We start from the raw sequence: 115,343 nt of genomic DNA on the forward strand, positions 1-115,343 counted from the left end.
TTGAGGGCGAGCTTTCCGCCGCCAGTGCCGGGTTCGTCGGCAATGCCGAACGCTTCACGGTCTTGGGCGCCGGCCGCAAGGAGACGATGGCGACCGCCGGTGCCGGCGCGCGCTACGATGTGGCTCCGGGCTTCAGCCTCTACGGCGCCTATCAGGGTGAGTTCGGCGGCACGCGCAGCCATAATGTCAACCTGGGCGTCCGTTTCGATTTCTGACGCATCGGAGCGCGTCGGGGGCGTCACCCAAATCCACAGGGGGCGCCGGTCGCAAGGCCGGCACCCCTGATCCCCTTCCGCAACGCGCCGGTATTCCCCGCCACACACGGCGGTGTCCGGCCCCTGAGATCCGGCAGGCGCCGAGCCTCGATCGCTAAATGACTCCCATGGCCTGCATCGCTTCGGCGACCCGCACGAAGCCCGTGATATTCGCCCCAAGAACATAATTGCCTGGCGCGCCATAGGCTTCGGCGGTTTCCGCACAGCTATCGTGAATGCGGCGCATGATCGCGGCCAAACGGGCCTCGGTCTCCTCGAAAGTCCAGCTGTCGCGCGAGGCGTTCTGTTGCATTTCCAGCGCCGAGGTCGCGACACCCCCGGCATTGGCGGCCTTCGCCGGACCGAAGAGAATATCGGCTTGTTGCAGGAGACGCACTGCCTCCGGCGTGCAGGGCATGTTCGCGCCTTCTCCCACGGCGATGACGCCATTGCGTATCAGGGCTGCCGCGTCATTTCCGTTCAGCTCATTCTGTGTGGCCGATGGCACCGCCACATCGCACGGAATTTCCCAGACCGATCCCTGGTCGGAATAATAGGCTCGTTCGCCTTTCAGACGGACATAGTCCGAAATCCGCTCACGACGGACGAGCTTGATTTCCTTCAGCAGTTCCAGATCAATTCCGTCTTCGTCGACGATGAAGCCGGACGAGTCCGAACAGGCGACCGCCTTGCCGCCGAACTCATTGATCTTCTCGATCGCATAGATCGCGACATTGCCCGACCCGGATACGACTGCGCGCTTGCCATCGAGGCTCTGCCCCCTGGTCTTCAGCATCTGGTCGATGAAATAGATGGCTCCATATCCCGTCGCTTCCGTCCGCGCCCGCGATCCGCCGTAGATCAACCCCTTGCCGGTCAGAACACCGGCCTCGTACCGGTTGGTAAGGCGCTTATACTGGCCGAACAGATAGCCGATCTCCCGAGCGCCGACACCAATGTCGCCGGCGGGAACGTCGGTATATTCACCCAGATGCCGATACAGTTCGGTCATGAAGGATTGGCAGAAGCGCATGACCTCGCCATCCGACCGGCCGCGCGGATTGAAGTCGGAGCCGCCCTTTCCGCCGCCGATCGGCATGCCGGTCAGCCCGTTCTTGAAGGTCTGTTCGAAACCGAGGAACTTGATGATCCCGACATTGACGGACGGATGGAACCGCAAGCCCCCCTTATATGGCCCCAGTGCGGAGTTGAACTGCACACGAAAGCCGCGGTTGATGTGGATATGCCCATTATCGTCGACCCACGGGACGCGAAAGATGATCTGCCTTTCCGGCTCGCAGATCCGCTCGATCAGCGCATTGTCGATATATTCCGGATGCTTTGCGATGACGGCGCCCAGGCTTTCCAGAACCTCCTCGACGGCCTGATGGAATTCCGTCTCGCCTGCATTGCGTCGCAGGACATCCTCGTAAATGGGAAGAAGCTTTTCGTCGATCCGTGGCAAAGTCGGGCCTCCTGTTCAGTTATTTTATTGTGTGAAAACGTGCGGGTAAGCGGGCGGATGATGATCGCTCTGCCTAGGGTCGCGGCGGCTGCGTAACCTTCAAAATGGCGAGAGGTCGCTCGCGTCCGTCGCGGTCGGGCCAAAGGATCACATCGCCCGCGCTCAAGCCTATCAGACCGGCGCCCACGGGCGTGAGGATCGAAATGCGTCCTTTCGATATATCGGCTTCTCCGGGATAGACCAGTTGCACCGTACGGCTGGTGCCGCTCGCCGCGTCCTCGAATTCGATCATCGAATGCATGGTAATGATATCGCCGGGAGCCTGGTCGGCCCTGCATATCGAGGCCCGGGCAATTTCATCGAGCAGCAATTCTCCCGCCTGCTTCGCTGGGCCGGAGGCATTCAGGGCAATGTCGGTGAGCCTTTCGGCTTCGGTGTCGATAAGGCGAACGGGAGGGCGTTTTGTCTTGAGGCGGCTGGCCATGGCGCTGACTTTCGATCGTGAGGGGGCGCCTGCCCCTCAAGGCGGCGACCATCATGTGTCGATTTGCCCCGAGTCCGGGGCAAGTGCGCCGAGACCCGGGGCTATATGCCCGCGAGAAGCTGCCCTCCGTGATGGCGAAAGCGCGCAAAGTTGACCCGAAAGTTCATGCCGGCACTTTGGCAGGCGAAGTCGTGCGAGTCAAACGCCGCCAGTTTCGCCTGCCTTCGATGGTTCATGCGAGATGATGCCGGCGGAGGTCAGAAGCCGGCCATTTCCGCTTTCTCGACCGCGCCCAGGTGCGGCGAAGCAACAGAGGCGCGGGCCTGTGCCGCGACGTGGCCACCGGGGCCATCGTCAACGCCGCGGGACCACCCTAGTGACCCGAATCTGAAGTTCGTCATATTGTCGGGCAGGCGTTGAACGAACTTCAGATTCATCAGGGTCACTAGCAAATATATGTTTTTAGTGTGGTTTATGGATTTGAAATACGCTCCCCACCTGGCCGCTATGATGAGGCGTATCACACTAGCGCATGACATTCATTTCTCCGCAGCCGGAGCAGCGGGGACGACGACGCCCTTTTCCCTGGCGTAGTTGTCCCAATCGGCGATCAGTTCCCGCAGCTTTGTCGGTTCGCTGGTCGCCAGATCGTGCGCCTCGGCAGGGTCCTTGGCGAGGTTGAACAACTGCCATGTGCCAGTGCCAAAGCCACCGCGCGGATAGGTGCTGCCGGACTTCGGCAGGTAGACCGCCTTCCAGTCGCCCTTGCGCAGGGCGCGACGATAGAACAGCTCCGTTCCGACGGGTTCGGTCGGCTGGCGCAGGTTGATTTGGCTGGCGGTCAGCACGGGCACAAGGCTATGCCCCTGCATGGCCAGGATGGGCCGCCCTGCGAAGCTGGCGGGCTGTGTCTGTCCTGCGAGGTCGAGCAGCGTGGGCGCCACATCCGTGACGCTGAGGAATGCGTTGGCGATCCGTCCGCCGGCGACATGCGGCCCGGCGGCAAAAGCGGTCACGCGCGTGCCGCCTTCGGTCGGATAGCCCTTCACCAGCCAGGATGGCGAGCTGTTCGCCTGGGCCCAGCCGGGGCCATAGCCGACGTAGGAGGTGGCCGCGCCGATATTCCCGAGGCTGTTGTCGATGCCCAGCTTCGCCGCGCCCTCAGGCTTCGACGCGGCCTGGAACGGCGCGTCGATCACATTGCCTTCCGGTCCATTGTCGGCGAGGAAGATGATGACCGTGTCGTCATATCTGCCCAGGCGCTTGAGGGTCGCGACGACCCGGCCGACATTCTGGTCCATGCGGTCGACCATCGCGGCATAGACTTCCATCTTGCGCGCCTCCACCGCTTTTTCCTCCGGGCTGAGCGAGGCCCACGGCTTTACATTCTGAAACGCGTGCGGTGTCAGATCGGCGGGCACCAGGCCGAGCTCCTTCTGGCGTTTCAACCGTGCATCGCGCAGCGCCTCGTACCCCGCATCATAGCGGCCCTTATATCTGGCGATGTCTTCCGCCGGCGCCTGTATCGGCCAGTGCGGCGTCGAATAGGGCAGATAGGCGAAGAAGGGGCGTTTGTCCTTCCTGCCCTCCTCCAGGAAGCCGATCAGCCGATCCGTGAAGTAATCGGCCGAAAAGCGCCCCTTGGGATAGGAGACGATCTTGCCGTTGTCGCGATAGGTCGGCGCGGCATCGATCGCCTTCCACGCCTTATTCTGGTCCGCGCCGAAATGATTGCCAAGGCCCTGGAGCAGAGCGTAGGACCGCTCAAAACCCCGCGCCGCCGGGCCGCGTTCGGGGGTGAGGCCCAGATGCCACTTCCCCGCCATCAGCGTGCGATAACCACCCTGATGCAAGAGTTCGGCGATGGAGGCGACCCGATCGTTGAGATAGCCTTCATAGCCCGGCTGGCCGGTCTGTTCGGGTTGGAGGGTCTCGGCCATGCTGCCAAGGCCAGCCTGGTGATTGTCGACGCCGCTCAGCAGCATCGAGCGCGTCGGCGAACAGGTCGGTGCGGTGTGGAAGCCGGTGAAGCGGACGCCGGCATTCGCGATGGCGTCCAGATTGGGTGTCGCAATCTCTCCACCGAACGATCCAAGGTCCGACCAGCCAAGATCGTCAGCGACGATCAGCAGAAAGTTCGGGCGTTGCTGGGCAGGCGCCGGAACAGTGCTGCCGGTCGCCGCCGGTGTGGTCCGCGCCTGCCCCATGGCGCCCCATGAAAGAGCGGTCACGGTCAAAAAAATAGCTGATTTCAGAAATTTACTCATCCGATATCTCCAGAACCGATTGGCGCGTCAGGCGCTGGACCTAAGGCAAAAGGGCCGGAAATTCGTAGCAATCAATTGTCTATGATATTGATAGAAAAACTGTCTGGCAGGCTGTCCAGCGATTTCTCTAGTGGATGAGTTGAGAATCATTCAACCGTCCTGGTCGCTGAAAAAAGGGGATTTCATGACTATCCTGCGTTCTTCTTCCACCTTCGCTCTGGCATTCGCTCTCGCCGCCATCGCCGTGCCGCAGGCCCGTGCGACGGAAGGCGAAGTCGCCGCTATTCCATCGGCCGTCGATGCCATGGATGATGGCGGCGCGATCATCATCACGGCCCGGCGCCGGGACGAAAAAATCCAGGACGTTCCTGTTGCTGCGAACAGCTATGGCGGGGATAAGCTCGCGGCCACGCGGACTTACAATTTGCGCGATCTTCAGGCGCTCAGCCCCAGCCTGGTGGTGACGGTCACCAATCCGCGCAACACCAGCATCAATATCCGGGGACTTGGCAACAATGTCTCGGTCTATAATGACGGGCTGGAGCCGGCGGTAGGCGTTTATATGGACCAGGTCTATCTGGCGCGACCGGGCCAAGCCGTATTCGATTTGGCCGACATCGAACGGATCGAAGTGCTGCGTGGACCGCAAGGCACCCTATTCGGCAAGAATACGTCGGCGGGTGCCGTTGTCATTACCACAAAGTCACCCAGCTTCGAGCCGGAATTTGGCGGCGACATAAGCTATGGCAATTACGACTTCCGTCAATTGCACGCCTATGCCAGCGGCGCGCTGATCGACGACAGGCTCGCTGCCCGGCTCTACGTCTCGAAGACCGACCGAGACGGCTATGTCACCAATCGTTATGACCATGGCCGGACGCAGGACTATCATGATTTCGGCCTGCGCGGGCAACTGCTGTTCACGCCCGCCGACAATTTCAAGCTGCGGCTGATCGGCGATTATGGATTCCAGAAGCAGCAAACCGCCGCAGCCGTGCTGACCGGGGTGATCCGCACCTATGATAATGGCGCCAATTTCGCGAACAATTATACCGACCGGACGACCCGGTTGGGCGTACCGGTCGTTACCGATGCGCCGGGTGAACGCATCGTCGATGTGAACGGCAACCCGCGTTACAAGATGCGTCAGGGCGGCGTGGCCGCAATCGCGGATCTGACATTGCCGGGGCACAGCTTGACTTCGGTCACCTCCTGGCAGCGGTGGGACTGGTATCCGCATAATGATGGCGACAGCACGCGCCTCGATGCCGGTCGCGATTTCCACCAGAGCAACAACCAGCAACAGTTCAGCCAGGAACTGCGCATCGCATCCGAGGGAGAACGCAAGGTCGACTATATCGGCGGCCTTTATTATCTCTGGCAATCGATCAGGGCGGAAGCGCTCAACGCCTATGGCGCGGACGCGGCGAACTGGTTCTTGGCGCCCAGCACTGATCCGGCGGTGGGTGCGGCGGCGCTCAACAATTATACGGTCCTCAGCCATTCCCGGCCCGTCACGAACAGCTATGCCGCGTTTGGCCAGACAATCTGGCACATCACGCCGACGATCGACCTCACCACCGGCCTGCGTTATACGTACGAGACCAAGAGCGGCTGGTTTGATCAGGAGGCGACAGGTGCCGTTCTGAGCGGCCTCACCGCCGCGCAGCAGTCCGCCGCGCAGGCGATCCGCGCCCGCTATGGCGTCGCCAACTTCTATGAGGCGAAAACGAAGGAAGGCCGTCTGTCGGGACAGGCGACGCTGTCGTGGAAGGTGACTCCTGATGCGCTGATTTACGCTACCTATGGCCGGGGCAACAAGTTCGGCGGGCTCAACCTTGCCAACATCATCACCACCGGCCAGTTTGCCGTCGATCCTGTAATCAAGCCCGAGACGATCGACAGTTATGAACTGGGCCTCAAAACCAGTTGGGCGGGCGGCAAGCTGACCGCCAACCTCGCTGGATTCTGGACCGATGTCAGCGATTATCAAACGACGATCGTCGATACCGCGCCGGATCGCAACAATATCTCCTATTTCACGAATGTCGGCAAAGTGCGCACCCGCGGGATCGAGGCGGATCTCCAGGCCAGCCCGGCTCCATGGCTCTCTCTTTATGGATCGGGCACCTACACCGACGCGAAATATGTGAGCTACCCCAATGCGCCTTGTCCGATCGAGACGACGGGCGTCACATTCTGCGATCTTTCGGGTGACCGCCTGCCTGGCGTTTCCAAATGGGCCTTCTCCGTTGGCGGAGAGGCAAAGGCTCCGGTCGGCAACCATTGGGGGCATGATATGGAAGTCTATGCGGGCGCCGATTACAGCTACCGCTCCAATTTCTATACGACGGCCAGCCTGTCGCGCTATTCGTTGATACCCGGTTACAGCCTGCTCAACGCGCGGATCGGCGTGCGGGCGCTGGACGGGTCGGTGGATTTGCAATTGTGGGGCCGCAACCTGTTCGACAAGGATTATTTCCAGAGCCTGTCGGCCGCGAACACGGGTGCGATCACCGGCACGCTCGGCGATCCGCGTACCTATGGCGTGACCGTGCGAACGCGTTTCTGAGGTCGAAGCTGCCGGGGATGGCGACGGACGATAGTTTGAACGGCTCGATCATGGCTTGGTGCGCGGCGACGATGCTTATGGCGGGGTACACATGCGTGTCACAAGCGCGAGCGTGTCGTCTATGATCTCGTCCCTCTCCCTAGCGCTTCGTGCAACCGTCATATCTTCGATATCGCGGATCATCGAAAGGAAGACGATGTTCGCGTAGATGAGATGCCGCGCAGAGACTTCGCGGGGGATGTCCGACCGCAAATTTAGGATCATGTCGACGATGAGGTTCGTCACCGGTGTTTGATCGGGCATCTCCGTGAAGGCGAAACGCCAATTGGGCGATTCAAGTGCCTGAAGCTGGAAAGCCGCATAGCTGCGTCGGCCGTGTTCATCGACATGTTCGGTCAGCGGCACGAAAAACGCGGCCATGAGATCTCGGGCGCTTGCGCCCGATCGAGCGACCCGCAATTGGGCGAGGCGATCGGCCCGCATTCGCTCCAGGGCGGGGATGTTGCGTTCATAGATGGCGCGCACCAGGCCGGCGCGATCGCCAAAATGATATTGCACGGCGTTCACATTGCGCTGTCCCGCCGCCGCGGCCACCTCTCGCAACGAGATACGGTCGATACCCTGTTCGGCAAATAGCCGTTGCGCAGCGTCCACAAGCGCGTCCGGCACCGATTTCCTGGGATTGAGCTTGCGTGCGAGAACCATCCTTGCCTCTGTGCTTCCGATCACGCGGCGTGTCCATTCCGGTTTTGGATATAATTCTCATGACTGATATTTACAAACACATGTTTTAAATTTATCAGCATGCCTTGCGGTAGGCGGGGATAGGAGAAACTGTGGCTGCATCCTGGATCTGGAAGGCGTCATTGTGCGCGCTGATGAGCATGGCCCTGCCGCTTCATGCGCAAGAGACAGATCGTACCAGCCTGCCTTTGCCGGATCCGGCGTTCAAGGGGACCGTCGGGCGTACCTACCGCGATTCCACTCCGGCCGTGCCGCATCAGGCGGTACAAGCTCCGAAGGGCGCGCCGAACATCGTGGTCATCCTGCTCGACGACGCCGGCTTCGGGCAATATGCGACCTTCGGCGGGGCGATCCCTTCGCCGGCGCTGGACATGCTCTCCCGTACCGGACTGCGGTATAATCGGTTCCACACCGCGGGCATATGTTCGCCAACCAGAGCAGCGCTGCTGACCGGCCGCAATCCCCATAATGCGGGTGTCGGGATCGTCACCGAACTGTCCACCGGCTATGATGGCTATACCGGCGTTATTCCGCAAAGCACCGCGCCGGTCGCCCGCATCCTGCGCGACAATGGCTATGCGACCGCAATGTTCGGCAAAAACCATAACACGCCGGCCGCGGAGGCGGGCGCGGGCGGACCCTATGCACATTGGCCCAACGCCCTTGGCTTCGACTATTTCTACGGGTTCAACGCCTGGGGCACCAGCCAGTACCAGCCACTGCTGTTCGAGAATATGCGCGCGCTGTCCCCCTCCAACGATCCCGATTATCATCTGACGCACGATCTGGCCGACAGGGCGATCGACTGGGTCCGTCAGACACGGTCGGTCCACCCCGACCGACCCTATTTTCTGTACATCGCCACGGGTGCCACCCACGCTCCACATCATGCGCCGAAGGAATGGATCGACAGGTTCAAGGGCAAGTTCGATCAGGGCTGGGACAAGTATCGCGCGGAGATATTCGCCCGCCAGAAGAAGCTGGGCGTGGTCCCGGCCGACGCGAAGCTGACGCCGCGCCCCGACGAACTGCCCGCCTGGGACAGCCTGACACCCGAACAGCGGCATATTGCCGCCCGGCAGATGGAAGTATTCGCGGGCTTTGCCGCCCATACCGACGCGGAGATGAAACGCGTGGTGGACGCGGTGCGCGCCATGCCCGGCGGCGAGAATACGCTGATCGTCTATATTGCGGGCGATAATGGCGCGAGCGCGGAAGGCGCGGTGACCGGCACCCTCAATGAACTTGCACCGGCCAGCGGGCTGGAGGAGGAGGCCCGGCCCACATTGGCGAGCCTTCCCGACCTGGGCGGACGGAGATATAATAATAATTACCCGGCCGGTTGGGCGTGGGCGGTCAACACACCCTTCCGCTATTACAAGCAGATCGTTTCCCATCTGGGCGCGGTGCGTAATCCGATGGTCATTTCGTGGCCGGCCGCGATCAAGAAGGGCGGCGGCCTGCGGTCCCAGTTCGCCGATGTCACGGACATCGCGCCGACCCTGCTGGAAGCGGCGCATGTGCCGGCGCCCGAGAGCGTCGACGGATTCAAGCAAAAACCGATGGATGGCGTCAGCCTGCTGCCGACGTTCAGCGACGCCCATATGCCGGAAGTGCGCAGCCGCCAATATTTCGAGGTCTTCGCCAACCGTGCCATCTACGACAAGGGATGGATGGCTTCGGCAAGGATCGCCATTCCCTGGGAGGCGAACCGCGACGCGCTTGATCCGGACGAGGTCAAATGGGAGCTTTACAATCTCGACAAGGATTTCACCCAGGCCGATGATCTCGCCGCGAAAGCGCCCGAGCGGCTTGAGGCATTGAAGATTCTCTGGTGGGAGGAAGCGAAGCGCAACGATGTAATGCCGCTCGACTGGCGGGCGGGTTCGCGGATGGCGGCGCTGCAACGACCGCAAACGCGGACCAGCTTCACTTATTATCCGGGGCTGGCCGGCCTGCCGGAAGCGATCGCTCCCAGCATTCGCAATCGTTCCTGGACGATCAGGGCGGATGGCGATTTCATGCCGACGGACAGTGGCATATTGATCGCACAGGGCGGCATGACGGGAGGGTGGGCGATCCGCATGGAGGGCGGCCGGCTGGTGTTCGATTATAATCTCGCTCTTGTCGACCATTTCACGGTCAGGGCCGACGCCCAAATCCCTGAGGGGACGAAAAACCTGTCCGTTCGCTTCGACTATGACGGCAAGGATCGCGAGCGGGGGCGTGGCGGGACGATCACCCTGCTCGCCGATGGCAAGGCAATGGGCTCCGGCAGGCTGCCACGAACGCTTGCGGGGAGCTTCGCACTGAATGAAGGCATGGATGTCGGGGCCGATTATGGCTCCCCGGCAGGAGATTATGCTGTGCCGTCGCTCTTTACCGGGAAATTGCGAAGCGTTTCCCTCGATTTCCCGAAGTGATGGGCGTCTGGAAGACCGAAATGATGCCCGCGACGATCCGTCGTGAGGACGCAGTGGCCATCGGCGCAAAAGCGCTGCACGAGTAGCCGGCCGATGGCTTTTCTGCGTTCTCAGCCGAACGATTTCATGACGATCGGCGTTATTTTGCCGACGATCACGTTCACGCCGGCGGGATTGGGATGAATGGAATCCGCCTGCATCAGCTTGGCGTCGCCAATGACGCCATCGAGGAAGAAAGGGTAGAGCGGCAGATCGTAATCCTTCGCCAGCCGGGGATAGATGGCGTTGAACTTGGCGCCATATTCCGCCCCCATATTGGGCGCGGCCCGCATGCCGGTGAGGAGCACGGGGATTTGGCGCCGCTTGAGTTCGTCCAGGATGGCGCGCAGGTTCTTTTCGCTCTCCTCCGGTTGAAGGCCGCGCAGCATGTCGTTACCGCCCAGGTCGATCAGCAGCAGGTCGGGCTTGCGCGGAAGACCGTCGAGGGTGAAGGCGAGGCGCTGCATGCCCCCTAGGGAAGTTTCGCCCGAAACGCCCGCATTATGGACCTGGGCCGCCAGCCCCTTCGCCCTCAGCGCTTGTTCGAGGCGGTAGGGAAAGCTCTCATTCTGGGCCACGCCGTATCCGGCATAGAGGCTGTCGCCGAAGGCGAGGATCAGCTTTCCGTCGGCTATCGGAGCGGCGCCCTTCTGGAGCTGTGCGGACGGGACGGCGCCATTGCTGGTGGCCGGTTCATTCGAACAGGCGGTGAGCAATTGCACAATCGCTGCCATACCCACATATATCGGCCATCTCCCCGCGTTCATGGAGTTCCTTTCGCTGATGCACGGTTCTTCCCACCTCGACCATATCGCGATTGAAGCGCGCAATGTCACCCTCTCGCTTGGCAGCCGTGAAGCGCCCACCCCTATTTTGAAGGGCGTCGACCTTTCCATCCTCAAGGGAGAGAGCCTGGCGATCCTGGGACCGTCGGGGTCCGGCAAGTCGTCGCTGATGGCGATCCTGTCGGGTCTGGAGCGCGCGAGCGGCGGTGATGTGCGCGTCGCGGGAATCGATTATGGACCGCTGGACGAAGATGCGCTGGCGCGGGCGAGGCGGGGACGCGTGGGCATCGTGTTGCAGAGCTTCCACCTGCTGCCGACCATGACGGCCGTGGAAAATGTTGCGGTGCCGCTGGAACTGGCCGGTTTCCGGGATGCATTCGCCCGCGCCGCGAATGAGCTGGAGGCGGTCGGACTGGGACACAGGCTGCATCATTACCCCGCGCAACTTTCCGGCGGCGAGCAGCAGCGCGTCGCCATCGCTCGCGCCGTTGCGCCCGAGCCCGGCATCATCTTTGCCGATGAGCCCACGGGCAATCTCGACGGGGCGACCAGCGGGTCGATCGTCGAACTGTTGTTCGCCCGGCGGGAAGCCAATGGCGCGACGCTGGTGATCATCACCCACGATCCTGCCCTTGCCGAGCGGTGCGACCGCATCGTCGAGATGCGCGACGGCCTGATCATTGCGGACCGGCGGCCATGACGGTGCCGGGGGCGGAATGGGGGCCGGGACTGGGCTGGCGGGGTTGCTGGCGGATCGCCCGGCGCGATCTGCATCGCGGCTTTCGGGGTTTGCGGTTGCTTTTCATCTGCCTGTTTCTGGGGGTGGCGACGCTTGCCACGATCGGTGGCCTGACCGCCGCCATCACGGGCGAGATCGCAAGCAAGGGGCAGCTATTGCTGGGCGGCGATGTCGAGGTGGCGATGTCGCAGCGTGAGGCGAGCGCGGCCGAGAAGGCGGCATTCCGTCGGGAAGGGGTATCGAGCGAGACGATCAGGCTTCGTGCCATGGCTCAGCGGGTTGAAACGCAACGGGCAGGGGCCGGCCACGCCCCGTCCGCGGTGCTGACCGAACTCAAGGGAGTAGATGCGGCCTATCCGCTCTACGGCACCTTGATGTTGAAAGCGGGACGCGCAGGGCCGATGCGCGCGGACGAAGTGGTGATCGGACAGGCGCTGGCGGACAGGCTGGACGTGAAACCGGGCGATTCCCTGCGCTATGGCATGGCGACCTTCCGAATCCATGACATCATCGCGGACGAACCCGATCGTGTAGGAGAAGGCTTCACCCTGGGCCCGGTCGCCCTCACGTCGATGGAGGGCATCCGGCGCACGGGCCTTATCCAGCCGGGCAGCCTCTATGAAAGCAAATATCGCATCCGCATGGCAGCGGGCCGGGACGCGGGGGCAGCCGGCGACCGGCTGAAACATGCCTTTCCATCCGCCGGCTTCGAGATCAAGGACCGCGACGGGGCCGCGCCGGGGACCAGCCGTTTCCTGGAACGGATGGGGCAGTTCCTGTCCCTGATCGGTCTTGCTGCGCTCGCCATCGCCGGGATCGGGGTCAGCAACGGGGTCGCATCCTATCTGGCGATCAAGCGCAACGGTATTGCGACGCTCAAGATATTGGGCGCCTCGTCCGCCGACATCGCGCGCATCTATCTGATGCAGATCGGTGCGGTGGCCATACTGGCCATAGGTTGCGGGCTGGCGGCGGGCATCGTGCTGCCTCTGGGCCTGGTGGCGGCGATGCGGGACATATTGCCGGTGCAGCCGGGCTTCGCCATCGCCGCTTGGCCGCTCGTCACCAGCGCGCTCTACGGCTTGCTGATCGCCTTCATCTTCACCATGCCGCCACTGGCGCATGCGCGGACGCTGCCCGCCGCCGCCCTGTTCCGCGAGACGGTGGACAGGCGTCGCGCCATCGACCGCGCCAGCATGATCGCGGTAGGTGCGGCGGGGGGCGCTGCCGTCGCGCTGGCGCTGGGCACCGCGAAGGAGCCGTGGTTCGCCGCGTCGATGCTGGGCGCGGTCGCCGCCGTGCTGGTCTTGTTGACCGGAATAGGACTGCTGGTCCGATATGTGGCGCGCCGTGCGCCCGCGCCCCGGCGGCCTCTTGCCCGGCTGGCGGTGGCCAATCTCCACCGCCCGGGTGCGCAGACATCGGCATTGGTGGTGGCGCTGGGGTTGGGGCTTACCCTGTTCGTGACGCTCGCGGCGATCCAGTCGAGCCTGAGTTCCGAAATTCGCGATAGCGTGCCCCGCACCGCGCCCGACCAGTTCGTGCTCGACATTCCCATCGCCGGAAAGGACCGGTTCCTCTCACTCGTCTCGCAAGAGGCGCCGGGGGCACAGGTCAACATTGTCCCGACCCTGCGGGGCACGATCGTCGCCTATGGCGGACAGCGCGTGGCGGACCTCAAGGAGCTGCCCGAGGGCGCATGGTTCCTGCGCGGCGAGCGGGGTGTCACCTATAGCGAGACGCTGCCCGAGGGATCGGAACTGGTGAAGGGGCAATGGTGGCCGCGAAACTATGCCGGGCCACCGCTGATCTCGCTGGATCGGGAGGCGGCGAAGGTGATGGGCGTCGACATCGGCGACACGCTCACCATCTCAGTATTGGGGCGCGAGATCGAGGCGCGGATCGCATCGTTGCGGCAGGTCAATTGGGAGACGATGGGGTTCAACTATATCATGGTCTTCCCGCCGGCCACGCTGAGCAGCGCGCCGCATAGCCTGTCGGCGACGATCACCATGAAGGGCGCGTCGGAGGGAGCGATGACGCGCACGCTGCTGGCGGCGTTCCCGTCGGTGTCGATCATTGCGGTCGGTGAGGTCGTGGCGCAGGTCACCGAGCTGCTGGGTCAGATGTCGACCGCGATCGTGCTGGCGGGATCGGTGGCGATCCTGGCGGGGATCGCGGTACTGATCGGCGCAATCGCGGCGTCGCGGCAGACGCGTGCCTATGACAGCGTGATCCTCAAGACGCTGGGCGCGACGCGTGGACAGATATTTGGCGCGCAGGCGATCGAATATGCGTTGCTTGCCGGGGTGCTGGCGCTGGTCGCACTGGGTTTGGGGCTGGCGGCGGCGTGGTTCGTGATCGTGGAGATATTCCATTTCGGATGGGCGCCGGATTGGGTGCTGGTGCTCTCGACGCTGGGCATGGGCGCAGTGCTGACATTGGGGATCGGCCTATTGGGATCGATCCCCCTCATGTCGGTTCGGCCGGCGCGTGCTTTGCGAACACTGTAAGCTTGTCGACTGCCCGAAGGGTGGAGCGAAATATGATCCAATTTGGGCCAGCATATCCTTGAAAGATCGCTGACGGGTTCTAAATTCGACGGATCACTCTTCCCCCTTGGAGTGATGCTTCCCTGAACCTTGGCCCCGCCGTGGAGCTTGCTCCGGCGGGGTTCTTATTGTTCGAAGGGCGGATATGAGCGATGTCACTGCGATCCGAAGATCGGTAAGCAGGACAATGAATCAAGGATATAAGGCGGTCACGGCACGCGTCTACCGGCCACGAGCTGATAAACCAGGACGATCAACGCCAAGACGAGCAGCAGATGGATAAGACCGCCGCCGACGGGTATGATGAATGCGCCCAAGGCCCACAGGACCAGAAGAATAAGAAGGATGGTCCACAACATGATCCATCTCCGATTGAGTAACTGTACATTAAATGGTTCGGAATGGATGCGGTTCCATGCCCTGGCCGAACTATGTGCGTCAGCCCGGTCTTTGCAGTCCAAGGATTTCTAATAGCGCAACGGGTTGGCGCCACTGGCGCCCATGGTCGAGCGCAAGTTCGGCAGGTCGGCGCCTCGGGTCTCCTGATATTCTCCCCAGGGCTGCATGTCTGCCGCCATTTCTGGGAACTGGCGGCCTTCGCTACCCCGTTAATCCGGTTGAGTACGGTCTTGGGCTCCTGTTCGGTGCGTCGGTCACCCTATGCCCTGCGTCATATCGAAAAATGGACGCTCGTGATCGTGGTCTTGCTGTCCATTGTTGTCACTGACGCTTGGGATGGCGACGGTGGCCCTGTTGGTCAACGGGCTCCTGGGCTATCATCTGGCACGGAAAGAGCATGGGCGATCGCGCAATTCGAACAACGCGATGCGAAGGAGGAAAAATAGGAGTGGCTGGATGGTCCGGCCCCGGAGGATGCGATGGACAGGTCGATGCGAAAGATATGAAGATTTGACTGTAACATATGTTTGGTATAACCGCTGACACTGAGATTTTCACGTGAGGCCCCGATGTTCAACTATATTCCGCCGATCGACGATTACCGCTTCCTGCTGACGGAGGTTCTGGGCTTTGACCGGGCGATGGCGGACATCGGCAAGGAGGTCGATGCGGACCTCGCTGCCGCCGTGCTGGAGGAAGCCGGCCGGATGTGCGCGGAACGGCTGCACCCGCTCAACCGTCATGGCGATGAGGAGGGCAGCCGCCTCGTCGGCGACAAGGTGGAAACGCCCGCTGGTTTCGCCGAGGCGTGGCGTGATTTTGCCGCGGCAGGTTGGGCTTCGCTGTCGGCGGCGCCGGAGCATGGTGGACAAGGACTGCCCTTCATCCTCCAGCTTTGGCTGGACGAGATGATGGCCGCCGCCAACCTGTCCTTCGGCCTCTTCCCGGGCCTGACGCGCGGTGCGTGCGAGGCGATTGCGGCGCATGCGGATCAGGCTCTGAAAGCCACCTATCTGCCGCCCATGGTCAGCGGTGAATGGACGGGTGCCATGGCGCTGACCGAAAGCGGTGCGGGCACGGACCTCGCCCTGCTCAAGACCAAGGCCGTGCCCCAGCAGGACGGCAGTTATCAGGTTACCGGCCAGAAGATCTTCATTTCGTCGGGCGATCATGATTTCGGCGGCAATATCGTCCATCTGGTGCTGGCCCGGCTGCCCGACGCGCCTGCGGGCGTGAAGGGAATCAGCCTGTTTCTGGTGCCCAAATTCCTGCCCGATGCCGATGGCGGCTTCACGGTCCGCAACGCCCTGTCGGTCGGCGCGCTGGAAAAGAAGATGGGCATCCATGCGCAGCCGACCTGCGTCATGAACTATGATGGCGCGACCGGATGGCTGGTAGGCGAGGCGAACAGGGGGCTTGCCGCCATGTTCACCATGATGAACGCGGAACGCCTGATGGTCGGCATTCAGGGGCTCGGCATTGCCGGGGCGGCTTATCAGCAGGCCAGCGGCTATGCCAAGGAACGGCTCCAGGGACGCAGCGCCGACGGCGCGCGCAATCCGGTGGCGATCATCGAGCATGCCGATGTGCGGCGCATGCTGCTCAATATCCGGGCTTTTGTGGAGGCGGGAAGGGCGCTGGCCGGATGGACCGCGTTGCAGCTCGACCGGGCGCACCACCACCCCGACGCCAGCGAGCGGGCCAGGGCCGATGCGCTGGTCGCCCTGTTGACCCCCGTGGTGAAGGCGGGCTTCACGGATTTCGGTTTCGAAAGCGCCGTGCAGGCGCAGCAGGTGTTCGGCGGCCATGGCTACATCCGTGAATGGGGCATGGAACAATATGTCCGCGATGCCCGCATCGCCCAGATCTATGAGGGCACCAACGGCGTGCAGGCGATGGATCTGGTCGGGCGGAAACTGCCGCTTGCGGATGGCGCGGTGGTCGAGGGCTTCTTCGACCTGATCGCGGCTGATCTGGCAGCCGCTGAAGGTCTGGCGATCGCGGAACGGACGAGGGAGGCGCTGGCCTTGCTCCGCGCCACGACGGCTTCGCTGCGCGGTGCGGGCATTGACGCGGCCGGGGCGGCTGCGGTCGATTATCTGCGTTTCTTCGCCCTGGTGGCCATGGGGTGGATGTGGACACGCATGGCCGTGGCGGCCCAGGAGACCGACAGCCCGCTGCACGAGGCCAAACGCGCCGTGGCGGACTATTTCGCTGCGCGGATGCTGCCGCAGTCGCAGGGGCTCGCGGCGAGCATCGCGTCGGGCGAAGGCAGCATCATGGCGCTGGCCGCCGACGCTTTCTGAAAAAGACGGGACAGGATAGGGATAGAAGATGACGGACGTTTTCCTGGTGTCGGCGGCGCGGACCGCCATTGGCAGCTTCGGCGGGTCGCTGAAGGATCAGAAGCCCGGTGAACTCGCCGCCCATGTGGCGAAGGCCGCGATCGGGCGGGCGGGCATCGATGCGGCGCAGATCGGCAATGTGGTGCTGGGCAATGTCATCCATTGCGAGCCGCGCGATGCCTATGCCGCGCGCATCGCCGCGATCGGCGCGGGCGTACCGCAGGAAAGCCCGGCGCATGCGGTGAACCGGCTTTGCGGGTCGGGCTTGCAGGCGATCATCACGGCCGCGCAGTCGATCATGCTGGCGGATTGCGAGATCGCCCTGGGTGCGGGCGCGGAGATCATGAGCCGGGCGCCCTATTTCCTGCCCGCCGCGCGCTGGGGCCAGAAGATGGGCGATGCGCAGGTGCAGGATGGGTTGACCGGCGCTCTGACTGACCCGTTCCAGGCGATCCATATGGGCGTGACGGCGGAAAATGTCGCGGCGCGTTATGGCATTTCGCGTGAGGATCAAGATGCGCTCGCCTATGAAAGCCAGAAGCGGGCGGCGCACGCCATCGCGCAGGGCTATTTCAAGGACCAGATCGTGCCGGTCGAGGTGATGGTGCGGCGCAAGCCGGTGCCGTTCGACACCGACGAATTCGTCCGCGCCGATGCCACGGCAGAGGATTTCGGCAAGCTCAAGCCGGTCTTCCAGAAGGACGGCACCGTGACGGCGGGCAATGCTTCGGGCATCAATGACGGCGCGGCGGCGGTGGTGTTGGCGAGCGGCGCGGCGGTGCAGGCGCAGGGATTGAAGCCGCTGGCGCGGCTGGTTTCCTACGGTCATGCCGGCGTCGACCCCGCCTATATGGGCATCGGCCCGGTGCCTGCCACGCGCAAGGCGCTGGAACGGGCGGGGCTCAGCGTCGCCGACCTCGACGTGATCGAATCCAACGAGGCGTTCGCGGCCCAGGCCTGCGCCGTCGCGCGGGAGCTGGACTTCGACCCTGCCAAGGTCAATCCCAATGGCAGCGGCATTTCGCTCGGCCATCCGGTCGGCGCCACGGGTGCGATCATCACGACCAAGCTGGTCCATGAATTGCATCGCGTGAGCGGTCGTTACGGGCTGACGACGATGTGCATCGGCGGTGGCCAGGGCATCGCCGCGATCTGGGAACGGGTGTAACGATCAGCCCGCTTGCTGGCTGGGCCGGTTCATCGCCGGCCCCAGCTCATGTTGCAGGCAGTCGACCACCTGCTGCACTTTCGGCAGCAGGTGGCGGCGCTGTGGATAGACGGCCCATATGGGCTCATCCTCGGGCTGCACATCTTCCAGCAGCAACTCCACCATGCCGTGCTTCAGATGCGGTAATATATAGAAATCGGGGAGTTGGCAGATGCCGAGGCCTGCGATGCATGCTTCCATCACGGCATGGCCGCTGTTGCAACGGAAACGGCCTCTGGGACGGTGAAGCACTTCCTGCCCGTCGATCTGGAAATGCCAGGTGGCGCTGGTCCCGGCGATGCATTCATGCCCCTCCAGCGCATCCACCGTCCCGGGGCGCCCCGCCTGGGCAAGATAGCTGGGCGCGGCGCAGGTGTAGAGCGTGCGGGAGGCGACCCGCACGCCGATCAGGCGCGTGTCCGTGACGACGCCGGTCCGCACCGCGAGGTCGTAACCCTCCGCCACCAGGTCGATCACGCGGTTGGAGAGCTCGATCGACACGTTGAGCTTGGGATGCCGCATGGCAAAGCGCCGGATGATCGGCGCCACGAACCGCTCGCCCATTGCGGTGGAGCAGGTGACCCGCAATTCCCCCTGCGGTTCGCTTTGTTCGGAGATCAGCGCAATGGCTTCGTCCCGTTCCTGCGCGATCCTGGCACAGCGTTCGAAGAATACGCGGCCCGTGTCGGTCAGGCGGACGGTGCGGGTCGTGCGATGGAATAATTGGGCCTGCACCCGCTGTTCCAGTGCCATCACCGCCCGGCTGATATGGGTTGGCGAAACACCCAGCGCCCTGGCCCCCCGCGTGAAGGATTCCGCCGTTGCCACGGCAATGAATTCGTCAATGCCGTCCCACGCGGTCATATTTGTCCCATCTTCGTGATAATAAGCCGTCAAATGGTCCGATTATCACATCGGAGACGGATTGTCATAAGGGTGATGGGGGCCGGTCGAGCCAATTCCCGGCCAGTATGCACGCCCGGCCGCAGCCTCTTGTGCTGTTCCGTGGAACCGTGCGAGTGCATGCCTCATGCCCCGGCGGAAAGACATATGGAGATGCGGCATCGCCGCCCAGCCGATCCCTGCAATCGTGGCGGCGGGTGGTATCGGCGGGCCGGTGACTTGGTTGGAGGAAGAGCCGGATTTCCAGTTCCTGGCCGACCCCTTCGGCTGGCGTGACGGGGAAGGGCGGCTGCATCTCTTCGCCGAACATTATGACTATCGCATCCGGCATGGGACGATCGAACGGCTGCTGTTCGACGATGCCCTGGCCTTGATCGACCGCCGCCCTTGCCTGATCGAGCCGTGGCATCTTTCCTATCCGCAGGTCTTTGCCGGGGAGGGGGCGATGTGGATGCTGCCCGAAGCGCATCGGTCGGGCGGGCTGACGCTCTATCGCGATCATGGCGGGCTGGTCGACTGGCGGGCCGAATGCCGGATCGCGCTCGACTGCGTGCCGGTCGATGCCAGCGTGATGCGGCATGAAGGGCGCTGGTGGCTGTTCTATTCGCCCGCCACCAGCAAGTTGACGAAGATGGCGCATCTGCATGTGGCCTGGGCCGATCGGCTGTGCGGGCCGTGGACCGCACATCCTGGCAATCCGGTGCGGATCGACCGTCGATCGGCCCGGCCCGGTGGGACGCCCACACCAATTGGCGGGCGCATCATGCTGCCGGTGCAGGATTGCGCGGCGACCTATGGCGGTTCGATCCGGCCGCTATGGATCGACCGGCTCGACGAAGGACGGTTCGTGGCGGAGGCGGGCGAGGCTTTGGCCATGCCGGAGGAGGCGGGGAGCTATCGGGAGGGGATGCACACGCTGACCGCCTGTGGCGATGTCACGCTGTTCGACGTCAAGCGGATCGACCGGTCGCTGCGCGGGTTGATGCTGGACGTCCGGCGCGGGCTTGGCGGATATAGTTGAGGATTGCCGTCCCGTTGGCAACGAAGCGATCCTGCGAAAAGCGGTCGAGCATGTCGCGACGGGCCGCCCCGCCCATGATCTGAAGCCGGGCCGGATCGGCAAGCATGGCGTCCAGCGCGCTCGCCAAGGCCTCGGGATCGCCGGGGGGCACGATAAGGCCGGTTTCACCCTGCCGGATCGAAAAGGGCAGTTCCCCCACGGCGGAGGCGACGACCGGCAGGCCTGCGGTCAGCGCCTCATGGGCGGCGATGCAAAATCCCTCCGAACGCGACGGCTGGACATAGAGGTGCAGGCCCGCAAGAAAGGCGTGGGGATCATCGGTATAGCCGGTGAAACGGACCTCGACGCCCGCCTGCCGTGCGAGGCTTTCGAGGCGGTCCCGCTCCGCGCCGTCGCCTGCGATCGAGAGGGTGAAGGCGCGGCTGTCCATTCGGGCCAGTGCGGCGATCAGCACGTCATAGCCCTTGACCGGATGGAGGCGACCCAGCGTGCCGATTCGGACCGGTTCGCCCGGCTGCCAGGGGCGAGACTGCGGCATGACAGGATCGGCGGCGAAGATCGGCCAGCAGGCCAGCCGATCCTGTGGAACGGCCAGGCGCTGGGCCGTCAGCGCCGCGACCGACTGCGAATCTCCGACCCAGAGCATCGCCCGGGATTCGAGCAGGCGCATCAGCCGCCGGTTCCAGGGTTTCAGGAAAGCGGCATGTTGCCAGCTCACCACCGGCAGGCCCAACATCGGACCAAGGATCAGCCCCAGGATCGTCGCCCGGCTGAGCGAGGTCCAGATATGGGTCGCGCCCCAGTCCAGAAGCTGCCGCCGCAACCACAGCGCAGCGGCAAGATGATCGGTCAGGCCGCCCTCGCGCACCGCGGGATCGAGCCCCGCCTCCACCATGGCGGGCAGGCCGCGTCGGTCGCGCGGGGTGAGGGCGAAGACGCGCACCTGCGCACCCGCATCGCGCAGGACACGGGTGATGGCGGGCACCGGCTGGGCCGCGCCGCCGCCCTCCACCGAATTGATGACGTAAGCGATCCTCAATGGGCAAGGCTCCTGCGCCACACGAGGCTGGCGAGCAATATACTCGCCAGCAATGCCTGTCCCACCGCCTGCGCGCCCGCGCCCATCAAACCCCAATGATGCAGCATCAAGGGCAGCACCGGCAGGAAGATCAGGCTGGCGAAGAGATTGGCGCTCATCGACAGGGCGGGAAAGCCCATGGCGGAGAGGGCGGATGAGCAGGGCGGACCGATCACCGCGATCATCCGCGCCGCGACCAGCACGACCATGACGCTGCCCGCCGCCTTGAACGCAGGACCGGCCAGCAGCGTGACGATCGGCGTGGGAAAGAGCGCCGCGATGATCACCACCGGCGCGGCCGCCGCCAGCGCGATGCCGATCACGCGGGTGAGTGTCCGGCGCAGCGGCGCGCCGCCCTGTCCGGCGGCGACCATGCGGGCGAGTTCGGCATAGGCGGTATTGCCCAATATCTGTGCGGGCTGGGCGATGATGACGGTGGCGCGCTGGGCGACGGCGAACAGGCCCGCCATGGCTGGCCCCATCACCCAGCCGACGATCAACGGTGCGATCCGTCCTGCCAGTTCGCTCAGGGTGACGTCGGCATTGCTGGCGACCAGGAAGCGCCAGATGCCCGGATTGTCCCTTACCGCGCTGCCGTTTGCGGGGTGGCGTAAAACCATGCCCAACCGGTTATGGGCGCAGATGAGGCCCATCCCCCACAAAACCGCGAATTCTGCAAGCGCGGCCGCGAGCCAGGCGATCAGAAAGCCCTTCAGCCCCCAGCCCAGCAGCCAGGCCAATGTGGCGCCGGTGAGGCGCACAAGCGGCTGCACCATATTGTGCAGGCCGATCAGGTCGAAGCGGTCGATCAGTTGCAGATAGCCCGCCGGGGCCGACCGCACCGATCCCAGCACTGCGAAGCTGTAGGGAATGGCGAAGGCGATGGTTTCCGGCGGCCAGCCCAGATGCGGACCGACCAGCGGCGCCAGTGCCATGGCCGCGATGATCGCCGCTGCTCCGCCCGCCAACTCGACCGCTGTGCCGAAACGCAGCAGGCGGGCGAGGCGGTGCGGCGCATCCTCCGCGCTGGCTTCCGCGCCATAGCGGACGATCGCCTGCCAGGCGGGAAATTCGACGATTCCGACCACCGCCGTCACATAGCCATGGACCAGAACCAATATGCCATAGTCGCGCGGCCCCAATGCCCGCGCGGCGATGATCAGGTACACAAGGCTGATCAGCCCGGCGCCGGCCTTTCCGCCCAGCACCAGTCCCAGTCCCTTGAAAATCCGCCCCGTGATTCCGGCCCGTTCCGTCATGCGTTAGGGAAAGACCAGTCTTTCCGGCGCAAGGCAATGCCCATGCTGTTGCGGGCGGCCAGACGGCGGCCCAGAAAGCGGTAGAAATACCAGTTCATCGCGGCGCGGGGCGTGTAGCGGTAGAGCAGCCGCTCGCCCCGCGTCCAGCTCACCGCGGTGCGCGAAGCGCGCCGGTCCGACGGAAAGCAGACATGGCTGGGATGATAGACGGCCCGGCCATGGGCCATCACGCGATGGACGATCTCATGATCCTCCAGCACATAGGGCCAGCGCTTGACGTCGAAGCCCCCGGCCGCCCGCAGCGCATCGGCGCGGAAGGCCTGGGCATAGCCACCCGCATGGCATTTGCCGGCGAAACGGCGGCTCTTGCGCAGGATGAAGGCGATGCGCTCGCGGGACTGGCTGTTGGTTTCGGGGGCGTAGAGGTCGATCGCCATCACCGCCGCCGCGTCGTCATGATTCTCAAACAGCTCGATGATGCGCCGCACATAATCGGGGGGATAGCGGGTGTCGGCATCGCAGATCGCGACCAGCGGCGTGGTCACATGATCGAGGCCATGCGCCATGGCGTGGATCTTGCCGGGCGTGGGGCAGGGCAGGATCGTGGCGCGTTCCTCCAAGGGGAAGGCATGGGTCCTGGCCTCGTCCGCCCCCGCATCGGTCGAGCCATTGTCGATCAGCAGCAGCCGAAAGCGCGGATCGCTCTGGGCGGCCAGGCTGTCGATGGTGGTGCCGATCCACCCCTTTTCGTTGAAGAAGGGAAGGATGATCGTCAGCAGCGCAGTCATGCCGCTTGCACCGCCGACCCGCTACCCGGCTGCCCGGAACGGCGTTCGGCCAGGCGCGCGATGACTTCGGCGGCGCGTTCGGAGGAGGGGCGGCCGTCCAGGTCGAAACTGTCGGCGAACATCTTCTCCTGCATAGCGTGGTAATGGTTCGCATGCAGATCCTCGGCGCGGTCCAGGGCATCGCCCAGTTTCGCCGGATCGCGAATGACCTCGCCCGCGTGCCAATGCGCGAAATTGGGGTCGCCCCGCCAGTTGGTGCCATGGCTGTCGAGGAAGATGCAGGGGCGTGGGTGCAGCAGGAATTCATAGACCTGGCTGCTGGCATCGCCCAGATAGATGTCCGCCGCCATGGTATAGCTCATGTCGGTGGAAGCCCGGCTGCCCAGGTCGAAATGGATATTGTCCCCGTGCAGATAGCGGTTGTCGATCGCTCCTGCGCGACTGATCGTCAGCTTGTCGATGGTCAGGACGAAGGGCCGTTCGAACAGCATGACATGGGGCGCGAAGATCAACTCGCGCTCGTCATGCTGAACGAAATGGTCCAGCACCGCCCGCCCGTCCTTGTACCAGGAGGACAGATGCGGCGACACATGGGGGTTGTAGAGGACCACTGGCCGTTCGCGGCTGAAATGATGGGTGCGGCCGGCCTGGCGGACCATGTCGAACTTGGGATAGCCCACGATGCTGATCGTCTCGGGATCGACCCCGGCCTCGACGATCAGGCGGCGGCGGATCTTCTCGCCCGAACAGAGAACATGATCGAAGCGTGCGCTTGCCCGGTCGAAACCGATGGCCCGGTCCCCGGCGCCGTGCCGGGTGTGGACCATGAACAGATTGTCGAGGCCATAGTGCGTCTTGAGCAGAAGTGATGTCTTTTCCGCCACCACCAATATGTCGAGGCTGCGGAAGAAATCCAGATTGTCGCGATAGAGCATCAGCTTGCCCGCCGGCACGAGCTTGCCCAGCACGCCCGCTATGCGCGCGGATCGGGGCGTCAGCGTCAGGCGGACATGGGTGATGCCCGCGTTCAGCCATTCCCCGGCCAGCCGTTCGACCTCGGCCGCCAGCCGGTCGTTGGTCGTCGCCACGATGATTTCGCCCGCAAAGCCGCCCTTGGCGAGCGCGATGGCGATGGGCAGGCTGTGGGCGACCTGGTGAATCTGGTCGTGGTTGAACAGGAATCCGATGCGCATGGCGCGGGGACGTCACGCCCCTGCATCCACCTCAGTCCTGTTTCGGCGGGGTTCGAAATTTTTCCAATATTGTGTCCGGCCTGGCCTCAACGCTCCTTGACCGTCTCCATGGCGACAAAGGTCGATGTGCTGGCGACATGGGGCAGGCTCGAAATCTTCTCCCCCAACACGATGCGATAGCGGCGGATGTCCGCTGTCCGCACCTTCAGCAGATAGTCGAAGCTGCTGGCGATCATATGGCATTCCTCCACCTCGGGAATGCGGCGGACGCCTGCATTGAATTCCTCCAGCGCCTTTTCCCGCGTGTCCGACAATTTCACTTCGGCAAAGGCGACATGGTCGAGCCCCAACTTGGCGGCATCGGTAATGGCACGAAAGCCCAGGATCACGCCGGTGTCGATCAGCCTTTTCAGCCTCACCTGGCAGGGCGTCTTCGAAAGCCCGACCTGTCGCGCGAGATCGGTGATGGTGATCCGACCGTCCTGCGCCAAGGCCGCGAGAATCTTGCGGTCAAAGCCATCCAATTCGACTGATTTATCGTACATAGCTATATTATATGACCTGAATATGGAGAAATTGAAGTATATTTTTTCGATATATGGACAGTCTTTGGCCGGATCGACAGGATGAAGTGCGATATCATATGGCCATGACCAGCCAGCTCCCATTTGCCGCCTTCGCCCCGCCCATCCGTCAGCAGTCGCCGCTGCGACGGGCCATCACCTCCGCCTATCGCCGGGATGAGGCCCAATGCATTGCCCCGCTGATCGAGGCCGCCACTTTGGACGAGCCGACCCGGCGAAAAGCGCGGGAGACGGCACGTCAGTTGGTGACGACGCTGCGCGCCAATCATCGCGGCAGCGGGGTGGAGGGGCTGGTGCAGGAATATTCGCTCTCCAGTCAGGAAGGCGTGGCGCTGATGTGCCTGGCCGAAGCGCTGCTGCGCATCCCCGACGCGGCGACCCGCGACGCGCTGATCCGCGACAAGATCGCCGATGGCGATTGGAGCTCCCATCTGGGCGGCGGCAAGTCGCTGTTCGTGAATGCGGCCACCTGGGGCCTGGTCGTCACCGGCAAGCTGGTCGCCAGCGTCGACGATCGGGGCCTGGGCGCGGCGCTCGCCCGCCTGGTCGCGCGGGCGGGGGAGCCGGTCATCCGCCGGGGCGTCGATCTGGCGATGCGGATGATGGGCGAGCAGTTCGTGACCGGGGAGACCATTGCCGAAGCCCTGAAACGCGCCCGCGATCTGGAGGCGAAGGGTTTCCGCTACAGCTACGACATGCTGGGCGAAGCCGCGACGACGGCCGCCGACGCGGCACGCTATCATGAGGATTATGAGCGGGCCATCCACGCCATCGGCCGGGCATCGGCCGGGCGCGGAATCTATGAAGGACCGGGCATCTCCATCAAGCTGTCGGCGCTGCATCCCCGCTATGCCCGTGCGCAGGCGGACCGGGTGATGGGCGAATTGCTGCCGCTGGTGAAGCGACTGGCGCTGCTGGCCAAGGGTTACGACATCGGCCTCAACATCGACGCGGAGGAGGCCGATCGCCTCGAACTTTCCCTTGACCTGCTGGAAAGCCTGGCTCTCGATCCGGACCTTGCGGGCTGGGACGGCCTGGGCTTCGTGGTGCAGGGCTATGGCAAGCGTTGTCCCTTCGTCATCGACTGGATCGTCGATCTCGCCCGCCGCGCCGGACGGCGGATCATGGTCCGGCTGGTCAAGGGCGCCTATTGGGATGCCGAGATCAAACGCGCCCAGGTGGACGGCCTCGCCGATTTCCCGGTCTATACGCGCAAGGTCCACACCGACGTCGCCTATGTGGCCTGCGCCCGCAGGCTGCTGGCCGCGCCCGACGCCGTGTTCCCGCAGTTCGCGACCCATAATGCGCAGACGCTGGCGACCATATACCATCTCGCCGGGCCGGATTTCGTGGTCGGCCAATATGAGTTCCAGTGCCTGCACGGTATGGGCGAGCCGCTATATGAGCAGGTGGTGGGCGCGGCGAAGCTCAATCGTCCCTGCCGCATCTATGCCCCGGTCGGCACGCATGAGACGCTGCTGGCCTATCTGGTCCGGCGACTGCTCGAAAACGGCGCCAACTCATCCTTCGTCAACCGCATCGCCGATCCGCAGGTGGCGGTCGAGGAGATGATCGCCGATCCGGTCGAGATCGTCCGCGCCATGCCCCGCCCCGGCGCGCATCACGACCAGATCGCTCTGCCCGCCAACCTCTATCCCGACCGCCGCAATTCGGATGGCATGGACCTGAGCGACGAAGCGGCGCTGGCGGACCTCACCGCCGCGCTTTTGCATAGCGCCACGATCGAGTGGACCGCCGCGGCGGAAGATGGCGAGGGCACGCCGCGTCCGGTGTGCAATCCCGCCGATCATCGCGACCGGGTCGGCACCGTGACCGAAACGTCGCCGGGGCACGCCGCCGCCGCCGTGCATCGCGCCAGCGGATCGGGTTGGAGCAAAGTGCCGGTCGTCGATCGGGCGGCGGCATTGGATCGCGCTGCCGATGCGATGCAGGCGCGCATGCCGGTCCTGCTCGGCCTGATCGTGCGGGAGGCAGGCAAGTCCCTGCCCAACGCCATTTCCGAAGTGCGCGAGGCGATCGATTTCCTGCGCTATTACGCCGGGCAGGCGCGCGCGACCTTCGGCCCGGCGCAGACGGCCATCGGGCCGGTCGTCTGCATCAGCCCGTGGAACTTCCCGCTTGCCATCTTCACGGGGCAGGTCGCCGCCGCGCTGGTCGCGGGCAATCCCGTGCTGGCCAAGCCCGCCGAGGAAACCCCGCTGATCGCGGCCGAAGCGGTGCGTCTGCTCCATGAGGCGGGCGTTCCCGCCGATGCGCTGCACCTGGTGCCCGGCGATGGCGCCATAGGAGCCGCGCTGGTCGCCGCGCCTGAAGTCGCGGGCGTCATGTTCACCGGATCGACCGAGGTGGCGCGGCTGATCCAGCGCCAGCTCGCGACGCGGCTATCGCAGGGGTGCAAGCCGATTCCGCTGATCGCCGAAACCGGCGGACAGAATGCGATGATCGTCGATTCCTCCGCATTGGCGGAGCAGGTGGTGGCGGACGTCATCGCCTCCGCCTTCGATAGCGCGGGGCAGCGCTGCTCGGCGCTGCGCATCCTCTGCTTGCAGGAGGATGTGGCCGACCGCACGCTGGCGATGCTGAAGGGCGCGCTCAAGGAACTCCGCATCGGCCGCACGGACCGGCTGGCGGTCGACATCGGTCCGGTCATCACCGCTGAGGCGCAGGCGGGGATCGAGGCGCATATCGACGCCATGCGCGACCTTGGTCGATCGGTCGAGCAACTGGATCTGCCGCCGGAGACGCAGCACGGCACCTTCGTCCCGCCGACGATCATCGAGATCGACGATATCGCCGATCTGAAGCGGGAGGTTTTCGGCCCTGTCCTGCACGTCATCCGCTTCCGCCGGGAAGGGCTGGATCAGCTCATCGAGTCGATCAACGCCACCGGCTATGGCCTGACCTTCGGCCTCCACACCCGGCTGGACGAGACGATCGCCCATGTCACCGGACGGGTGAAGGTCGGCAATATCTATGTGAACCGCAATGTCATCGGTGCGATCGTCGGGGTTCAGCCCTTTGGCGGCTGCGGCCTGTCGGGCACCGGGCCGAAGGCGGGCGGGCCACTTTATCTGGGGCGGTTGGTGGCCGTGCCGCCGGTCTTCACGGCCCGCGCCGGGCATCCGGATTCGCCGCTGCACGACTTCATCGCCTGGCTCGAGGCGCGCGGCGACAGCAAAGGGGCGGCCATCGCCCGCCGCCATGGCGCGGAATCGGCTCTGGGCGTCACGCTGGAATTGCCCGGCCCTGTCGGGGAGCGCAATCTCTATGCCCTCCATCCGCGCGGCCTGATCCAGATGAAGCCGGAAACCGCCGCCGGGTTGGTCGAGCAGATGGCCGTGGTGCTGGCGACCGGCAATCGCGGGATCGTCGAGGGCATGGCACTGCCGGCCGCTTTGCCCGACAGCGTGGCGGCGGCCTTCCCGGCCAGGGCGGATCGGCCCTTTGCCGCGATGCTGGTCGAAGGCGGCACGGATCGCGTGTCGGCGGCTGTGGCCGCCGCTGCGGAGATGCCCGGCCCGATCGTTCCTGTCCATGCCGCCGATTCCGGCCGGGCTATCGCCTATCATGCCAACTGGTTGCTGGAGGAGGTGTCGACCTCCATCAACACCACCGCTGCCGGCGGCAATGCCAGCTTGATGATGATCGGTTGATTTTAGCGTTCAGCCGCGCCGGGGCAGGCGCGGCACGGCGTCGGACTGGCGACGGACCAGGCTGTAATTGAGCTGCGCGAGCTTTTGTGCATTCGTCGCTTCGCCATTGCGCAGGGCATGGGCCAGCAGCGTCATGGCGGCCCGGCTCATATCGCGGATCGGCTGGCGGATGGTGGTCAGCGTCGGCCAGATCGCGGCCGCCAGGGGCGTATCGTCAAAGCCGCAGACGGTCAGGTCCGCAGGGACGCTGATCTGCCGCTGATGGGCGATGGTGATGGCGGCCGCCGCCATGTCGTCATTGCAGGCGAAGATCGCGCTGGGCGGGGAAGGCAGGGCCAGCAGACGCTCCGTCGCCTCCAGCCCCGAGCGATAGCTGAAATCGCCCTCCACGACCCACTCGTCCTCCACCGTCAGGCCATGGTCCGCCATCGCCTGGCGAAAGCCCTCCAGCCGTCGCGCGCTGGCCCGGTGCTGCGCATTGCCCTGGATGAAGGCGATGCGGCGGTGGCCCAGGCCAATCAGGTGACGGGTCATCTCGCTGGCGGCTTGCCGGTCGTCGATCGCCACGACCATCGCGCCTTCCTGCCCCTGGTCGGGCGCGATCGCGACGCGGAGAATGCCGTGCCGTGCCAGCGCGTCCGTCAGTTCGTCCCAATCGCACAGGGGCGGCGGCACGATGACACCGGCAACGCGCGCCTGAAGGATCTGGGCGATGATGTCCTCCGCCGATGAAGCGGCGTCGCATTGCTCCACCACCAGATGGAGATGGTGCCTGGCCGCCTCGTCCAGCCCGCCCAGCAGCAATTCGCCCAGATAGGCCGATGTCGTGGTGTTGCGGTACAGCAGCGCGACCCGCCGGTCGTCGCCCCCGGCCAGGGCACGCGCCGTGGCGTTGGGTGCGTAGTGGAGGTCCTCGATCGCCTTCTCGACCTTCGCGCGGGTCTGCGGGCTGACCCAGCTCTGCTTGTTGACCACGCGCGAGACGGTCATCACCGACACGCCTGCCCGTGCGGCCACATCGCGGATCGTCGGCGGTTTCCGGTCGTTCATAATGGATCGTGCCCTAGCGTCGCCTGGCGTCGAAAGCCAGTCATGGATGCCCCGGCGCGTGTGGAAATTGCAGGGCCTTGTACCAGTTCAGATCATGTTCCGGTGTCGCCGCGCCGGCCGGCAGGGGGCGTTTCGAAATCGACTGGAAATAGGCGATGCTGGCGTCGCGCCACCATTGCGCCTCCCGGTGCTGGATGCGCAGGAAAGTCTGCGTCTTGGCAAAGCGTTCCGCATCGATCGCGGGGCGCAGGTTTTCCCATGTCTTCTGCATGCCCGCGACATAGGCGACGCCCGCGTCATAATGGCGGATGAGGGCATTCCACAGGGTTTCGCCCGATTTCAGCTTCGTGTCCCAGCCGACATGATGGAACCAGAGCAGGTCGCGTTCGGGCGTCGTTTTCGGGTCCGCCAGCATCATCGCGACCGCCGGCGCATATTGGGCGACGGCGTTGCTGCCCGTCTTCGTACGGTCGAAGCCTATGCCTTGCGCGTCGGCCTTGTGATAATAGGCCGGGTTCCATTCCGGCCGGGCGAGGTCGGCAATCCATGGCGCGGGGCCATAATGATGGCCTGTCCCCATGAGATGGGTGAGGCCCAGCGGGGTCATGTAATCGACCGCGGCCTCGCGCGATCCCATCATCATCGCGACGACGGGGTCGATGACCTTCGCATCCGCCGAAAATGTCTGGGCCGCCCATTCGCGGGCGATGGCCTGCGCCGACAGATCGGGATTCCAGGCGAGGCGGCCGAAGGCATACCAGTCCGCCTGGTTGAAGATCGATCCGCTCCAGTCGCGGTCCACACCGATATTGGCGACCCCGGCAATGCCCGTCAGCCTGTGGCCCTCCAGCGAACCGTCGATCACCCTGGCGATGGTCGAACCCTTGCCACGGGCGAAGGTGTCGCTCTTCAACGTCTCCTCGAACAGCGTGCCGAGATAGGTCAGATGGGTGGACTGGCCCAGATATTCCTTGGTGATCTGGAATTCCATCATCAATGGCGTCCTGGGCATCGCGCCGAAGAGCGGATGGAACGGCTCGCGCGGCTGGAAGTCGATCGCGCCGTTCTTCACCTGCACCAGCACATTGTCGGCGAACTGCCCGTCCAGCGGCTTGAAGTCGCTATAGGCCTGCTTGGCACGATCGTCCGGATTGTCATGGGCGTAGACGAAGGCGCGCCACATCACGATGCCGCCATGCGGTTTCACCGCCGCTGCCAGCATGTTCGCGCCGTCGGCATGGGTGCGCTTGTAATCCTGTGGCCCGGGCTGGCCCTCGCTGTTCGCCTTGACCAGGAAGCCGCCGAAATCGGGGATCGCCCGATAGATTTCATCCGCCTTCGCCTTCCACCAGGCCGCGACCTCCGGGTCCAGAGGATCTGCGGTCCTGAGGCCGGAGAGCTCCATCGGCGCCGTCCATTTGACAGACAGATAGACCTTGATGCCATAGGGGCGGAAGATGTCGGCCAGCGCTGTGGCCTTGGCGATATAGGGCGCGGTCAGGCTGTCCGGCGAGGCGTTGACATTGTTGAGCACCGTGCCGTTGATGCCGATGGAAGCGTTTGCCCGGGCATAATCCGTGTAGCGCGGCCCCTTCCAGTCGGGCAGGCGCCACCAGTCCCAGATGGATTGCCCGGCATAGCCGCGCTCCACCGTGCCATCCAGATTGTCCCAATGGTTGAGCAGCCGCAGCTTCACCCGCGGCGCGCTGCGTATGTCGAGCCGATCGAGCGAGGCGCCGGTTTCCGCCAGTCGTAGATAGGCATAGGCGCCGTACAGCAAGCCCATATCGCCGTTGGCGGCGATCACGGTCACGGACTGGCCGTTCAGCGTGACCGAGCGAATGGCATAGCCTTCCTCGCCGAGCCCATCGAGCTTCACGGGCAAATCGGGCGCGGCGGATGGGGTGGCCAGCCAGATCGCCCCGTCCCGGGGCTTGTCGGCCTGCACAGGTGCGACACCGGTGGCGCCGGAAAGGCCGCGCATCAATTCATCGCGGGCGGCAAGGGCGGTCGCGCCGCGGCCGGGGGCGACGATCGCGGTTGCGTGCCTGGCCAGATTCCCGCCGTCCTCCACCTTTGCATGGCGCAGCCACAGATCATAGCCGTCCTCCGCCATGGCGGGTGCCGTCATGATGCTGGTGGCGATGGTCCAGACAAACAGGCGCGCGAACATAAATCCCCTTTCCTCTCCATTCCTGTCTTCGTCCCGATTCAAGCTTTGCACCGAAGGGCATTGACAGGCCGCTCTTGTCTGAGCAATGTTAACGCTATCAGTTGCGGTGGGGCAAGCAAAAAGCTCAGACCCGCCGAAAAAGGGAGAGGCTGTTTGGATATCCGGTTTCGCAAGCTGTTGTGCGCGGCTTCCGCGCTGACGCTGATGGTCGGGATGCCTGGCGTGCCTGCCATGGCGGTGCCCGCTTCGAACGCCGCGAAGCCACTCTACAAGGATGCGGCGGCGCCCATCGAGTCGCGTGTCGACGATTTGCTGTCGCGTATGACGCTCGACGAAAAAATCGCCCAGATCACCGCGGTCTGGACCGATAAGGTCAAGATTTTCGATGACAGGCTGCAACTCGACCCTTCGAAGCTCGACGGAGTTTTTCCCCACGGAATCGGGCAATTCACGCGTCCCTCCGATGCCAAGGGTGCCTTTTCCCCGCGCGAAGTGCCTGGCCGCAACCCGCGTCAGACGGTCGCCCTGGTCAATGCCCTGCAACGCTGGGCGACAACCGGCACACGCCTTAGCATCCCGATCCTCTTCCATGAGGAAGGGCTGCATGGCTATGCGGCTGTTGGCGCTACCAGCTTCCCGCAATCGATCGCCATGGCTTCGTCCTGGGACCCGGACATGGTGCGTGAGGTGAACGCGGTGATCGCCCGCGAAATCCGCTCGCGCGGCGTCAGTCTCGTCCTCTCGCCCGTGGTCGACATTGCCCGCGACCCGCGTTGGGGCCGGATCGAGGAAACCTACGGCGAAGACCCCTATCTGGTCGGAGAAATGGGCGTCGCTGCCGTGGAGGGCTTGCAGGGCAAGGGCCGCTCACGACTGCTGCCGCCCGGCAAGGTCTTTGCCACGCTCAAGCATCTGACCGGCCATGGCCAGCCCGAAAGCGGCACCAATGTCGGCCCGGCGCCCTATTCGGAACGCGAGTTGCGCGAGAATTTCTTCCCGCCCTTCGAACAGGTTGTGAAGCGCACCGGGATCGAGGCGGTGATGGCCAGCTATAATGAGATCGACGGCGTGCCGTCCCATGCCAATCGCTGGCTGCTGCACGATGTGCTGCGCGGTGAATGGGGCTTCAAGGGCGCGGTGGTCAGCGACTATTCGGCGGTCGACCAGTTGATGAGCATCCACCATATCGCCGGCAGTCTGGAGCAGGCGGCCGGCCGCGCGCTGGATGCGGGGGTGGATGCGGACCTGCCCGACGGCCTGTCCTATGCGACGCTCGGCAAGCTGGTGCGCGAGGGCAAGGTCAGCGAGGCACAGGTCGACCGGGCCGTGCGGCATATGCTGGAATTGAAGTTCCGCGCCGGACTGTTCGAAAATCCCTATGCCGATGCGGCGGCGTCGGAGAAGATCACCAATAATGCGGAGGCGCGCGCGCTGGCGCTGAAGGCGGCGCAGCGCTCGATCACCCTGCTCAAGAATGATGGCATGTTGCCGCTGAAGCCCGAAGGCACCATTGCGGTGATCGGCCCCAGCGCCGCCGTGGCGCGACTGGGCGGCTATTATGGCCAGCCGCCGCATACAGTGTCCATCCTGGAGGGGATCAAGGCAAAGGCCGGCGCCCGCGCGAGGATCGTCTTCGCGCAGGGGGTGAAGATCACCGAGAATGACGACTGGTGGGCGGACAAGGTCACCAAATCCGACCCCGCCGAAAACCGCAGGTTGATCGCGCAGGCGGTGGAGGCCGCGCGCCACGTCGACCGCATCGTGCTGACGCTGGGCGACACGGAACAGTCGAGCCGCGAGGGCTGGGCCGACAATCATCTGGGGGATCGCCCCAGCCTCGACCTGGTGGGCGAGCAGCAGGAGTTGTTCGATGCGCTGAAGGCTTTGGGCAAGCCGATCACCGTGGTCCTGATCAATGGCCGCCCGGCCTCGACCGTGAAGGTATCGGAACAGGCCAACGCGATCCTCGAAGGCTGGTATCTGGGCGAGCAGGGCGGCAATGCGGTGGCGGACGTGCTGTTCGGGGACGTCAATCCGGGCGGCAAGCTGCCCGTCACGGTGCCGCGTTCGGTCGGGCAGTTGCCGATATTCTACAACGTCAAGCCCAGTGCCCGGCGCGGCTATCTGTTCGATACCACCGATCCGCTTTATCCCTTCGGTTTTGGCCTCAGCTACACCAGTTTCACCCTGTCGGCGCCGCGCCTGTCGGCCACGAGGATCGGGGTTGGCGGAACCGCCAGCGTCTCGGTCGATATACGCAACAGCGGTCAGCGCGAAGGCGATGAGGTGGTCCAGCTCTATGTCCGCGACAAGGTCAGCTCCGTCACGCGCCCGATCAAGGAATTGAAGGGCTTCCAGCGGGTGACGCTGAAACCTGGCGAAGTGCGAACCCTCACCTTCATCGTCGGGCCGGAAGCGCTGCAAATGTGGAACGATCATATGGATCGCGTCGTCGAGCCGGGGGATTTCGAGATCATGACCGGCAACAGTTCGGTCGCGCTCCAGTCCGCGACGCTGACGGTGACGCCATGAGCGGCTTCGCACGTCGTCAGGCGCTGGGCCTGCTTGCATCGACATCGTTGATCGCGGCCGCGCCTGCGGTTGCAAAAGGGAAGGGTGGTCCGCTCTACAAGGATGCGTCGGCGCCCATCGACCTGCGCGTCAGGGACCTTCTCTCACGCATGACGCTGGAGGAAAAGGTCGGCCAGATCATCGCGCTCTGGGCGACCAAGGCCGACATCATGGATGACCTCACCTTCTCGCCCGCCAAGGCGAGCAGGGCCTATCCCCAAAGCTTCGGTCAGATTACCCGGCCCTCCGACAGGCGCGGTGCGCCCAATGGCTCGACCCAGGCCGGCGGCGTCGGCGCGCGCTGGCGCACCCCGGCCGATACGGTGGCCTTCGTCACGGCGGTCCAGAAATGGGCGCGGGAGGAAACGCGGCTCGGTATCCCCGTGCTGTTCCACGAGGAATCGCTCCACGGCTATATGGCCACCGATGCGACCATGTTCCCGATGGCGATCGGCCTTGCGGGCAGCTTCGACCGCCCGTTGATGGAGGAGGTCCAGTCGGTCATCGCCCGCGAGGTCCGCGCCCGTGGCGTGCATCTGGCGCTGTCGCCCGTGGTCGACATCGCCCGCGACCCGCGCTGGGGCCGGATCGAGGAGACTTTCGGCGAAGACCCCTATCTCTGCGGCGAGATGGGCGTCGCCGCCGTGCGTGGCCTGCAAGGCGATGGCAGGCAGATCGGCCCGGACAAGGTCATGGCGACGCTCAAGCATATGACCGGCCACGGCCAGCCGCAAAGCGGCGAGAATATCGCGCCCGCACCCATCTCCCAGCGGGAGTTGCGCGAGAATTTCTTTCCGCCCTTCCGGGAGGTGGTGAGGCGTACCGGCATTGCCGCCGTCATGCCGTCCTACAATGAAATCGATGGCGTCCCCTCGCACCAGAACCGCTGGCTGCTGAACGACATATTGCGCGGCGAATGGCATTTCGACGGCGCGGTGGTCAGCGATTATGGCGCGGTGCCCGAACTCGACACCATCCATCATGTCCAGCCCGATCCGGAGGCGGCGGCCCGTGCCGCACTGCGGGCGGGCGTCGATTGCGAGCTGCCCGATGGCCAGACCTATCGGACGCTCGTCGAACAGGTCCGCGCCGGAAAAGTCCCCCTGCAAGCGGTCGATCTGGCCTGCACCCGGATGCTGACGCTCAAGTTCCGCGCGGGCCTGTTCGAAAATCCCTGGCCGAGGAAGGATTATGACCGGCTGACCGGCAATGCGCAGGCGCGCGCGCTGGCGCTCAAGGCCGCGCATCGGTCGATCGCGCTGCTCAAGAATGACGGCACGCTGCCGCTCACTCCGGGCGCGCACAAGCGGGTCGCGGTGATCGGTCCCAATGCCGCCATTGCCCGCTTGGGCGGCTATAGCAGCATTCCGCGCCAGGCCGTCTCGCTGCTGCAAGGCGTGCGCGAGAAGCTCAAGGGACAGGCGGAGGTCGTCCATGCGCAGGGCGTCTTCATCACCCAGAGCGAGGATCGCTCCGTCGACGAAGTGTTGCTGGCCGATCCGGCCAGGAACCGCGACCTGATCGCGCAGGCCGTCGAGGTCGCGAAAACGGCCGACATCATCCTGCTCGCCATCGGCGATACCGAACAGACCAGTCGTGAAGGCTTTGCGAAGAACCATCTGGGTGACCGCACCAGTCTTGATCTGGTGGGTGAACAGAACGACCTGTTTGCCGCCATGAAAGCCACGGGCAAGCCCTTGGTCGTGTGCGCGATCAACGGCCGCCCGCCCAGCTATCCGGCGGTGGTCGATGGGACCAATGCGCTGCTGGAGTGCTGGTATCCGGGGCAGGAGGGCGGCACCGCCATGGCCGATATCCTGTTCGGCGATGTCAACCCCGGCGCGAAGCTGCCCGTTACCGTGGCGCGCGATGCGGGGCAGGTTCCGATCTTCTACAACCGCAAGCCTTCTGCCCGGCGTGGCTATGTGTTCGAGGATATTTCCCCGCTTTTCCCCTTCGGCTTCGGCCTCAGCTACACCAAGTTCGAATTCGGGCCGCCCCGCCTGTCGTCGCCGCGCATCGGCACCGGCGGCGAGGTGACGGTGGAGGTCGACGTCCGCAATGTCGGGCAAAGGTCGGGCGATGAGGTGGTCCAGCTCTATGTCCGCGACCAGACAGCCAGCGTTACCCGGCCGGTCAAGGAACTGAAGGGCTTCGAACGCGTCACGCTCGCGCCGGGCGAAAGCCGCACCGTGCGCCTGACGCTGACGCCCGTCGCCTTCACTCTTTGGAACCTCGACATGGAGGAGGTGGTCGAACCCGGCCTCTTCGACATCATGACCGGGCCGGACAGCGAGAATCTCCAGAAAACGACGCTTGAAATCATCTGAACAGGATCGTTCCCATGCCCAAGATCATAGACGCCAAGGTCATCGTCACCTGTCCCGGCCGCAATTTCGTCACGCTCAAGATCATCACCGACGAGGGGATTTGCGGCCTGGGCGATGCAACGCTCAACGGCCGCGAACTGTCGGTGGCAAGCTATCTCACCGATCATGTCATCCCGTGCCTGATCGGGCGCGACGCGCACCGGATCGAGGATATCTGGCAATATCTCTACAAGGGCGCCTATTGGCGGCGCGGGCCGGTGACGATGACGGCCATCGCCGCGGTCGACATGGCGCTGTGGGACATCAAGGGCAAGATTGCGGGTCTGCCGGTCTATCAGCTTCTGGGCGGGGCGAGCCGCGAAGGCGTGATGGTCTATGGCCATGCCAACGGCACGAGCATCGAGGATACGGTCAATGTCGCGCTGGAATATCAGGCGCAGGGTTACAAGGCGATCCGCTTGCAATGCGGAGTTCCCGGCATGGCATCGACCTATGGCGTGTCGAAGGACAAATATTTCTACGAACCCGCCGACGCCGACCTGCCGACCGAGAATGTCTGGAACACGTCCAAATATCTTCGCGTCGTCCCTGAACTCTTCAAGGCCGCGCGCGAAGCCTTGGGCTGGGACGTGCATCTGCTGCACGACATCCATCACCGTCTGACTCCGATCGAGGCAGGGCGCCTTGGCAAGGATCTGGAGCCTTATCGCCCCTTCTGGCTTGAGGATGCGACGCCCGCGGAAAATCAGGAAGCGTTCCGCCTGATCCGCCAGCACACCACCGCGCCGCTGGCGGTGGGTGAGATTTTCAACTCGATCTGGGATGCCAAGGACCTGATCCAGAACCAGCTCATCGACTATATCCGCGCGACGGTGGTGCATGCGGGCGGCATCACCCATTTGCGCCGCATCGCCGCGCTGGCCGATCTCTATCAGGTCCGCACCGGCTGCCACGGCGCGACCGACCTGTCGCCGGTCTGCATGGCCGCCGCGCTGCATTTCGACCTCAGCGTGCCCAATTTCGGCATTCAGGAATATATGCGGCATACGGAAGAAACCGATGCGGTCTTCCCCCATGCCTACAGCTTCGAAAACGGCATGATGCATCCGGGCGAAGCGCCGGGCCTGGGCGTCGATATCGACGAGGAACTGGCCACCAAATACGAATATAAGCGCGCCTTCCTGCCGGTGAACCGGCTGGAAGACGGCACGATGCATAGTTGGTGATGCTCGTGACGATCCTACAGTCCCTCTCCCGCAGGGAGAGGGAAGGAGCCGCGGAGCGGTGGGAGGGTGAGGGCGGTTTGCACCTCACCCTCACCCTTCCCGTCGCCTTCGGCGACGGGCCTCTTCCCTCTCCCAAGGGGAGAGGGAGATGACAAAACCCTCCGGCAGGGTCCGCTGGATCGTCTGCGGCCTGCTTTTCGCGGCGGTGGTGCTCAGCTATGTCGACCGGCTGGTCCTGCCGACATTGAAGCCTGATCTCCAGGCCCGCTATGGCTGGAGCGAGAGCGGCTATGCCGACCTCGCCATCTGGTTCCAGGCGGGCTACGGCATCGCCTATGTCTTCTTCGGGCGGCTGATCGACCGGATCGGCGCGCGCGCGGGCTATGCGCTGGCGGTCGGGCTTTGGACCGCGGGCCATGTCATGCACATCTTCTTCACCTCGACGGCGGGGATGCTCTTCGCGCGCATCCCGCTGGCCATCGGGGAGGCGGGAACCTTCCCCGCCGCCATCGCCGCGACCAACGAATGGTTCCCGAAGAAGGAACGCGCCTTCGCCATCGGCATCTTCAACGCCGGGTCCAATGTCGGCGCCATCCTGACGCCGCTGATCGTGCCGGTCATCGCCGTCACTTTGGGCTGGCGCTGGGCCTTCATCCTGACCGGCCTGCTGACGGTGGTGTGGCTCGCGGCATGGCTCGGCTTCTATCGCCGCCCGCGCGAGAAGAAGGGGCTGAGCGCGGAAGAACTTGCATGGATCGAGGCGGACCCCCAGGAACCGCCGCGCCCGGTCCAATGGCGCACCCTGTTCCGCCATCGCCAGACATGGGCCTATATCATGGCCCGTTTCCTGATCGATCCGGTGTGGTGGACCTTCCTCTTCTGGCTGCCCGACTTCTTCAACAAGCAATATGGCGTGAAGATGATGGACTTCGGCCCGCCGCTGATCGCCGTCTATCTGATGGCGGATGTGGGGTCGGTCACGGGCGGCTGGCTGTCCTCGCGCCTCATGGGCCGGGGCATGAGCACCAACCGCGCGCGCAAGACCGCCATGTTCTGCGCCGCGCTCTGCGCCCTGCCCATCGCCTTCGCCGCGCAGGCGCCATCGCTATGGATCGCGGTCGGGCTGATCGGTCTGGCCTGCGCCGGGCATCAGGGCTTTTCCGCCAATGTCTATGCGCTGCCGGGCGACCTCTTCCCGCGCTGGATGGCGGGGTCGGTGGTGGGCTTGGGCGGCCTGTCCGGAGCCGTCGGCGGCATGTTGATGGCGAAGTTCGCGGGCATCATCCTCGAAAGCGTCGGCAGCTTCCAGCCGATCTTCATCGTCGCGGCCTGCGCCTATCTGATCGCGCTGCTGGTCCTCCATCTCATCGCGCCGCGCTACGCGCCCGTCACTCTTTCGGAACCTCGTTCATGAAGCCTCTCATACTCCATCCCGACCGGCTGTTTCCGTCCGACCCGCGTACCCGTGCCATAGCGCGCGCCTTGCACGCGACGGTCAAGGATTTGCCCATCATCAGCCCGCATGGCCATACCGACCCGCGCTGGTTCGCCACTGACGCAGCCTTCGCCAATCCGTCCGAACTGCTGATCGTGCCGGATCATTATGTGTTCCGCATGCTGATGAGCCAGGGCGTGAAGCTGGAGGAACTGGGCGTGCCGACCGTCGACGGCAGCGCGACGGAGAGCGATCCGCGCGCCATCTGGCACCGCTTTGCCGCCCATTATCACCTGTTCCGCGGCACGCCGTCGCGCCTGTGGCTGGACTGGGTCTTTGCCGAGGCGTTCGGCATCGACGTGCGGCTGGAGCCGGAGACGGCCGATCACTATTACGACATCATCGACGCGGCATTGAAGACGCCCGATTTCCGGCCACGCGCCCTGTTCGACCGCTATAATATCGAAGTCATCGCGACCACCGAAGGTCCGCTCGATCCGCTCGACCATCATCGCGCCATCCGGCAATCGGGCTGGGGAGGGCGGGTCATCACCGCCTATCGCCCCGACCCGGTCATGGACCCCGACATAGCCCGCTTCGCCGACAATGTCCGCGCCTTCTGCGCCATGGCGGGGGAGGATGCGGGCAGCTTCGCCGGCTATCTGCGAGCGCATGAAAAGCGCCGTGCCGACTTTCGCGCGGCAGGCGCGACCTCGACCGACCATGGCCATCCGAGCGCCTTCACCGTCCACCTGCCCCGGACGGAGATCGAGGCGCTCTATGCCAAGGCGCTCGCCGGTCCCGTCAGCAGCCGCGACGCCGAACTGTTCCGCGGCCATATGCTGGTGGAGATGGCGCGCATGTCGATCGACGACGGTATGGTGATGCAACTCCATCCCGGCGTGCATCGCAGCCATAATGCCGCGGTGCTGGCGCGCTTCGGCAGGGACAAGGGCGGCGATATTCCGGTTTCCGGTGAGTTCGTGCGGGCATTGAAGCCGCTGCTGGACCTCCATGGCAATGATCCGCGCCTGACGCTGATCCTCTTCACCCTGGACGAGGATGTCTATTCGCGCGAACTGGCGCCGCTGGCGGGCCATTATCCCGCGCTCCGGATCGGCCCGCCCTGGTGGTTCCATGACAGTCCGGAAGGAATGCGCCGTTTCCGCGAGCGCGTGACCGAAACGGCGGGCTTCTACAACACCGTCGGCTTCAACGACGATACCCGTGCCTTCCTGTCGATCCCGGCGCGGCACGACGTGGCCCGCCGGATGGATTGCGCCTGGCTGGCCCAGTTGGTCGCGGAGCACCGGCTGGAGGAGGATGAGGCCTTCGAACTGGCCCGCTCCCTGTCCTATGACCTGGCGAAACAGGCTTATAAATTGTGAACCGGCTGTCCTCCGCTACGCTGGACCGCCTGCCCGCCGATGTTGTCCGCCCCGCCTATGACCGGGCGGAGGTCCGATGCGGCGTCGTCCATCTCGGCATCGGCGCCTTCCACCGCGCCCATCAGGCAGCGATATTCGACGATGCCCTGAACGCGGGCGACCTGCGTTGGGGCATTGTCGGCGCGTCGCTGCGCTCCGTGCAGGTGCGCGACCAGATGGCGCCGCAGGACGGCCTCTACACCATGTTGGTGCGCGACGGCGTGTCGGAGCAGGCCCGCATCATCGGCGCCGTGCAGCGCGTCATCGTCGCGCCGGAAGATCCACGGGCGCTGCTGGAGGCGCTGGCATCGCCCGACACGCATATCGTCACGCTGACCGTCACGGAGAAAGGATATAAGCTTGATCCCGCCACCGGCGCATTGATCGAGGATGATCCGCAACTCGTCGCCGACATCGCTTCGCTCGCCCGCCCGCAGACCGCGCCGGGTTATCTGGTGGCGGCGCTGGCGATGCGGAAGGCGGCGGGCCTTCCTCCCTTCACGGCGATCAGTTGCGATAATCTGCCGCATAATGGCGCGCGGCTGCGGGGTGCGGTGCTTGACCTGGCCCGCCGCCACGATCCGGCGCTGGCCGACTGGATAGCGGAACGGGGCGCCTTTCCCCAGACCATGGTCGATCGCATCGTCCCTGCCACCACCGGGGAGGATGTCGCCGCGCTTACGACCCGCTTCGGCATCGTGGACCAGGCGATGGTCAAGACCGAACCCTTCCTGCAATGGGTGATCGAGGACCGCTTCTGCGGCCCGCGCCCGGCTTTCGGTTCCGGCGTCCAGTTAACCGCCGCCGTCGCCCCTTGGGAAGAGGCGAAGCTGCGCCTGCTCAACGGTGCGCATAGCGGCATCGCCTATCTAGGCGGGCTGGCCGGCATGGAGCATGTCCATGAAGTGCTGGCCCTGCCGCAGGCGCGCGCCTTCGTCGATGCGCTCTGGGACGAGGCGCAGACCACGCTCTCGCCACCGCCCGAGCTGGACATCGCGGCCTATCGCGACGCGCTGATGGCGCGCTTCGACAATCCCACGCTGCGTCATCGCACCCGTCAGATCGCCATGGACGGATCGCAGAAACTGCCCCAGCGGCTGCTCGCGCCGATCATGGCCCGACTGGGAACGGGGCAGGGGATCGCGGCGCTGTCCCTCGCCTTCGCAGCCTGGGTACGCTGGCAGGCGGGGCAGGACGATCTCGGTCAGGTCCATGAGGTCGATGATCCATTGGCGGACGCGATCGCCGCCAGCCTTGCCGATGCGGTCACGACGGAGGAACGGGTCGCCGCGATCCTCCGCTTCGATGCGGTGGTTCCGCCCGCATTGGCGTCGAATACCGCCTTCCGTGCGGCACTGGTCCGCTGGCTCACCATCCTCGAAACGCAGGGCGCCCTTGCCGCGCTCGCGACCTTCCACGGAGAGACATGATGCAGTTTGCGAAGATCGGCTCGACCTTCACCGCGCTCGCTTTGGCCGCCGCCGCGCAGGCCGAACCGCCGCGGCTGGTGAAGCAGGGCACCGCCACCCAACTCACCGTGCAGGGCAAGCCCATGTTGCTGATCGCCGGGGAACTGGGCAACAGCAGCGCGTCGAGCGCGGCCTATATGGCGCCGCACTGGAAACGGCTGAAGGCCATGCACCTCAACACCGTGCTGGCCCCGGTGTCATGGGAACTGATCGAGCCGGTCGAGGGGAGGTTCGACTTTTCCTCGGTCGACGCGCTGATTCGCGAGGCGCGGGCCAATGATCTCAAACTTGTCTTCCTTTGGTTCGGAGCGTGGAAGAACAGCATGTCGACCTATGTGCCCGGCTGGGTGAAGCGCGATCAGGTCCGCTTCCCGCGCGCGCAACTGCCCAATGGGCAGGGCGTCGAAATCCTCTCCGCCATGGCACCCGCCACGCTGGAGGCGGACCAGAAGGCCTTTGCTGCGTTGATGGCGCATATCAAGACGGTCGACGACCGGCAGAACACCGTGCTCATGACCCAGGTGGAAAATGAGATCGGCATGCTCCCTGTCGCGCGCGACTATGGCCCGCTGGCGGATGCCGCGTTCAAGGGGCCGGTGCCCGCCGAACTCATGAACTGGCTCCAGCAGCATCGTGACAGCCTGGTGCCGCAGATGAAGCAGCTCTGGGAGGAACAGGGCGCCCGGACCGGAGGAACATGGGCGGAGGTGTTCGGCCCTGGCCATCAGGCGGAGGAAATCTTCACCGCCTGGCACTATGCCTGTTTCGCCGATGCCCTGACCCGTGCGGGCAAGGCGGCCTATGCCATGCCGATGTATGTCAATGTGGCGCTCAATCGTCCCGGCCGCCTTCCGGGCGAATATCCGAGCGGCGGGCCGCTGCCGCATCTGATCGATATATGGAAGGCGGGGGCGCCCGCGATCGATTTCCTGGCGCCGGACATTTATTTTCCCAACTTCGTCGACATCGTGAACGTCTACAAGCGGCCTGACAATCCGCTGTTCATCCCCGAAGCCAATAATGCCGACCATCCCCAGGTGCCGGGCAATGCCCTTTATGCGATCGGCAAGCTGGATGCGATCGGCTTCGGCCCTTTCTCCATCGAGTCGATCGATGAGAAGCCAGGAGCGTTGGGCGAAGCCTATGGTCTGTTGAAGCAGCTTGCCCCCCATATCCTCGCTGCGCAGGGGTTGGGGCGCATGTCCGCCTTTCGCCCAAAGGCGTTGTATGACGAAACTCTGGTCTATGAACCGATCACCGAGAAGATCGGCGATTATCGTTTCACAGTCGCCTTTGCCGATATTCAAAAACCCGTCGCCACTCCTGATACCGCTAACGCGGGAGGGATAATCATCCAGACCGGCGCCGAGGATTATCTGATAGCGGGGCAGGGTATCACCGTGACCTTCGCCCCGCTGGGGCCAGGACCGAGTCTTGCGGGAATAGACAGTGCCTGGGAAGGTGAATTCGACGCGCAGGGGCGTTGGGTCGCAGGGCGGCTGCTGAACGGTGACCAAACCCATCAGGGTCGTCATATCCGCCTGCCGGCTGGGAAATTCCAGATCCAGAAGATACGTTTATACCGTTACCAATAAAGCGGCTTCAGGGATTGACAAAAATAACTCAGGGTTTATCAATGGCGAACTGATAGCGCTACCAGATACGCTTACCGGATAGTCGGAAGCCGCGCTCAGGAGGGGATTCTCAGATGGTCGATTCTCGTATCCAGTCTTTCCGCATGGCGCTCTGTGCAGCGTCGGCCTTCGGAGCGCTCACGCTGGCGCAGGCTGCGTTCGCCCAGGACAGCGCGCCGCCGGCCGCCGCCGTTCCGCAGAATGATGACGTTGCCGATATCGTTGTGACCGGTATCCGGGGTAGCTTGCAAAGCGCCACCAATGCCAAGAAAAATGCCGTCGCTTTCGGCGACTCCATCTTTGCCGAGGATATCGGCAAACTGCCCGCCACCAACCTTGCCGAAACGCTGAACCGCATGCCGGGCGTGCGTCTGCGCCGCGACAATAATGGCGAAGGCACCCAGGTCGCGATCCGTGGCCTTGGCCCCAGCTTCACGCGCGTCCTGCTGAACGGCTCTCAGATCCAGGTGGCATCGGACGGCGGCACCAACGGCGGCAGCGCCAACCGCGAAGTCGACCTCGACTTCTTCCCCTCCGAACTCTTCACCCGCCTCGACCTTGCCAAGACCCCGTCGCCCTCGACGCTGGAAGGTGGCATTGCGGGCACCGTCAACCTGCGCAACGCCCGTCCGTTCGACAAGCCGGGCACCCATGTCACCGTCGTCGCCCAGGGCCAATATACCGACGCCAATGACAAGATCAGTCCGCGCGGTGCGATCGTGGCCAGCCATACCACCGATACGTTCGGCATTCTGGTCGGCGTCGCGGGTGTCAAGACCAAGACCCGCATCGACGGTTTCGAAACGGTCGGCTGGACCGACGGCAATCTGGGTGCTGTCAACGGCGTTCCCGATGCGGGCGGCAACAATTTCTCCTGGGCCTCGGTCGTTCCCGCCAATGCCGGTCACGGCCTGATCGCCGGGCAGCCCGTCGATGTCGTCGCCACATCGGGCCTGACGCGTTCGCAGCTCAGCACCGCGCTGCTCCCCCGCCTTGGCCGCAATAGCCTTACCACCGGTGATCGTTCGCGCATTTCGGCGCTGGCCTCGCTGGAATGGCGGCCCAGCGATGAGTTGCACTTCGCCCTCGACGCCATCTGGGCCAAGTCGAAGCGCGATTATACCAAGGTCAACATGAACTGGCAGGTCCGCAATTCCGGCCCCGGCACCAGTGCGCAGTCGACCGGCGGCATGATTCCGATCGACCTGACCGTCGACGACAATGATGTCGTCACCAGCGGCACCTTCGCCAACTCTTCCTTCTTCCTGGAGGCGAGCCTGTTCAAGCAGACGACGAAGTTCTGGAACATCAACCCCAGCGTCAGCTGGCAACCGGCCGACAATCTGAAGATCGATCTCAGCGCCAATTATTCCAAGAGCCGCTTCTTCCGCGAACAGCCGACCTGGGCGTTCCAGACCACGCCGAATTCGGGTGTCGACGTCTATTATGACAATACAGGTGGCGACTATCCGTCCATCACCACCAATCTCGACCTCAACGATCCCAATAATGGCAGCTGGCAATGGTATCGCCAGAACGTCCAGCTCGTCCGCCGCAAGACCGAGACCAAGGGTGCGCATTTTGACGTCACCTATGGCGACGACAATCTCAATGTGAAGGTGGGCGCCGCCTATGACCAGGCGACCCGCTCGATCCGCGCCTACGACAACAGCACCGCCTATCAGCTTTCTGTCTGCGGGACGGGCTGCACCGGCGCCACCGGTTCCATCCCCAACAGCCAGATCGCCCAATATCTAAGGGCCTTCCCCGTCGGCAATTTCGGTCATCTCGCCAGCGGCAACATTGGCTACACGTCCTTCGTCGTTCCCGATTTCGATGCGATCAAGTCGGCCACCAACTATGAAAGCTATCGCGACTCCGCACCGGAAACCCGGGGCGCGGTGACCGGCGGCGCGACGGGCGACATGGACGAGAAGGTCTGGGGCGCCTATTTCGAGATCAACGGCGTCACCCAGATTGCGGGACGCGACCTGCATGTGAACGCGGGCATGCGCTACGCCCATACGGGACAGCGGGTTGTCGGGCCGAGCCAGGTCGGCACGACCATCGTCGATATCGAAGCGAACTCGAAATATGACAATTTCCTGCCGTCGATCAACCTGACCTATGACATTGCCGATAATGTGAAGCTGCGCGCGTCGGCGTCGCGGACGATGACCCGGCCGGACGCCGGCCTGATCCTCCCCGGCATCACCTTCTCCGATCCGTCGGCGCTGGTCGCCAATGCCGGCAATCCGGGCCTCAAGCCCTATACGTCGGACAATTACGATATCGGTGGCGAATATTATACCGGCGGCATCGGTTATGTCGGCCTGTCGGCCTTCATGAAGAATGTCCAGGGCTTCACCGTGATCCAGCCGACACGGGCGACCTTCGGATCGCTGAACATTCCCTTCAGCACCCTGATCTCGACCCAGCAGAACGCGTTGAATGATCGGGCGGCCGCGACAGGCGTGGCGGTCGACGATCTGCCGATCACCGTGCAACGGCCGATCAACCTCAGCGATCTCAAGATCAAGGGGGTCGAGGCGACCTGGGTGCAGCCGCTCGACTTCCTGGTGAAGGGCCTCGGCTTTTCCGCCAACGGCACCTATCTCAAACAGTCCTCATCCTCAGGCCTGGTCGCGGAAGGTGTTTCGAAATGGTCCTATAATCTTCAGGGCTTCTATGAAGATCATGGCCTGTCGGTCAGCCTGAACTATGTCTGGAACGGCAAGTCGATCGCCCAGAACGGTCCGCAGAACGGCATCACCGGCGCCGATCTGAAGGCCGATGCCCGTGGTCAGCTCGACATGTCGGCGGGCTATCAACTGCCCTTCCTGGGCAAGGCGATGCGCCTGACATTGGACGTACTCAACATCACCAACGAACCGATCCGGACTACCTTCGAATATGATAATGCCGCCTATTCGGTCTATTATCCGGGCCGGACGGTGATGGCGGGTATCCGCGCCAACTTCTGATCCTCCCCCCAGGGACCTGAGGGCCGGTTGGAAGACCGGCCCTCTTTTCTTTTGTTCAGGGATATGGACCCATGCGATTGCATCTGACCCATTGCCTCCTGCCGCTGGCTGCTTTCGTGACGACACCAGCCCTTGCCGCGCCTTGCACCGGCCAATGGGTCGCCGCCTGGACCTCCGCACAGATGGTGCCGACCGGGGATAATGCGCTGGCGCCGGGCATGTTGGCCGATGCCACGTTGCGGCAGATCGTCCGACCCTCCGTCGCGGGGAGCCAGGTGCGGGTGCGTCTTTCCAATCTCGCGGGCACCAGTGCTTTGCACGTCGAAGGTGCCAGCCTGGCGCGCGCATTGCGGCCGGGCGCGGCTGCGGTCGACGGCAGGACCATCGTCCCGCTCCGCTTCGACGGGCATGCCGATGTCGTGATACCGGCGGGCGCGGATTATCTCTCCGATCCTGTAGTGCTGCCGGTCAAGGCCTTTGACGATCTGGCGGTCAGCATCCGCTATGGCGAGGAGCCGTCGGTGCAGACCTCCCATCCTGGATCGCGGGCAACATCCTGGTTGCTCAAGGGCGACCATCTGGCCGATGCCGGTATGGCGGGCGCGCAGCCGGTGGAGCATTGGTTCTCCCTCGCCGCACTGGAGGTCGAGCGTTGCACCCTGACTCAGGTGATCGTCGCGCTGGGCGATTCGATCACGGACGGGCGCGGCGCGACCACGGACGGCAATGATCGCTGGACCGACAATCTCGCGCGGCGGCTTCAGGCCGATCCGAAACGGAGACATATGGCGATCGTCAATCAGGGGATAGGCGGCAACCGCCTGCTCCAGGACGGGCTCGGCCCCAATGCGCTGGCCCGGCTAGACCGGGACGTGCTGGCGCAGCCGGGCGTGCGCGCCTTGATCCTGCTGGAGGGTATCAACGACATCGGGACGCTGACCCGCGAGGCGCCGGCCAGCGCCGCCGATCATGCCGAACTGGTGAAACGGATGACCGGCGCCTATCGTCAGATCATCGCGCGGGCGCGGTCCAGGGGGATCAAGGTCATCGGGGGAACCATCCTGCCTTTTGCAGGCAACGGCTATTATCACCCGGACGCAGCCAATGAGGCGGACCGGCAGGTCGTGAACCAATGGATCAGGACGCCGGGCCATTTCGACGCGGTGATCGATTTCGACCGTGCCCTGCGGGACCCGGCCTGGCCCGATCGCCTGCTGTCCCGCTATGATTCCGGTGATGGTCTGCATCCCTCGCCCGCCGGTTATCGCGCCATGGCGGACGCCATTCCGCTCGGCCTCTTCCCATAGCGGACCGGTCAGCCGCTTGGAATCCCGACTAAATTTATTCAAATCGGTGCAATGGCGGCATTGCTCATCTTTTCAGGCGGGTGAATTTCGGGTTATGTATCACTCCTGATCCTTGGCTTTGTCCCTTGAAGGGGCGGCATGATTGCCTGGCCAGGAACAGGAAAGGAGACGAACGTGCCCTTGCCCGACCATTCCGGACATGAGCCGCAGGCAGGTAAAGCCTCCACTGGCCTGCAAACGCCGCGCGAAACGCGCGTCACGACGATCCTTCTGATCGGCAAGTTGATGAGCCGCCATGGCGAAGCGCTGTGCCGCATCCGCAACCTGTCGAGCGGCGGCCTGATGGCGGAGGTCCATGTGCCGTTGCACGAGGATGACCCGGTCCAGATCGAGCTCAAGGCCGGTGACCAGTTGGCGGGCAGCGTCCGCTGGACCCGTGAGGGGAGGCTGGGCATCGCCTTCGACGAACCGATCGACGTGGCGGCGATGCTGGCGCGGGCGACGGTCAAGACCGCTGCGCAGGGCCTGGTGCGGGCGCCGCGCTTTGCCGTGGATTGTCTCGCCGAACTGCGCAGTGACGGGCGTCGCCATACGGGCCGGCTCGTCAATCTGTCGCAGGGCGGTGCGCGGGTCGAAGCGGATTTCGAGCCGGAAGAGGCCAAATTGCTGATCCTCGCCATTCCCGGTCTGCCGGAACGGCGGGGTGCCGTCCGCTGGGTGGGTAACGGCGCGATCGGCCTGTCTTTCCTGGAGCCGTTGGCTTTCGAGGAACTCGGCCTCTGGCTGGTGGAGCAGCAGGGGAAGGTGTGAAAGGCCCGGGCCGGAATGCCGGTCAGGGTTCGTGCGGCGGGTCATTCGCGCGCCCAGTCTCATTTACCGTCAATAGGCGACGAACAGATCGATGTCGTCGGGTTCACCCACACGCCGCGCGACCACCGTGCCGGCCAATCGTTCCAGCGCGATCGTCAGGCGTGTCGGGCCGACCGGCAGATTGTGCAACATCAGGTCGTTGAGGAAATCGGGCAGCTCCGGATTTTCCAGCTTCACCTTGCGCGCCGCGGCATCGATGCGCAGGCCGAGGCAGGACTGGATCAGCGACAGCGGCGTCGCGGCCGACCAGGCCTGCGGGCTGCACGCCACGGGGTAGAAGGTCGGCCCCTGCGAGCGGCGTCGCGGAAAGCCGCAGAACAGTTCGGGCAGGCGCATCAGGTCGACATAGGTGGCCGCTGCGAACAGCCCCTCGAATATCTGCCGTGCCTCGCGCCGGTAGCCATAACGGGAAAATCCGGCGGCTATCAGGGCGTTGTCGTGTGGCCAGATCGAGCCGTTATGATAGCTCATCGGATTGTAGCGGGCTTCGGTGGAGGCGATGGTCCTGACCCCCCAGCCGGAAAAGGAAGCAGGCGCCATCAGCGTGCGCACCACGCTTTCCGTCCTTTCCTCAAGGGCGAGACCGGTGAAGAGCACATGTCCGGCATTGGAGGAACGGACCCGGCATCGGCGTTTCCCGCCATCCAGCGCCAGGACATAGGTGCCGAGCTCCGCGTCGAAAAAGGCGGCGTCGAAGTGGTCGCGCAAGCCAGCCGCCCGGTCCGCGAAAAGCGATGCTTTCGTCTCGTCCCCCCATGCCGCGAACAGAACAGCCGCACTGGTCCAGGCGCCGTGGACATAGGCCTGGACCTCCGCAAGCGCGATCGGACCCTGGGCGATGGTGCCGTCGGCGTGGAAAACGGAATCATGGCTGTCCTTCCAGCCCTGATTGACCAGCCCCTGGTCGGTGAAGCGGCCATATTCGACGAAACCGTCCTGGTCCCGGTCGCCATGCCGGTCGATCCAGTCGAGCGCCGCCAGGATATTCGGCCTGATCCCGTCCAGGAAGGCGAGGTCGCCCGTGCGCTGGAGATAGGCGCCGGCGAGCATGATGAAGAGTGGGGTGGAATCGATGCTGCCGTAATAATGGCGAAAGGGGACTTCGCCCAGTTCCGCCATTTCGCCATGCCGGACTTCGTGCAGTATCTTGCCCGGTTCGGCATCGGAGGCGGCGTCGAAGGCGGTCGCCTGATGCGCGGCCAGATAGCCCAGCACGGCCCGGCTGATGTCGGGGTCCAGCCAGAGTGTCTGCAACGCGGTGATGATGGCGTCCCTGCCGAAGACGGTGCTGAACCAGGGTATGCCCGCATAGGGATAGGGGCCGAATGGTGTATTGGTCGACAGCATGGCGATGTCCGCCCCTGACCGGCGCGTGACTTCGTTGAATAATTGGTTGCTGGAGCCGACGGAGCCGCCGCGCATGCGCGTCGCGCGATCCTCCTGCATCTTGCCCCGCAGGGCCTGAAGAAATTGCTTGGGAAGTTGGGCGACGGGCGGGCTGCCTTCGCAGCAGAGCCGCATGAAGATCGCGCAGCGCTGTCCCGGCAGCAGCGAAATGTCGAAATCCGCGGCGCTTTCCGACAGATTGCGAGGGACAGGATCGAACTGGAGCAAGGTCTGCCGCTCGCATTCATCCCGGCCCAGATAACGCAGCCGTACCTCGGCCGTTCCGATTTCGGGTTCAAGCATCGCGCCACGGCGCAGGCGCGTCGTGCCGCGAATTTCGAACAGATCGGCAAAGTCGGCGGCAAAGGCAATGGCGACCCCGATGCGCCGTTCCTCCTTGTCGAAATTGCGGATCGTGATCCGTTCGTAGACTGCGTCATTCCACAGAAAACGCGTCCTGCGCAGGTGGATGAGATCATGTTCCACCGCGACCCGGCCGTCATCGCCGATGAAATCGGGATTGGCGAGATCGCAGATCAGCAGGCTGTTATCGTCCCGCAGCGCCGAACTCAGCAGGATCGGCCGCATCCCGTTCACCGTCAGATACAGATGCGAGAGGTGACGCGTGTCGCGGAAATAGAGACCCTCCGGACTGCCGGCACCGGCTATGGCGTCGCCACTATGGTCAAACACGGCGAAACTGTCGCCATGCTTGAGCGTGCGGGGACGGCGCTCATGCAGGGAGGCGGTCGCGGGGATGAAGAACTGCGTCTGTGCCTTCGACAGGTTCGGTGCCGGTCCGATGCCGGGCGCCTGCGTATCGGTTGATGGGGCTTGCTGCGTTACCGACATGGCTACTCCCTCATGCGACGACCTGGAGTCCGGCTCCTTCCCCTCGTTCCCTGCGCAACCGCGCCGCATCGGTCCTTGCGCCAGGAAGATCATGATAGAGCGCGACATAATCGGCCGCCATCCGTTCGGCCGTGAAGCGTGCGTCAAATGCGGCGCGCACAATGGCGCGGTCGAGTTTGGGCAGGTCTGCCACCGCTGCGACGGCCTCGTCCTCGCTCTCGACGATGAAGCCGGACACCCCATGGTCGATCACTTCGGGAACCGAACCGCAGCGGAAGGCAATGGTCGGCGTGGCGCAGGCCATGGCTTCGATCATCACCAGGCCAAAGGGTTCGGGCCAATCGATCGGGAAGAGCAGTGCACTTGCCCGTCCCAGGAAATCCGCTTTCTGCGCCTCATTGATCTCCCCGATGAAGCGGACATTGGGGTATTGCTCGATCAGCGGCGCGATGTCGCTTTCCCAATAAGCGCGGTCGACGGCATCCACCTTTGCGGCGATGCGCAGCGGCATGCCCGACCGCGCGGCGATGCGGATAGCACGATCGGGACGCTTTTCCGGTGAAATCCGGCCGAGAAAGGCAAGATAGCCGTCCTCCGCCTGGAATCGTGGCGATAGCAGCCCTGCGGGCAGGCCATGATAGACCGTGCCTGCCCAGTTGACGGGGGGCATGGGCAGCCGCTGATGGTCCGAAATCGACACCAGGCTGTTATCGGCGAAAGTCCTGTAAAAAGGAGGCAGGTCGGGCAGATCGAGCCGGCCGTGCAGGGTCGTGATGGTGCGACCCGCAAAATCCTGTGTCATGGGGTGATGCAGCAGGTCTATATGGAAATGCAGCGCATCGAACTCGTCGGCGCGCCGCCGCACCTCTTCCAGCAGCATCATGTGATAGGGAATGGGGTCGACCACCCTCGGGTTCAGGCGCAGTGCCTTTTCGGTAATCGGAACCAACTCCGCGCTCGTGCGGGAATCGCCACTGGCGAAGAGGGTCACGTCATGACCTTGCCGGACCAGTTCTTCCGTCAGATAGGAAACGATGCGTTCGGTTCCGCCATAGAGCAAGGGCGGGACGCTTTCGGCTAACGGCGCGATTTGGGCGATCTTCATGCGCTTTCCTCTCCTACGCACACCACCGAGGAGGGTGATAGCATGGACAGAAAGCCTGAAAGGCTCCGGCGGTTGCGAGAGAGACAGGCTACTCTTTTGCCTTATATCATCTATCTATTTGTTATATATTTCTTTTTTAAACGCGCCATTGATCCCGGTTAATATTATTTCCTTCAGTTCAGCGAAAAAAGAAGAACCAGATCAAAATGACCAGCGGCAAAGGAACGCCCAGCAACCACAGCAAGCAACCTCTTCCCATGGGAAACCTCCTATTCAGTCCTGGCTAAGCCAACGCGCGGGGGATAGGGGCGTTCCACTCCTGTAAATGGAATCAAAACTGGAAACCGAGTGTTTCTCATTTCGCAATTGCAGCATTCATGTTGCAGTGCAATAAGGGACCTGCCTTTCAGGCATCCTCTCCTAAAACTTTCAAAGGCCGGTCAACTGATCGGCCTTTTTTTTAACTTTCGTCAATCGAACCGTTATGCCGCCACCCGTTCGAGCAGGAGAAAGGGCCAGGCGGTCGACGATCCACATCGCCGCCGCCATCGCAGTCCCTTGTTCTTATGCCATCGTCGGAATGACGAAGCTTTGATCGATCACTGCCCCGCCGGTCGGCCAGCGCTGGGTGATCTTCTTGGTGCGGGTGTAGAAGCGCACGCCGTCCATGCCATATTGGTCGAGATCGCCGAAGCCCGACCGTTTCCAGCCGCCAAAGCTGTGATAGGCGACCGGCACAGGGATGGGCACGTTGATGCCGACCATGCCAACCTCGACATTGGCGGCGAACCTGCGGGCATAGTCGCCATTGCGGGTGAAGATGGCGACGCCATTGCCATATTGATGCTTGGAGGGATAGCTCAGCGCTTCCTCGAAGGTCTTGGCGCGCAGGATCTGGAGCACCGGGCCGAAAATCTCGTCCTGGTAGCTTTTCATCTGCGGCGTCACCCGGTCGATCAGCGTCGGGGCGAGGTAGAAGCCCTCCTCATAGCCCTGGAGCGAGAAGCCGCGGCCGTCGACGACGATTTCGGCGCCCTCGTCCGCCGCCATCTGGATATAGCTTTCCACGCGGGCCTTGTGCTGGCCGGTGACGAGCGGGCCATATTGGGCGTCGGGGTCGGTCGGAATGCCGGGGCGAAGCGTTTCGATGGCGCTGACCAGCTTGGCGCGGAAGGCGTCCGCCGTGGCTTCGCCGACCGGCACCACCACCGGCAGCGCCATGCAGCGCTCGCCCGCCGAGCCGTAGGCCGCGCCGACAATGTCCGCGACTGCCTGGTCCATGTCGGCGTCGGGCAGGATGATGCCGTGATTCTTCGCGCCGCCCATCGCCTGGACCCGCTTGCCGTTCTGGGCGCCGCGGGCATAGACGTAATTGGCGATGTCGGACGAACCGACGAAGCTGACCGCCTTGATATCGGGATGGTCGAGAATGGCGTCGACGATTTCCTTGTCGCCATGGACGACGTTCAGGATGCCGGCGGGCAGGCCCGCTTCCATTGCCAGTTCAGCGAGGCGGACGGGGACGGAGGGATCGCGCTCCGAAGGCTTCAGGATGAAGGCATTGCCGCAGGCGATCGCCATGGCGCTCATCCACAGCGGGATCATCGCGGGGAAATTGAACGGGGTGATGCCCGCGACGATGCCGAGCGGCTGGCGCATCGAATAGACGTCGATGCCGGGACCGGCGCCTTCGGTATATTCGCCCTTCAACAGATGCGGGATGCCGCAGGCGAATTCGACGACTTCCAGACCGCGCTGGATATCGCCCCTGGCGTCTGCCAGCACCTTGCCATGTTCGGAGGAGAGCAGGTGGGCGAGTTCGTCCATATTCTGCTCGATCAGTTCCTTGAAGCGGAACATCACGCGGGCGCGGCGCTGCGGGTTGGTCGCGGCCCATTGGGGCTGGGCTTCCAGGGCGGAGTCGACGGCCTTCTGGAGATGGGCGGGGGTGGCGAGTTCGACCTGCGCCTGTACGGCGCCGGTGGCGGGGTCGAGGACGTCGGACAGGCGCGCGCCGGGCAGGGGGGCGGCGACTCCATGAATGTAATGAGTAATTGAACGCATATTCCCGTCCTCTCCTAGTGATGGGGTATGGGCGATGGGGTGTGGGGTACGATCGTCGTTCTACGCCTGTTGGCTTTGCAGATATACAGATATGATGGCACATTGGTTGTGCATGAATGCAGGTGCTGTCACGGTCTCGTCATGGCAGTGACTTGCTTTGGTCAAGCGGATCACATCGCAGTGCAACATCGCGCGGTTAGGGCGTCCCCGATCACCGGTCCGAAAAGGGGGACTCAAGACCCATGCGTATCTCCACCGTCCTGTTGATGGCATCCACCGCCGTCATTGCCCTGCCAGCCTTCGCCCAGGAGCCCGCGCCTGCCGCCGATGCCGCGGCGGAGGGCGCCAACATCATCGTCTACGGTCGGGGCGAAACCCGGCAGGTGCAGGAAATCACCAACAGGGACATCGTCGCCCTGACGCCGGGCACCAATGCGCTGAAGGCCATCGAAAAGCTGCCCAGCGTCAATTTCCAGTCGGCGGACCCGTTCGGCAATTATGAATGGTCGCAGCGCGTCACCATCCGCAGCTTCAACCAGAACCAGCTCGGCTTCACCTTCGACGGTATTCCGCTGGGCGACATGAGTTATGGCAATCATAACGGCCTGCACATCACCCGCGCGATCAGCTCCGAAAATATCGGCAGCGTGCGGGTGTCGCAGGGGGCCGGGTCGATCGGCACCCAGGCGACCAATGCGCTGGGCGGAACGGTGGAGACCTTCTCCGCCGATCCGGCCGATTATCTGACTGGCGGCGCGCTCGCCGGACAGGGCGACCTCACCTATGGCAGCGACGAGACCTGGCGCGCCTTCGCCCGCCTCGCGCTGGGCAGCCGCGACGGCATTCGCGGCTATGTCTCCTACGGCTATGGTTCGACCGACAAATATAAGGGCCAGGGCACGCAGGACCAGCATATGGGCAATGCCAAGGTCGTGATCCCCGTCGGTGACGTGACGGTCGACGGCTGGCTCAGCTATTCCGACCGGCGCGAGCAGGATTATCAGGACATGTCGATGTCGATGATCCGGCGGCTGGGCTGGGATTGGGACAATACATATCCCGACTATGCCCGCGCCATCGACTATGCCAGCCGCCTCAACGACGTCGATCTGGTCAGCAACAGCGGCGGCTCGCCCTTCCCCGACGGCCGCTACGACTATAGCGGCGCGCCTGTCGGCAGTCAGGTCTATCCCGGCAACGTCACCAGCGCGGACGACGCCTATTATGACGCGTCGGGCCTGCGCAAGGACTGGCTGGGCGCGATCGGCGTTTCCGCGCCGCTGGGCGAACATGCCAGCTTCAAGCTGAAGGGCTATTATCACAACAATAAGGGCATGGGCCTGTGGGCGACGCCCTATACCCCCAGCCCCAACGGCGTTCCCATGTCGGTGCGCACCACCGAATATCGGATGGACCGGATCGGCGTGTTCGGCAGCGTCGACTTTGCGCTCGGCATCCAGAATTTCACGGTCGGCGGCTGGTATGAGAATAACAAGTTCAACCAGGCCCGCCGCTTCTACGCCTTCGCCAGCCGGACCGAGCCGGGCCTGAGCTTCCGCGACTATCCGAAGAATCCCTTCGCGACCCAGTGGGAGTTCGATTTCACCACCGACACGATCCAATATCATGTCCAGGACCAGATCGACTTCGGCATGGTGAAGATCAACCTGGGCTGGAAGGGGTTCAAGGTCACGAACGAGGCCGACGCCGTGGTCCAGGCGACCTTTCCCCAGGGCCGCATCAAGGCGGAGGACTGGTTCCAGCCCCATGCCGGTTTCGCGGTCGAACTGTCGCCCGAAGCTGAAGTCTTCGGCGGCTTCACCCAGGCGACCCGCGCCTTTGCCAGCGCCACGACGACCGGCCCCTTCTCCACCAACCAGAAGGGTTTCGACAAGATCAAGGGCAATCTGAAGCCGGAAGCGTCGGACACCTATGAACTGGGGCTGCGCTACAACACGCCGATTTTCAACGGCGTGCTGGGCGCCTATCTGGTCAACTTCCGCAACCGCCTGCTCGCGGTGCAGGTCGGCAGCCCGATCCAGGGCTTTGCATCGGCGTTGCAGAATGTCGGCAATGTCCGCGCCGTCGGCGTCGAGGCGGCGGGCGACCTGAAGCTGGGCGGTGGCTTCGGTCTTTATGCGTCCTACAGCTATACCGACGCCACCTATCGCGACGATGTGGTGGACGACAGCGGGGCGGTCGCGCCGATCAGGGGCAAGACCGTGGTGGACAGCCCGAAGCATATCGCCCGGGGCGAGATCAACTATGAGCATGAGGGCGCCTATGGCCGGATCGGCGTCAATTACATGTCGCGCCGCTATTACAGCTACACCAATGACGCGTCGGTGCCGGGCCGGGTGATCGTGGACGCGACCGTCGGCTATCATTTCAGCCCGAATCTGGAATTGCAGCTCAACGCCACCAACCTGCTCGACAAGCGCTATATCGGCACCATCGGGTCGGGCGGCTTCGGCAATAGCGGCGACGCCCAGACGCTGCTGGTCGGTGCCCCGTCGCAATTCTTCGTCACCCTCAAGGCGGGGTTCTGAGCCGATGATCAAGGCCGCGCTGCTGATGTTCGCCCTTGCCGCCCTTCCCGGCGCGGCTTCGGCGAACCCGGTCCTGCTGATTTCCATCGACGGGCTGCGGCCCGGCGATGTGATGGAGGCGGAACAGCGTGGCCTGGCCATCCCCCATCTGCGCCGGTTCGTGAAGGAGGGCGCCCATGCTTCCGGCGTGACGGGCGTGTTGCCGACCCTGACCTATCCCAGCCATGTGACGCTGATGACGGGCGTGGCCCCGGCGAAGCACGGTATCGTCGCCAATAACAGCTTCGATCCGATGCAGATCAACCAGGGGGGCTGGACCTGGTATGCGCGGGACATCCAGGTGCCGACCCTGTGGGAAGCGGCGACGAAGGCGGGACTTTCCACCGGCAACGTCCACTGGCCGGTCAGCGTCGCGGCGAAGGGCGTGACCTGGAACCTGCCGCAGATCTGGCGCACCGGCCATGGCGACGACGCGAAGCTGCTCGATGCGCTGGCGACGCCGGGGTTGAAGGCGGAACTGGAGCAGGCGGTGGGCATCCCCTATGCGATGGGGATCGACGAGAGCCTGCCGGGCGACGAGAATCGCGGGCGCTTCGCCGCCGCGCTGATCGCCGCGCACAAGCCCGATTTCCTGACCGTCTATCTGACCGCGCTCGACCATGAGCAGCATGGGAAGGGCCCCGGCACGCCGGAAGCGAAGGCGGTGCTGGAGCGGATCGACGCGATCGTCGGCGATCTGGTCGCGGCCGAGTCGAAGGCGCATCCCGACGCGGTCATCGCGGTGGTGAGCGACCATGGTTTCGAGGCGGCGCGGACCGGCATCAATGTCTTCCGGCCCTTCATCGATGCGGGGCTGATCACGCTGAACCCGGACGGCAAGGTCGCATCCTGGCGGGCGATGCCGTGGATTTCCGGCGGATCGGCGGCGATCATGCTGGCCGACCCCGCCGATCAGGCGCTGGTGGGGCAGGTGAGGGCGCTGCTCGACCGGCTCGCCGCCGATCCGGCCAACGGGATCGCCGCGATCGCCGATCGTGGGCGGATCGCCGCCATGGGGGGCAATCCGCAGGCGGCCTTCTACGTCGATCTGAAGCCCGGATTCGTCACCGACATCTTCCGGGGCGCCGCCGCCCCGATCGTCGCGCCTGCGCCGGTCAAGGGGATGCATGGCTATTTTCCCGGACCGGCGGCGCTGCAATCGACCTTCCTGATCCGGGGCGGCGGAGTGGCGGCGGGGCGTGACCTGGGCCAGATCGACATGCGGTCCATCGCGCCGACGCTGGCGGCGATCATGGGCGCGAAGCTGCCCGACGCGGAGAGGCCGCCGATTTCCCTGGCCCCCTGATTCCCCTTCAACCCCGCAAGTGGCGAAAAATTCACTTTCGCAAGCGGCCCGGACCTTGCAAAAGAAGCCTGCATGAGCGGGGGCGAAGAACTCGGCGTGGAAGCGCTTTACGGTTTGCACCAGGCCGAATTGCGCCGCCTGTTGTTGGCGCGCACCGGCGACCTGGGCGAGGCGGAGGATCTGCTTCAGGAATTGTGGGTGCGCGTGCGGCAGCGGCCGGCGGGCCCCGTGGCCAACGGCCGGGCCTATCTGTTCCGCATGGCGCAGAATATGATGGTGGATCGCCTGCGCGAGCGGCAGCGGCGCATGGCGCGCGACCGGCGCTGGGCGGACCAGGAGACGGATTTCGCCGCGCCCGGCATCGAGCCGGTCGACGGCCATGACAATGCCGAACAGCAGATGATCGCGCGGGAGGAGGTGGCCACGCTCACCTCCGCCATTGCCAACCTGCCCGGAGGCGCGCGCCGCGCCTTTGAACTGCACAAGCTGGAGGGATTGAGTCATGCCGAGGTGGCGGCTCGGCTCGGCATCAGCAAGAGCGGCGTCGAAAAGCACATGGCCGTTGCCATGAAATATTTGCGCCGTGCCCTGTCGGACTGGGGTAAGGGATGAAGGTTGCCGTCTTGTGAGCTGTGACAGGGAAGAAAGGGACTCGCCATGACGGCGCAGTCGGAGATTGACGAAGGTCTGATCGAACAGGCCCTGCATTGGCAGACGGCGCTGGAAAGCGACGATGCCGATTGGGACGGCTATATGTCCTGGCTGGAGGCGGACCCCCGGCATCGTGAGGCATTCGATGCGGTGGCGTTGGTATCGGCGGCTGTGGATGAGCATAAGGATGCGGTCCGGGCGCTGGTCGAGGCGCGGGCGGGCGCGCAGGACGGAACGGAAAGCCGTCGTCCGGGGCGCAAGATGTGGCTCTGGGGTAGCGGCGCGGCGGCCGCGTTGGCGCTGGTCGCCGCCGTGCCGATGCTGCGCGCGCCCGAAATGGCCGTGGACTATGCCGCTGATGCCGGGGCCAGCCGGTCGCTGGCGCTGGCAGGCGGGACCCATGTCATGCTTTCCCCCCAAAGCCGGATCGTCGTGCATGGCAAGGATGCGACACGCATCGAGATGGCCAGCGGCGAGGCCTATTTTTCGGTCAGGCATGATCCCGCGCGCAGCCTGACGGTGCAGGTCGGTTCCTATCGCATCACCGATATCGGCACGCGCTTTTCGGTCAATATTTCCGATGGCGGATTCCGGGTGGCCGTGTCGGAAGGGGCGGTCGGCGTTTCGTCCGAGGGGGCGGACGGCGAGGTCCGGGTCACGGCCGGGCATCAGCTGATGGCGCGGCAGGGCGACGCGCTGGCGCTGTCGCCGGTCGCGCCCGAGGAAATCGGCAGTTGGCGGCAGGGAAGGCTTTCTTACAGCAACGCGCCGCTTTCTCTCGTCGCGGCGGATATTTCCCGTTATTCGGGCAAGCGCATCATCGTCGATCCTGCGCTGGAGGCCAGTCATTTCTCGGGTACGCTTGTCATCGGTGACGGGTCGAGGCTGTTGGGCGATCTGGCCGGCGTCATGGATCTGTCGGTCCGTGCCGAAAATGGCGGTGTTCGCCTTGGCAGGGCTGGCGGCCGCTGAGGTCCCGGCGCAGGCGCGTGAGGCCAGTTACAATTTCGACCTGCCCGCCGGCCCGCTGACGGCCAGTATCGCTCGATTCTCTCAGATCACTGGCCTGTCGGTGGGCTATCCGGGCGACCTGCCCATGGTGATGGCGCGGCGCGTCAGCGGCACGTTCCCGGCGGAAAGTGCGCTGCGCAAGCTGCTTGACGGCACGCGGTTGCGGGCGGTGAAGGTGGGGCCGGGGCTGTATCGGCTCGAACGCAAGGCGAAGCGGGCGGATGTCGCGCCTGCCGCCGCGCCTCCGCCCGCCGCCGTCGCGGGTCCTGACATCATCGTCACCGGGCAGAAGCGGCAGCAGGCGCTGTCCGCCATCCCGCTGTCGGTGTCGGTGATGTCGGCGATCGACATGGGCAAGGCGGGGCGGTCGCTGGGTAGCCGGGACATGAGCCTGGACATGGAAGGGCTGGCCATGACCAACCTGGGTCCGGGCCGCAACCGGCAGTTCATCCGTGGCGTCGCCGATAGCCCCTTCAACGGCCAGAGCCAGGCCACCGTCGCGGTGCAGGTGGACGAGGCGCGCGTCACCTTCAACGCGCCCGACCCCGACCTGCGCCTGATCGACGTCGACCGGATCGAGATATTGAAGGGGCCGCAAGGGCCGCTTTACGGATCGGGCGCGCTGGGCGGCATCTATCATATCGTGACGCGCCGGCCCGATCCCACGGACAGCGAGGCTTGGGTCAGGCTGTCCGGATCGGCGGTGGAGCATGGCCGGCCGGGCCATGGCGTCGAAGCGATGCTGAACCTGCCGCTGGTGGGGGACCGGCTGGCGGTGAGGGCGGTGGGCTACGACTTTTTGGACGGCGGCTGGATCGACAGCGGCGGCGTGCGCAAGGACAGCAATTCGACTCATAGCGCAGGCCTGCGCCTTGCGGTGCGGTGGCAACCGTCGGATCGCTGGACCCTGGATGCGGGTTACTGGATGCAGAATATCGATTCGCGCGACAGCCAATATGTGACGGGAACCGACGACCGCCTCCGCCGCCAGAGTCGCATCGCGGAGCCGACGGACAATGATTTCAGGATGGCCCATGCCGCGATCACCGGCGAGTTGGGCGGGCTGGAACTGCTGTCGGCCACCAGCTATGTCGAGCAGCGCTTTTCCTACACGTTGGATGCCAGCGCGTCCGCGGCCTTTTTCGGGCTGACGGGTCAGGCGCGCTTTGACGATGCCCGCCGCTATTCGGTGCTGAATCAGGAGTTCCGCCTGTCCGAGGGCAGGAACAGCCGCTGGGTGGCGGGAGCTTCGATGCTGCGGGCGATGACCCGCGAACAGGGGGCGATGACGGGCGAGGACGGCATGTCCCGCAACGTGGAGGATTTGCGCCGCGTGGTCAGCGAATATGCGCTGTTCGGGGAGGGGAGCATCAGGCTGGCGCGCGGGTTGGACGCGACCCTGGGCATGAGGCTTTTCTATTCGCTGGCCAAGGATGATGCCAGGGCGGACAGGGCGGAGGCGGAGCGGCTGCGCAAGAGCAGGAAGTGGATCCTCTCGCCCAGCCTCGCCTTGTCCTATACGCTACCGGGCGAGGGGTTGCTGTTCCTTCGCTATGCGCGGGCGATGCGGCCGGGGGGGCTGGCACCCGCGGGGATGACGGCGTCGGGCCATTTCGACGCGGATGAACTGGGGACGTTCGACCTTGGCTATCGCAAGAGTTTTTGGGACAATCGGCTGTCGGTCTCGGCGGGCGCCTATTACACGCTGTGGGACGAGATCCAGTCGGACTATCTGCTGCGCAACGGACTGGTGTCGACGCGCAATGCCGGGCGTGGGCGGATCGTCGGGCTGGAAGGGTCGGCGGACTGGCGGATGGGCGGCGGTTTCGCGCTGTCGCTGGGCGGCTCGGTGCAGGATGCCAGGCTGCTGCGATCGGAGGCGGGGCAGAAGCTGGCGGACCGTCGGCTGCCGGTCGCGCCGGAGATCACGGGACGTGTCTCCTTGTCCCGCCATTACCGGATCGGGAGCTGGAACGGGCAGAGCGCGCTTCAGGCCAATTATATCGGCGATGCGCGCCTGTCCTTCGACGATGACCTGGACCGCGGCATGGGCGATTATACCGTGATGTCGGCCAGCAGTTCGGTCGAGCGCGGGCCATGGTCGCTGGCGGTTCGGATCGACAATCTGTTCGATGTGCGCGGGGACAGCTTTGCCTTCGGCAATCCCTTTTCGATCCGGGAGGCACCGCAATATACGCCGCTGGCGCCCCGGACGCTGACGCTTTCGCTCGCACGGCGGTGGTGAGGATGCTAGAGCGGCCTGACAGGGGACGATAATCGAATCATCGGGATGACATCATTGTCTCTGCACCTCCTCATCGTCGAAGATGACGACGCCCTGGCCGCGCAACTGGCCGAGCAATTGCACCAGTCCGGCCATGAAACGACGCTGGCCCAGGATGGCCGCCGGGCGATCGAACTGGTGGGGCAGAACCGGTTCGACCTCATCATCCTGGACCGCATCCTGCCGAAAATGGACGGCATCGCGGTCCTCAAGAGCCTGCGTGAGCATCAGATACTGACGCCGATCATCATGATGACGGCGCTGGGCCAGTCGCGCCAGAAGGTCGAGGGGCTGGAAGGGGGTGCCGACGATTATGTGGTGAAGCCGGTCGATCCGGCCGAACTCAACGCCCGGATCCACGCGCTGATGCGGGCGCGGGGCTGGACGGGGCGGGGGTCGGAGGAAACGCTGCGCGCGGGCGACCTGCTGGTCAGCCCGACCCGGCACAGCGCCTGGCGCAACGGCAAGGCGCTCAACCTCCAGAAGATCGAATTCAAGCTGCTGACCGAACTGGTCCGCAATGCCGGTACGACCGTGACGCGCAGCATGTTGCTGGAGCGGGTGTGGAATTATGATTTCGAACCGGCGACCAATATCGTGGAGGCCTATATCCGGCGGTTGCGGATCAAGCTGACCGAATATGGCGACGACGATCCGATCAAGACCATTCGCGGCGTCGGTTATATGTTGAGGGGATGATTTGAGGCTGCGATCGCTGCGGGCGCTGACGCTCGCCTTCCTTGCGGTGTTCCTCGGCGCCACGCTGGCCACGGCCTTCGGCATTTATTTCGCGACATTCCGGACGATCGACCATCTGGTCGAACAGCGTATCGCCAGCGCGAGCGCGGCGATCGCGCCGGAGGGGGAGAGAGCGCAGGCGCGGCGGATCGGCCTGCGGATCATGGCTGCGGCGCGGGAACGCGATACGGGCGACCTTGGCTTCATCCTGTTCGATCATGGCAGCCAGGTGGCGGGCAATGTCCGCGTGACCCGGCCCCTGCCATTGGGTCTGTCCCAGGTGGATGTGGCGGACCGGATCAAGGGGCTGAGCCACGGCAAGGTGCTGACCCGCGATCTGGGTGATGGCTTGCGGCTGGCCGTGATCGCGGAGACCGAGCCGTTCGACCATTATAATGCGGCGCGCAAGCGCATCTATCTGATCGGTTTCGGATCGATCATCGCCATCGCGCTGGCGGCGGCGACGACGTTCACCCTGATCGTGCGGCGCCGCATCACCGACATGCGCACGACGGTGGAGGCGATATTCGACGGCGACATGACGCAGCGTGTGCCGGTCGACGGATCGGGCACCGCCTTCGACCGGCAGGCCGTCGCCTTCAACCGGATGCTCGACCGGATCGGTGCGCTGATGGAGGAAATGGGGCATGTCACCAACGGCGTGGCGCATGAATTGCGCACGCCGTTGGCGCGGCTGCGCAACCAGTTGAGCCTGCTGGCCCGCGATCCGCAGGCGCAGGCGGTGCGGGACCGTATCGAGGATGCGCAGGCCGAGGCGGACCGGCTGCTGGGCCTGTTCGCCGCGCTGTTGCGGATCGCGGAGGTGGAGAGCGGGGCGCGCCGCGCCGATTTCGCGCCGGTCGATCTCAAGGCGCTGGTCGAGGATAGCGTCGAGGCGCTGGAACCCGTGATCGAGGAAAGCGGCCATCGCATCGCCGGGCTGGCGCTGGCGGAGGCGCGGATCGTGGGCGATGGCCAGTTGCTGACGCAGATGGTCGTCAATCTGGTCGAGAATATATTGCGGCACACGCCCGGCGGGACCGAGATCGGGATCACGCTGGAGGCCGGGGAAGGCGGGACGGTGCTGAGCGTCGCGGATGACGGCCCCGGCATCGCGGCGCAGGACAGGGCGAAGGCGCTGGACCGCTTTGGCCGCCTGTCGGGCGGGGGGCAGGTGAAGGGATATGGCTTCGGACTGCCGCTGGTCGCCGCGATCGCGCGGTTGCACGGCGGCACGCTGGAACTGGAGGATGCGCGGCCGGGCCTGCTGGCGCGGGTGATCCTGCCGGGGGCCTAGGGTCAGGACCCTAGACAGCGTGGACAAGTCCGGGATGTCTGGGAATGGCCAGTTGTGGTCATTCTCAGCCGTTAAGCGCATCGTGCTCCTGCGAAGGCAGGAGCCCAGTTCAAACGGTGCGATGATCCACAGACGGCGGGACTGGGCTCCTGCCTTCGCAGGAGCACGGTGTATTTCAAGGAAAGCAGGCGGTCCGCTTCCACCCCAATTACTCCGTTCAGCGAGTCTTGAATTTGTCCTCGACCACGTCAGAGCGCATAAAAAATGGCGCGCTGCTTGTCGCAGCGCGCCATTTCTTTCTCGATCCGCCTGGGATCAGAATTTGATCGACGCTTCCACGCCGTAGGTGCGCGGCGCGTTGAAGTTGCCATAGTCGCCCAGCACGTTGGCGATGCTGCCGTTCGACACGCTGGTGGTGGGAGCGGCGGGCAGGCTGTTCGACGGATCGCGGCGGAACACATATTGCTCGTTGAACAGGTTGCGGCCCCAGAGGCTGAGCGTCAGGTTGCGGCCATGGCCGGTGCCGATGTCGGCCAGCGAGATGCGGCCGTTGAAGATCAGCGAGCTGTCATTCTTCGTGGCGAACTGGTCGAAGGCCTGGGTGGCCTGCGAATAGTTGCCGTCGAAGTGGAACTTCAGCTTCGTGTCGCCGCCGCCGATCGGCAGGGCATAGTCGATCGACCCGCTCGCGGCGTTGCGCGGCGTGAAGACGATGTAGAAGTTCTGATAGACGCTGGTCGACGCACCCGTCGTATCCGTGGCGGTGATCTTCACCGGCGGGATCTTCGTATAGGTGTAGGCGTAGGATGCATTCAGCGTCAGCCCGTCGATCGGCTCGACGGTCAGGTCAGCCTCAATACCGCGGATCTTGGTGATGCCGGGCGCGTTGATGGTGACGAGGTTGTTGAAGCTGCTGGTCCCGACGAACTGGATCGAGCTGATGTCGACCTGGCTGTTCTTGCGGTCCATGATGTAGCCGGCCAGGTTGAAGCGGGCACGATTGTTCCAGAAGTCCGACTTCAGGCCGACTTCATAGGACTTCACGTCTTCAGGGTTGAAGGCCTGATAGTTGGACGTGCGCGAACTGGCGCCGCCGGCGCGATAGCCGGTCGCATATTTGGCGTAGACATGCAGGCCGTTGCTGACGTCATAGGCGACGGTCGCCATCGGGTTGAAGCGGTTCCAGGTGGCGTCCAGCGGCTTGTAGCCGACGCTGGCGGCGGGCGGCGTGGTGTCATAGTTGACGTTGCGCGAATAGTGCAGGACGCCCTTCTTCTCGTCATGCGTGTAGCGGCCGCCCACGGTGATGTGCAGCGCCTCGGTCGCGTTCCAGGTGACCTGGCCATAGGCGGCGTAGCTCTTGGACCAGACTTCCGAAGCACGGTCGATCGAGCAGCCGTTCACCGCCGAGCCGACGAAGGCCGGGGTGGATGCGGTGCAGAAGGGGATGCGGACATAGTTGGCGCCGGTGACCACGCCGGCCGCGTTCTTGACGGCAACGGCGCCCATGGAGCTGGGAGTCGCGGCATCGTCGCTGACATGTTCGTTGAAGTAGAAGCCGCCCACGACATAGTCGATGCTGCCCACGGTGCCGACAGCCTGCAGTTCCTGGCTGAACTGGCGCTGGCGCAGATCTGCGAGGCTGTAGCGGCTGAAGGCGCAGGGTGCGGCTGCGGTGCAGGCGCTGGTGGTCGTGCCGAGGCCCAGATTGACCAGCGGCGGACGGTGGGCGCCGCCGCTATTGTCCCACTGGGTCGCGTCGACGCCGCGCCACGCAGTGATGGAGCGCAGTTCGATCTCCGGCGAGACTTCCCACTTCAGCGTGTTGGTGAAGCCGTGGGTCTTGTCGACGCTGACCTGCTGCGGCACGCCGATATCGGCGACGCCCATGCGCGTGTCGCCGTTCACGACCACGCCCGGCAGCAGCGGCTTGACCGGGCCGCCGGTCAGGTTGGTGTAGCTGGTGCCCGGAAGCTTGCAATTGGGCTGCGATGCCTGGGTGCCGTTGATACAATGATTGGGATCATAGTTCAGCAGCTGGCTGTAGAAGGGCGTGTTCTCGTCCTTCGCGACGTCATAGGCGAAGTCGTTGGTGATGGTGCTGGTCGGCTGCCAGCGCACGGCGGCGCGGCCGCCCTTGCGGTTGTAATAGTTCCAGCCGACCTGGCCCGCCATCGGGTTGCGGGTCGTCGCGTCCTGATGCTGGATCACGCCGTCCAGCTTGATCGAGAAGCCCGCGATCTTGGGCAGGTCGATATGGGCATCGGCGGTGCGGCCGCCATAATTGCCCGCGCCAGCCTCCACGCGGCCGCCCCATTCGCCGGTCGGGGCCTTGCTGACGATGCTGAGCGCGCCGCCTTCGGTGTTGCGGCCGAACAGCGTGCCCTGGGGCCCCTTCAGCACTTCGACGCGCTCGACGTCGAACAGCGCGGCGTTCAGGCCATGCTGGCGGCCCATGTAGACGCCGTCGACATAGATGCCCACACCCTGTTCGCGGGCGGGCTGGTTGGCGTCGAGCGGCACGATGCCGCGAATGCCGATGGTGAGGGCCGACTGGCGCGCTTCGAAGGTCGCGATGCGCAGCGACGGGACGGCGCCGTCGGCGAGGTCGTAAAGGCTGGCGACGTGGCGGTCCTTGAGCGCTTCCGTGCTCATCACCGCCATGGAGATGGGGGTTTCCTGGAGATTGGTTTCGCGCTTGGTCGCGGTGACGACGATGGTGCCGAGGCCGGCATCTTCGGCGGCGGCGCTCGCGGCGTCGACGGCAGGCTGATCGGCGGTGGCGGCAAAGGCAAGCGCGGGTGCGGAAACCGACGCCAGCAGCAGGCCGCCCAGCGACATGCGCAGCAAGCTGGTGGAAGTGCGAATCATGACTGATAACCCCTTTTCTAGTCCATCGAGTGGATGCGGGGCGGCCACTAGGGGCGCATCACAACATTTTTGTGACAATCATCGTCATAATTAGAATATAACTATGTCATTTTCGGTTCATTTTCGGAAAATATCAGTATTTCCCGGGAGTTTTCGTGGACTATCCACCTATGATACGGAAAGGGAGAGCAGAAAAATTTTATCGTTTCAGGATGATTTAAAGACGAAAATATAAGATATTGTTTCGACGTTCAATATCATGGGGGCTCGTCTTTCATCCATCATGTCCGTGGGCCCATGTCAAAGATGGCGGTATAGCCGACATGATCCGAAAGCATGGCGCCGGTAGCGTCATGGCCGAACGGCACCTCTATCCCGCGCAAAGTCATGTTCGTCATTGCGCCCGGCGCGAAAAATTCCCAATCGCGGGCGCGTTGGCGGGACAGGAGGGCGTCGGTTGACAGCGCGATTCCGATATTCCGGGCAGCGTCATAGGCATTGTCGACCATGACGCCTGGCGTCCAGTCCCGGGTGGCATGATCGATCAGCGCCGCGCGCCGGGCGGGCGTCTGTCCGGCGTTGAAATCGCCCGCGACGACCAGTGGATTGCGGGGGTCGTGATTGTGCCGGATGAACTGGCCGAGATCGGCAAGTTCCTCCGCAAAGGCATGATTGGAGCGTTCGTCCGCCACGCGGGACGCGCGGCGGCTGTTGAGATGGGTGGTGACGATGTCCACCGGATCGGCCTGTCCCGGCAGCCGGATGCGGGCGAGCAGCGCGCCCTTGTTCGCGAGGCAGTCGAACCCGGCGCAGGCAAAGGTCGGGAAAACCATGCGGCGGACGTCGACGATCGGATAATCGGACAGGATCTGAAGGCCGCTGCCCGCATATTTGCCGATTCCTTCGCCATGGAGCCAGCTTTCCCGTGCGGCGAAGCGCAGGTCGGCGGGACCGGGCGTCAGATCGCTGCCGGCGTCGTCGTCCGCGCCGTTCACGACATAGGGGTAGCCTGCTGCCTGCCCTATCGCCTGGGCCTCGCTGGTGAAGGCTTCCTGGAGCACGACGACATGGGGATTGCGCCCCTGTACCCGGAGCGTGCGCAGCGTTGCGGCGATGCGGGCGAAATCGGCGGGCCGGCCCCAGGCCATCGGCCACGGCAGCCCGTGAATATTGTAGGTCAGCACCGATAGCTGCCCTGTGAAGGGGACCGGGACGGCGGGCGGCGACAGGCTGTGCGAATCGGTCGATGGGGCCGTCGCGACCAGTGCGATGGTGGCTATCATCCGTGCGGCTCGTCCGAAAATGCGCACCTTCTCTCTCCTGCGGGGACGGGCAGATGACGGCAGGGAAGAGCGGCCGCCGCAGTTGTCGCCGAAGATGAAAAAGAGTTCATGAAAGTGACGGGCTGCGGTTGCCGCATGGGGTGTCGTCCTGAATGCAGGAGCGAAAAGCCATGGGCATGATCTGGACTGTCATCATCAAGTCATCGGCCGCGACCATAGCGGCGCCTGTAAATGGGTCTGCTTCAGTCTGTGGGGGACAGTCGTGAAGAAACTTCTCTTGTCTATTCACGATGTTGGGCCGCGCTTCGAATCCGAGGTCGACCTGCTGCTGGACCGGCTGGCCCGCCATGTTCCCGTGGGGCGGCTGGCGATGCTGGTCGTGCCGGACCATTGGGGCGGCTATCCGCTGCGGCCGGGCAGCGCCTTTGCCGGGCGGCTGCGGCGCTGGTCGGATGCGGGCGTCAGCATGTTCGCCCATGGCTGGTTCCACCGCGACATGGCGACGCATGACGGCGCGGCGGCGCGGTTCAAGGCGCGGCACATGACCGCGGGGGAAGGCGAGTTTCTGGGGCTGGACAAGGCGACCGCGGAACGGCGCATGATCGATGCGCGCGACCTGATCCAGTCCATCACCGGCCGTCCGGTCGCGGGTTTCGTCGCCCCGGCCTGGCTGTACGGTCCATCGGCGCTGGAGGCGCTGGCGGAGAGCGGCTTTGCGCTGGCGGAGGACCATATGAAGGTCTGGCAGCCGTCGACGGGCCGGGTGCTGGCGCGCGGGCCGGTGCTGACATGGGCCAGCCGCAGCCGGGCACGCATCGCATCGTCCCTGCTGGCGGCGCGGCTGTTGCCGCCGCTGCTGCGCCACGCGGCGGTGGCGCGGGTCGCCGTCCATCCGGGGGATGCGCATGTGCCGCGCCTGTTGGCGAGTATCGACCGAGCCCTGCGCCGCCTGACGCGGACGCATGAGGCGGGCCGCTATGACGACCTGCTGGCGGGCTGAATCCGTGCGCGTGCTGACCTTCCTCCACAGTTTCGAACCCGGCGGGGTGGAGCGCGTCGCCTTGCGGCTGGTGCGCCGCTGGCGCGAGCAGGGCGTTGATGCGCCGCTGTTCATGGGACGCGGCGACGGCGCGATGCGGGGGGAGCTGGGCGAGGGGATCGATGCCCATATGCCGCGCCAGCCGCGCTTTTCCATCGCTTGGTGCGAGACGCTCTGGATGATCGTGACCCTGCCGGGCGTGATCCGGCGGTTGCGGCCCGATATATTGTTCTGCGCGGGCAACAGCTATGCAGTGGTCGCGGTGGCGATGAAGGGACTGCTCGGCCGCCGCTGCCCGCCGGTCGTCGCCAAGATCAGCAACGATCTGGAACGACGCGACATGCCCTGGGCGGGGCGGATATTCTATCGCCTCTGGCTGCGGGTGCAGGGGCGTTTCATCGATCACTTCATCGCCATGGCGCCGGGGCTGGAGGCGGAGATCGTGACGCTCATCCGTCCGCGCCGCGCCATGACCCGCTATCCCGCGATCAGCGTCATTCCCGACCCCGCGCTGTCGCTGGCGCAGATCGACCGCCTGCGGGCGGGAGCCATGGCCGGACCGGCGGTGGAGGGGCGGCGCTTCGTCGCCATCGGCCGGTTGGCGCGGCAGAAGAATTTCGCCCTGATGCTGGAGGCCTTCGCGCGGGGCGCGGGGCCGCAGGACCGGCTCATGCTCTATGGCGATGGCCCCGACCGACGTGGGCTTGAGCGGCTGGTCGACCGGCTGGGCCTTTCGGGGCGCGTGCATTTCGCGGGGCATGTGCCCGATCCCGCATCCCATATCGGGCATGGCGACATCTTCCTGCTCTCCTCCGACTATGAGGGCGTTCCCGCCGTCCTGTTGGAGGCGCTGGCGACCGGGCAGGCGATCATTGCGACCGAGTGCAGCGCGGCGATGCGCGCGCTGCTGGGCGATGGCGCGCTGGGCCGGCTGGTTCCGGTCGGCGACGCCGCGGCCCTGGCCGATGCCATCGCGCAGGCCGGCGGGATCGTCCAGGACGGCGCGGCCAGCCTGGCTCAGGCCCGCCGTTTCACGCTGGAAGCGGCGGCACCCCTTTACCTTGCCGATTTCGCCGCCCTGGCCCGCCTCGGCGGCTCCAGTGAAAAATCGCAGCCGGAACGACTGTGGCTTCCGGCCGGCGGCGACGTCACCCCTTCCAGCCCATCAAGACGAGCATTTCCATGACCGGAGAAACCTCAACCGGCCTCCTCAACCCCACGGTCGCATCACTGGACGGCGCGCTTGATCCCAAGCCGCTGATCCAATCGGGCCGCAACTGGACCCGATGGGCGGGGCCGCTGGTGTCCGTGCTGATCCTGGTCGTGGCGCTGCACCAGTTCCGCGACATCGACCCGCGCCGCCTGTGGGCGCTGATGCCGGTGTCGCTGACCTTCTGGTTCGCCTTCGCGCTCTATTATCTGGCTGGGCCGATTTCCGAATGGGTGATCTTCCGGCGCCTTTGGGCGATCCCGGCGGAAGGTTTCGGCGCGCTGCTGCGCAAGCTGGTCAGCAACGAGATCCTGCTCGGTTATCTGGGTGAGGTCTATTTCTACGCCTGGGCGCGGCGCAACAGCCGCATCACCACCGCCCCCTTCGGCGCGATCAAGGATGTGACCATCCTGTCCGCGCTGGTCGGAAACGGCGTGACGCTGCTGATGGTGGCGCTGGCCCTGCCCCTGCTGGGCGCGGTCGATGCGGGGCTGAACCGCTGGGAGGTCGGCGGGTCGATCCTGTTCGTGCTCGCCTCGTCGCTGGTGGCGATGCTGCTGCGGCGGCGGCTCTTCACCCTGCCGCGCCGGGATCTGTGGATGGTGTCGGGCATCCATCTGGCGCGCATCGTGGCGACGACCGTGCTGGCGGCGGTGATGTGGCATCTGCTGCTGCCCGACATTGCGATCAGCTGGTGGATATTGCTCGGCACGCTGCGCCAGCTTGTCTCCCGCCTGCCGCTGCTGCCCAACAAGGATGTGGTGTTCGCCAGCATGGCGGCCTTCCTGATCGGACGCGACAGCGAGATCGTGTCGGCCATGGCGCTGATGGCGTCGCTGATCCTGGCCGCGCATCTGCTGGTCGGTATGGTGCTGGGCGTGACCGAATTGCTGCGCGAAAGCCGCACCGCATGATCGCGGTCATCCTTCTGGCGGGCGCGGCCATCCCGTCGACGCCCGATCTCGGCAAGGCGGAGGGGCAGTGTCGCGCCAATGAGAATGGCCCGGCATTCCTGGTCGAGGTGCTGGGCCTCAAGGATCGCAAGGGCCGGCTCAAGCTGGAACTCTATCCCGCCAATGACGAGGATTTCCTGGCCGACGACAATATATTGGTCGGGGCGGGAAAGGTTTTCCGCCGGGTGGAGGAGGCGACGCCTGCCGCCGGTCCGGTGCAGCTTTGCATCCGCGCGCCGGGACCGGGCACCTATGCGCTCAGCCTGATGCACGACCGGGATGCCAATCGCCGCTTTTCGCTGTCGATCGACGGCATCGGTTTCCCCGGCAATCCCAAGCTGGGCTGGTCCAAGCCCCATGCCGCCGCGGCCCGCGCGACGGTCGGGTCGGGACCGGCGCGGATCGCCATCACCATGAATTATCGCCGGGGGCTTTTCGCCTTCGGCCCGCTGGAGAAATGACGCGATGCGGATCGTCGATGTCTGCGCCTTTTACGCACCGCGCGGCGGCGGGGTGAAAACCTATGTCGAACGCAAGCTCCAGGCCGGGGCGCAGGCGGGACATGAGATCATCATCCTGGCCCCGTCGGACAATGACCGGGTGGTCGAAACCCAGGGCGGCGGGCGCATCGTCATGCTGCCCGCGCGCCGCTTTCCGCTCGACCGGCGCTATTCCTATTTCGACGACGAACAGTCGCTGCATGCCATGCTCGACCGCCTGCAACCCGATCTGGTCGAGGCGTCATCGCCCTGGGGGAGCGCGGCGATGGTGGCGCGCTGGCGGGGCGATGCGCCGCGCGCGCTGATCATGCATGCCGATCCGCTTTCCGCTTATGCCTATCGCTGGTTCGGGTCGGTGCTGAGCCGCGCGACGATCGACCGGGGGTTCGAATGGTTCTGGCGCCACCTGCGGCGGCTGGACCAGAGTTTCGACCTGGTGGTGAGTGCCAGCGACAGCCTGTCGCAGCGCCTGTCGGCCGGGCGGCTGGAGCGGGTCGCCACCCTGCCCATGGGGGTGGAGCCGGGATATTTCTCGCCGCGCCACCGCAATGAGGCGCTGCGCGCGCGGTTGCTGGAGCGATGCGGCCTGGGGCCGGATGCGACGCTGCTGCTGGGGGTGGGGCGGCATGCGCCAGAAAAGCGATGGCCCCAGGTGATCGAGGCGGTGACGTCGGCCGGCTATGCCAATCCGGTCGGGCTGGTGCTGGTCGGCGACGGGCGCGACCGGGCGCGGGTGCGGCGGGCGGCGGCCAACAATCCGCATATCCAGTTGCTGGCGCCGATGCACGACCGGCCCGCTTTGGCGGAGATGCTGGCGAGCGCCGACGCGCTGGTCCATGGCTGCGAGGCGGAAACCTTCTGCATGGTCGCGGCCGAGGCGCGGGCCAGCGGCATTCCCATCATCGTGCCGGACGAGGGGGGCGCGTCCGATCAGGCGGCGCATGGCGTGGGCCTGCGTTACCGGGCGGCACAGACGGACAGCCTGGCGGCGGTCATCACCGATTTCCTGAACGGCGATCCGCAGGCGCAGCGCCGGCGGGCGGCGGCGATGGCGGCATCCGTCACGACCATGGACGATCATTTCGCCCAGCTCTTCGCGGTCTATCGGGAGTTGGAAGGGAGGCGCCGTCATGCTGCTTAGGCGGCGCTCCATGGTTCGATCCCTGCCGTTTCTCGCGATCCGCAAACCACCAGCCGCAATGGCGATGGAACGGGACGCGAAAGAGGAGCATCCTTGCGGCTTGCGGCATGTCCATAGCTGCGGCAACTGGTCCATCATGGCCGCGATCCTATGGTGGGCGCTGAGGAACCGGGACTGACGCCCGATCGGCCCGGGTTCGCGAATGACGTTACGGGGCCGGATTAACCTTCCGGAAACCCGATTGATGCGAGTAACGGGACCATGTCTATTCAAGCCATCGTTGAACAGCCGCCAAAGTCCGAGAACAGGCGTGAAGCCGCTCGATGGCGTATTCGCCTCGAACTGCCCGGCACGTTCGACAAGGCGCAGGCGAATGTCGTGATCCATGATATTTCCACGGCGGGCATGCTGGTGGAAACCCGGACGAATCTGAAGGTCGGACAGGAGATCATCCTGTCCCTGCCCGAGGCGGACAAGGTCGCCGCCCGCGTCGTCTGGCAGAATGAGCCGCTTTTCGGCTGCCGTTTCGTGGAAGCGCTGCCGCAGGCCGTGGTGAGTGCGGTGCGGCTGCGCAATCCGGATCGCGATGGCGCAAAGTCCGTCAATGAGTCCGTCCACGGGCCTGCCGAGACCAAGGCCGAAGAGAAAATCGCGGAAGGTTTGCCGGACCGTCTGCGTCGGCTGCGGCGGGAACGCGGGTTGAGCCGGGTCGCACTGTGCGAGCGGACGGGCTTCAGCAAGCCGACCATCTGGGGTTGGGAAACCGGCAGGACCACGCCGCGGAAGGACAATCTGCTTGTCCTGGCCGATATTTTCGGGCTGACCGAGCAGCAACTGCTTTTCGGCGAGGGCGATTCCACGCTCCGGAAAGCGGCGGCGCCCCTCATCGCCGAGGCCAGCGCCGAAACGCTTGCCCATGCGATCCAGTCGGCCAAGGCACGGATCGCGCGGGCGGCGGGTGTGAATCCGTCGAAGGTTCAGATCCATATAGAATTTTAGGGCATCTCGCGCCAAGGCATGTCCTGGGCCTGTCGAAAGGAGAACCGCGCCTGGCGCGTGACCCGGTTCAATCCGATCGGATCCTGTTGCAGTATCGCAAGGCGCATGCGGTGGAGCGTCACGTCCAGCCGGCTCCCACTGGCCTCTTGACCAGAGTTATGGCACCCATCATTTAACGCCCCTCCGCCTCTGCCGGAAGGGATCTGCATGTTTTCCGCCGCCGTGGCGCGCGTTCTGAGGGCGCGTCATGTTCATTACGGATGGGCGGTGTTGGCCGCGACCTTCCTGACCATGTTGGTGGTTGCGAGCGCCGTCGGTGCGCCGGGTGTGTTCATCGTGCCGTTGCAGAAGGAATTCGGCTGGAGCGCGGCGGATATTTCGGGCGCGCTGGCCATCCGTTTCCTGCTTTTTGGCGCGATGGGGCCTTTTGCCGCTGCCTTCATGAACCGCTTCGGCGTGCGGCGGATCATGCTGGTTTCCTTATCCATCATATGCGGCGGCCTTTTCCTGTCGCTGGGTATGGATCAGCTATGGCAGCTGGTCTGGTTGTGGGGCGTGGTGATCGGTGTCGGCACGGGCATGACGGCCGTGGTGCTGGGTGCGACCGTGGCGACGCGCTGGTTCACGGCGCGGCGCGGACTGGTGCTGGGGCTGCTGTCGGCGAGCACCGCGACGGGGCAGTTGGCTTTCCTGCCGCTGATGGCCGCCCTGACGGAGAATTTCGGCTGGCGTGCCGCGATCCTGCTGGTGTGCGGTGCGATCCTGCTGGCGGCGGTCGTGACTGTTCTGCTGATGCGTGACCGCCCCTCCGATCTGGGCCTGGCGCCTTATGGCGAGAGCGCGATCCATGCCCCGCCGGTGCAGTCCACCAGCCTTGCCGTGCTGATGATGACGCCGCTTCGGATATTGGCCGAAGCCGCGCGGGTGCCGAGTTTCTGGATACTCTTTTTCTCCTTCTATATCTGCGGGGCGAGTACCAACGGGCTGGTCCAGACCCACTTCATCTCGCTGTGCGGCGATTACGGGCTGGCGGCGGTGGGTGCCGCGTCGATGCTGGCGATGATGGGGCTGTTCGATTTTGCGGGTACGCTCGCCTCGGGCTGGCTGTCGGACAGGTTCGACAATCGCTGGCTCCTGTTCTGCTATTACGGCCTGCGCGGTTTGTCGTTGCTCTATCTGCCCTTCAGCGACTTCTCGCTCTACAGCCTGTCGATCTTTGCCATATTCTACGGGCTGGACTGGGTGGCGACGGTGCCGCCGACCGTCAAGCTGACGGCGCAGCGCTTCGGGCCGGAACGGGCGAATGTCGTCTTCGGCTGGATATTCGCCGGGCATCAGCTTGGCGCGGCGAGTGCCGCGCTGGCGGGTGGGCTGTCCCGCACGGCCTGGAACAGCTATATGCCTGCCTTCGTCGCGGCGGGGGTCCTGTGCCTCATCGGTGCGGCGCTGGTGCCGTTCATCAATCGCGGGCGGGAAAAGTCCCTCGCTCTCGCTTGACATCAGGGCGGGAGATGCCGTTGCATATTCCCGCCTCGTCCGTTCGGGCGATTTGCTGAAGATCGAATGACGAGGTTTGCGAGCGGTTCGTCTCAGCCGCGATAGCGTGCTTCGGCAAGGTCGAGTTCTCGCGTGAGTTTGTGGGCGATCTCACTGCTCACCTGGCGATCGCGCACGAGCCGGGCCAGCGTTTCGCGCTCGGCCTTGACGGCCACCAGACCGAATTCTCCGGCAAGGCGTTTTCCGGCGCGTACCTCGTCGACCTGATGTCCGTTCAGGCCTTCGATGCGATCCCGATAAAGATCCATGACCCGTCCGCCGACCGTGACATAGAGGTCGGCTTCGCCATGATGTTCGGCCAGGGCATGCTGATGCCGTTCGATCGCCTGGATCGCGGCCTCGGCAGCGGCGATGCGAGCGCTGTCCTCCTCCGCCTGCTTCGACGGTTCCGGCGGCATGGTGAGGCCCTTGAGCAGGATCGGCAAGGCGACGCTCGCAACGACGAGTGACACGACGATCACGCCGGCCGCGAGGAAGATCGCGAGATCGCGTGCCGGAAAGTCGGTCCCGTCGTTCAGCACGAGGGGCAGGGTCAGCACGCCCGCGAGGGTGATCGCACCCCGCACGCCGGCGAAGGATGTCGCCGCGACGAGCCGCCAGTCGGGGCTGTGCATGGCGGCACCGGGCTGGGCCTTGCGCAGGATCGTGAGGTGGAGCGAGGCCCAGACCCAGGCGAAACGCAGGATGGCGAGGCCGGCTATGATCGCTATGGTATAGATGGCCAGCCACCAGGGTGAGCTGTGACCCGTCAGTGCCACCGTCTGATGCGCGCCTTCCAATATGGCGGGCAGTTGTTCGCCCAGAAGAACGAATATGATGCCGTTGAGCGTGAACTGGATCGTGTCCCACACCGAATTCCGGCGCATCCGGGTGGCGGCCATGGCCTGACGGGAAATCTCCGCGAAGCTCATCGTGACGCCGGCGCCCACCGCCGCCAATATGCCCGAGGCGTGGACATGTTCGGCGAGCATGTAGGAACCGAAGGGGATGAGGAGGCTGACGAGGATCTGCGAGCCGGTGTCCTCGCCCCAGCGTTTCGTGACCCATGCCTTGACGCGCGAGACGGCGAGGGTGACGGCAATGCCGATCGCCAGGCCGGCTCCGGCCACCCAGAGGAAATTGAGTGCGGCGGCCCCGGCGGAGAAGGTGCCCGTCAGCGCCGCCGCAATGGCGAAGCGCAGGCAGACGAGGCCGGAGGCGTCGTTGAGAAGCGATTCCCCCTCCAATATGTGCATCATCCGCTTGGGGATGGGCACGCGCGCGGCGATGGCGGAAACGGCGATGGGATCGGTCGGCGACACGACGGCGGCAAGCGCGAAGGCGACGGCGAGCGGCATGGCCGGGATCATCCAGTGGATGAAGAAACCCATGCCGACGACCGTCAGGAGGACAAGGCCGAGGGCGAGTTCGACCACCGTCCAGACGTCCTTGAGCAACTCGTCCTTGGGGATGCGCCAGCCGTCGAGAAAAAGGAGCGGAGGGAGGAAAAGGAACAGGAAGAGTTCGGGGTCGAGCTCGACGCGGTGGGATGTCGACAGACCGATGATGCCGCCGAGCAGGATCTGCACCAGAGGTGTAGGAATGGAGACGGGCAACATTCGGGAAACCGCCCCGCTGACGACGACCGCCAGCAGGAGAAATAGCACGATCGAAACTGTCTCCAATATCTTCCCTCCGTTCCGGAATCCGAAGACCTTTGGGGGAGGAAGGCGGAAGGGGCAACCCCGTTTGCGGATCGGCCGTTCGTTGGAGCCAATTCTCAGACGTAGGAAATTTCGCAGGACCGGCGGAACAGTTCGGAGATGATCGGGTCGTGATCGCCGCTGCGCATCGCGGTTTGGAGGAGGATCGGCGGAGGCACCTCCTCATCGAGCTTGACGAGGGAGCCCGCCGCGATCTTCTCCTCCACCATGTTGAGCGGGAACAGCCCGATGCCCCCGCCGGATTCCACAATGTCGATCAGCGAGCGCACATTGTTGCAGTTATGCACATGCGGATGCTGGAAGGACGACTTCCGGATCATGGTGGCCATCAGATCGTGCATGGGCGACGACCGCGCGACCGACCAGAGCGGCACGGTCGATTCTATCTCGCCGCCCTTTTCGGTGATGCTTTCGCCCAGTTCGCGGCTGGCGAGCCATACCAGTTCGACCTGCCGAATGGTGGCCGCCACTATGCCCGGCATCGTGATCGGCCCGATGGCAAAGACCATGTCGACGCGGCCGCTGAGCAGATCATCGATCAGATGGGCCGTCAGATCGATTTCGATCTCCAGCGAGATTTTCGGCATGCTCTTCCCGATGGCGTTGGTGAACACCGGAAGGCAGCTTGCCGCCGCGATCTCGCCGGACCCGACGCGGACTATGCCCGAAGCCCCTCTGAATTCGTCGGGGGACAGCAGGGTCTGCTGAAGCGTCGTCCACAAAGTTTCGCATCGCTGGACGAATTCCCGGCCGCGAACCGTCAGCATCATGTTCCTGCCCTCGCGCTGGAACAGCGGAAAGCCGATCTGCCCCTCCAATTCCCTGATGCGCGCGGAAATGGTCGGCTGGCTGGCATTCAGCCGGTCGGCGGCAGCGCCGAACGTTCCCAGACGGGCAATCCAGAGAAGAGTCTCGATATGATAGAAGGCGATACGATTCATCGGAAATTTCTATGGAAATTCCAATAAAATAATTATTGGAATTAATCAATTCCATTCTTCACACTGTGCCTGATAGCGATAACTGTTCAGCCCGTGCTGGAACAAGGGACAGGAAATGACGGACCAGATTGCCTCTTCCCCACAAGATACGCCAGCAGGTGCGGATCATAACCGTTTACGGCCTTCGTTGCCTGAGGATTATGAAGCGACGCGAGAGGAGTTGCTGGAATTTTACCGTCAGATGGTGTTGATCCGTCGTTTCGAGGAGAAGGCGGGGCAGCTTTACGGCCTGGGTCTGATCGGCGGTTTCTGCCATCTGTATATCGGGCAGGAAGCGGTTGCGGTGGGCATCCAGTCGGCGTTGAAGCCCGGCAAGGACAGCGTGATCACCGGCTATCGCGACCATGGGCACATGCTGGCCTATGGCATCGATCCCAATGTCATCATGGCGGAACTGACCGGCCGGGAAGCGGGCATTTCGCGCGGCAAGGGCGGATCGATGCACATGTTCAGCGTCGAGCATAAATTCTACGGCGGCCACGGCATCGTCGGCGCGCAGGTGTCGCTGGGCGCGGGGCTGGGCTTTGCGCACAAATATAATGGAGACGGCGGCGTGTGCGTCGCCTATTTCGGCGACGGCGCGGCCAACCAGGGCCAGGTCTATGAAAGCTTCAACATGGCCGAGCTGTGGAAGCTGCCGATCATCTTCGTGATCGAGAACAACCAATATGCCATGGGCACCAGCGTCAACCGCTCCTCGGCCGAGGACCAGTTGTACCGGCGCGGCGAGAGCTTCCGCATTCCCGGCATCCAGGTGAACGGCATGGACGTGCTGGCGGTGCGCGGCGCGACGGAAGAGGCATTGAAATGGGTGCAGGCGGGCAATGGTCCGATCCTGCTGGAGATGAAGACCTATCGCTATCGCGGCCATAGCATGTCCGACCCGGCCAAATATCGCTCGCGCGAGGAAGTGCAGTCGATGCGCGAAAAGTCCGATCCGATCGAGGGGGTGAAGAAATATCTCACCGCAGCGGGCGTATCCGAGGACGAACTCAAGACAATCGACCAGGACATCCGCAAAATCGTCAGCGACGCGGCGGACTTTGCCGAAACCTCTCCCGAACCGGAACTGCACGATCTGTATACCGACGTGCTGGTGGAGCAATATTGATGGGTATCGAGATCAAGATGCCGGCGCTGTCGCCGACGATGGAGGAAGGCACGCTGGCGAAATGGCTGGTGAAGGAAGGGGACGAGGTCCGCTCGGGCGACATATTGGCGGAGATCGAGACCGACAAGGCGACGATGGAGTTCGAGGCGGTGGATGAGGGCCAGATCGGCCGGATCGTCGTTCCCGAAGGCACCGAGGGGGTGAAGGTGGGCACCGTCATTGCGACGATGGCGGGCGAAGGGGCGGGCGAAGGGGCGGATGACGCGGCAGCGCCTGTTCCGGCTCCCAAGGCGGAAGCGCCCAAGGCTGAGGCGGCTCCCGAACCGAAGAAGGCGCAGAGCGGCACGGCGAAGCTGGTCCCTGAGGCGAAGGCGACCGTCAAGGACCCGGCGCTGCCCGAGGGCACCGAATATCTCAAGACCACGGTTCGCGAAGCGCTGCGCGACGCCATGGCGGAGGAAATGCGCCGCGACGAGCGGGTCTTCGTGATGGGCGAGGAAGTCGCCGAATATCAGGGCGCCTACAAGGTGACGCAGGGCCTGCTGGAGGAATTTGGCGACAAGCGGGTGATCGACACGCCGATCACCGAATATGGCTTTGCCGGCATCGGCGCGGGCGCGGCGATGGGCGGGTTGAAGCCGATCGTCGAGTTCATGACGTTCAACTTCGCGATGCAGGCGATCGACCATATCATCAACTCGGCGGCCAAGACCAATTACATGTCGGGCGGCCAGATGCGCTGCCCGATCGTGTTCCGTGGCCCCAATGGCGCGGCGAGCCGGGTCGCGGCGCAGCACAGCCAGAATTACGGTCCCTGGTATGCGGCGGTTCCCGGCCTGATCGTGATCGCGCCCTATGATGCGGCCGATGCCAAGGGGCTGCTCAAGGCGGCGATCCGTTCGGACGATCCGGTGGTGTTCCTGGAGAATGAGCTGGTCTACGGCCGCAGCTTCGATGTGCCCAAGGTCGACGATTATGTGCTGCCGATCGGCAAGGCGCGGATCATGCGCGAGGGCCGGGACGTGACGCTGGTGAGCTATTCGATCGGCGTGGGCGTGGCGCTGGAGGCGGCGGAGGTGCTGGCGGGCGAGGGCATCGATGCGGAGGTGGTCGACCTGCGCACGCTGCGTCCGTTGGATACCGCGACGGTGTTGCAGAGCCTGAAGAAGACCAACCGCCTGGTGGTGGTGGAGGAGGGCTGGCCGGTCTGCTCGATCGCCTCGGAGATCGCGGCGGTGGTGATGGAACAGGGCTTCGACGACCTCGACGCCCCGGTGCTGCGCGTCACCAATGAGGACGTGCCGCTCCCCTATGCCGCCAATCTCGAAAAGGCCGCACTCATCGACCCATCACGCGTCGTCGCCGCTGTCAAAAAAGTCTGCTATCGGTAAGGCCGATGGCAAATCATGGAAGGGTGCCTCATCCCCATGAGGGGGATCAGAGGCACCCTTCCGATTGTGCGGCAAGAGTTCTCATCTCTTGAATCGGACACCGAAATAGATTGCTGAACCCGTTGCATGTTGGTGAGCCCGGCATAAGCAAGGCTGTCACAGACCTTCGGCTTCGACCCAATGTGCGCCGGTGATTTCGCGCGCCAATTGCCAGACCTGACGACGAATGTCGGGGACGGCGACGATTTCCCAATGTGCGCCCCGCGTCATCGGACCGACCACGAACAGCCGCTGTTGGATCGACCCATCGCGGGCGATGGCGTGGCATTGCCGATCGACATCGATGCCGATCGCCAGCGGATCGGGCCGGATGTCACCCCGCATAGCCAATTGGCGCAGCAACGGATCATCGGCGCGTCGCAGGTCGCCCAGTGGACCGGTGCAATTGATCACCCGGGCAAAAGACATCGCCTCCGTCCTATCCTGGCCACGCCCGCGCAGATGGACATCGAGGCTCCGACCATTGGGGACGGCCTGCACGACCTTGGCCGCATGGATTTGCAGTCGTCCTTCCTTCCGCATTGACGCGAGCCGTGCCGCCACCTGCGGCGCGATGCGGTGGCGATGGACGTCCCAATAGGGCCGTAAATGGCGAAGGAAACGGCTGCGTTCTTCCGCGCTGGCGGCGCGCCACATGTCCTGGGTGAAGCGGCGCAACTCATCCACGGCATTTCTCCAGCCGATCTCCACGCTGCGATTGCGCAACGACCGTACCAGCGCTGAGGCACTACCCCTCGGACGGTCGTTGCAGGCCGTGTAGGGCACGGTGGCGGCATGACTTTGTGGGGCCAGTCCGCGCCGGGACAGAGCGACGACCCGCCCACGGAACCCGGCGCTGTCCAGGCTGAGCGCGCAGTCCACGGCGGTCAGGCCACTGCCCAGCAGCAGAACCTGATCCGTGGGCATCAGCCCCTCGGCAATGGTCGCGGACCAGGGATCATTGACATAGGCCGGGTTGTCGCCCGGCAGGGCGGCAAATGCGGGCAGATCATGGGGCGGCAGATTGCCGGGCGCCAGCGCCACGATATCGGCATCCATTCGGGCGCCGGATCGCAGGTCGATGTCGATGCCGTCGCCGCGCGGCCTGAGGTCGACCGCCTCATCCGTTATTACGGTCAGCCTGTCGCTCGCCAGGACCCGAACTTCGTCGAGCATCGCGCGGAGATAGGCGCCATAGTCGCGCCGCGTGGCAAAGCTGCCTTCCTGTCCCAGACCTTGCCGTTTCAGCCAGTCGGTGAAGTGATCCGGATCGTCGGGCAGGGCGCTCATATTGGCCGCGCGTACGTTGAGAATATGGCTCGCCTGCGCCGCGCCATAGGCCAGCCCACGGCCCATGCGGTCGGCATGGCGCTCGACCATCGTCACCCGCAGCGCGCCGTGACGCAGCAGGTTGATCGCCAGCAGGGTGCCGCTGAAGCCTCCTCCAACAATGGCAGCGTGATCGACCTTCAGCATGAATCAAGCATTTCTAATAGTTGGCGCAGCATTGCTTGCGAGACTTATCTCTACCGAAGAAATAGATAAATAGGCAAGCTATGCCGGAAGGACAAATATGAAGCTTGTGCGTTCCCTGATCCAGGGCTGGATTCGCCTGTACGATGCCGCGCGCCATGAATTTTTGCGTGATCCCACTGTGGTGCTGTTCGAGCGGGCGGCGACCAATCGGGAAAGTGCCCGTGGTCGCTGAATATTGGTCGCGGCGCGGTTTCCTGGGTGCGGGGGCGGCATCCGGCTTGCTGTTGGCGGGTTGCGGTGCGGGCCGGGGCGCGCGGCTGCGTGTCGCGGTCACGGGCAAGGGGAGAGGCGACATAAGGCTGCTGTTCAAGGCGGCCGGGATCGTGCCCAAGGGTCTGGACCTTCAATATAGCGAATTCCAGTCCGGTCATCTGGTGGTGGAGGCGCTGAACGGCGGTTCGCTCGACCTTGGACAGATGAGCGAGATTCCACCGATCTTCGCGGCCGCCTCAACGATCCAGAGTTTCCGTCAGATCGCCGTCCTCCATGGCGATGTCAACAATCAGGTGGTCCTGGTGCCCAAGGGGTCCCGGGCGCGCTCCATAGCCGATCTCAAGGGCAAGCGGGTCGGCTATGTGCGGGCCACCACATCGCAATATTTCCTGATCCGGATGTTGGAGGAAGTGGGTCTGGGCTGGGACGACATCACGCCGGTCGCCATGAGCGTATCCGATGGCGCGGCGGCCTTTTCCCAAGGGGCGCTGGATGCCTGGGCCATCTATGAATTCCCGATCCAGAGGGCGGTTGCCACCGATGGCGCGCGGGTGCTGCGCACCGCCTATGGCATATTGTCGGGCAATTATCTGGTGTGCGCCCATGTCGACGCGCTGGCCGATCCGGAGACGGCGGCGGTCATCCGCGAATATCTGGCGCTGATGCAGCAGGCCTTTGGTTGGGCCGCGGCAAACCGCACGGAATGGGCAGGTATCGTCGCGCAGAGTATCGGCGTGCCGCGCGATTATGTGATGGACCAGTTTCGGCGCCAGAGTGCCAGCTTTGAACTGCGCCCCGTGACTGATGCGGCCATCGCCTCCCAGCAGGGGGTGGCGGACCTTTTCTTCGCGCAGAAGATGTTGCCCAAGCCGGTCGATGTGCGGCCGTTATGGGATAGGCGGTTCAACGATTCCATACCGAAAAGAGACTGAAGACCATTTGCCTGGCCGGGCATTTGTTCCCGACCCTATCCCAAAAAAGCCGGGACTTGATTTGACCAGCATCCTGGCCATCGCTGCCTCCTGCTGATCGGCTTCCTCGACAAGGAAGTCGGAGTGGTCGAAGCGTCCGCCTCGGCCCGCCGATCCTTGACCATGACCATGTGGAAACGATTGAGCGACGTTCCGCCTCCGGAGAAGCGCAGCACCGCGCTTGGCAAAATAGGTCCTTTAAAGTATCTATATTGCTCAAAAGGAGAGTGGGATGCAGAATTTCTTCAAGGGCTTCTTCCAGTTCGGTTATGTGACGCGCGATGTGGAGGCGGCCGTCGCGGCGTTCCGCGCCAAGTTCGGCCCGGTCGAATTCGCGGTGAACGAGCCCCCCGCGATCAATGGCCAGCCGGCACCGACACGACGCATCGCGCTTGCCTGGATCGACGATGTGATGACGGAGATCATAGAGCCCGATCCGATGCAGAAGACGATCTACGACGATCATGTGCCCTCCGCAGCGGGGCCGATCCGGCTGCATCATTTCGGCTATCTGATCGACGATCATCAGGCGATGATCGATCGGCTTCAGAGCATGGGTTATGATGTGCCGATGGCCGGCTCCATGCCGGGTGCGCTCGACTATAGTTATGCCGATACGCGATGCGACCTGGGCGTGTGGTCGGAATTCATTCGTCTGGACGAAGGCGGAAAAGCCTTTTTCGGATCCGTGCCGCGCACCGCAACTCGAGATTGATAAGAACGATCGTTCTTATTAAGATCCTATGTCGTCGATTTTATACGGAGTAACAGGCAAAAAAAGGGCATATTGACTACTCCTCGCGCAATGATGATAAACCTGGTGAAATATAAAGCGGGAGAGAGTCGTGCGGTCCATGCTGACGGACAAGGTGGCTGTCGTGACGGGGGGTGCTTCGGGCATCGGCAGGGCGACAGCCCAATTGCTGGCATCACATGGCGCGGCCGTGGTGATCGCCGATCTTGACGAAAGCCATGCGCTGTCCGCCGCCGACGCGATCGCGGAGACGGGTGGCCAGGCGCTGGCGATGCGCGTCGACCTGCGCGACGAGACGCAGGCGCGGGCCATGGTGGAAGCGACCGTGGCACGCTTCGGCGGCGTCGACCTGCTCGACAACACCGTCTCCTACAATGCCCCCGAGCAAACCGGGGCCGACGGCGAAATCCACGAAATGGAGGTGGCGATCTGGAACCGCGCGCTGGAGATCAATCTGCGCGGACCGATGCTTGCGGCGAAATATTGCATTCCTGAAATGCTGAAGCGCGGAGGCGGCGCGATCGTCAACATATCCTCCACCGCTGGCATATTGTCGCTGGGCACCGTCCCCGCCTATGCGGCGTCCAAGGCCGCGGTGCACAGCCTCAGCCAGTCGATCGCCACCGCCTATGGCAAGCGGGGCATCCGCTGCAACACCATAGCGCCGGGCTTCGTCGACACGCCCACGACACGCAATATGGGCGACCGGTTCTTTCAGATGACGCTCGACAATAATGTGCTGCCCTATCTGGGGGAGCCGGAGGACATTGCCCAGGCGGCACTGTTCCTGCTGTCGGATGCGGCGCGCTATATCACCGGGCAGCTCCTGGCCGTGGACGGCGGTCAGACGATCCATCTGCCGGTGGTCGCGGACATGTGGCGGATGGCGGCGGGCAAGCCGCTGGTCGAAACAGCTTGAGGAGAGAAGAGATGCAGACGCATGGGCGGCTGAACGGCAAGGTGGCGGTCGTCACCGGAGGCACGAAGGGCATCGGGCAGGGCATCGTGCTGCGTTTCCTGAAGGAAGGCGCGGCGGTGGTCTACTGTTCCCGCAGCGCGGAGAACAACCGGGAGAATGAGGCGCTGATCGCGCAGCTTCCCGGCGCGGCGGAGCGGGCGCGGTTCGTCGCTGCCGATGTCGGCAACCGGCAGCAGATGGAGGATCTGGTCAACAATGCCGCCGAACATTTCGGCCGCCTCGACATCGTCGTCAACAATGCGCAGGGGATCGCGCCTGTCCGGTCGATCGAGAACAAGCCCGACGCCGATTACAGCATGACGCTGATGACCGGCTTCTACCAGTCGCTCTGGACCAGCCGCGCGGCGGTTCCGCACATGCGCAAGGTCGGAGGCGGGCGGCTGATCTTTTTCTCCAGCCATTGGAATATCTGGGGTCAGCCCTATTCCAGCGACTATAACATCACCAAATCCGCCAATGAGGCGCTGACGCGCAGCGCCGCGCGGGAATTCGGCAAGGACAATATCACCGTCAACTGCATCACCCCGGCGGGCGATAGCTGGGCGTACAAGAGCTGGGCCGAGCAGAACAGGGAAATGGCCGAGGCGAGCGTGCGCCAGTTCCCGATGCGCCGCATGGGCGATTGCGAGATCGACATTGCCGGCGCGGTGCTGGGGCTTTGCAGCGACAATGGCCGCTTCATCACCGGGCAGGTCTTCTGCGTCGACGGCGGCGTATGGGCGACCGCGCCCCTCCAGATGCATGAGGAAGGCACCGATATTCACAAGGGCCACAGCCAGGCCACCGTCGAGCTGACGGCCTGAGCGCGGGGAGGACAGGATGGGATTGATCGAAGGGCAGGTCGCGATCGTTACGGGCGCGGCCAATGAACTGACGCAGGGCATAGCCCGCCGTTTCGCCCGCGAAGGCGCGAAGGTCGTGCTGGTCGACCGCGATCAGGAGGCGGCGCAGGCGGTGGCGCGCACCATTCCCGGTGCGGAAGCGCGCGGCGCCGATCTCGCGGATCCCGCCGCGGCGCGGGCGATCGCCGATGCGGTGAAAGAGGCGCATGGCCGGATCGACATATTGCTGAACGGCGCCCACGCGGCGCTGAAGTGGGAAAGGCTGGCAAAGAAGAATGCGGCGTCCGATTTTACCGCGGCATTCCATGATGTGCTTTTGAATGCGCTCAACATGATGCAGGCGGTTTATCCGCATATGAAGGCGGCAGGCGCGGGGCGCATCGTCAATCTGGGGTCCATCTATGGCCCCACCGCGAACGAGGGTGTGACGGATGCCGTCACCATGGATTTCGCGCTGACCGGACTTAGCCGGTCGGCCGGCGTGGAATGGGGGAAGGACGGCATCCTCGTCAATTTCCTCCAGGCAGCCGTGCCGGACATCGGGGTTTTCGCTGATTATCGCGCCGGGAAGGGCAAAAGTGTCGAAACGCTGATCGCCAACACGGCCATGCCGCGCCTGGCCGATCCGGTGGAGGATGTCGGCGGGGCGGCCATGTTCCTCGTCTCCGACGAAGCATGTTTCATCCTGGGCCATCGCGTGCTGGCCGATGGCGGGCAACATCTGACCGCCGCGATCTTCGAACCCGGTGCGGAACGGTGACAAACGACTGGACCAGCATCGCGGCGGAGCAGCCCGGCAAGGTCGTCCAGCTTTGCTATCTGGTGCCCGACATCGCGGCGGCGGTGGCGAACTGGACGCGGCGGATGGGGGCGGGACCCTTCTTCCACGCGTGCTTCGACATGGAGGGTCAGCGTTTCGGCGACCTGCCCGCGCGCGGCATGCTGGAGGTCGCGGTCGGATATCGGCGGGGCATGAATATCGAACTGGCCGCCTATAGCGGCGCAGGGCCGGCGATATATGACCCGGCATCGACCGGCGTGGGTTATGGACTGCATCATGTGCAGGTCGCCTGCGAGGACATTGACGCGGCGATCGCAGACCATGCCGCGCGGGACGAAGCCATCGTCACCGACCATGTGGTGCCCGGCTTCGGCCGGGCGGTGATGGTCGACATGCGGGATATGCTCGGCCATTTCGTCGAATATGGTGCCTGGACTCCGGCCGTTCATGCCGCGCTTGCCGCAATGGAGGCGGCGCACGGCGAATGGGACGGCCGCGATCCCCTACGCCCCTATCCCAGGCTGGATGACTGAAGCATGCGTGACCTTTCCGCCCTGTTCGATCCCTTCGCTCTCAACGGCCTGACGCTGCCGAACCGCATCGTCATGTCCCCCATGGGGCGTAATTTTGCCGACGATGGCGTTCAGCCGCACGGCTTCGTCGATTATTTCGTCCGTCGGGTGCGGGGCGGCGTGGGCCTGTGCATCGGCGAGGCGAGCCGGGTCGACCATCCGGTGGCGTCCAGCGACGTGATGCACGCTGCGTTCCATGGCGACGCCGCGCTGGCCGCATGGAAGGATGTCGTGGATGCGGTGCATGATGCCGGAGGGGCCTTCATGCCACAGCTTTGGCACGCCGGATTGCTGCGCCCGCCCGCATCGGACCATCCGCAAATCCCCAATGCCCATCTGCCGCCGGCCGGTCCGTCCGGCTGGGCCGAACCGCTGGTGCATACGACCGGCTGGATCACGCCGATCACCCGAGCGGCGCAAATCGGCGCCCCCATGACCGAAAGCGATATCGCCGACGTCATCGATTCCTTCGCACGCGCCGCGGCGGACGCCCGGAGGATCGGCTGTGACGGGGTCAACATCCATGGCGCACATGGCTATATGATCGACCAGTTCTTCTGGGACCGCACCAACAGGCGGGACGATGGTTATGGCGGCGACCTGATCGGACGAGGGCGCTTCGCCGTGGAACTGATCCGTGCCGTGCGCGCGGCAACCGCTCCGGATTTTCCGATCACCTTCCGCTGGTCGCAATGGAAGCAGCAGGATTATCATTGCAAGATCGCTCACACGCCCCAGGAACTGGAGATGTTCCTGACGCCCGTCGCGGAGGCGGGGGTCGACCTGTTCGATTGTTCGACGCGCCGATTCTGGGAACCCGAATTCGAAGGCAGCAGGCTTAATCTGGCGGGCTGGACAAAGAAGGTGACGGGTGTACCGACCATGACGGTGGGGTCAGTGGGCCTGGCGCGTTCCAACTGGATGGACGGGGAGGATTTTTCGTTGACCGACAGCGGTCTCGCCAGTCTTGACCCCTTGATGGAGCGGCTGGAGGCGGGTGAGTTCGATCTGGTCGGTGTGGGCCGGATGTTGATCAGCAATCCCGACTGGCCGAAGCGGCTGCGGGCCGGGCAAACGGACGGCATTCGACCTTATAGCAACGCGCATCTGATGACGCTGGAGTGAAGGATGCGGGCCGACCACCCGCATCGCTTCGCCGTTGCGCCGGGACTTAGAGCTTCTTGAGATCGTCGGCGGTCAGGCTCGTCACCAGGCCCTTATCGCCGTTCGACAGGGTTGCCGCCGGAATCGAAACGAAGCGGCCCTTGTAGATGATCTGCACGGATGTCGGGGCGCCTTCGGCATTCTGGAAGACGCGATCGATGAATCCGATCCGCACGCCGTCAGCGGTCTTGACCATGGTGCGGGCCTTGATGGCGGGCGCGTCCTGCGCGACCGCGACGGCGGAAAAGGACAAAGCGGCAGCCAGAGCGAAAAGATATTTCATATATGCCTCATGATTAGTCTGGCGGCCCGCTATCATGTTGTCGCGGGGCGAACAAAATGAAAGCGACGGCACCCCACAGCGATCACCTATATGAACCCTGTCGCCTTCGGGCTTTTCAGGGGAAGTCGCCGGGCGGCGTCGTCGGCATTGAATCACCGCAGCTTTCAGGGCATGGAGCCTTGCATGCAGAATGAACAGCGACATGCCGGTGCGGAGCAGGACGCGTCGGGACATCTCGAACCCCTCGCTCGGCCGGAAGCGTTGACGGAAATGGTGACGGAGCGGCTTCGCAGTGCGATATTGTCGGGCGCCCTGGCGCCGGGCATGCATCTGAGCGTACCTGAAATCGCCAAGCGGCTGGGCGTTAGCCGCACCCCTGCCCGCGAAGGGCTGATCGCCCTGGAGCGCGAGGGGCTGGTGGAGCCGCGTGCCAGCGCGGGCGTGGCGGTGATCGCGGGCGGAACCGCGGACATTCTGGACCTGCTGGATATTCGCGAGGGGCTGGAGATCATCACCGTGCGTCGCGCGGCGGAGCGCATGGACGGGGAAGGCATAGCGCAACTCAAGGCGCTGTTCGCGCAGCATGAGGCGATGGTGGCGCAAAATGATCTGGCACGCCATGTCGAGCTGGATGCGGCATTTCACGGGATGATCCGTGACGGCGCGGGCAATGGGCGGCTTGCCCGCCAACTGGTGCAGATCGACCAGCAGTTGCGGGTCCTCAACAGCCGCCTGTCCCGCGCCCAGGGCTGGAGTGGCCGCGCCGTGCTGCGTGATCACAAGGCGATCATCGATGCCATAGAGGCGGGGAATGCCGATGCGGCGGAGCGCCATATGCGCGCCCATATCGAGCGGACCCGCGCCTTCCAGCAGCGTTCGGCGGGCCAGGACCAACCGCCCACCTGAAACGGGTCCGCGCGCGCCCAACGCATAGGCGATGCTTTCGCGCGCCTGTGCCCGCATCGTCGATCCCCTGCATGTTGCATGTATAATCATCGGCAACGGGCGAGAGGATTGCGTATGATTCGACTGGACGGGCGCGTTGCCGTCGTCACCGGCGCCGGGCGGGGAATGGGCCGGACCCATGCGCTTCTTCTCGCCGCGCGGGGCGCGAAGCTGTTGGTGAACGATTATGGCGGCGCTCAATCGACGCTGGCGCCCGGCACCATATCGCACGCGCAGGCGGTCGTTGACGAAATCCGCGCGGCAGGGGGCGAAGCCGAAGCGAATGCCGACATGGTGGGCACCGGTGAGGCGGCGCGGGCCATCGTCGACCATGCGCGGGACGCATTCGGCCGTGTCGACATATTGATCAACAATGCCGGCGGATCGTTGATCGGCGAGCCCGATGCTTTCACCGATGAGGAGATTGAAGGGGTTTTGCGGACCAATTTCATCGGTCCCTACATGTTGCTGCGCCGCGTCTGGCCCCTGATGCGCGATCAGGGTTTCGGGCGGATCGTCAATGTCATGTCGTCGGCGGTGTTGGGGGCGGGGCATTTGGGACCCTATGCGGCGGGCAAGGCCGGGCTGCTGGGACTGACCCAGGACGCGGCGTTCGACGGTCGGCCGCACAATATATTGGTGAACGGCATTTTCCCCACCGGCGCCTCCCGGCTGACGGAGGGCTCGCACGAGGATCTGGCGCTCTGGTATCGTACGCATTTCCAGCCTGAGAAAGTGTCGGCGCTGGTCGCCTATCTTTGCAGCGATGCGTTGGATTTTGGGGGTGAAGTCTTCAATGTGGGCGGCGGTCGCGTCGCGCGGCTGGCCATCTTCGACAATGACGGGCTGTTCGATCCGGCGATCACGCCGGAAAGCATAGCCACCAATATCGACCTGATCCGCGATCTCAGCAAACCCACCATCACGCCCACGCTGTGGGCGCAGACGGAGCGCTATTTCAAGCACATCCCCTGGACGGGCGGCAAGTCCGGCCTGTTCTGAATTGGCAGAAGGACAAGATATGGCAGGACCCCTGGAAGGCAAGGTCGCGCTGATCACGGGCAGCGGGTCCGGCATGGGCGTCGGCATCGCGCTCGCGGTCGCCAAGGCCGGCGCGGCGGTGGCGCTGGTGGGCAGGACGGTTGAAACTTTGGAGCGCACGCGGGCGCAGATCGAAGGGGCCGGAGGACGCGCCATCGTTGCGCCATGCGACATCACCGACCGGGGGCAGGTGAACGCCACCGTCGCCCGAACGCAGGCGCAGCTCGGCCCCGTCTGGCTGCTGGTCAATAATGCCGTATCGACCGATAACCGGCCGATCGAGGAAGTGGACGAGCCCAATCTGGACCTGGTCCTGCGTTCGTCGATCCACGGATCGCTCTATATGATGCAGGCCTGCTTTCCGACGATGAAGGAGCGGGGCGGGCGGATCGTGAACTTCGGTTCGGGCGGCGCGACCATGGGGCTGCCGGAGGTCGGCGCCTATGCCATCGCGAAGGAAGGCGTAAGGGGCCTGACCAAGACGGCGGCGACCGGCTGGGGGAAATATGGGATCACGGTCAACACTGTCTGTCCCATGGTGGCGACGCCGCTGTTCGATGTCTGGTGGCAGAGCCTGAGCGAAGCGGAGCGCGGGCATCATCTTTCGATGATCCCGATGCGCCGCATGGGCGATGGGGAGCAGGATGTCGGCGGACTGATCGTATTCCTGGGCAGCGAGGGCGCCGGCTACATCACCAGCCGTACGCTGCATGTCGATGGGGGGCGCGCCTTCTATGACCGTTGAGAACTGGTTCGAGGGGCGGGTGGCGGTCGTCACTGGCGGAGGCAATGGCATCGGGCGCGCCCACGCGCTGGCGCTGGGGCGGCACGGCGCGAAGGTCGTCGTCAATGATCTGGGCGGCGCCCCCAATGGGCAGGGGGCGTCGCACGAGGCGGCCGATGCCGTCGTGGCGGAGATCAGGGCGCTGGGCGGGGAGGCGGTCGCCAATCACGATAATGTCGCCGATCCTGCAACGGGCGCGAAGCTGACCCAGTGCGCGCTCGACCATTATGGCCGGGTGGACGTTGTGATCCCCAGCGCGGGCATCGTCGTCAACAACCGGTTCGAGGACATGACCGCCGACGACTTGGACAGGGTGATCGACGTTCATCTGAAGGGCAGTTTCTTCCTTGCCCAGTCGGCATTCCGGCAGATGCGCGCGCAAGGCTATGGTCGCTTCGTCTTCACCGGGTCGGGCACGGGCATGTTCGGCCATGGCTGGATGGGCAATTATGCCATGGCGAAGGCGGGAATCGTCGGTCTGTCGCACATTGTCGCCATTGAGGGGGCGCCTCATGGCATCGTCTCCAATGTGCTGATGCCCAACGCTTCAAGCCGGGTTGGCGTCGCCATGGGCAGCGGCTTCCGGGAACTGCCTGCTTTCGCGGCAAGCATGGACCGCATTGATTTCGCAGCCAATCGGAAGGGCGATCCGGGCTATAGCGCGGCGCTGGCGCTTTATCTGGCGAGCGATCGTTGCGCGCGTACGCGCGGCGTCTTCTCCTATGCCTTCGGGCGCTATGGCGAGGTGCCGCTCGCCGTCAGCAGGGGGTGGCAGGTGGAGGGCGATGAAATGCCCGGACCCGCCGAGATCGAGAAGCATTGGGACGCGATCTGCCGCCGCGACGAATTGGATGAGCCGGCGGATGTCTATGACGAATATGCGTTGGTGCTGGGTATCCGATGAAGGAGCGAAGGATGCGGGAGAGGGATGCGTCTGTGCGCTGCGTGCTGGACATCAGGGCGGAATCGGGGGAGACGCCGGTCTGGTCCGTGGCGGAGCAAAAGCTGTTCTGGGTCGATCAGGAAGCGTGCCGGCTCAATGCCTTCGATCCGGCCAGCGGAATCAATGAAAGCTGGCAGATGCTCGCCCATGTCAGCAGCTTCGCGCTGCGCGGCGCGGGCGATCCGGTTGTCGTGGCGCTGCGCACCGGGCTGTTCGATTTCGACCGGACCAGCGGCACGCTGGAGCCCATCGCCGCGCCGCCGCCCTATCCCGTCGAGACGCACCGCTATAATGACGGGCGCTGCGACCGGCAGGGCCGCTATCTGATCGGATCGGTCGACCTTTCCTTTTTCGAGAGCAAGGTGCCTGGAGGCGCAGCCATCTACCGGCTGGATGGCGCCGGGCTGACCGAGGTGATCCGGGACATCACCTGTAGCAACGGCATGGCCTTCAGCCCCGATGGGCGGACCCTGTATCTGGCCGATTCCCCGGCCGGGGTGGTCTATGCGTTCGACTATGACATCGAAACGGGAACGCCTTCCAACCGGCGCGTCTTCATAGAGCGGGACCGCGGCGACGGGATTTTCGACGGCGCGGAGGTGGATGCGGAGGGCGGCTATTGGGTGTGCCTGCTGATGAAGGGGGCTGTGGCGCGCTACACGCCGGACGGCAGGCTGGACCGGGAGATTGCCGTGCCGGTGCTGCAACCCACCAAAATCGCCTTTGGCGGGCCGGATATGGCCACGCTTTACCTGACGTCCGCGGCGCATCGGCACCTTCCGGGCGATCAGCCGCTGGGCGAGCAGGCGGGGGGCGTCTTTGCGATCGACACGGGTTTCGGCGGGATTGCGGAGCCAAATTATCGCTACTGACGCATCAGGATTGATTGACATGTTGCATGCAACATGCAAATTAAGTCGCGAGGTGACGATATGACGATAATTCTCGACCCCAGCGCGTCCCTGGCGCACGATATTGCCGATCCCGGTCCTGACGCAGGCGCGCTTGCGGGCAAGACGATCGCGATCCGCATCGACATGCTGTGGCGGAGCTGGGACTGGGTCAGCGAAATCTGGGCCGAAGGGCTGCGGGCGGAAGGCGCGGAAGTGACCTTCTGGCGCAGTTGCGGCCGTACCGGCGAGGAAGGCGTGCAGGCCGACCGTGAATATGGCGCGCTGTTGGAGCGGAGCGACATGGCCATTGTGGGCCTTGGCAATTGCGGGTCCTGCACCAGTTGGACCATCGCCGACGCGCTGACGGCGGCGGCCACCGGCATACCGACCATTGCCGTGGCGACGGCGCATTTCGAAGGGCTGGCCCATAATCTGGCGAAGCGGGGCGGTCGATCGGGCCTGCGCCTGCATATCCTTCCCTATCCACTCGACATTCTACCCAAAGAGCAGGTCCATGACATTGCAAGAAACCATTATCGATCGTTCCTGCGGAATTTCGGGGTGCGAAGCGGACTGGCTGAGCAGTCGGCGGCATGAGGTCGACGACGACATCGTCGCCTTCAACCATTTCGCCATGGCGCAGGGCTGGGGCGACGGGCTGCCGCTGATCCCGCCGACGCAGGAGCGGGTGCAGGATTTCCTGATCGCCGGCGGGCGCTTTCCCGACGAGCTGATCGCCGTGCTGCCGCCGCTGCGCGCCGAATGCACGGTCGAGAAGATCGCGATCAACGCCGTCATGGCAGGCTGCACGGGCGATGCCATGCCGCTGCTGTGCGCGGCGATCGCGGCGATGGCCGATTCCAAATTCGACCTTGCTGGCCTCAACGCCACCACCGGATCGGTGGTGCCCGCGGTGATCGTCAACGGGCCGATCCGCAACCGGCTGGACATTCCCTGTCAGGCCGGGTGCCTGGGCGGGGTTGCCGGGCCCGCGGTGGCGATCGGCCGGGCCATCCGCCTGATCATGCGCAATGTGGCGGGCCAGTTGATCGGTTCGACCTCGCAAAGCGTCTACGGCACGCCGGGACGCGTCGCGGGCATCGTCTTCGGCGAATGGGAGGAACGCTCCCCCTGGACGCCGTTGGCGGAACGTCGCGGCGTTCCGGGCGATGCCGTCACGGCCTATGGCGCGATGGGCACGGCCAATATCTGCGACGTGGTGGCGAACAGCGCCGACGGTTTCCTCGACATGATCGCCAAGTCCATGGCCTATCCGGGGGCGAACGGTTTTCTCCCCTCCTCCGCCTTTGCCGAGACGCTGTGCGTGATCAACCCGATCTGGGCGGAGGTGATCGCGAAGGCCTATCCGAAGATCGAGGATGTTCAGGCCTATATCTGGGATAAATGCGCGCTGCCGATCGACTGGTTCCGGCCGGAATATCGCGATCCCATTGGGAAGCTGGGCCGGATCAAGCCGGATGGCCGCGTCCATCTGGTGCCCACGCCCGACGACGTGCTGGTGATGGTCGGCGGCGGCGAGGGTGGCCTGCATGCCGCCATGATCCATAGCTGGGGCACATGCCTCACCGTCACCAGGCCGGTTTCAGCGCCATGAGCGGTGACGTGATCATCGGCGAGCGCGTTCGCGCGCGGGCCGATCTGCTCGACCGGGCGGCGCGGCTGGCGAGCGCGATGGCGGCGGCGGGTGTCGGCCCGGGCGATGCGGTGGCGCTGCTGCTGCGCAACGACTTTGCGGTGCTGGAAGCCAATCTGGCGGTACGCAAGCTCGACGCCTATGGCGTGCCCATCAACTGGCACTGGCATGGTGCGGAGATCGGCTATGTGCTGCGCGACGCCGCGCCCCGGCTGCTGATCGGCCATGCCGACCTGCTCGACGGCATCGAAGGGGAGATTCCCGACGATCTGCCCGTCGTCGCGCTGGGCGGGAAGGGCGAGCGTCAGGATTATGACGACTGGATCGCCGCGCATCCGCCCCATGCGGGCGACGGCAACGGCCTTGGTTCCTCCATGGTCTATACGTCGGGCACCACGGGCAAGCCCAAGGCGGTCAAGCGCCTGCCCGCGACGGGCGAGGAATCCGCGCAGCGCGCGCGGGTCCTGTCCGTCATCCACGACGCCGCGCCGGGCAATGTCGCGCTGGTGACGGGACCGCTTTACCATCTGTTCAGCCAGGCGATCCTGATGGCGACCTTCGGCGCCGGGGGCCGGGTGGTGGTCATGGAGCGCTTCGACTCGGAAGAATGCCTCCGCCTGATCGAGAAGCATCGCGTGACCCATAGCGCGCTCGTCCCCACGCTGTTCGTGCGGTTGTTGCGTTTGCCCGAAGAGGTGAAGGCGCGTTATGATCTTTCCACCCTTCGGCATGTGGTGCATTCCGGTGCGCCCTGCGCGCCCGAAGTCAAAAGGGCCATGCTGAACTGGTGGGGCCCGGTATTGCATGAAACCTACGGGTCGACCGAGACCGGCGTCGTCACGAAGATCAGTCCTGAGGAATGGCTGGCCCGGCCCGGCAGCGTCGGGCGGCCCGTTCTGACGGGGGAAGTCCGTATCCGCGGCGAAGACGGCCGGTGGGCAGGTCCGGGACGGACGGGCGACATCTATCTTCGCATTCACGGAACCCCCGACTTCACCTTTCACGGCGATCCCGAAAAGCGCGCCGCGGTGGAATATGACGGGCTGATCACCTGTGGCGACATAGGATGGCTGGATGAAGACGGCTTTCTGTTCCTCTGCGACCGGCGCGTGGACATGGTGATATCCGGCGGGGTGAATATCTATCCGGCCGAGGTGGAGGCCGCTCTGCTGGAGCATCCGGCGGTGGCCGACTGCGCCGTGTTCGGCGTGCCCGACCCTGAATTTGGCGAGGCTCTGGTCGCCTATGTCCAGGCCGGCGGGACGCTGGGTCCCGAAGAGATCAAGGCGTTCCTGCGCGAGCGGATCGCCGGATACAAGGTCCCGCGCCATGTGATCGTGAGCGGCGCGCTGCCGCGCGAGGAGACGGGCAAGATCGTGAAGCGGAGGTTGCGGGAAGATTTCCTCGCGGCTGCGCCAGCCTGAATGGGACAGGAGAGGATGCCATGACCGTAACGGGACAGATCAACTATATCGACCGCAGCGCACCTGCCCCGACCACATGGTATGTCGATCCTCCCGCGGGAGTGCCCATCGACAATGTCGTCATCGACGCGCACGACATGACGATCAGCGACCTTCGCGATGACAAGGACGCGCTTGATCCCGCGACGCTGACGACGGTTCGGTTGACGGACGGTTTCGCTGCGTTCGACGATGATGAAGCGGTGCGCCGCGACCTTGCGCCCGCGATGGCGGCGGCGGCCCGCGCGTTGCTGGGCGACTGTCTGGTCCTGCCCTGGGACCATGCGGTGCGCCGTCGCCCATCCGGGCCATCCGCCTTTCGCGGATCGGGCACGCTGCGCCAGCCGCTGCTCCGCGCCCATTGCGATTATACGCCGCGCAGCATCGGTCCGCTGCTGCGGGACAGGCTGGGCGGCAGCGCCGAAGCGCTGGCGGGGCAACCCTTCATGATCGTCAATTTCTGGCGCGCCATCAGCGGTCCGCTCAGGGACGATCCGCTGGCCATTTGCGCGCCCGAAAGCGTGGCGGCGGAGGATCTGGTGCCGATCCGCCACGTCCATGCGCAGGGAGAGAGCGAGATTTATGGCCTGGCCCACAATCCCGCGCATCGCTGGTATTACATGTCGGACATGCAGCCGGACGAGGCGTTGTTCTTCACCCAATATGATTCGCGCAAACCCGCAACCTCCTGTGCGCCCCACACCGCTTTTTCGCTGCGCAATCCGACAGGGCCGGTGCCGCCGCGCGAAAGTTTCGAATATCGGCTCATCGTCTTTCCCGACATGGCGCCGCAGACAGGAGTGTGTTGACGAATGGACGGACAGGGGAGGGGAGGCATCCCGCCGGGCGCCTTGGCGGGATTGAAGGTCATCGACATGGCGTCGCTCTATGCCGCGCCGCTGGCCGCGACGATCATGGCCGATTTCGGGGCCGACGTGCTGAAGATCGAGCCGCCGGAGGGCGATCTGTTCCGCGACAGCAAGATGTGGCCGGTCGTCGCGCGCGGCAAGCGATGCCTGGCGCTCGACCTGCGGTCGGAAAAAGGGATCGAACGGCTGAAGGCGCTGGTGGCGCAAGCCGACGTGCTGGTGGAAAATTATCCCGCCGCCGTGCTGGCCAGGCGCGGCCTGGGATGGGATGTCCTCTCCGCGATCAACCCGCGTCTTGTCATGCTGTCCCTATCCTGTTTCGGCGGCACCGGCCCTTATGCGGACCGGCCGGGTTCAGGCACGATTGGCGAAGGGTTTGGCGGCCTGACCGCGCTGATGGGAACCAGCGACGGGCCGCCGATGCTGCCTTCGGTGGCGTTGGGCGATGCGGTAGGCGCGATGAGCGCGGTGATCGGCACCCTGTCGGCGCTTTATTGGCGCGACCGCAACGGACGGGGGCAGCAAGTGGACGCCAGCCTCTACGAACCCATCCTCCAGATCGTCGCCCATGCGGGGCAAAGGTGGGAGCCGCACCGTTCGCCCGAACGGTGCGGGTCGCGGCTGCCCGGCGTGTTGCGCAATGTCTATCGCACGGCCGATGGTCGTTATGTCGCCATTTCCGCCAGCACCGCCCGGCACGCCGCTGATCTGGTGGCGCTGGCGGGCGGGGAGGGGGACGATCAGGATGCCCGTGTCGCGGCCTGGATCGCCACCGTGCCGCAAGCGGTGCTGATGGAGCAGCTCGTCGCCCGGCGCATTCCGGTGACGCCGGTCAACAGCATCGACGACATGCTGGCGGACCCGCATGTGAGCGCCCGTGGCAGTCTGGTCCATGTGGCGGATGACGCGCTGGGCGATCTGGCGCTGGCCGCACCCGCGCCGCGCCTGTCGGAGACGCCGGGTCGGATCGGTGAAGTGAACCCGCCGCTGGGCACGGATGCGGACGCAGCGCTTGAGCGCTGGACCCAAGGCTGACGACCCCATGCGGATCGCCGCGCATCTTGGCATAGCCGATCCTGACGCGCCGTTGCTGGCCGCGACCGCCGGATCGGTCGATCCGGTCGCGCAGATATATTGCGCGGCTGGTCTGGGCTTTGCCGGTATCACCGACAATGGTTTGAAGACGCGCGCGCCGGAGGTGCAGCGGCGCATGGGCGCTGCGCTGCGCAGCCATGGGATGGAGATGGGGAGCTTCACCCATAATGTGCAGGGGATGGAGCCGCCCTTCTTCTGGGGCGCGCCTGTCGCCGACATGGAAATGGCGATGTCGGAGAGCCTGGCGGCTGCGGAGCGCATGGGGGGCGGCTGCATCAATGCGATCCTGCTGGATTGCGGCGGGCCGCAGGGCGATCAGGTTGCGAGGGCGTCGGAGAATCTCGCTGCCGCGGCCAGACTTGCTGGGGAGCGGGGCGTGGCGCTGGCGATCGAGACAGTCAGCCGTGCCCGTGTGTCGTTGGCCCTCGTCGAGCGCGTGGCCGACGTTGCCGCTGTCGCGCGGGCGGCCGGGGTGGGATTGATCCTGGATAGCTGCCATTGCCATTGCGTGGGCGAAGACATGGCAGCGGCGATCGTGGCGCATGCCGACATCCTCTCGGCCGTGCAAATGGCCGACATGCCTGACCGCGTGCAGCCCGGCGCGGGCGTGATCGACTTTGCACCGATCATCGCGGCGCTGCGGACAATAGGCTGGCGCGGGCTGGTAGAGGCGGAACTGATGCCGAAGATGCCGGGCATCAAGGGAGAAGCGGAGGCTGTCGCGGCGCTCAGGGCGCTCGGTTGACGCTTCGCGTGGCGCGCGCCCTCGCGCCTCAGCCTTGCCGTTCAGGCGTGTAGACGATGAGCCCGTCCAGTGACGGGGTCAGGCGGATTTGGCAGGAAAGGCGTGAATCCGACCGTTTGCCATGGGCGAAATCCAGCATGTCCCACTCATCGTCGGATGGGGGACCCACCCGATCGATCCACGCGGGATCGATATGCACATGGCAGGTCGCGCAGGCGGCGCTGCCGCCGCATTCGCCGATGATATTCTCGACGCCCGCGCGCTTGCCGATGTCCATCACCGACTGGCCGACGTCTCCGTCCAGCGTGGTCGTTACCCCGGCGGGGGTGATGAAGGTGACATGGACCATGGTGATCCCCTTTGAACCGGCTTGGCGCGATCGGAAAGCGCTTATGCCGCCGACCGTCCCGGACATCATGTCTGCGATCACTCGCCGCCGATCTTCACACCTCTTCCCGCGACGGGCAGGTTCGGCCGCAGGCCGACCATTTCGTGCCACGCGCCTTGCCAGTTTAGGTACTTAAAAGTATCTATAATGGCATGGTAGAAGATTTTAGGAGAGAGAGATGAGGGCTGCGGTATTCAAGGGCGCGGGAACGCCGCTCGTCGTGGAGACGGTGGACGATCCCCAGCCCGGAGAGGGTGAAGCGGTCATCAAGGTCACGCGCTGCGGCGTGTGCGGCACGGACCTGCACATGACGTCCGGGCATGGCAATGATTTCCCCGTCAACAGTGTGATCGGCCATGAATATTGCGGGGAGGTCGTCGCGCTGGGCAAAGGCGTCGAAAAGCTCAAGGTCGGTCAGTTCGTCACCGCCATGCCGGTGGCGGGCTGCGGCCGCTGCGCGCCCTGCCTGGCCGGTTATCCGATGGCCTGCGCGCAGATGCAGGGCCTTGTCGGCGGCTTTGGCGAATATATGCGGATAGCGGCGACGAGTTCGATCGTGCTGCCCGACACGCTGACGCCTGCCGACGGCGCGCTGATCGAACCCCTTGCCGTGGGCCTGCGCGGCGTGCGGCTGGCGCAGATGCAGCCGGGCGCGAAGGTCGCGGTGCTGGGCGCCGGGTCGATCGGCCTTGCCGCCATCTATTGGGCGCGGTTGTTGGGCGCGGGGAAGATCGTGGCCATTTCCCGTTCGGCGCGGCGCGCCGATCTGGCGATACAGATGGGCGCCGACAGCTTCGAGGCCCTGGGCGATGGCGAGACGGAGCGCGTTTCGGCCGCGCTGGGCGGCATGCCCGACATCGTGATGGAATGCGTCGGCGCGGTCGGCATGACGCAGAAGGCGGTCGAACTGGTCGCGCCGGGGGGCACGGTCGTCTCGCTGGGTTTCTGCACCTCGCCCGATCCGATCCTGCCCTCGCTCGCCACCTGGAAGCAGGTCACGATCAAATTCTCGTTCGCCTATGACCTCAGGGAATTCGAACATAGCGCCAACGCGCTGGACGCCGGGCATGTCGAGCCGCGCCTGATGGTGTCGCGGACGGTGGGCCTGGACGCCTTCCCCGACCTGTTCGAGCAACTGCGCGCCGGCGCCAACGAAACCAAGATTCATGTCGATCCGTGGAGCGCAGCCTGATGAGCACAGAAACCATTGTCCAGGACCAACGGATATTGACCCTCGACGCTCTGCTGGCTGCCTCGACGGCGCGCACTGGCCTGGACGATTTTGGCGACCCCGGCTTTCGCGAGGGGCTGGGCCTGCTGCTGTCCGACATCCGCGCGCTCGACCTTGATCCCGCGTGCGTGCAGGCGACCGCATGGCGCATCGGCCAGTCGCTCGATACCCGCGCCCTGGCGGTCAAGGGGTTGAAGGAACGGCCGGAGGTGCTGGAGCAGCCGATCCGGGAGCCGATCATCATCGCCGGTCTCGTCCGTTCGGGCACGACGGCGCTGCACCTGCTGATGTCGCTCGATCCGCAGTTCCAGGGGCCGGAACATTGGCTGACCGTCTATCCCATGCCGCGCCCGCCGCGGGAGACGTGGGACGGTATTGCCGAATATCGGACGGAGAAGGCATCTTTGGACGCCTATCTGCAAGCGTCGCCGGAATCGGCCGACGATCATATGATGACGGCGGAGGGGATCGAGGAATCCCTCTTCATCCTCGGCTCTGGCTTTGCCAGCAATATGTGGCCGTCCATGTGGGAGGTGCCCAATTATGATCGCTGGTACCGGGGGCGCGATGACACCGACAGCTATCGCTGGCTGGCCGACGTGCTGCGTCTGATCGGCGCGGGGGACGATCGCCGCTGGCTGCTCAAGAACCCGACCGACCTGTTTTCCTTGCAGGAGGTGCTGAACGTCTTTCCCGACGCGAAGATCATCCAGACCCATCGTGATCCGGTGGATTCGACGCCTTCGGTCAGCAATCTCATCTTCTCGGCGCGCCGCGCCTTCTGCGGCGACAAGGCCGACCGCGCCGATGTCGGGCGGCGCGAGGCGGAGATGTGGGCGCAGTCATTGGAACGCGCCGAGTCGGTTCGGGCGAAAAGCGCCGCGACGTTCATCGATGTCGAGTTCCGCGACTTCACCCGTGACCAGATGGCGACGATCCGTTCCATCTACGACCAGCTTGGCCTGACGCTGACGGTCGAGACGGAGGGCGCGATGCAGGCCTGGCTCGATGCCCATCCCCATAAGCCGAGCAAAGGCCCCAAGCATAGGCCGGAGGATTTCGGCCTGACGCGGGAAGGGCTGGAGGAACGCTTCGCCGCCTACCGCGCGCGGCGCGGCTATATCTGACCGATCTGCATCTGAGGGATCTGCATCTGGGGGATCTGGGCGGCGGCCTCTTCAAGGATGGCCGCCGCGCCATTCGTTTCAGATGATCCCGTCTTCGGCCAGCCCGTCGAGCGCCGCCGCGTCCAGCCCCAATTCCTGCGCCAGCACGTCGCGCGTATGTTCCCCCAGCATCGGCGGGGCGCGATAGTCGGTGATCGGCGTTTCGGAGAAGTTCAGCGGGCTGCGGATCAGGTCGAGGTCCGGCTTCAGCGGATGCGGCGCGCGCACGCGCAGGCCCCGGTGCACTGCCTGCGGATAGGCGAACACCTGTTCCAGATCGTTGATCGGACCGCTTGGAATGCCGGCCGCCCCGAGCTTCTCCAGCCAATAATCGACGCTGTTCGTCTGGAAGATCGCGTCGAACACCTCGGTGATCTCGTCGCGATTCTTCACCCGTTCGACATTGGTGTAGAAGCGCGGATCGTCCTTCAATTCAGGATGGCCGACCGCATCGCACAGCGCGATATATTGCTTGTCATTGCCCGACGTGATCATGATCGCGCCATCGTTGCACGGGAACATGCTGGTCGGCATGCCGCCATTGCCCTGTGTGCCCCGCCGGACCGGCACTTCGCCCGACGTCAGGTAGATTTGCGCATAATGGGACAGCGCCGCCACGCCGCAGTCGAGCAGGGCGACGTCGATATACTGACCCTCCCCGCCATTCGCGTCGCGATGATAGAGGGCGGCCAATATGGCATTGGCGACGTTCAGCCCGGTGAAGAGGTCGATGATGCTGGGGCCGACCTTCATCGGCCCCGCGCCCGGCTTGCCCTCCGGCACGCCGGTCACGCTCATCAGGCCGCATTCGCCCTGGAAGACGGCGTCATAGCCGGGCTTGGTCGCCAGCGGCCCGTCCTGCCCATAGCCGGTGACGGAGCAGTAGATGATGCGGGGATTGACGGCCTTCAGGCTTTCATAGTCGAGGCCATAGCGCTTGAGGTCGCCAACCTTGTAATTTTCCATCACCACGTCGCAGGACTTGACCAGTTCGCGGATCAGTTCCTGCCCCCTGGCGCTGGCGATGTTGAGCGCGACCGATCGCTTGTTGCGGTTGACCGACATGTAGAAGGCGTTTTCCCGCGTCGGCCTGCCCTCCGCATCGCGCAGATAGGGCTCGCCGAAGATGCGGGCGTCGTCGCCCACGACCGGCCGTTCGATCTTGATCACATCGGCGCCCATGTCGGCCAGCACCTGCGATCCGAACGGGCCCGCCAGCACGCGGGTCAGGTCAAGCACGCGGATCTGTTCAAGGGGCAGTCTGGCCATGGATCACCTTGCTGAAATACCCTGTTCCCATGCCATCGGCGGGCATGATGACAAGATCGGGGCACGCCTGTTCACAACCATGATATGCTCTGCGCGGGACGCTGTCAGGGGTTCCGCGACCCCCGTCTTTTGGTCGACTATGGTCCACAACCACGCGGAATGAAAGAAAAGGACGGGAGCCAGATGGGCGACATCTTGCGCGACATGCCGGTCGAGGGCGTCTGCCGACTGACGCTGAACCGGCCCGATGCGCTCAATTCACTGACCTATGCCATGTATGCCGAGTTGATCGGCCATCTGGAGGCCGTACGCTACGATCATGATGTGCGGGTCGTCCTGCTGACCGGCGCGGGGCGGGGCTTCTGCGCGGGTCATGACATTCGCGGCGCGGGCAAGCCCGATTGGGTGCCCGAGGGGCTGGGCAAGGCGCAGTTCCAGCAGCGCGTCATGGCCAAGCTGGGCCAGATTCCGCTGCTGATGCGCGCCCTGCCGCAGCCGGTGATCTGCGCGGTGAACGGCGTGACGGCGGGCGCGGGCTATCCGATCGCGATCGCCGCCGACATGACCATCGCGGCGCGTTCCGCCAAGTTCGTCAACGCCTTCCACAATGCGGGGACGGGCCATGAAATGGGCTTTTCCTACCTGCTGCCGCGCCTTGTCGGATTGCAGCGCGCCGCCGAGCTGATGCTGACGGGCCGCCCGGTGATGGCGGAGGAAGCCGAACGGATCGGCCTTGTCCTGCGCTGCGTCGAGGATGACGCGCTGATGGAAGAGGCGCTCAAGCTGGCGGAGGCGGTGATGGTCAACAGCCCGATCGGCATCGCCCTCACCAAAAGCTCGCTCCAGTTCAATGTCGACGCGCCCAGCCTGGAGGCGGCGATCGAAATGGAGAATCGCGCCATCTTCATGAGTCAGTCGACCGCCGACACCGCCGAAAAGCGGGCCGCCTTCATCGAGAAGCGCAAACCCCTGTTCAAGGGGGAATGACATGAGCCTGATCGATCCTCTGCTCAGCCCCTTCGCCCTGCGCGGCCTGACACTGCCGAACCGGGTGGTGATGGCGCCGATGACCCGTTACCGCTCGCCACTGGGCGTGCCGACCGAGGAGGTGGCGAGCTATTATGGCCGCCGCGCCGCAACGGGCCTGGGCGCGATCCTGACGGAAGGCGTGGCGCTGCCCCATTATGCCGCGGCCGACCATCCGGACATACCGCGCATCGACGGGGTCGAGGCGCTGGCGGGCTGGCGCAAGCTGGTCGATGCCGTGCATGACGCGGGCGGGAGGATCATTCCCCAGCTCTGGCATCAGGGGCCGATGTGGAATGTCGAATATGCCGGCACCGGCACCGGCAATCCGATGCGGCCGTCGGGCATCTGGGGTCCGCCGGACGGCATCATCTCCTTCCGCGAGGAGGGACGGGTGGAGAGCCTGGCGCCTGTGCCGCCGATGAGCGAAAGCGATATTGCCGACGTCATCGCCGCCTACCGCCAGGCGGCGCGCAACGCGGTGGCGCTGGGCGTGGACGGCATCGCCATCCACGGCGCGCATGGCTATCTGATCGACAGTTTCCTGTGGGATTATACCAACCGGCGCGAAGACCGATGGGGCGAACGCGCCGCCTTCGGCGTGGCGGTGGTGAAGGCGATCCGGGCGGAGATCGGCGAGGATATGCCGATCGTGCTGCGCTTCTCCCAATTCAAGATGCAGGATTACCGCGCCATGCTGGCGGATACGCCGGATGGCCTTGGCGCATTGCTCGGGCCGCTGGCCGATGCGGGGGTCGACCTGTTCGATGCCAGCCAGCGCTATTTCGACACGCCGATCTTCGACGGATCGCCGCTCAATCTGGCGGGCTGGGCGAAGAAGCTGACGGGCAAGGCGTCCATGACCGTGGGCGGCGTCGCGCTGGACAAGGCCAAGGGCAAGGCCAGGCATATCGACGACAGCCAGCAGTCGGTGAACAATCTGCCGCTGCTGATCGAGCGGTTCGAAAAGGGCGAGTTCGATCTGGTCGGCGTCGGCCGGGCGATCCTCAACGATCCGGACTGGTTCGGCAAGGCGAAGCGGGACGAACCCTTCCTGCCGTTCGACCCCGCCAATCTGGAGCGGCTGGCATGAACGAACTGGAGGCGCGGATCGACCGGCTGGAATCGCTGGCGGCGATCCAGCAGCTTCCGATCCGTTACGCGATCGCGGTGGACAGCCGGGATATGGACGCCTGGGTCGATCTGTTCATCCCTGACGTCTATTGCGGGCGGCGCGGCAGCGGGCGCGATGTACTCAAGTCCATCATCACGCCCGCGGTCAGGACTTTCTATCGGTCCATCCACCAGATCTGCGGGCACCGGGTCGAATTCGACGATGCCGATCATGCGCATGGCGTGGTCTATTGCCGCGCCGAGCATGAGGATGACGGCAAATGGGTGGTCATGGCGATCGCCTATTTCGATACTTATGAACGGCGGGATGGCGAGTGGTTTTTCGTCCGGCGGCGGGAAAAGCACTGGTATTCGGCCGACTGGCAGGAACGGCCGGTGGCGCCCTTCACCGGCTGGGCCGGGCACGACAATCCGCCCGACCTACCGCAGGATTTCGATAGCTGGGCGCCCTTCTGGGCGGAGGTGGACGGCCATGAGATCAGCCGCCTGACAGACCAGCCGTCGCATTAATCGAGATTGATATCATCAGGAGAGAGAAGATGGGTGACAGGCGGCGTTTCGAGGGGCGATCGGTTTTCATCACCGGCGCCGGATCGGGCATTGGTGAAGCGACGGCGCATGCCTTTGCCGAGGAAGGTGCGAAGGTGGCGATTGCCGAGCTGGACCCGGCCAGGGGCGAAGCCGTGCGCGACGCCATCCGGGCCAAGGGCGGCACCGCCCTGTTCGTCGCCACCGACGCCACGGACGAGGCATCGGTGAAGGCCGCGATCGCCGCCGCCAACGAGGCGCATGGTCCCATCGCCCACGCCTTCAACAATATCGGCATGTCCCGCCCCGGCAGCATCGAGGAGATGAGCCTGGAGGATTGGAACTGGACGATCAGCATTTCGCTGACCAGCACCTTCCTGGCGATGAAATATGAAATCCCGGTGATGAAGGCGAATGGCGGTGGCACCATCGTCAATACCGCATCCATGGCCGCGCGGCTCTACACGCCGTCCGCGCCCTGTTCCTATGCGGCGGCGAAGGCGGGGGTGATCCATCTCAGCCATCATGCGAGTTGCGCCTATGCGGACGACAATATCCGCGTGAACAGCGTGCTTCCGGGGCTGACCGCCACGCCGCAGATCGCATCCATGTTCACGGCCGAGGAACAGGCGGAGATCGCAGGCGAAAACCAGGTGATCCGCCGCGCGGTCGATCCGCGCGAAATCGCCAATGCGGTGCTGTTCCTGTCCAGCGACGAGGCATCGATGATCACCGGGCGCGGGATCGAGGTGTCCGGCGGACGCAGGCACGGAAGCTGACGTCAGGCTGGCGGGTGTGCCCTTGGGCTGAGGAATGGACGATATGGAGAAGGAGAGTGTCGGATGAGGATGCGAACGATTTTACGTTGTCGCGCCGGAGGTTGCTGGGCACCGCGCTCTGGACGATGGTCGGCGGCCTGCTGCCGGCATCCGCGTCGGGCGCAGTCATGAACAGCGGTGCCGCACCCGCAGCCGCGCTCAAGGACTGGAGCGCCTATGTCGACCTGCTGAAGCCGGCAGGGGCCCTCAACGCCATGACCGGATTTCCGGAGGACGACCAGATTCGCGCCGAACTCTATCGCCAATTGGTGATGAACATCGCGCAATCCTATGTCTGGTATTTCCAGTCGACACCCGAACATCCCGACTGGATGCCGTTCGAGAACAGCATCTTCCTGCTGCAACCCAATCCCGACGCCATTTACCATATCGCGCCGGTCAGCGGCGACGGCGTCTACAAGGTCAGCGGCTATCGCGGCACCAACAAGGTGATGGGTTTCGCCGTCGGTCGCGGCATGTTCGGTACGCAAGACCCCAAGCCCGGCTTCAACAATTATGATGCCGACGGCCTGACGCTGGACAAGGACGGCTATTTCGAGGTGATATTCAGCACCGAGCGGCCCAAGGACTGGACCGGCGACTGGCGTTATCTTGATCCTCAGGCGGGCGACATCATGATCCGCCAGTTCGCCTATGATTGGGGCGTCGACGTGGATGCCCGGTTCGCGATCGAGCGGCTGGACAAGCCGCCGCTGAAGCCCCGGCTGACGCAGGAACAGATCGCGGCGCGGCTCGACGCCATCATGGGCGGGTTCGTCGAGCGTTTTTCGCGCATCTGCATCGGCTATCAGAACAAGGTCATCCATGATCTTGGTTTGAACGTCATGGAATTGTCGGGCTTTGAAGATCTGGGAAACAGCGGCGAATGGCCGCAAAAATATTTCCGGTGCATCTATGACTATCAGCCGGGCGAGGCGCTGATCATCGAGACGGAATTGCCCAAGAACTGCAAATATTGGAATGTGCAGCTTAACGACGAACTCTGGAACCAGATCGAGTTCGGTTATCGCCAGAGCAGCCTCAACGCGATGCAGGCGCAGATCGACAGCGACGGGAAGTTCCGCACCGTGATTGCGTTGGAAGACCCGGGCGTCGCCAACTGGCTCGATAGCGGCGGGCACACGCGCGGCATGCTGGTCGGTCGCTGGCACGGCGCGGACAGCTATCCGATGCCCACGATCAGGAAGGTGCCCTTCGCCGACATCGCCGAACATCTTCCCGCCGACACGCGACGGGTGACTCCGGCTGAGCGCGAAGCCGCGCTGCGCAAGCGCAATCTGGGGCTTCAGATGCGGCGGCGCTGGTAGAATCCGTTCCGGCGTTCCCTGGTGCAAAGGGGACGCCGGAACCGCTCGCAACGTCAGGCGCGTTCGAAGATCGCCGCCGCGCCCTGGCCACCGCCGACGCACATGGTTTCGAGGCCGTAGCGCGCGCCACGCCGCTGCATTTCGTGCAGCATGGAGGCGAGAATGCGCGCCCCGGTCGCGGCGATCGGATGGCCCAGCGAGATGCCGCCGCCATTGACGTTGAGCTTGGCCGGATCGTTCCAGTCCCAGCCCTTGAGCACGCCCAGAACCTGCGCGGCGAAGGCTTCGTTCAGTTCGACAAGGTCGATGTCCTTCCAGCCCAGGCCGGTCTGGCGGAACAGCTTTTCCACCGCGGGCACGGGGCCGATGCCCATGACGCCGGGATGGCATCCGGCAACCGCATAGCCCACGAAGCGGCCGATGGGCGTCAGGTCCAGTTCCTTCAATTTCTCTTCGGACACCACCAGGCAGGCGGCGGCGGCGTCATTCTGCTGGCTGGCATTGCCCGCAGTGACGACGCCATCCTTGATGATCGGCCGCAACGCGCCCATGATTTCGGCGGTCGCATCGGCGCGGATGCCTTCATCCCTGTCCACGATCATTTCGCCCTTGCGGGTCTTGACCGTGACCGGCACCAGTTCGTCCGCGAACAGGCCGGCTTCCCAGGCGGCGGCGGCGCGCTGATGACTGCGCGCGGCATAGGCATCGGCATCGGCGCGGGAGATTTCATAGTCGCGGGCGACATTTTCGGCCGTCTCGATCATGCCGGAAATCCTGCCGAATCGTTCCTCCGGCTGGGATCGCTCGCGCTGGCGGTCGAGCCGGTCGTACAGCATGCTGTTGCCGGCCCGCATCCCCTTGCGCATGCCGTTCGTATAATATTCGACATTGCTCATGCTTTCGGCGCCGCCGGCGATGATCACGTCGGCCATGCCGCCTTGCACCATGGCGGCGGCCGTCGCTACCGCCGTCAGACCGCCGGCGCAGCGGCGGTCGAGCTGCATGCCCGGCACCTCCAGCGGCAGGTCGGCGGCCAGCGCCGCCCAGCGGCCGATGCTGGGCGCTTCGCCATTGGCGTAACTCTGGGCGAGGATGACATCGTCGATCGCCCCCGGGTCGATGCCGCTGCGTGTCACGACGGCGCGGATGACGGCTTCGGCCAGCCGCTCGGCGGGCATATCGGCCAGCGAGCCCAGATATTTGCCGACGGGCGTGCGGACGGGGGAAACGATGTAGGCAGTACGCATGATGGACCTCTGACCGGTTATCCCGCTGCCATACAGGGATGCCCTTCATAAGGGGGAGCGGGGGCCGCCAAGCATCATGATTCTGATGACCGGCGGCCGGCCCGTGCCGTCTTGCGTTTCCTTTGTGTCGACAATCGCCCCAGTCAGGATATGGCGATCATGCGCGACCAGTCGTGCAGGCGTCTCCACAATGTCTCGCGCGTGGACGCGAAATTATGCATGTGCGCCATGCGCGGCACGATGAAGAGGGAGACGTCGGGGGAAGCGGAATAGGCCGCCGGCTCGCGATAAGGTTCCGGACAGGTATCGCGTTCGCCATCGCCGATCAGGACCGGCACGGTGACGCGGGCGGCATCTTCGGCAAAGACGCCGGGAAGCATCATCTGCACCGCGCAGTTCGGGATGGTGAGGCTGCCGAACAGCGGCGTGGTCTGCCGGATCGGGTATCCGCCCTTCATATCCTCTTCCAATATGTCGGCGGGAACATCCTCCCAATGGAAGGGATAAACATAGTCGACGCCCTCATGGTCCTGTTCCAGATGGCTTTTGACCTGTCCGGTGGCGACCTTGTCGAAGCGGCGCATCCCATGTTCGAAGGCCGCCTTGTCGCGCTGGGGCAGGGCGGTGTGGATCGCGCTGACGCCGAAAGGCGCGATCGCGTCGAATGTGGCGAACCGGCCCTGCGTCAATATGGTGACGCCGCCGCCCATCGACTGCCCCATCCCCACCAGGAAGAGCGAGGACAAGGCCGGAAAGCCCTCCGCCGCCGTGCCGTCGCGCAGGGCGGCGGCAATCTGTCTCACGCAGGCATCATGGGTTGCCGCCATCGTCTGGAAATCGATCCTGGACAGGTCGGGAATGCTGCTTTCGCCGACGCCGACATGGTCGATGGCGATGTGGATCAGGCCTTGGACAGCCTGCCAGACAGCCTCGTCATAATTTTCATGGCCCTCGAACCGCATCATGAAATAATGGCGTGAATATCCGCCGCCCGGACAGGCGAAGATCGCGATGGGCTGGTCCGGCATGGCGGACGGATCGGGCAAGGTCAGGGTCACGGCCATCTCGACCTTGTCCCCCAATTCCGGCGCTGCCGCCGTGACATCGATGCGCTTATGCACTCTCAGCATCTATTCTCTTCCTGCAAACATCCCTGACGGGACCGGTGGACCATTTCGTTTATGGGATCGATCGGGCCTTGCCGCCGCTCGTCGAAATCGCGCCGATCAGCCCATGTCCTTCATCGCGATCCAGCGCCTTTCGGCATCGGCGCGCTCGACCGCTTCGACCACCCGATGCACCGCCGCCGCCTCGGTGAAGCTGGGCGATCCTTCCGTCCCGTTGCGAATGGCATCGACCATATGCCGGAACATCCAGTCCATCGCGGCGAAAGGACGCGGCTCCGCCGTGGCGCCCGCGACGCCGGGAACGGCATAATGGTCGTTCACGGTCACCTCTTCGCAGGTGCGCTGGCCATAGGTCAGCAACCGCGCATCGCTGGCATAGAGCTTTGCCGAGGGGAAATTGCCGAAGCTGTCGTCGACCAGCAGCAAACGGCCCCTGTCGCCCCAGACCTCCACCCGCCAGCCTTCGGTGTCGGGCACGCACCAGCCCGCTTGCAGGCTGCCGATCGCGCCATTTTCCATGCGCAGCACCGCGCTGCCCAGATCGTGCGTCTCGGGCCGCAGCACTTCGCCATTGGGCAGGAACCATTCGGGCACGCCGGTCGTCAGCATGCCGGTCGCCTCCGCCACCGGCCCGATCAGATGCGTCAGGAACAGCAGCGAATGAGTGGCGAAATTGCGCCAGGCGCTGCCGCCGCTGCTCTTTTCCGCCAGCCAATAATAGGGGTCGGTATGTTCCGAATAGGCGCAATAGGCATAGGGCTTGTCGTTGGCGACGATCAGCGGCAGCATGAGCTGGACATTGAAACCCAACGGGCGGCCGATGAACCCGTCATCGATCATGCGCTTCATCTTCTGCGCATGGGGCGACCAGCGGAATTGCGCGTCCACGACGCCGACGACGCCGGCGGCCCGCTGCGCGTCGCGCATCGCTTCGGCATCGGACAGGCTGACCGCGAAGGGCAGCGCGTCATAGACATGCTTGCCGTTCTTCAGCGCCGCCATGACCATGGGGAAGCGGAAGGATGGCCGCGTGCCGACATCGATGATGTGCAGGTCGGGGTCGGCCGACATCTCCTCATGGTTCCAATAGGCTTTGGGAATGTCATATTCCCGCGCGGCCCGTTCCGCCGTTTCCTGGCGGGAGGTGCAGATGGCGGCGACTTCCACGCCCTCGATCCGTCGCCAGGCCGCGCCATGGACCTTGAGGCTCCAGTTGGCGCTGATGATCCCCACCTTGAGCGTATCCGCCATTGCCTTGCACCTTCATCCCGATTTAATTGAACCTATGTGTCCAATTAAAAAGAAGCCCGTGCAAGCGGGAAGGGGATCAGGAATATGATCATTGCGCGCCAGGCGCCACGACGACGGGGACGCCCTACAGCGGACGAAACCCTGGCGCGTGAGCAGGCCGTCATGGAGGTCGCCGCGGCACTGTTCGAACACCATGGCTTTGCGGGCGTCACGATGGCGGAGGTGGCGCGCCGGGCGCGCATCAGCAAGACGACGCTCTACGCCCGTTATCCCGACAAGCCGGCGCTGTTTCGGGCGATTTGCAGCTATGCCTGCCGCGTCCCGGCCTATCGTTTCGCAGCGGTCGCGACAGAGGGGCGGGAGCCGGAGGCGGTACTGGCCGACTTTGCCGTCGCGATTGCCGAAGCGACCGCCGATCCCGCCGCCGACCGTTTCCTGCGCCTGGTCATTTTCGAGGCGCGGCGCTTTCCCGAACTGGCGGGGCAGATCTTGCTGGAAAGCCGCGATGTGGCGTCACCGCTGGTCGCGTGGCTGGAAGCCATGGCGCGGGAGGGGCGGCTATCGAGCCATGACCCCGCCTTGCTCGCGCGGCAGTTCGGCGCCCTCGTGACCGGTGGTCATGACGGCCTGCTGCAATGTTCCGAAGAGGAATCGGGGAAACGGATCGCTTCGGCGGTCGCATTGCTGCGGCCCCTGTTCCGCCATGAAAAAGACCGGCACGGATAGGACCGTGCCGGTCTTCAGGAGGCCCGCGCGCCCCTTATCCGCGCGGACACGCCCTATCAGGCGACTTCATGCTGCCTGGCCTGCGCGGTTGCCGGAGCGCCACGGACGCCGCGCACCAGGCGGCCCGGCAGCGCGTCGGTCGCTTCGCCGTTGCGGTAGGTCACGGCGCCGCTGACGAGGGTCGCGACATAGCCCTTCGACTTTTGCGACAGGCGCTTGCCGCCCGCCGGCAGGTCCGCGATCACCTGCGGCCGGTGCAGGATCATGTTGGGGATGTCGAGGACGTTGATGTCCGCCTTGTACCCCACGCCCAGCACGCCGCGATCGCGAAGCCCCACGGAGTTGGCGGGCTGGCTGGTCAGCGCCTTGATCGCGGTGGGCAGGTCCAGACCGTCCCGGCCCAGCCGCCCGGTCAGCAGATAGGTGGTATAGGCCGCGTCGCAGATCATGCCGTAATGCGCCCCGCCATCGCCCAGCGCGACGATCATATTGTCCTGCCCGATGAGGTCGCGGCTTTGGGCGAGATATTCGGGCACGTCGGACGAATAGGAACAAAGGATCGCCCGGCCTTCATCCTCCAGCAGCGCGTCGTAGATCATTTCACGCGGATCGACGCCGCGGCGCGCGGCTTCCGCCTGGATGCTGTCCTCGGCCGCGAAATTATAATCGGCCGGATCACCGATGCGGTACAGCGCGCTGATCGATTTGATCAGTCCGACGAAGGCGGGGTTCGGATCGTCCGGTTCCTCGGCGATCAGGCGGGCACGCAGTTCCGGATCGCGCATCCGCGCCACTTTTTCCTCCAGCGGCAGCTTGGCCAGCGGGCGGAAGCTGGGGTTGAGGGAGAAGGGGTGGTAGCTGAGTTCCAGCCCGTACATGACGCCCATCGGACGCGGCATGAACTGGCAGCGGATGGTGAGGCCGTCGGCCGCCGCCTGGCGAACGCCTTCGACATAGCGGCCCCAATTTTCCGGGCGCGTCGGCATGGCGATCAGGCTGAAGGTCACGGGAACCCCCGCCTGCTCGGCGATGGTGCGGAAGATCTTCAGTTCCACCTCGGCGCCATTGTCGAGATTGGGGTTGCATTGGAACGTGCCCGCGCCCGCATCCTTGAGACCCTCGGCCAGCGCCAGCACCTCGTCCAGTTCCGTCGTGACCGACGGCGCGAGTTCGCCGGAACGGAAACGGTGGAACAGGTTGCGCGAACTGGCGACGCCCAGCGCGCCGGCCTTCACCGCCTCGCTGACGCAGCGGCGCATTTCGACCAGATCCTCCAGCGTCGGCGGTTCCAGATTGGCGCCGCGCTCGCCCATGACGAAGACGCGCAGCGGGCTGTGCGGGATTTGCGCGGCGAAATCGACGTCGGACACGCGCTGGTCCAGCGCATCGAGATAGTCGGGGAAGCTGTTCCAGTTGAACGGCACGCCTTCGGCCATGACGACTTCGGGAATATCCTCGACCCCCTCCATCAGCTTGATCATCAATTGATGATCGCCGTCCCGCACCGGCGCGAAGCCGACGCCGCAATTGCCCATGACCACGGTGGTGACGCCATGATTGGACGAAGGGGCCATGCGGCTTTCCCAGGTGATCTGGCCGTCATAATGGGTGTGGACATCGACGAAGCCCGGCGTGACCGTCAGGCCGCGCGCGTCGATTTCCTCGGCTGCCGACGCGTCGATCGTTCCGATCTGCGCGATGACGCCATCCTTCACGCCGACATCCGCGACATAGGGCTGGGCTCCGGTGCCATCCACGATCGTTCCGCCGCGGATCACCACATCGAATTGACTGCTCATGCCTCTCCTTTCAGAATCGCCGCAACGGAATCGCGTAGATAAATAGTATGTGCTATTTATAGCATCGGCGAAGACAGGACAATGGGGTAGTGACGCATGCATGACATTTCCGACCGGCCCCAGGCTGTTGCCACCCCCCGTCGCGCGCGGCGGTCCACGGCGGAAATCCGCGCGCTCATCCTTGACGCTGCCCGCGCCATCTTCGCGGAGCGCGGCTTTGCCGGCGCCACTACGCGCCATATCGCCGCCCGCGCCGAGGTGGCCGAGCCGCTGATCTTCAACAATTTCGGCAGCAAGGAAGCGCTGTTCACCGAAGCGGTGACCGAGCCCTTCAACGCCCGTTTCCGCGAGTTCCTGACCTATAGCGACACGCTGCCGCCCGACCGTGAGGAACGCAGCATGCGTTTCGTCCAGGCGCTTTATCCCTTCCTGCGCGACCATGCCGAT

93 protein-coding genes (2 of these 93 running past the window's edge) are annotated in these 115,343 nt (G+C 64.5%); 63 read left to right on the plus strand and 30 right to left on the minus strand.

What is annotated here, in order from left to right; translation table 11 throughout:
* Positions 1-215 carry the 3' portion of an autotransporter domain-containing protein gene (locus tag CAF53_RS17105; RefSeq protein ID WP_100238970.1) on the plus strand. Its footprint begins 4,576 nt before the window's first position, so only the last 215 of its 4,791 coding nucleotides appear in the window; the start codon falls outside the window, past its left edge; its stop codon occupies positions 213-215.
* 154 nt (positions 216-369) lie between these two features.
* Here CAF53_RS17105 and gdhA read toward each other — a convergent pair whose 3' ends face one another.
* From gdhA to CAF53_RS17125, 4 genes are all read right to left on the minus strand, one after another.
* Positions 370-1,719 (minus strand): NADP-specific glutamate dehydrogenase, encoded by a 1,350-nt coding sequence (gene gdhA, locus CAF53_RS17110; protein ID WP_100238971.1) that lies wholly within the window; start codon positions 1,717-1,719, stop codon positions 370-372.
* Between the two features lie 73 nt (positions 1,720-1,792).
* Positions 1,793-2,203 carry a nucleoside diphosphate kinase regulator gene (gene rnk, locus CAF53_RS17115; protein ID WP_100238972.1) on the minus strand — a complete coding sequence of 137 codons (411 nt, stop codon included), beginning with the start codon at positions 2,201-2,203 and terminating at the stop codon, positions 1,793-1,795.
* 257 nt (positions 2,204-2,460) lie between these two features.
* Entirely contained in the window at positions 2,461-2,640 is a 180-nt protein-coding gene (locus CAF53_RS27140) for a hypothetical protein (RefSeq protein WP_157801283.1), read from the minus strand.
* 102 nt (positions 2,641-2,742) lie between these two features.
* Positions 2,743-4,470: an arylsulfatase gene (locus tag CAF53_RS17125; protein ID WP_100238974.1), complete on the minus strand. Its 1,728-nt coding sequence runs from the start codon at positions 4,468-4,470 to the stop codon at positions 2,743-2,745.
* 184 nt (positions 4,471-4,654) lie between these two features.
* Between CAF53_RS17125 and CAF53_RS17130 the strand changes: the two genes are divergently transcribed.
* Entirely contained in the window at positions 4,655-7,042 is a 2,388-nt protein-coding gene (locus CAF53_RS17130) for a TonB-dependent receptor (protein ID WP_100238975.1), read from the plus strand.
* Between the two features lie 75 nt (positions 7,043-7,117).
* Here CAF53_RS17130 and CAF53_RS17135 read toward each other — a convergent pair whose 3' ends face one another.
* Positions 7,118-7,747, minus strand: coding sequence for a TetR/AcrR family transcriptional regulator (locus tag CAF53_RS17135; RefSeq protein WP_100238976.1), 630 nt, complete (start codon positions 7,745-7,747; stop codon positions 7,118-7,120).
* A gap of 131 nt (positions 7,748-7,878) precedes the next feature.
* On the opposite strand from CAF53_RS17135, the gene CAF53_RS17140 reads away from it, so the two are divergent.
* Positions 7,879-10,209: an arylsulfatase gene (locus CAF53_RS17140; protein ID WP_232307520.1), complete on the plus strand. Its 2,331-nt coding sequence runs from the start codon at positions 7,879-7,881 to the stop codon at positions 10,207-10,209.
* Between the two features lie 110 nt (positions 10,210-10,319).
* Here CAF53_RS17140 and CAF53_RS17145 read toward each other — a convergent pair whose 3' ends face one another.
* Positions 10,320-11,015: an arylesterase gene (locus CAF53_RS17145; protein WP_100238977.1), complete on the minus strand. Its 696-nt coding sequence runs from the start codon at positions 11,013-11,015 to the stop codon at positions 10,320-10,322.
* Between the two features lie 16 nt (positions 11,016-11,031).
* Between CAF53_RS17145 and CAF53_RS17150 the strand changes: the two genes are divergently transcribed.
* Both CAF53_RS17150 and CAF53_RS17155 read left to right on the plus strand, forming a co-directional pair.
* Positions 11,032-11,733, plus strand: a complete 702-nt coding sequence (locus CAF53_RS17150; RefSeq protein WP_242443499.1) for an ABC transporter ATP-binding protein — start codon at positions 11,032-11,034, stop codon at positions 11,731-11,733.
* Positions 11,730-14,285 (plus strand): FtsX-like permease family protein, encoded by a 2,556-nt coding sequence (locus tag CAF53_RS17155; RefSeq protein ID WP_100238979.1) that lies wholly within the window; start codon positions 11,730-11,732, stop codon positions 14,283-14,285. Before CAF53_RS17150 ends, CAF53_RS17155 begins: the two co-directional genes overlap by 4 nt.
* Before the next feature lie 248 nt (positions 14,286-14,533).
* Here CAF53_RS17155 and CAF53_RS27145 read toward each other — a convergent pair whose 3' ends face one another.
* The gene (locus CAF53_RS27145; RefSeq protein WP_157035763.1) at positions 14,534-14,683 is read right to left on the minus strand and encodes a lmo0937 family membrane protein; all 150 of its coding nucleotides are present in this window, start codon (positions 14,681-14,683) and stop codon (positions 14,534-14,536) included.
* Positions 14,684-15,292: 609 nt separating this feature from the next.
* Here CAF53_RS27145 and CAF53_RS17160 point away from each other — a divergent pair.
* Positions 15,293-17,029: an acyl-CoA dehydrogenase C-terminal domain-containing protein gene (locus CAF53_RS17160; protein ID WP_046763780.1), complete on the plus strand. Its 1,737-nt coding sequence runs from the start codon at positions 15,293-15,295 to the stop codon at positions 17,027-17,029.
* 28 nt (positions 17,030-17,057) lie between these two features.
* Positions 17,058-18,236 carry an acetyl-CoA C-acyltransferase family protein gene (locus CAF53_RS17165; RefSeq protein ID WP_100238980.1) on the plus strand — a complete coding sequence of 393 codons (1,179 nt, stop codon included), beginning with the start codon at positions 17,058-17,060 and terminating at the stop codon, positions 18,234-18,236.
* A gap of 3 nt (positions 18,237-18,239) precedes the next feature.
* Here CAF53_RS17165 and CAF53_RS17170 read toward each other — a convergent pair whose 3' ends face one another.
* Positions 18,240-19,139 (minus strand): LysR family transcriptional regulator, encoded by a 900-nt coding sequence (locus CAF53_RS17170; protein WP_046763782.1) that lies wholly within the window; start codon positions 19,137-19,139, stop codon positions 18,240-18,242.
* A 166-nt stretch (positions 19,140-19,305) separates the two neighbouring features.
* Here CAF53_RS17170 and CAF53_RS17175 point away from each other — a divergent pair, with 166 nt between their 5' ends.
* Positions 19,306-20,199: a formyl transferase gene (locus tag CAF53_RS17175; protein ID WP_197707469.1), complete on the plus strand. Its 894-nt coding sequence runs from the start codon at positions 19,306-19,308 to the stop codon at positions 20,197-20,199.
* Here the strand turns inward: CAF53_RS17175 and CAF53_RS17180 are convergent.
* From CAF53_RS17180 to CAF53_RS17200, 5 genes are all read right to left on the minus strand, one after another.
* The gene (locus tag CAF53_RS17180; RefSeq protein WP_100238981.1) at positions 20,129-21,238 is read right to left on the minus strand and encodes a glycosyltransferase family 4 protein; all 1,110 of its coding nucleotides are present in this window, start codon (positions 21,236-21,238) and stop codon (positions 20,129-20,131) included. The genes CAF53_RS17175 and CAF53_RS17180 overlap by 71 nt on opposite strands.
* Positions 21,235-22,536: a lipopolysaccharide biosynthesis protein gene (locus tag CAF53_RS17185; RefSeq protein WP_100238982.1), complete on the minus strand. Its 1,302-nt coding sequence runs from the start codon at positions 22,534-22,536 to the stop codon at positions 21,235-21,237. Before CAF53_RS17185 ends, CAF53_RS17180 begins: the two co-directional genes overlap by 4 nt.
* Positions 22,533-23,324, minus strand: a complete 792-nt coding sequence (locus tag CAF53_RS17190; RefSeq protein WP_100238983.1) for a glycosyltransferase family 2 protein — start codon at positions 23,322-23,324, stop codon at positions 22,533-22,535. Before CAF53_RS17190 ends, CAF53_RS17185 begins: the two co-directional genes overlap by 4 nt.
* Positions 23,321-24,517, minus strand: a complete 1,197-nt coding sequence (locus tag CAF53_RS17195) for a hypothetical protein (protein ID WP_100238984.1) — start codon at positions 24,515-24,517, stop codon at positions 23,321-23,323. Before CAF53_RS17195 ends, CAF53_RS17190 begins: the two co-directional genes overlap by 4 nt.
* A gap of 86 nt (positions 24,518-24,603) precedes the next feature.
* A complete protein-coding gene (locus tag CAF53_RS17200) occupies positions 24,604-25,062 on the minus strand; it encodes an Lrp/AsnC family transcriptional regulator (protein WP_100238985.1) in 459 nt (152 codons plus the stop codon).
* Positions 25,063-25,166: 104 nt separating this feature from the next.
* Between CAF53_RS17200 and putA the strand changes: the two genes are divergently transcribed.
* Positions 25,167-28,775, plus strand: coding sequence for a trifunctional transcriptional regulator/proline dehydrogenase/L-glutamate gamma-semialdehyde dehydrogenase (gene putA, locus CAF53_RS17205; RefSeq protein WP_100239528.1), 3,609 nt, complete (start codon positions 25,167-25,169; stop codon positions 28,773-28,775).
* Between the two features lie 9 nt (positions 28,776-28,784).
* Here the strand turns inward: putA and CAF53_RS17210 are convergent, their stop codons facing one another.
* Both CAF53_RS17210 and CAF53_RS17215 read right to left on the minus strand, forming a co-directional pair.
* The gene (locus tag CAF53_RS17210) at positions 28,785-29,825 is read right to left on the minus strand and encodes a LacI family DNA-binding transcriptional regulator (protein ID WP_100238986.1); all 1,041 of its coding nucleotides are present in this window, start codon (positions 29,823-29,825) and stop codon (positions 28,785-28,787) included.
* 40 nt (positions 29,826-29,865) lie between these two features.
* Positions 29,866-31,998: an alpha-glucuronidase family glycosyl hydrolase gene (locus CAF53_RS17215; RefSeq protein ID WP_100238987.1), complete on the minus strand. Its 2,133-nt coding sequence runs from the start codon at positions 31,996-31,998 to the stop codon at positions 29,866-29,868.
* A gap of 204 nt (positions 31,999-32,202) precedes the next feature.
* Here CAF53_RS17215 and CAF53_RS17220 point away from each other — a divergent pair, with 204 nt between their 5' ends.
* The 10 genes from CAF53_RS17220 (at position 32,203) to CAF53_RS17265 (ending at position 49,191) form a co-directional block, all read left to right on the plus strand.
* Positions 32,203-34,530 carry a glycoside hydrolase family 3 N-terminal domain-containing protein gene (locus CAF53_RS17220; RefSeq protein ID WP_100239529.1) on the plus strand — a complete coding sequence of 776 codons (2,328 nt, stop codon included), beginning with the start codon at positions 32,203-32,205 and terminating at the stop codon, positions 34,528-34,530.
* The gene (locus CAF53_RS17225; protein WP_100238988.1) at positions 34,527-36,899 is read left to right on the plus strand and encodes a glycoside hydrolase family 3 N-terminal domain-containing protein; all 2,373 of its coding nucleotides are present in this window, start codon (positions 34,527-34,529) and stop codon (positions 36,897-36,899) included. The genes CAF53_RS17220 and CAF53_RS17225 overlap by 4 nt, the downstream gene beginning before the upstream one ends.
* Positions 36,900-36,913: 14 nt before the next feature.
* A complete protein-coding gene (manD, locus tag CAF53_RS17230; protein ID WP_100238989.1) occupies positions 36,914-38,125 on the plus strand; it encodes a D-mannonate dehydratase ManD in 1,212 nt (403 codons plus the stop codon).
* Positions 38,126-38,273: 148 nt separating this feature from the next.
* Entirely contained in the window at positions 38,274-39,539 is a 1,266-nt protein-coding gene (locus CAF53_RS17235) for an MFS transporter (RefSeq protein ID WP_100238990.1), read from the plus strand.
* On the plus strand, positions 39,536-40,948 hold the full coding sequence (uxaC, locus tag CAF53_RS17240; RefSeq protein WP_100238991.1) for a glucuronate isomerase: 1,413 nt from the start codon (positions 39,536-39,538) through the stop codon (positions 40,946-40,948). The genes CAF53_RS17235 and uxaC overlap by 4 nt, the downstream gene beginning before the upstream one ends.
* The gene (locus CAF53_RS17245) at positions 40,945-42,417 is read left to right on the plus strand and encodes a mannitol dehydrogenase family protein (RefSeq protein WP_100238992.1); all 1,473 of its coding nucleotides are present in this window, start codon (positions 40,945-40,947) and stop codon (positions 42,415-42,417) included. Before uxaC ends, CAF53_RS17245 begins: the two co-directional genes overlap by 4 nt.
* Entirely contained in the window at positions 42,414-44,051 is a 1,638-nt protein-coding gene (locus CAF53_RS17250; protein ID WP_157801284.1) for a DUF5597 domain-containing protein, read from the plus strand. Before CAF53_RS17245 ends, CAF53_RS17250 begins: the two co-directional genes overlap by 4 nt.
* Positions 44,052-44,164: 113 nt before the next feature.
* The gene (locus tag CAF53_RS17255) at positions 44,165-47,074 is read left to right on the plus strand and encodes a TonB-dependent receptor (RefSeq protein ID WP_100238994.1); all 2,910 of its coding nucleotides are present in this window, start codon (positions 44,165-44,167) and stop codon (positions 47,072-47,074) included.
* A 71-nt stretch (positions 47,075-47,145) separates the two neighbouring features.
* A complete protein-coding gene (locus CAF53_RS17260; RefSeq protein ID WP_100238995.1) occupies positions 47,146-48,381 on the plus strand; it encodes an SGNH/GDSL hydrolase family protein in 1,236 nt (411 codons plus the stop codon).
* Positions 48,382-48,555: 174 nt separating this feature from the next.
* The gene (locus CAF53_RS17265) at positions 48,556-49,191 is read left to right on the plus strand and encodes a PilZ domain-containing protein (RefSeq protein ID WP_197707470.1); all 636 of its coding nucleotides are present in this window, start codon (positions 48,556-48,558) and stop codon (positions 49,189-49,191) included.
* A gap of 69 nt (positions 49,192-49,260) precedes the next feature.
* Here the strand turns inward: CAF53_RS17265 and CAF53_RS17270 are convergent, their stop codons facing one another.
* The 3 genes from CAF53_RS17270 to CAF53_RS17280 all read right to left on the minus strand — a co-directional run bounded on the left by CAF53_RS17270 (position 49,261) and on the right by CAF53_RS17280 (position 54,658).
* Positions 49,261-51,489 (minus strand): amylo-alpha-1,6-glucosidase, encoded by a 2,229-nt coding sequence (locus tag CAF53_RS17270; RefSeq protein WP_100238997.1) that lies wholly within the window; start codon positions 51,487-51,489, stop codon positions 49,261-49,263.
* Positions 51,490-51,499: 10 nt separating this feature from the next.
* Positions 51,500-52,594 carry a glycosyltransferase family 4 protein gene (locus CAF53_RS17275; protein WP_100238998.1) on the minus strand — a complete coding sequence of 365 codons (1,095 nt, stop codon included), beginning with the start codon at positions 52,592-52,594 and terminating at the stop codon, positions 51,500-51,502.
* A gap of 564 nt (positions 52,595-53,158) precedes the next feature.
* Positions 53,159-54,658 carry a CoA-acylating methylmalonate-semialdehyde dehydrogenase gene (locus CAF53_RS17280; RefSeq protein WP_100238999.1) on the minus strand — a complete coding sequence of 500 codons (1,500 nt, stop codon included), beginning with the start codon at positions 54,656-54,658 and terminating at the stop codon, positions 53,159-53,161.
* A 242-nt stretch (positions 54,659-54,900) separates the two neighbouring features.
* Between CAF53_RS17280 and CAF53_RS17285 the strand changes: the two genes are divergently transcribed.
* From CAF53_RS17285 to CAF53_RS17315, 7 genes are all read left to right on the plus strand, one after another.
* A complete protein-coding gene (locus CAF53_RS17285; RefSeq protein ID WP_100239000.1) occupies positions 54,901-57,207 on the plus strand; it encodes a TonB-dependent receptor in 2,307 nt (768 codons plus the stop codon).
* A gap of 4 nt (positions 57,208-57,211) precedes the next feature.
* Positions 57,212-58,552: an ectonucleotide pyrophosphatase/phosphodiesterase gene (locus tag CAF53_RS17290; protein ID WP_100239001.1), complete on the plus strand. Its 1,341-nt coding sequence runs from the start codon at positions 57,212-57,214 to the stop codon at positions 58,550-58,552.
* Positions 58,553-58,624: 72 nt separating this feature from the next.
* Positions 58,625-59,164 carry an RNA polymerase sigma factor gene (locus CAF53_RS17295; RefSeq protein WP_046763804.1) on the plus strand — a complete coding sequence of 180 codons (540 nt, stop codon included), beginning with the start codon at positions 58,625-58,627 and terminating at the stop codon, positions 59,162-59,164.
* A 45-nt stretch (positions 59,165-59,209) separates the two neighbouring features.
* Complete coding sequence (locus CAF53_RS17300) at positions 59,210-60,175, plus strand: FecR domain-containing protein (protein WP_100239002.1); 966 nt, start codon at positions 59,210-59,212, stop codon at positions 60,173-60,175.
* Positions 60,138-62,459 (plus strand): TonB-dependent receptor, encoded by a 2,322-nt coding sequence (locus tag CAF53_RS17305; RefSeq protein WP_100239003.1) that lies wholly within the window; start codon positions 60,138-60,140, stop codon positions 62,457-62,459. Before CAF53_RS17300 ends, CAF53_RS17305 begins: the two co-directional genes overlap by 38 nt.
* A gap of 45 nt (positions 62,460-62,504) precedes the next feature.
* Positions 62,505-63,197 (plus strand): response regulator transcription factor, encoded by a 693-nt coding sequence (locus CAF53_RS17310; protein WP_232307521.1) that lies wholly within the window; start codon positions 62,505-62,507, stop codon positions 63,195-63,197.
* Between the two features lies 1 nt (position 63,198).
* Positions 63,199-64,533 (plus strand): HAMP domain-containing sensor histidine kinase, encoded by a 1,335-nt coding sequence (locus tag CAF53_RS17315; RefSeq protein WP_100239004.1) that lies wholly within the window; start codon positions 63,199-63,201, stop codon positions 64,531-64,533.
* A 315-nt stretch (positions 64,534-64,848) separates the two neighbouring features.
* Here CAF53_RS17315 and CAF53_RS17320 read toward each other — a convergent pair whose 3' ends face one another.
* Positions 64,849-67,404, minus strand: coding sequence for a TonB-dependent receptor (locus CAF53_RS17320; protein WP_100239005.1), 2,556 nt, complete (start codon positions 67,402-67,404; stop codon positions 64,849-64,851).
* A 281-nt stretch (positions 67,405-67,685) separates the two neighbouring features.
* Positions 67,686-68,714: an endonuclease/exonuclease/phosphatase family protein gene (locus tag CAF53_RS17325; RefSeq protein ID WP_197707471.1), complete on the minus strand. Its 1,029-nt coding sequence runs from the start codon at positions 68,712-68,714 to the stop codon at positions 67,686-67,688.
* A 235-nt stretch (positions 68,715-68,949) separates the two neighbouring features.
* Between CAF53_RS17325 and CAF53_RS17330 the strand changes: the two genes are divergently transcribed.
* From CAF53_RS17330 to CAF53_RS17370, 7 genes are all read left to right on the plus strand, one after another.
* On the plus strand, positions 68,950-69,687 hold the full coding sequence (locus CAF53_RS17330; RefSeq protein WP_100239007.1) for a polysaccharide deacetylase family protein: 738 nt from the start codon (positions 68,950-68,952) through the stop codon (positions 69,685-69,687).
* Positions 69,665-70,912: a glycosyltransferase gene (locus CAF53_RS17335; protein ID WP_100239008.1), complete on the plus strand. Its 1,248-nt coding sequence runs from the start codon at positions 69,665-69,667 to the stop codon at positions 70,910-70,912. The genes CAF53_RS17330 and CAF53_RS17335 overlap by 23 nt, the downstream gene beginning before the upstream one ends.
* On the plus strand, positions 70,909-71,850 hold the full coding sequence (locus CAF53_RS17340) for a hypothetical protein (RefSeq protein ID WP_100239009.1): 942 nt from the start codon (positions 70,909-70,911) through the stop codon (positions 71,848-71,850). Before CAF53_RS17335 ends, CAF53_RS17340 begins: the two co-directional genes overlap by 4 nt.
* Positions 71,847-72,350, plus strand: a complete 504-nt coding sequence (locus CAF53_RS17345) for a DUF2141 domain-containing protein (RefSeq protein WP_046763810.1) — start codon at positions 71,847-71,849, stop codon at positions 72,348-72,350. The genes CAF53_RS17340 and CAF53_RS17345 overlap by 4 nt, the downstream gene beginning before the upstream one ends.
* A gap of 4 nt (positions 72,351-72,354) precedes the next feature.
* Positions 72,355-73,530 (plus strand): glycosyltransferase, encoded by a 1,176-nt coding sequence (locus CAF53_RS17350; RefSeq protein WP_100239010.1) that lies wholly within the window; start codon positions 72,355-72,357, stop codon positions 73,528-73,530.
* A 261-nt stretch (positions 73,531-73,791) separates the two neighbouring features.
* Positions 73,792-74,529, plus strand: a complete 738-nt coding sequence (locus CAF53_RS17360; protein ID WP_100239011.1) for a PilZ domain-containing protein — start codon at positions 73,792-73,794, stop codon at positions 74,527-74,529.
* Between the two features lie 207 nt (positions 74,530-74,736).
* Positions 74,737-76,026: an MFS transporter gene (locus CAF53_RS17370; RefSeq protein WP_100239013.1), complete on the plus strand. Its 1,290-nt coding sequence runs from the start codon at positions 74,737-74,739 to the stop codon at positions 76,024-76,026.
* Positions 76,027-76,118: 92 nt separating this feature from the next.
* Here CAF53_RS17370 and CAF53_RS17375 read toward each other — a convergent pair whose 3' ends face one another.
* Both CAF53_RS17375 and CAF53_RS17380 read right to left on the minus strand, forming a co-directional pair.
* Entirely contained in the window at positions 76,119-77,750 is a 1,632-nt protein-coding gene (locus CAF53_RS17375; RefSeq protein WP_046763816.1) for a Na+/H+ antiporter, read from the minus strand.
* Between the two features lie 95 nt (positions 77,751-77,845).
* Positions 77,846-78,730 carry a LysR family transcriptional regulator gene (locus CAF53_RS17380; protein ID WP_046763817.1) on the minus strand — a complete coding sequence of 295 codons (885 nt, stop codon included), beginning with the start codon at positions 78,728-78,730 and terminating at the stop codon, positions 77,846-77,848.
* Positions 78,731-78,845: 115 nt separating this feature from the next.
* On the opposite strand from CAF53_RS17380, the gene pdhA reads away from it, so the two are divergent.
* Positions 78,846-79,901: a pyruvate dehydrogenase (acetyl-transferring) E1 component subunit alpha gene (pdhA, locus tag CAF53_RS17385; RefSeq protein ID WP_046763818.1), complete on the plus strand. Its 1,056-nt coding sequence runs from the start codon at positions 78,846-78,848 to the stop codon at positions 79,899-79,901.
* Positions 79,901-81,292 (plus strand): pyruvate dehydrogenase complex E1 component subunit beta, encoded by a 1,392-nt coding sequence (locus tag CAF53_RS17390; protein ID WP_100239014.1) that lies wholly within the window; start codon positions 79,901-79,903, stop codon positions 81,290-81,292. Before pdhA ends, CAF53_RS17390 begins: the two co-directional genes overlap by 1 nt.
* Before the next feature lie 156 nt (positions 81,293-81,448).
* Here the strand turns inward: CAF53_RS17390 and CAF53_RS17395 are convergent, their stop codons facing one another.
* Positions 81,449-82,807 carry an FAD/NAD(P)-binding protein gene (locus tag CAF53_RS17395; protein WP_100239015.1) on the minus strand — a complete coding sequence of 453 codons (1,359 nt, stop codon included), beginning with the start codon at positions 82,805-82,807 and terminating at the stop codon, positions 81,449-81,451.
* Positions 82,808-82,904: 97 nt separating this feature from the next.
* Between CAF53_RS17395 and CAF53_RS29085 the strand changes: the two genes are divergently transcribed.
* From CAF53_RS29085 to CAF53_RS17430, 8 genes are all read left to right on the plus strand, one after another.
* The gene (locus CAF53_RS29085) at positions 82,905-83,039 is read left to right on the plus strand and encodes a hypothetical protein (protein ID WP_269748640.1); all 135 of its coding nucleotides are present in this window, start codon (positions 82,905-82,907) and stop codon (positions 83,037-83,039) included.
* Positions 83,029-84,012: an aliphatic sulfonate ABC transporter substrate-binding protein gene (locus tag CAF53_RS17400; RefSeq protein ID WP_242443501.1), complete on the plus strand. Its 984-nt coding sequence runs from the start codon at positions 83,029-83,031 to the stop codon at positions 84,010-84,012. The genes CAF53_RS29085 and CAF53_RS17400 overlap by 11 nt, the downstream gene beginning before the upstream one ends.
* Positions 84,013-84,283: 271 nt before the next feature.
* Positions 84,284-84,766 carry a VOC family protein gene (locus tag CAF53_RS17405; protein WP_046763822.1) on the plus strand — a complete coding sequence of 161 codons (483 nt, stop codon included), beginning with the start codon at positions 84,284-84,286 and terminating at the stop codon, positions 84,764-84,766.
* A gap of 139 nt (positions 84,767-84,905) precedes the next feature.
* On the plus strand, positions 84,906-85,724 hold the full coding sequence (locus CAF53_RS17410) for an SDR family NAD(P)-dependent oxidoreductase (RefSeq protein ID WP_046763823.1): 819 nt from the start codon (positions 84,906-84,908) through the stop codon (positions 85,722-85,724).
* Positions 85,725-85,735: 11 nt separating this feature from the next.
* Complete coding sequence (locus CAF53_RS17415; RefSeq protein ID WP_100239016.1) at positions 85,736-86,587, plus strand: SDR family oxidoreductase; 852 nt, start codon at positions 85,736-85,738, stop codon at positions 86,585-86,587.
* A 16-nt stretch (positions 86,588-86,603) separates the two neighbouring features.
* Positions 86,604-87,386 carry an SDR family oxidoreductase gene (locus CAF53_RS17420; protein ID WP_046763824.1) on the plus strand — a complete coding sequence of 261 codons (783 nt, stop codon included), beginning with the start codon at positions 86,604-86,606 and terminating at the stop codon, positions 87,384-87,386.
* Entirely contained in the window at positions 87,383-87,940 is a 558-nt protein-coding gene (locus CAF53_RS17425) for a VOC family protein (RefSeq protein WP_046763825.1), read from the plus strand. The genes CAF53_RS17420 and CAF53_RS17425 overlap by 4 nt, the downstream gene beginning before the upstream one ends.
* Positions 87,941-87,943: 3 nt before the next feature.
* Positions 87,944-89,104, plus strand: coding sequence for a 12-oxophytodienoate reductase (locus CAF53_RS17430; RefSeq protein ID WP_100239017.1), 1,161 nt, complete (start codon positions 87,944-87,946; stop codon positions 89,102-89,104).
* Between the two features lie 46 nt (positions 89,105-89,150).
* Here the strand turns inward: CAF53_RS17430 and CAF53_RS17435 are convergent, their stop codons facing one another.
* Positions 89,151-89,426, minus strand: coding sequence for a hypothetical protein (locus tag CAF53_RS17435; RefSeq protein WP_046763827.1), 276 nt, complete (start codon positions 89,424-89,426; stop codon positions 89,151-89,153).
* 183 nt (positions 89,427-89,609) lie between these two features.
* On the opposite strand from CAF53_RS17435, the gene CAF53_RS17440 reads away from it, so the two are divergent.
* The 11 genes from CAF53_RS17440 to CAF53_RS17490 all read left to right on the plus strand — a co-directional run bounded on the left by CAF53_RS17440 (position 89,610) and on the right by CAF53_RS17490 (position 99,858).
* Entirely contained in the window at positions 89,610-90,332 is a 723-nt protein-coding gene (locus tag CAF53_RS17440) for a GntR family transcriptional regulator (RefSeq protein WP_100239532.1), read from the plus strand.
* A 114-nt stretch (positions 90,333-90,446) separates the two neighbouring features.
* Positions 90,447-91,373, plus strand: coding sequence for an SDR family NAD(P)-dependent oxidoreductase (locus tag CAF53_RS17445; RefSeq protein WP_157801285.1), 927 nt, complete (start codon positions 90,447-90,449; stop codon positions 91,371-91,373).
* Between the two features lie 19 nt (positions 91,374-91,392).
* Positions 91,393-92,157: an SDR family NAD(P)-dependent oxidoreductase gene (locus tag CAF53_RS17450; RefSeq protein WP_100239533.1), complete on the plus strand. Its 765-nt coding sequence runs from the start codon at positions 91,393-91,395 to the stop codon at positions 92,155-92,157.
* Complete coding sequence (locus CAF53_RS17455) at positions 92,147-93,100, plus strand: SDR family NAD(P)-dependent oxidoreductase (RefSeq protein ID WP_157801286.1); 954 nt, start codon at positions 92,147-92,149, stop codon at positions 93,098-93,100. Before CAF53_RS17450 ends, CAF53_RS17455 begins: the two co-directional genes overlap by 11 nt.
* An 11-nt stretch (positions 93,101-93,111) precedes the next feature.
* Entirely contained in the window at positions 93,112-94,011 is a 900-nt protein-coding gene (locus tag CAF53_RS17460; RefSeq protein ID WP_100239020.1) for an SMP-30/gluconolactonase/LRE family protein, read from the plus strand.
* A gap of 60 nt (positions 94,012-94,071) precedes the next feature.
* Positions 94,072-94,629 (plus strand): hypothetical protein, encoded by a 558-nt coding sequence (locus CAF53_RS17465; RefSeq protein WP_100239021.1) that lies wholly within the window; start codon positions 94,072-94,074, stop codon positions 94,627-94,629.
* Complete coding sequence (locus CAF53_RS17470) at positions 94,547-95,647, plus strand: hypothetical protein (RefSeq protein WP_242443502.1); 1,101 nt, start codon at positions 94,547-94,549, stop codon at positions 95,645-95,647. Before CAF53_RS17465 ends, CAF53_RS17470 begins: the two co-directional genes overlap by 83 nt.
* On the plus strand, positions 95,644-97,110 hold the full coding sequence (locus CAF53_RS17475) for an AMP-binding protein (RefSeq protein WP_100239534.1): 1,467 nt from the start codon (positions 95,644-95,646) through the stop codon (positions 97,108-97,110). The genes CAF53_RS17470 and CAF53_RS17475 overlap by 4 nt, the downstream gene beginning before the upstream one ends.
* A gap of 20 nt (positions 97,111-97,130) precedes the next feature.
* Complete coding sequence (locus CAF53_RS17480) at positions 97,131-97,958, plus strand: CmcJ/NvfI family oxidoreductase (protein ID WP_100239022.1); 828 nt, start codon at positions 97,131-97,133, stop codon at positions 97,956-97,958.
* A 3-nt stretch (positions 97,959-97,961) separates the two neighbouring features.
* Positions 97,962-99,053, plus strand: a complete 1,092-nt coding sequence (locus CAF53_RS17485; RefSeq protein ID WP_100239023.1) for a CoA transferase — start codon at positions 97,962-97,964, stop codon at positions 99,051-99,053.
* Positions 99,031-99,858 (plus strand): TIM barrel protein, encoded by an 828-nt coding sequence (locus CAF53_RS17490; RefSeq protein WP_242443503.1) that lies wholly within the window; start codon positions 99,031-99,033, stop codon positions 99,856-99,858. The genes CAF53_RS17485 and CAF53_RS17490 overlap by 23 nt, the downstream gene beginning before the upstream one ends.
* A gap of 28 nt (positions 99,859-99,886) precedes the next feature.
* Here the strand turns inward: CAF53_RS17490 and CAF53_RS17495 are convergent, their stop codons facing one another.
* Positions 99,887-100,207, minus strand: a complete 321-nt coding sequence (locus CAF53_RS17495) for a 2Fe-2S iron-sulfur cluster-binding protein (protein ID WP_046764094.1) — start codon at positions 100,205-100,207, stop codon at positions 99,887-99,889.
* 217 nt (positions 100,208-100,424) lie between these two features.
* On the opposite strand from CAF53_RS17495, the gene CAF53_RS17500 reads away from it, so the two are divergent.
* Together CAF53_RS17500 and CAF53_RS17505 are read left to right on the plus strand one after the other, a co-directional pair.
* Complete coding sequence (locus tag CAF53_RS17500; RefSeq protein WP_100239025.1) at positions 100,425-101,438, plus strand: alcohol dehydrogenase catalytic domain-containing protein; 1,014 nt, start codon at positions 100,425-100,427, stop codon at positions 101,436-101,438.
* Complete coding sequence (locus tag CAF53_RS17505) at positions 101,438-102,604, plus strand: sulfotransferase (protein ID WP_100239535.1); 1,167 nt, start codon at positions 101,438-101,440, stop codon at positions 102,602-102,604. Before CAF53_RS17500 ends, CAF53_RS17505 begins: the two co-directional genes overlap by 1 nt.
* A 78-nt stretch (positions 102,605-102,682) precedes the next feature.
* Here CAF53_RS17505 and CAF53_RS17510 read toward each other — a convergent pair whose 3' ends face one another.
* Positions 102,683-103,912: a CaiB/BaiF CoA-transferase family protein gene (locus CAF53_RS17510; protein WP_100239026.1), complete on the minus strand. Its 1,230-nt coding sequence runs from the start codon at positions 103,910-103,912 to the stop codon at positions 102,683-102,685.
* 183 nt (positions 103,913-104,095) lie between these two features.
* On the opposite strand from CAF53_RS17510, the gene CAF53_RS17515 reads away from it, so the two are divergent.
* Genes CAF53_RS17515 through CAF53_RS17535 form a run of 5 tightly spaced genes read left to right on the plus strand, consistent with a single transcriptional unit; the run spans position 104,096 to position 108,746 of the window.
* Positions 104,096-104,899 (plus strand): enoyl-CoA hydratase-related protein, encoded by an 804-nt coding sequence (locus CAF53_RS17515; protein WP_046763841.1) that lies wholly within the window; start codon positions 104,096-104,098, stop codon positions 104,897-104,899.
* Between the two features lies 1 nt (position 104,900).
* Positions 104,901-106,031 (plus strand): NADH:flavin oxidoreductase, encoded by a 1,131-nt coding sequence (locus CAF53_RS17520; RefSeq protein WP_100239027.1) that lies wholly within the window; start codon positions 104,901-104,903, stop codon positions 106,029-106,031.
* On the plus strand, positions 106,028-106,582 hold the full coding sequence (locus CAF53_RS17525) for a nuclear transport factor 2 family protein (RefSeq protein ID WP_100239028.1): 555 nt from the start codon (positions 106,028-106,030) through the stop codon (positions 106,580-106,582). Before CAF53_RS17520 ends, CAF53_RS17525 begins: the two co-directional genes overlap by 4 nt.
* Before the next feature lie 29 nt (positions 106,583-106,611).
* On the plus strand, positions 106,612-107,379 hold the full coding sequence (locus CAF53_RS17530; RefSeq protein ID WP_099186874.1) for an SDR family NAD(P)-dependent oxidoreductase: 768 nt from the start codon (positions 106,612-106,614) through the stop codon (positions 107,377-107,379).
* A 56-nt stretch (positions 107,380-107,435) separates the two neighbouring features.
* Positions 107,436-108,746 (plus strand): DUF1214 domain-containing protein, encoded by a 1,311-nt coding sequence (locus tag CAF53_RS17535; protein ID WP_100239029.1) that lies wholly within the window; start codon positions 107,436-107,438, stop codon positions 108,744-108,746.
* 53 nt (positions 108,747-108,799) lie between these two features.
* Here CAF53_RS17535 and CAF53_RS17540 read toward each other — a convergent pair whose 3' ends face one another.
* From CAF53_RS17540 to CAF53_RS17550, 3 genes are all read right to left on the minus strand, one after another.
* Positions 108,800-109,993 carry an acetyl-CoA C-acetyltransferase gene (locus tag CAF53_RS17540; protein ID WP_046763845.1) on the minus strand — a complete coding sequence of 398 codons (1,194 nt, stop codon included), beginning with the start codon at positions 109,991-109,993 and terminating at the stop codon, positions 108,800-108,802.
* Between the two features lie 143 nt (positions 109,994-110,136).
* On the minus strand, positions 110,137-111,123 hold the full coding sequence (locus tag CAF53_RS17545; RefSeq protein WP_046763846.1) for a hypothetical protein: 987 nt from the start codon (positions 111,121-111,123) through the stop codon (positions 110,137-110,139).
* A gap of 96 nt (positions 111,124-111,219) precedes the next feature.
* Positions 111,220-112,371: a Gfo/Idh/MocA family oxidoreductase gene (locus CAF53_RS17550; RefSeq protein ID WP_100239030.1), complete on the minus strand. Its 1,152-nt coding sequence runs from the start codon at positions 112,369-112,371 to the stop codon at positions 111,220-111,222.
* 84 nt (positions 112,372-112,455) lie between these two features.
* On the opposite strand from CAF53_RS17550, the gene CAF53_RS17555 reads away from it, so the two are divergent.
* Complete coding sequence (locus CAF53_RS17555; RefSeq protein WP_100239031.1) at positions 112,456-113,097, plus strand: TetR/AcrR family transcriptional regulator; 642 nt, start codon at positions 112,456-112,458, stop codon at positions 113,095-113,097.
* Positions 113,098-113,153: 56 nt separating this feature from the next.
* Here the strand turns inward: CAF53_RS17555 and CAF53_RS17560 are convergent, their stop codons facing one another.
* Positions 113,154-114,896, minus strand: a complete 1,743-nt coding sequence (locus CAF53_RS17560; protein WP_100239032.1) for an amidohydrolase family protein — start codon at positions 114,894-114,896, stop codon at positions 113,154-113,156.
* A 96-nt stretch (positions 114,897-114,992) separates the two neighbouring features.
* Here CAF53_RS17560 and CAF53_RS17565 point away from each other — a divergent pair, with 96 nt between their 5' ends.
* Positions 114,993-115,343, plus strand: partial view of a TetR/AcrR family transcriptional regulator gene (locus CAF53_RS17565; RefSeq protein ID WP_100239033.1) — the 5' portion only. 288 nt of this gene lie beyond the right edge of the window; only the first 351 of its 639 coding nucleotides appear in the window; it begins with the start codon at positions 114,993-114,995; its stop codon lies beyond the right edge, outside the window.

It is taken from the genome of Sphingobium sp. LB126, assembly GCF_002795205.1.
GTDB lineage: Bacteria > Pseudomonadota > Alphaproteobacteria > Sphingomonadales > Sphingomonadaceae > Sphingobium > Sphingobium chungbukense.

What these genes read in the sequence shown, in the direction of transcription:
- CAF53_RS17450 (WP_100239533.1), top strand. Translation starts at nt 91,393, where the DNA reads ATGGCAGGACCCCTGGAAGGCAAGGTCGCGCTGATCACGGGCAGCGGG.
- CAF53_RS17155 (WP_100238979.1), top strand. Translation starts at nt 11,730, where the DNA reads ATGACGGTGCCGGGGGCGGAATGGGGGCCGGGACTGGGCTGGCGGGGT.
- CAF53_RS17255 (WP_100238994.1), top strand. Translation starts at nt 44,165, where the DNA reads ATGGTCGATTCTCGTATCCAGTCTTTCCGCATGGCGCTCTGTGCAGCG.
- CAF53_RS17405 (WP_046763822.1), top strand. Translation starts at nt 84,284, where the DNA reads ATGCAGAATTTCTTCAAGGGCTTCTTCCAGTTCGGTTATGTGACGCGC.
- CAF53_RS17415 (WP_100239016.1), top strand. Translation starts at nt 85,736, where the DNA reads ATGCAGACGCATGGGCGGCTGAACGGCAAGGTGGCGGTCGTCACCGGA.
- CAF53_RS17475 (WP_100239534.1), top strand. Translation starts at nt 95,644, where the DNA reads ATGAGCGGTGACGTGATCATCGGCGAGCGCGTTCGCGCGCGGGCCGAT.
- CAF53_RS17170 (WP_046763782.1), bottom strand. Translation starts at nt 19,139, where the DNA reads ATGACCGCGTGGGACGGCATTGACGAATTCATTGCCGTGGCAACGGCG.
- CAF53_RS17165 (WP_100238980.1), top strand. Translation starts at nt 17,058, where the DNA reads ATGACGGACGTTTTCCTGGTGTCGGCGGCGCGGACCGCCATTGGCAGC.
- CAF53_RS17290 (WP_100239001.1), top strand. Translation starts at nt 57,212, where the DNA reads ATGATCAAGGCCGCGCTGCTGATGTTCGCCCTTGCCGCCCTTCCCGGC.
- CAF53_RS17525 (WP_100239028.1), top strand. Translation starts at nt 106,028, where the DNA reads ATGAACGAACTGGAGGCGCGGATCGACCGGCTGGAATCGCTGGCGGCG.
- CAF53_RS17145 (WP_100238977.1), bottom strand. Translation starts at nt 11,015, where the DNA reads ATGAACGCGGGGAGATGGCCGATATATGTGGGTATGGCAGCGATTGTG.
- CAF53_RS17295 (WP_046763804.1), top strand. Translation starts at nt 58,625, where the DNA reads ATGAGCGGGGGCGAAGAACTCGGCGTGGAAGCGCTTTACGGTTTGCAC.
- CAF53_RS17380 (WP_046763817.1), bottom strand. Translation starts at nt 78,730, where the DNA reads ATGAATCGTATCGCCTTCTATCATATCGAGACTCTTCTCTGGATTGCC.
- CAF53_RS17125 (WP_100238974.1), bottom strand. Translation starts at nt 4,470, where the DNA reads ATGAGTAAATTTCTGAAATCAGCTATTTTTTTGACCGTGACCGCTCTT.
- CAF53_RS17485 (WP_100239023.1), top strand. Translation starts at nt 97,962, where the DNA reads ATGGACGGACAGGGGAGGGGAGGCATCCCGCCGGGCGCCTTGGCGGGA.
- CAF53_RS17520 (WP_100239027.1), top strand. Translation starts at nt 104,901, where the DNA reads ATGAGCCTGATCGATCCTCTGCTCAGCCCCTTCGCCCTGCGCGGCCTG.
- CAF53_RS17465 (WP_100239021.1), top strand. Translation starts at nt 94,072, where the DNA reads ATGACGATAATTCTCGACCCCAGCGCGTCCCTGGCGCACGATATTGCC.
- CAF53_RS17335 (WP_100239008.1), top strand. Translation starts at nt 69,665, where the DNA reads ATGACGACCTGCTGGCGGGCTGAATCCGTGCGCGTGCTGACCTTCCTC.
- CAF53_RS17260 (WP_100238995.1), top strand. Translation starts at nt 47,146, where the DNA reads ATGCGATTGCATCTGACCCATTGCCTCCTGCCGCTGGCTGCTTTCGTG.
- CAF53_RS17545 (WP_046763846.1), bottom strand. Translation starts at nt 111,123, where the DNA reads ATGCTGAGAGTGCATAAGCGCATCGATGTCACGGCGGCAGCGCCGGAA.
- CAF53_RS17175 (WP_197707469.1), top strand. Translation starts at nt 19,306, where the DNA reads ATGCCCCGGCGGAAAGACATATGGAGATGCGGCATCGCCGCCCAGCCG.
- CAF53_RS17210 (WP_100238986.1), bottom strand. Translation starts at nt 29,825, where the DNA reads ATGAACGACCGGAAACCGCCGACGATCCGCGATGTGGCCGCACGGGCA.
- uxaC (WP_100238991.1), top strand. Translation starts at nt 39,536, where the DNA reads ATGAAGCCTCTCATACTCCATCCCGACCGGCTGTTTCCGTCCGACCCG.
- CAF53_RS17310 (WP_232307521.1), top strand. Translation starts at nt 62,505, where the DNA reads ATGACATCATTGTCTCTGCACCTCCTCATCGTCGAAGATGACGACGCC.
- putA (WP_100239528.1), top strand. Translation starts at nt 25,167, where the DNA reads ATGACCAGCCAGCTCCCATTTGCCGCCTTCGCCCCGCCCATCCGTCAG.
- CAF53_RS17390 (WP_100239014.1), top strand. Translation starts at nt 79,901, where the DNA reads ATGGGTATCGAGATCAAGATGCCGGCGCTGTCGCCGACGATGGAGGAA.
- CAF53_RS17275 (WP_100238998.1), bottom strand. Translation starts at nt 52,594, where the DNA reads ATGAAGATCGCCCAAATCGCGCCGTTAGCCGAAAGCGTCCCGCCCTTG.
- CAF53_RS17435 (WP_046763827.1), bottom strand. Translation starts at nt 89,426, where the DNA reads ATGAAATATCTTTTCGCTCTGGCTGCCGCTTTGTCCTTTTCCGCCGTC.
- CAF53_RS17360 (WP_100239011.1), top strand. Translation starts at nt 73,792, where the DNA reads ATGTCTATTCAAGCCATCGTTGAACAGCCGCCAAAGTCCGAGAACAGG.
- CAF53_RS17250 (WP_157801284.1), top strand. Translation starts at nt 42,414, where the DNA reads ATGATGCAGTTTGCGAAGATCGGCTCGACCTTCACCGCGCTCGCTTTG.
- CAF53_RS17440 (WP_100239532.1), top strand. Translation starts at nt 89,610, where the DNA reads ATGCAGAATGAACAGCGACATGCCGGTGCGGAGCAGGACGCGTCGGGA.
- CAF53_RS17560 (WP_100239032.1), bottom strand. Translation starts at nt 114,896, where the DNA reads ATGAGCAGTCAATTCGATGTGGTGATCCGCGGCGGAACGATCGTGGAT.
- CAF53_RS27145 (WP_157035763.1), bottom strand. Translation starts at nt 14,683, where the DNA reads ATGTTGTGGACCATCCTTCTTATTCTTCTGGTCCTGTGGGCCTTGGGC.
- CAF53_RS17505 (WP_100239535.1), top strand. Translation starts at nt 101,438, where the DNA reads ATGAGCACAGAAACCATTGTCCAGGACCAACGGATATTGACCCTCGAC.
- CAF53_RS17280 (WP_100238999.1), bottom strand. Translation starts at nt 54,658, where the DNA reads ATGCGTTCAATTACTCATTACATTCATGGAGTCGCCGCCCCCCTGCCC.
- CAF53_RS17235 (WP_100238990.1), top strand. Translation starts at nt 38,274, where the DNA reads ATGACAAAACCCTCCGGCAGGGTCCGCTGGATCGTCTGCGGCCTGCTT.
- CAF53_RS17300 (WP_100239002.1), top strand. Translation starts at nt 59,210, where the DNA reads ATGACGGCGCAGTCGGAGATTGACGAAGGTCTGATCGAACAGGCCCTG.
- CAF53_RS17220 (WP_100239529.1), top strand. Translation starts at nt 32,203, where the DNA reads ATGGTCGGGATGCCTGGCGTGCCTGCCATGGCGGTGCCCGCTTCGAAC.
- CAF53_RS17305 (WP_100239003.1), top strand. Translation starts at nt 60,138, where the DNA reads ATGGCGGTGTTCGCCTTGGCAGGGCTGGCGGCCGCTGAGGTCCCGGCG.
- CAF53_RS17370 (WP_100239013.1), top strand. Translation starts at nt 74,737, where the DNA reads ATGTTTTCCGCCGCCGTGGCGCGCGTTCTGAGGGCGCGTCATGTTCAT.
- pdhA (WP_046763818.1), top strand. Translation starts at nt 78,846, where the DNA reads ATGACGGACCAGATTGCCTCTTCCCCACAAGATACGCCAGCAGGTGCG.
- CAF53_RS17130 (WP_100238975.1), top strand. Translation starts at nt 4,655, where the DNA reads ATGACTATCCTGCGTTCTTCTTCCACCTTCGCTCTGGCATTCGCTCTC.
- CAF53_RS17510 (WP_100239026.1), bottom strand. Translation starts at nt 103,912, where the DNA reads ATGGCCAGACTGCCCCTTGAACAGATCCGCGTGCTTGACCTGACCCGC.
- CAF53_RS17395 (WP_100239015.1), bottom strand. Translation starts at nt 82,807, where the DNA reads ATGCTGAAGGTCGATCACGCTGCCATTGTTGGAGGAGGCTTCAGCGGC.
- CAF53_RS17285 (WP_100239000.1), top strand. Translation starts at nt 54,901, where the DNA reads ATGCGTATCTCCACCGTCCTGTTGATGGCATCCACCGCCGTCATTGCC.
- CAF53_RS17320 (WP_100239005.1), bottom strand. Translation starts at nt 67,404, where the DNA reads ATGATTCGCACTTCCACCAGCTTGCTGCGCATGTCGCTGGGCGGCCTG.
- CAF53_RS17495 (WP_046764094.1), bottom strand. Translation starts at nt 100,207, where the DNA reads ATGGTCCATGTCACCTTCATCACCCCCGCCGGGGTAACGACCACGCTG.
- CAF53_RS29085 (WP_269748640.1), top strand. Translation starts at nt 82,905, where the DNA reads ATGAAGCTTGTGCGTTCCCTGATCCAGGGCTGGATTCGCCTGTACGAT.
- CAF53_RS17455 (WP_157801286.1), top strand. Translation starts at nt 92,147, where the DNA reads ATGACCGTTGAGAACTGGTTCGAGGGGCGGGTGGCGGTCGTCACTGGC.
- CAF53_RS17430 (WP_100239017.1), top strand. Translation starts at nt 87,944, where the DNA reads ATGCGTGACCTTTCCGCCCTGTTCGATCCCTTCGCTCTCAACGGCCTG.
- CAF53_RS17190 (WP_100238983.1), bottom strand. Translation starts at nt 23,324, where the DNA reads ATGACTGCGCTGCTGACGATCATCCTTCCCTTCTTCAACGAAAAGGGG.
- CAF53_RS17135 (WP_100238976.1), bottom strand. Translation starts at nt 7,747, where the DNA reads ATGGTTCTCGCACGCAAGCTCAATCCCAGGAAATCGGTGCCGGACGCG.
- CAF53_RS17270 (WP_100238997.1), bottom strand. Translation starts at nt 51,489, where the DNA reads ATGTCGGTAACGCAGCAAGCCCCATCAACCGATACGCAGGCGCCCGGC.
- CAF53_RS17540 (WP_046763845.1), bottom strand. Translation starts at nt 109,993, where the DNA reads ATGCGTACTGCCTACATCGTTTCCCCCGTCCGCACGCCCGTCGGCAAA.
- CAF53_RS17215 (WP_100238987.1), bottom strand. Translation starts at nt 31,998, where the DNA reads ATGTTCGCGCGCCTGTTTGTCTGGACCATCGCCACCAGCATCATGACG.
- CAF53_RS17460 (WP_100239020.1), top strand. Translation starts at nt 93,112, where the DNA reads ATGCGGGAGAGGGATGCGTCTGTGCGCTGCGTGCTGGACATCAGGGCG.
- CAF53_RS17185 (WP_100238982.1), bottom strand. Translation starts at nt 22,536, where the DNA reads ATGACGGAACGGGCCGGAATCACGGGGCGGATTTTCAAGGGACTGGGA.
- CAF53_RS17550 (WP_100239030.1), bottom strand. Translation starts at nt 112,371, where the DNA reads ATGGCGGATACGCTCAAGGTGGGGATCATCAGCGCCAACTGGAGCCTC.
- CAF53_RS17530 (WP_099186874.1), top strand. Translation starts at nt 106,612, where the DNA reads ATGGGTGACAGGCGGCGTTTCGAGGGGCGATCGGTTTTCATCACCGGC.
- CAF53_RS17160 (WP_046763780.1), top strand. Translation starts at nt 15,293, where the DNA reads ATGTTCAACTATATTCCGCCGATCGACGATTACCGCTTCCTGCTGACG.
- CAF53_RS17340 (WP_100239009.1), top strand. Translation starts at nt 70,909, where the DNA reads ATGACCGGAGAAACCTCAACCGGCCTCCTCAACCCCACGGTCGCATCA.
- CAF53_RS17515 (WP_046763841.1), top strand. Translation starts at nt 104,096, where the DNA reads ATGGGCGACATCTTGCGCGACATGCCGGTCGAGGGCGTCTGCCGACTG.
- CAF53_RS27140 (WP_157801283.1), bottom strand. Translation starts at nt 2,640, where the DNA reads ATGAATCTGAAGTTCGTTCAACGCCTGCCCGACAATATGACGAACTTC.
- CAF53_RS17350 (WP_100239010.1), top strand. Translation starts at nt 72,355, where the DNA reads ATGCGGATCGTCGATGTCTGCGCCTTTTACGCACCGCGCGGCGGCGGG.
- CAF53_RS17200 (WP_100238985.1), bottom strand. Translation starts at nt 25,062, where the DNA reads ATGTACGATAAATCAGTCGAATTGGATGGCTTTGACCGCAAGATTCTC.
- CAF53_RS17555 (WP_100239031.1), top strand. Translation starts at nt 112,456, where the DNA reads ATGATCATTGCGCGCCAGGCGCCACGACGACGGGGACGCCCTACAGCG.
- CAF53_RS17150 (WP_242443499.1), top strand. Translation starts at nt 11,032, where the DNA reads ATGCACGGTTCTTCCCACCTCGACCATATCGCGATTGAAGCGCGCAAT.
- CAF53_RS17445 (WP_157801285.1), top strand. Translation starts at nt 90,447, where the DNA reads ATGATTCGACTGGACGGGCGCGTTGCCGTCGTCACCGGCGCCGGGCGG.
- CAF53_RS17420 (WP_046763824.1), top strand. Translation starts at nt 86,604, where the DNA reads ATGGGATTGATCGAAGGGCAGGTCGCGATCGTTACGGGCGCGGCCAAT.
- CAF53_RS17480 (WP_100239022.1), top strand. Translation starts at nt 97,131, where the DNA reads ATGACCGTAACGGGACAGATCAACTATATCGACCGCAGCGCACCTGCC.
- CAF53_RS17345 (WP_046763810.1), top strand. Translation starts at nt 71,847, where the DNA reads ATGATCGCGGTCATCCTTCTGGCGGGCGCGGCCATCCCGTCGACGCCC.
- manD (WP_100238989.1), top strand. Translation starts at nt 36,914, where the DNA reads ATGCCCAAGATCATAGACGCCAAGGTCATCGTCACCTGTCCCGGCCGC.
- CAF53_RS17470 (WP_242443502.1), top strand. Translation starts at nt 94,547, where the DNA reads ATGACATTGCAAGAAACCATTATCGATCGTTCCTGCGGAATTTCGGGG.
- CAF53_RS17410 (WP_046763823.1), top strand. Translation starts at nt 84,906, where the DNA reads ATGCTGACGGACAAGGTGGCTGTCGTGACGGGGGGTGCTTCGGGCATC.
- CAF53_RS17195 (WP_100238984.1), bottom strand. Translation starts at nt 24,517, where the DNA reads ATGCGCATCGGATTCCTGTTCAACCACGACCAGATTCACCAGGTCGCC.
- CAF53_RS17225 (WP_100238988.1), top strand. Translation starts at nt 34,527, where the DNA reads ATGAGCGGCTTCGCACGTCGTCAGGCGCTGGGCCTGCTTGCATCGACA.
- rnk (WP_100238972.1), bottom strand. Translation starts at nt 2,203, where the DNA reads ATGGCCAGCCGCCTCAAGACAAAACGCCCTCCCGTTCGCCTTATCGAC.
- CAF53_RS17500 (WP_100239025.1), top strand. Translation starts at nt 100,425, where the DNA reads ATGAGGGCTGCGGTATTCAAGGGCGCGGGAACGCCGCTCGTCGTGGAG.